Annotated in this window: 84 protein-coding genes, 1 tRNA gene, 2 pseudogenes and 1 riboswitch; of the genes and pseudogenes, 24 read left to right on the top strand and 63 right to left on the bottom strand. The window is 64.3% G+C overall.

Going from position 1 to position 94,678, the window contains the following annotated elements; genetic code table 11:
• From ACX80O_RS11765 to ACX80O_RS11725, 9 genes and pseudogenes are all read right to left on the bottom strand, one after another.
• Positions 1 to 504, bottom strand: a pseudogene (locus tag ACX80O_RS11765) (deoxyribose-phosphate aldolase); the annotation flags it as partial.
• A complete protein-coding gene (locus tag ACX80O_RS11760; protein WP_459333561.1) occupies positions 501 to 1,187 on the bottom strand; it encodes a transaldolase family protein in 687 nt (228 codons plus the stop codon). The gene ACX80O_RS11760 and the pseudogene ACX80O_RS11765, both read right to left, overlap by 4 nt.
• Positions 1,188 to 1,189: 2 nt before the next feature.
• On the bottom strand, positions 1,190 to 2,038 hold the full coding sequence (locus ACX80O_RS11755; protein ID WP_459333560.1) for a BtpA/SgcQ family protein: 849 nt from the start codon (positions 2,036 to 2,038) through the stop codon (positions 1,190 to 1,192).
• Positions 2,035 to 2,964 carry a carbohydrate kinase family protein gene (locus ACX80O_RS11750; RefSeq protein WP_459333559.1) on the bottom strand — a complete coding sequence of 310 codons (930 nt, stop codon included), beginning with the start codon at positions 2,962 to 2,964 and terminating at the stop codon, positions 2,035 to 2,037. The genes ACX80O_RS11755 and ACX80O_RS11750 overlap by 4 nt, the downstream gene beginning before the upstream one ends.
• The gene (locus tag ACX80O_RS11745; RefSeq protein WP_459333558.1) at positions 2,964 to 4,091 is read right to left on the bottom strand and encodes a hypothetical protein; all 1,128 of its coding nucleotides are present in this window, start codon (positions 4,089 to 4,091) and stop codon (positions 2,964 to 2,966) included. The genes ACX80O_RS11750 and ACX80O_RS11745 overlap by 1 nt, the downstream gene beginning before the upstream one ends.
• A gap of 2 nt (positions 4,092 to 4,093) precedes the next feature.
• Positions 4,094 to 5,083: an ABC transporter permease gene (locus ACX80O_RS11740; protein WP_459333557.1), complete on the bottom strand. Its 990-nt coding sequence runs from the start codon at positions 5,081 to 5,083 to the stop codon at positions 4,094 to 4,096.
• A complete protein-coding gene (locus ACX80O_RS11735) occupies positions 5,076 to 6,572 on the bottom strand; it encodes a sugar ABC transporter ATP-binding protein (protein WP_459333556.1) in 1,497 nt (498 codons plus the stop codon). Before ACX80O_RS11735 ends, ACX80O_RS11740 begins: the two co-directional genes overlap by 8 nt.
• A 123-nt stretch (positions 6,573 to 6,695) precedes the next feature.
• Complete coding sequence (locus ACX80O_RS11730; RefSeq protein ID WP_459333555.1) at positions 6,696 to 7,796, bottom strand: substrate-binding domain-containing protein; 1,101 nt, start codon at positions 7,794 to 7,796, stop codon at positions 6,696 to 6,698.
• A gap of 85 nt (positions 7,797 to 7,881) precedes the next feature.
• Positions 7,882 to 8,685: a GntR family transcriptional regulator gene (locus ACX80O_RS11725; RefSeq protein ID WP_459333554.1), complete on the bottom strand. Its 804-nt coding sequence runs from the start codon at positions 8,683 to 8,685 to the stop codon at positions 7,882 to 7,884.
• Positions 8,686 to 9,973: 1,288 nt separating this feature from the next.
• On the opposite strand from ACX80O_RS11725, the gene ACX80O_RS11720 reads away from it, so the two are divergent.
• Complete coding sequence (locus ACX80O_RS11720) at positions 9,974 to 11,038, top strand: spore photoproduct lyase family protein (RefSeq protein ID WP_459333553.1); 1,065 nt, start codon at positions 9,974 to 9,976, stop codon at positions 11,036 to 11,038.
• A gap of 61 nt (positions 11,039 to 11,099) precedes the next feature.
• Here the strand turns inward: ACX80O_RS11720 and ACX80O_RS11715 are convergent, their stop codons facing one another.
• On the bottom strand, positions 11,100 to 12,305 hold the full coding sequence (locus ACX80O_RS11715; protein ID WP_459333552.1) for an MFS transporter: 1,206 nt from the start codon (positions 12,303 to 12,305) through the stop codon (positions 11,100 to 11,102).
• Between the two features lie 349 nt (positions 12,306 to 12,654).
• Here ACX80O_RS11715 and ACX80O_RS11710 point away from each other — a divergent pair, with 349 nt between their 5' ends.
• A complete protein-coding gene (locus ACX80O_RS11710; RefSeq protein ID WP_459333551.1) occupies positions 12,655 to 13,149 on the top strand; it encodes a cupin domain-containing protein in 495 nt (164 codons plus the stop codon).
• 462 nt (positions 13,150 to 13,611) lie between these two features.
• Here the strand turns inward: ACX80O_RS11710 and ACX80O_RS11705 are convergent, their stop codons facing one another.
• Positions 13,612 to 14,235, bottom strand: a complete 624-nt coding sequence (locus ACX80O_RS11705; RefSeq protein ID WP_459333550.1) for an endonuclease III domain-containing protein — start codon at positions 14,233 to 14,235, stop codon at positions 13,612 to 13,614.
• A 38-nt stretch (positions 14,236 to 14,273) separates the two neighbouring features.
• Positions 14,274 to 15,377 (bottom strand): alcohol dehydrogenase catalytic domain-containing protein, encoded by a 1,104-nt coding sequence (locus ACX80O_RS11700; protein WP_459333563.1) that lies wholly within the window; start codon positions 15,375 to 15,377, stop codon positions 14,274 to 14,276.
• 289 nt (positions 15,378 to 15,666) lie between these two features.
• Between ACX80O_RS11700 and ACX80O_RS11695 the strand changes: the two genes are divergently transcribed.
• The 3 genes and pseudogenes from ACX80O_RS11695 (at position 15,667) to ACX80O_RS11685 (ending at position 18,100) form a co-directional block, all read left to right on the top strand.
• The gene (locus ACX80O_RS11695; RefSeq protein ID WP_459333549.1) at positions 15,667 to 16,236 is read left to right on the top strand and encodes a TetR/AcrR family transcriptional regulator; all 570 of its coding nucleotides are present in this window, start codon (positions 15,667 to 15,669) and stop codon (positions 16,234 to 16,236) included.
• 91 nt (positions 16,237 to 16,327) lie between these two features.
• Positions 16,328 to 16,743: pseudogene (locus ACX80O_RS11690) on the top strand (LexA family protein).
• Positions 16,744 to 16,780: 37 nt separating this feature from the next.
• On the top strand, positions 16,781 to 18,100 hold the full coding sequence (locus tag ACX80O_RS11685) for a Y-family DNA polymerase (protein ID WP_459333548.1): 1,320 nt from the start codon (positions 16,781 to 16,783) through the stop codon (positions 18,098 to 18,100).
• Between the two features lie 572 nt (positions 18,101 to 18,672).
• Here ACX80O_RS11685 and ACX80O_RS11680 read toward each other — a convergent pair.
• Positions 18,673 to 18,754: transfer RNA gene (locus ACX80O_RS11680), tRNA-Leu, on the bottom strand.
• A 147-nt stretch (positions 18,755 to 18,901) separates the two neighbouring features.
• Between ACX80O_RS11680 and ACX80O_RS11675 the strand changes: the two genes are divergently transcribed.
• Positions 18,902 to 19,504, top strand: a complete 603-nt coding sequence (locus ACX80O_RS11675; protein WP_459260250.1) for an ANTAR domain-containing response regulator — start codon at positions 18,902 to 18,904, stop codon at positions 19,502 to 19,504.
• Positions 19,505 to 19,572: 68 nt separating this feature from the next.
• Here the strand turns inward: ACX80O_RS11675 and pyk are convergent, their stop codons facing one another.
• From pyk to hisI, 11 genes are all read right to left on the bottom strand, one after another.
• A complete protein-coding gene (gene pyk / locus ACX80O_RS11670; RefSeq protein ID WP_459307737.1) occupies positions 19,573 to 21,066 on the bottom strand; it encodes a pyruvate kinase in 1,494 nt (497 codons plus the stop codon).
• Positions 21,067 to 21,138: 72 nt separating this feature from the next.
• Complete coding sequence (gene gltD / locus ACX80O_RS11665; RefSeq protein ID WP_459307738.1) at positions 21,139 to 22,596, bottom strand: glutamate synthase subunit beta; 1,458 nt, start codon at positions 22,594 to 22,596, stop codon at positions 21,139 to 21,141.
• Positions 22,589 to 27,322 (bottom strand): glutamate synthase large subunit, encoded by a 4,734-nt coding sequence (gltB, locus tag ACX80O_RS11660; RefSeq protein WP_459307739.1) that lies wholly within the window; start codon positions 27,320 to 27,322, stop codon positions 22,589 to 22,591. The genes gltD and gltB overlap by 8 nt, the downstream gene beginning before the upstream one ends.
• 271 nt (positions 27,323 to 27,593) lie before the next feature.
• Positions 27,594 to 28,721, bottom strand: coding sequence for a prolipoprotein diacylglyceryl transferase (gene lgt / locus ACX80O_RS11655; protein WP_459333547.1), 1,128 nt, complete (start codon positions 28,719 to 28,721; stop codon positions 27,594 to 27,596).
• 3 nt (positions 28,722 to 28,724) lie between these two features.
• The gene (trpA, locus tag ACX80O_RS11650; protein WP_459307741.1) at positions 28,725 to 29,525 is read right to left on the bottom strand and encodes a tryptophan synthase subunit alpha; all 801 of its coding nucleotides are present in this window, start codon (positions 29,523 to 29,525) and stop codon (positions 28,725 to 28,727) included.
• The gene (gene trpB, locus ACX80O_RS11645) at positions 29,522 to 30,856 is read right to left on the bottom strand and encodes a tryptophan synthase subunit beta (protein WP_459333546.1); all 1,335 of its coding nucleotides are present in this window, start codon (positions 30,854 to 30,856) and stop codon (positions 29,522 to 29,524) included. The genes trpA and trpB overlap by 4 nt, the downstream gene beginning before the upstream one ends.
• A 44-nt stretch (positions 30,857 to 30,900) precedes the next feature.
• Positions 30,901 to 31,725 carry an indole-3-glycerol phosphate synthase TrpC gene (gene trpC, locus ACX80O_RS11640; RefSeq protein WP_459333545.1) on the bottom strand — a complete coding sequence of 275 codons (825 nt, stop codon included), beginning with the start codon at positions 31,723 to 31,725 and terminating at the stop codon, positions 30,901 to 30,903.
• Positions 31,726 to 32,058: an HGxxPAAW family protein gene (locus ACX80O_RS11635; RefSeq protein ID WP_459333544.1), complete on the bottom strand. Its 333-nt coding sequence runs from the start codon at positions 32,056 to 32,058 to the stop codon at positions 31,726 to 31,728.
• A 75-nt stretch (positions 32,059 to 32,133) separates the two neighbouring features.
• On the bottom strand, positions 32,134 to 32,760 hold the full coding sequence (locus tag ACX80O_RS11630) for a Trp biosynthesis-associated membrane protein (protein WP_459307745.1): 627 nt from the start codon (positions 32,758 to 32,760) through the stop codon (positions 32,134 to 32,136).
• A complete protein-coding gene (locus ACX80O_RS11625; protein ID WP_459333543.1) occupies positions 32,757 to 34,331 on the bottom strand; it encodes an anthranilate synthase component I in 1,575 nt (524 codons plus the stop codon). Before ACX80O_RS11625 ends, ACX80O_RS11630 begins: the two co-directional genes overlap by 4 nt.
• Positions 34,332 to 34,368: 37 nt before the next feature.
• The gene (gene hisI / locus ACX80O_RS11620; RefSeq protein ID WP_459307747.1) at positions 34,369 to 34,815 is read right to left on the bottom strand and encodes a phosphoribosyl-AMP cyclohydrolase; all 447 of its coding nucleotides are present in this window, start codon (positions 34,813 to 34,815) and stop codon (positions 34,369 to 34,371) included.
• Between the two features lie 120 nt (positions 34,816 to 34,935).
• Between hisI and ACX80O_RS11615 the strand changes: the two genes are divergently transcribed.
• A complete protein-coding gene (locus ACX80O_RS11615) occupies positions 34,936 to 35,583 on the top strand; it encodes a TIGR03085 family metal-binding protein (RefSeq protein WP_459333562.1) in 648 nt (215 codons plus the stop codon).
• 290 nt (positions 35,584 to 35,873) lie between these two features.
• On the opposite strand, the gene hisF is transcribed toward ACX80O_RS11615, so the two are convergent.
• The 10 genes from hisF to aspS form a co-directional block, all read right to left on the bottom strand.
• A complete protein-coding gene (hisF, locus tag ACX80O_RS11610; RefSeq protein ID WP_459333542.1) occupies positions 35,874 to 36,644 on the bottom strand; it encodes an imidazole glycerol phosphate synthase subunit HisF in 771 nt (256 codons plus the stop codon).
• Positions 36,645 to 36,653: 9 nt separating this feature from the next.
• Complete coding sequence (hisG, locus tag ACX80O_RS11605; RefSeq protein ID WP_459307749.1) at positions 36,654 to 37,496, bottom strand: ATP phosphoribosyltransferase; 843 nt, start codon at positions 37,494 to 37,496, stop codon at positions 36,654 to 36,656.
• A gap of 72 nt (positions 37,497 to 37,568) precedes the next feature.
• Positions 37,569 to 37,832: a phosphoribosyl-ATP diphosphatase gene (locus ACX80O_RS11600; RefSeq protein ID WP_459307750.1), complete on the bottom strand. Its 264-nt coding sequence runs from the start codon at positions 37,830 to 37,832 to the stop codon at positions 37,569 to 37,571.
• A gap of 63 nt (positions 37,833 to 37,895) precedes the next feature.
• The gene (gene ribH, locus ACX80O_RS11595; RefSeq protein WP_459307751.1) at positions 37,896 to 38,375 is read right to left on the bottom strand and encodes a 6,7-dimethyl-8-ribityllumazine synthase; all 480 of its coding nucleotides are present in this window, start codon (positions 38,373 to 38,375) and stop codon (positions 37,896 to 37,898) included.
• Positions 38,376 to 38,430: 55 nt separating this feature from the next.
• On the bottom strand, positions 38,431 to 39,066 hold the full coding sequence (gene ribA / locus ACX80O_RS11590; protein ID WP_459307752.1) for a GTP cyclohydrolase II: 636 nt from the start codon (positions 39,064 to 39,066) through the stop codon (positions 38,431 to 38,433).
• Entirely contained in the window at positions 39,063 to 39,740 is a 678-nt protein-coding gene (gene ribB, locus ACX80O_RS11585) for a 3,4-dihydroxy-2-butanone-4-phosphate synthase (RefSeq protein WP_459333541.1), read from the bottom strand. The genes ribA and ribB overlap by 4 nt, the downstream gene beginning before the upstream one ends.
• Positions 39,737 to 40,477, bottom strand: a complete 741-nt coding sequence (locus ACX80O_RS11580; protein ID WP_459307754.1) for a riboflavin synthase — start codon at positions 40,475 to 40,477, stop codon at positions 39,737 to 39,739. The genes ribB and ACX80O_RS11580 overlap by 4 nt, the downstream gene beginning before the upstream one ends.
• Entirely contained in the window at positions 40,462 to 41,589 is a 1,128-nt protein-coding gene (gene ribD, locus ACX80O_RS11575) for a bifunctional diaminohydroxyphosphoribosylaminopyrimidine deaminase/5-amino-6-(5-phosphoribosylamino)uracil reductase RibD (RefSeq protein WP_459333540.1), read from the bottom strand. Before ribD ends, ACX80O_RS11580 begins: the two co-directional genes overlap by 16 nt.
• A complete protein-coding gene (gene pnuC, locus ACX80O_RS11570) occupies positions 41,586 to 42,269 on the bottom strand; it encodes a nicotinamide riboside transporter PnuC (RefSeq protein WP_459333539.1) in 684 nt (227 codons plus the stop codon). Before pnuC ends, ribD begins: the two co-directional genes overlap by 4 nt.
• A 103-nt stretch (positions 42,270 to 42,372) precedes the next feature.
• Positions 42,373 to 42,516, bottom strand: a riboswitch (FMN riboswitch).
• Between the two features lie 75 nt (positions 42,517 to 42,591).
• On the bottom strand, positions 42,592 to 44,358 hold the full coding sequence (gene aspS / locus ACX80O_RS11565) for an aspartate--tRNA ligase (protein ID WP_459333538.1): 1,767 nt from the start codon (positions 44,356 to 44,358) through the stop codon (positions 42,592 to 42,594).
• Between the two features lie 117 nt (positions 44,359 to 44,475).
• On the opposite strand from aspS, the gene ACX80O_RS11560 reads away from it, so the two are divergent.
• Positions 44,476 to 45,756 carry an APC family permease gene (locus tag ACX80O_RS11560; protein ID WP_459333537.1) on the top strand — a complete coding sequence of 427 codons (1,281 nt, stop codon included), beginning with the start codon at positions 44,476 to 44,478 and terminating at the stop codon, positions 45,754 to 45,756.
• 21 nt (positions 45,757 to 45,777) lie between these two features.
• Here ACX80O_RS11560 and hisS read toward each other — a convergent pair whose 3' ends face one another.
• Positions 45,778 to 47,124: a histidine--tRNA ligase gene (hisS, locus tag ACX80O_RS11555; RefSeq protein WP_459333536.1), complete on the bottom strand. Its 1,347-nt coding sequence runs from the start codon at positions 47,122 to 47,124 to the stop codon at positions 45,778 to 45,780.
• Positions 47,125 to 47,558: 434 nt separating this feature from the next.
• Here hisS and ACX80O_RS11550 point away from each other — a divergent pair, with 434 nt between their 5' ends.
• Entirely contained in the window at positions 47,559 to 49,265 is a 1,707-nt protein-coding gene (locus tag ACX80O_RS11550; protein WP_459333535.1) for a DUF349 domain-containing protein, read from the top strand.
• A 138-nt stretch (positions 49,266 to 49,403) separates the two neighbouring features.
• Positions 49,404 to 50,033: a hypothetical protein gene (locus ACX80O_RS11545; RefSeq protein ID WP_459333534.1), complete on the top strand. Its 630-nt coding sequence runs from the start codon at positions 49,404 to 49,406 to the stop codon at positions 50,031 to 50,033.
• A gap of 8 nt (positions 50,034 to 50,041) precedes the next feature.
• On the opposite strand, the gene ACX80O_RS11540 is transcribed toward ACX80O_RS11545, so the two are convergent.
• The 9 genes from ACX80O_RS11540 to pdxT form a co-directional block, all read right to left on the bottom strand.
• On the bottom strand, positions 50,042 to 52,531 hold the full coding sequence (locus tag ACX80O_RS11540; RefSeq protein WP_459333533.1) for a RelA/SpoT family protein: 2,490 nt from the start codon (positions 52,529 to 52,531) through the stop codon (positions 50,042 to 50,044).
• Positions 52,532 to 52,698: 167 nt separating this feature from the next.
• Positions 52,699 to 53,709 carry a protein translocase subunit SecF gene (gene secF / locus ACX80O_RS11535; RefSeq protein WP_459307763.1) on the bottom strand — a complete coding sequence of 337 codons (1,011 nt, stop codon included), beginning with the start codon at positions 53,707 to 53,709 and terminating at the stop codon, positions 52,699 to 52,701.
• The gene (gene secD, locus ACX80O_RS11530) at positions 53,710 to 55,449 is read right to left on the bottom strand and encodes a protein translocase subunit SecD (protein WP_459307764.1); all 1,740 of its coding nucleotides are present in this window, start codon (positions 55,447 to 55,449) and stop codon (positions 53,710 to 53,712) included.
• 89 nt (positions 55,450 to 55,538) lie between these two features.
• A complete protein-coding gene (locus ACX80O_RS11525; RefSeq protein ID WP_459333532.1) occupies positions 55,539 to 56,090 on the bottom strand; it encodes a preprotein translocase subunit YajC in 552 nt (183 codons plus the stop codon).
• A gap of 103 nt (positions 56,091 to 56,193) precedes the next feature.
• Positions 56,194 to 57,354, bottom strand: a complete 1,161-nt coding sequence (gene ruvB / locus ACX80O_RS11520) for a Holliday junction branch migration DNA helicase RuvB (RefSeq protein WP_459333531.1) — start codon at positions 57,352 to 57,354, stop codon at positions 56,194 to 56,196.
• Positions 57,354 to 57,980, bottom strand: coding sequence for a Holliday junction branch migration protein RuvA (gene ruvA, locus ACX80O_RS11515; RefSeq protein ID WP_459307767.1), 627 nt, complete (start codon positions 57,978 to 57,980; stop codon positions 57,354 to 57,356). The genes ruvB and ruvA overlap by 1 nt, the downstream gene beginning before the upstream one ends.
• 88 nt (positions 57,981 to 58,068) lie before the next feature.
• Positions 58,069 to 58,641 carry a crossover junction endodeoxyribonuclease RuvC gene (gene ruvC, locus ACX80O_RS11510; RefSeq protein WP_459333530.1) on the bottom strand — a complete coding sequence of 191 codons (573 nt, stop codon included), beginning with the start codon at positions 58,639 to 58,641 and terminating at the stop codon, positions 58,069 to 58,071.
• A 48-nt stretch (positions 58,642 to 58,689) separates the two neighbouring features.
• Complete coding sequence (locus ACX80O_RS11505; protein ID WP_459307769.1) at positions 58,690 to 59,448, bottom strand: YebC/PmpR family DNA-binding transcriptional regulator; 759 nt, start codon at positions 59,446 to 59,448, stop codon at positions 58,690 to 58,692.
• Positions 59,432 to 60,148, bottom strand: coding sequence for a pyridoxal 5'-phosphate synthase glutaminase subunit PdxT (pdxT, locus tag ACX80O_RS11500; protein WP_459333529.1), 717 nt, complete (start codon positions 60,146 to 60,148; stop codon positions 59,432 to 59,434). The genes ACX80O_RS11505 and pdxT overlap by 17 nt, the downstream gene beginning before the upstream one ends.
• 69 nt (positions 60,149 to 60,217) lie before the next feature.
• On the opposite strand from pdxT, the gene ACX80O_RS11495 reads away from it, so the two are divergent.
• Positions 60,218 to 61,489 carry a Mur ligase family protein gene (locus tag ACX80O_RS11495; RefSeq protein WP_459307771.1) on the top strand — a complete coding sequence of 424 codons (1,272 nt, stop codon included), beginning with the start codon at positions 60,218 to 60,220 and terminating at the stop codon, positions 61,487 to 61,489.
• Positions 61,489 to 62,211 carry a type 1 glutamine amidotransferase gene (locus ACX80O_RS11490; protein ID WP_459333528.1) on the top strand — a complete coding sequence of 241 codons (723 nt, stop codon included), beginning with the start codon at positions 61,489 to 61,491 and terminating at the stop codon, positions 62,209 to 62,211. The genes ACX80O_RS11495 and ACX80O_RS11490 overlap by 1 nt, the downstream gene beginning before the upstream one ends.
• Positions 62,212 to 62,289: 78 nt before the next feature.
• Here ACX80O_RS11490 and ACX80O_RS11485 read toward each other — a convergent pair whose 3' ends face one another.
• Positions 62,290 to 63,627, bottom strand: a complete 1,338-nt coding sequence (locus ACX80O_RS11485; protein ID WP_459333527.1) for a CapA family protein — start codon at positions 63,625 to 63,627, stop codon at positions 62,290 to 62,292.
• A 94-nt stretch (positions 63,628 to 63,721) separates the two neighbouring features.
• On the opposite strand from ACX80O_RS11485, the gene ACX80O_RS11480 reads away from it, so the two are divergent.
• Both ACX80O_RS11480 and ACX80O_RS11475 read left to right on the top strand, forming a co-directional pair.
• The gene (locus ACX80O_RS11480) at positions 63,722 to 65,731 is read left to right on the top strand and encodes a M3 family metallopeptidase (protein WP_459333526.1); all 2,010 of its coding nucleotides are present in this window, start codon (positions 63,722 to 63,724) and stop codon (positions 65,729 to 65,731) included.
• 9 nt (positions 65,732 to 65,740) lie between these two features.
• Entirely contained in the window at positions 65,741 to 66,448 is a 708-nt protein-coding gene (locus ACX80O_RS11475; protein WP_459333525.1) for a GNAT family N-acetyltransferase, read from the top strand.
• A 118-nt stretch (positions 66,449 to 66,566) separates the two neighbouring features.
• On the opposite strand, the gene pdxS is transcribed toward ACX80O_RS11475, so the two are convergent.
• The 4 genes from pdxS to thrS all read right to left on the bottom strand — a co-directional run bounded on the left by pdxS (position 66,567) and on the right by thrS (position 70,818).
• Positions 66,567 to 67,481: a pyridoxal 5'-phosphate synthase lyase subunit PdxS gene (pdxS, locus tag ACX80O_RS11470; protein ID WP_196841623.1), complete on the bottom strand. Its 915-nt coding sequence runs from the start codon at positions 67,479 to 67,481 to the stop codon at positions 66,567 to 66,569.
• A 67-nt stretch (positions 67,482 to 67,548) separates the two neighbouring features.
• Positions 67,549 to 68,169: a phosphatidylinositol phosphate synthase gene (gene pgsA, locus ACX80O_RS11465; RefSeq protein WP_459307776.1), complete on the bottom strand. Its 621-nt coding sequence runs from the start codon at positions 68,167 to 68,169 to the stop codon at positions 67,549 to 67,551.
• Positions 68,159 to 68,797: an HIT family protein gene (locus ACX80O_RS11460; RefSeq protein ID WP_459333524.1), complete on the bottom strand. Its 639-nt coding sequence runs from the start codon at positions 68,795 to 68,797 to the stop codon at positions 68,159 to 68,161. The genes pgsA and ACX80O_RS11460 overlap by 11 nt, the downstream gene beginning before the upstream one ends.
• Positions 68,798 to 68,802: 5 nt before the next feature.
• Positions 68,803 to 70,818, bottom strand: a complete 2,016-nt coding sequence (gene thrS / locus ACX80O_RS11455) for a threonine--tRNA ligase (protein WP_459333523.1) — start codon at positions 70,816 to 70,818, stop codon at positions 68,803 to 68,805.
• 128 nt (positions 70,819 to 70,946) lie between these two features.
• On the opposite strand from thrS, the gene ACX80O_RS11450 reads away from it, so the two are divergent.
• Both ACX80O_RS11450 and ACX80O_RS11445 read left to right on the top strand, forming a co-directional pair.
• Entirely contained in the window at positions 70,947 to 71,384 is a 438-nt protein-coding gene (locus ACX80O_RS11450; RefSeq protein ID WP_459333522.1) for a VOC family protein, read from the top strand.
• Positions 71,385 to 71,519: 135 nt separating this feature from the next.
• A complete protein-coding gene (locus tag ACX80O_RS11445) occupies positions 71,520 to 71,777 on the top strand; it encodes a mycoredoxin (protein WP_459307780.1) in 258 nt (85 codons plus the stop codon).
• A 126-nt stretch (positions 71,778 to 71,903) separates the two neighbouring features.
• Here the strand turns inward: ACX80O_RS11445 and ACX80O_RS11440 are convergent, their stop codons facing one another.
• Both ACX80O_RS11440 and ACX80O_RS11435 read right to left on the bottom strand, forming a co-directional pair.
• Positions 71,904 to 73,550 carry an HNH endonuclease signature motif containing protein gene (locus ACX80O_RS11440; protein ID WP_459333521.1) on the bottom strand — a complete coding sequence of 549 codons (1,647 nt, stop codon included), beginning with the start codon at positions 73,548 to 73,550 and terminating at the stop codon, positions 71,904 to 71,906.
• Positions 73,551 to 73,671: 121 nt separating this feature from the next.
• The gene (locus ACX80O_RS11435; RefSeq protein ID WP_459333520.1) at positions 73,672 to 74,307 is read right to left on the bottom strand and encodes a hypothetical protein; all 636 of its coding nucleotides are present in this window, start codon (positions 74,305 to 74,307) and stop codon (positions 73,672 to 73,674) included.
• Between the two features lie 332 nt (positions 74,308 to 74,639).
• On the opposite strand from ACX80O_RS11435, the gene ACX80O_RS11430 reads away from it, so the two are divergent.
• Both ACX80O_RS11430 and ACX80O_RS11425 read left to right on the top strand, forming a co-directional pair.
• Positions 74,640 to 75,725 (top strand): S-(hydroxymethyl)mycothiol dehydrogenase, encoded by a 1,086-nt coding sequence (locus ACX80O_RS11430; protein ID WP_459333519.1) that lies wholly within the window; start codon positions 74,640 to 74,642, stop codon positions 75,723 to 75,725.
• On the top strand, positions 75,725 to 76,354 hold the full coding sequence (locus ACX80O_RS11425) for an MBL fold metallo-hydrolase (RefSeq protein ID WP_459333518.1): 630 nt from the start codon (positions 75,725 to 75,727) through the stop codon (positions 76,352 to 76,354). The genes ACX80O_RS11430 and ACX80O_RS11425 overlap by 1 nt, the downstream gene beginning before the upstream one ends.
• Before the next feature lie 77 nt (positions 76,355 to 76,431).
• On the opposite strand, the gene ACX80O_RS11420 is transcribed toward ACX80O_RS11425, so the two are convergent.
• Both ACX80O_RS11420 and ACX80O_RS11415 read right to left on the bottom strand, forming a co-directional pair.
• Positions 76,432 to 77,238 (bottom strand): PIG-L deacetylase family protein, encoded by an 807-nt coding sequence (locus tag ACX80O_RS11420; protein ID WP_459333517.1) that lies wholly within the window; start codon positions 77,236 to 77,238, stop codon positions 76,432 to 76,434.
• A gap of 49 nt (positions 77,239 to 77,287) precedes the next feature.
• Entirely contained in the window at positions 77,288 to 78,031 is a 744-nt protein-coding gene (locus ACX80O_RS11415) for a lipoate--protein ligase family protein (RefSeq protein WP_459308770.1), read from the bottom strand.
• 19 nt (positions 78,032 to 78,050) lie between these two features.
• Between ACX80O_RS11415 and ACX80O_RS11410 the strand changes: the two genes are divergently transcribed.
• The 4 genes from ACX80O_RS11410 to ACX80O_RS11395 are packed head-to-tail and all read left to right on the top strand — an operon-like array spanning position 78,051 to position 84,125.
• A complete protein-coding gene (locus tag ACX80O_RS11410; RefSeq protein WP_459308771.1) occupies positions 78,051 to 78,434 on the top strand; it encodes a DUF2177 family protein in 384 nt (127 codons plus the stop codon).
• Positions 78,431 to 78,862, top strand: coding sequence for a DUF2177 family protein (locus ACX80O_RS11405; RefSeq protein WP_459333516.1), 432 nt, complete (start codon positions 78,431 to 78,433; stop codon positions 78,860 to 78,862). Before ACX80O_RS11410 ends, ACX80O_RS11405 begins: the two co-directional genes overlap by 4 nt.
• A 38-nt stretch (positions 78,863 to 78,900) precedes the next feature.
• The gene (locus ACX80O_RS11400) at positions 78,901 to 82,773 is read left to right on the top strand and encodes a Pls/PosA family non-ribosomal peptide synthetase (RefSeq protein ID WP_459333515.1); all 3,873 of its coding nucleotides are present in this window, start codon (positions 78,901 to 78,903) and stop codon (positions 82,771 to 82,773) included.
• Positions 82,770 to 84,125 carry a M1 family metallopeptidase gene (locus ACX80O_RS11395; RefSeq protein ID WP_459333514.1) on the top strand — a complete coding sequence of 452 codons (1,356 nt, stop codon included), beginning with the start codon at positions 82,770 to 82,772 and terminating at the stop codon, positions 84,123 to 84,125. The genes ACX80O_RS11400 and ACX80O_RS11395 overlap by 4 nt, the downstream gene beginning before the upstream one ends.
• A gap of 16 nt (positions 84,126 to 84,141) precedes the next feature.
• Here the strand turns inward: ACX80O_RS11395 and ACX80O_RS11390 are convergent, their stop codons facing one another.
• The 10 genes from ACX80O_RS11390 to ACX80O_RS11345 form a co-directional block, all read right to left on the bottom strand.
• The gene (locus tag ACX80O_RS11390; protein ID WP_459308777.1) at positions 84,142 to 84,426 is read right to left on the bottom strand and encodes a DUF427 domain-containing protein; all 285 of its coding nucleotides are present in this window, start codon (positions 84,424 to 84,426) and stop codon (positions 84,142 to 84,144) included.
• 95 nt (positions 84,427 to 84,521) lie between these two features.
• Complete coding sequence (locus tag ACX80O_RS11385; RefSeq protein ID WP_459333513.1) at positions 84,522 to 85,553, bottom strand: aldo/keto reductase; 1,032 nt, start codon at positions 85,551 to 85,553, stop codon at positions 84,522 to 84,524.
• Positions 85,554 to 85,611: 58 nt separating this feature from the next.
• The gene (locus tag ACX80O_RS11380) at positions 85,612 to 86,388 is read right to left on the bottom strand and encodes a thioesterase family protein (RefSeq protein ID WP_459308781.1); all 777 of its coding nucleotides are present in this window, start codon (positions 86,386 to 86,388) and stop codon (positions 85,612 to 85,614) included.
• Positions 86,389 to 86,406: 18 nt separating this feature from the next.
• The gene (locus tag ACX80O_RS11375) at positions 86,407 to 86,568 is read right to left on the bottom strand and encodes a hypothetical protein (RefSeq protein WP_459308783.1); all 162 of its coding nucleotides are present in this window, start codon (positions 86,566 to 86,568) and stop codon (positions 86,407 to 86,409) included.
• Between the two features lie 69 nt (positions 86,569 to 86,637).
• Complete coding sequence (locus ACX80O_RS11370) at positions 86,638 to 87,273, bottom strand: DNA alkylation repair protein (protein ID WP_459308784.1); 636 nt, start codon at positions 87,271 to 87,273, stop codon at positions 86,638 to 86,640.
• Positions 87,274 to 87,324: 51 nt separating this feature from the next.
• The gene (locus tag ACX80O_RS11365; RefSeq protein WP_459308786.1) at positions 87,325 to 88,146 is read right to left on the bottom strand and encodes a GAF domain-containing protein; all 822 of its coding nucleotides are present in this window, start codon (positions 88,144 to 88,146) and stop codon (positions 87,325 to 87,327) included.
• 20 nt (positions 88,147 to 88,166) lie between these two features.
• Complete coding sequence (locus ACX80O_RS11360) at positions 88,167 to 88,787, bottom strand: ECF RNA polymerase sigma factor SigK (protein WP_459333512.1); 621 nt, start codon at positions 88,785 to 88,787, stop codon at positions 88,167 to 88,169.
• Between the two features lie 121 nt (positions 88,788 to 88,908).
• Positions 88,909 to 90,414 (bottom strand): carboxyl transferase domain-containing protein, encoded by a 1,506-nt coding sequence (locus ACX80O_RS11355; RefSeq protein WP_459333511.1) that lies wholly within the window; start codon positions 90,412 to 90,414, stop codon positions 88,909 to 88,911.
• A 1-nt stretch (position 90,415) separates the two neighbouring features.
• A complete protein-coding gene (locus tag ACX80O_RS11350; RefSeq protein ID WP_459333510.1) occupies positions 90,416 to 91,630 on the bottom strand; it encodes a CaiB/BaiF CoA transferase family protein in 1,215 nt (404 codons plus the stop codon).
• A 48-nt stretch (positions 91,631 to 91,678) separates the two neighbouring features.
• Positions 91,679 to 93,067, bottom strand: a complete 1,389-nt coding sequence (locus tag ACX80O_RS11345; protein WP_459333509.1) for an SLC13 family permease — start codon at positions 93,065 to 93,067, stop codon at positions 91,679 to 91,681.
• A gap of 147 nt (positions 93,068 to 93,214) precedes the next feature.
• On the opposite strand from ACX80O_RS11345, the gene ACX80O_RS11340 reads away from it, so the two are divergent.
• Positions 93,215 to 93,916, top strand: a complete 702-nt coding sequence (locus ACX80O_RS11340) for a FadR/GntR family transcriptional regulator (RefSeq protein WP_459333508.1) — start codon at positions 93,215 to 93,217, stop codon at positions 93,914 to 93,916.
• Between the two features lie 65 nt (positions 93,917 to 93,981).
• Positions 93,982 to 94,449 carry a pyridoxamine 5'-phosphate oxidase family protein gene (locus ACX80O_RS11335; RefSeq protein WP_459308796.1) on the top strand — a complete coding sequence of 156 codons (468 nt, stop codon included), beginning with the start codon at positions 93,982 to 93,984 and terminating at the stop codon, positions 94,447 to 94,449.
• Positions 94,450 to 94,678: the final 229 nt, after the last annotated feature.

Here is a 94,678-nt window from a genome sequence, read left to right as displayed (position 1 = left end):
GGCCCCCGCAGCGACAGCATCAGCGGTGTCCGAGAGTTTCACCGACCGCGACGACCGCCCGGACGGGAACGCCGTAGCAACCGCCGCAACATTGATCCGGCCCGGCGCGTCCGCGTCGTGGGCCCTCCCCAGCGCCTCGACGGCGTAGGGAACCATGTCGCCGTACACGCAAACCGCCGCCACCCGGGGGGTGGAAAGGTCGTCGGCGTCGGGAACCAGGGCCTTCGCGACAAGAGACCTGACCTTGCCCGGCGTGTCAGAACCTTCCAGAGTGGTCAGGTCAATCAGGGAGATGATCTTGTCCAGGGCCCACGCCTTCGAGGTGGTCTTGATCGACCGGGTCCCCAGCGACGCGGCACGCGCCTCAAGGCCAACGGCGTCGACGCCCGCGATGCCTTCGAGGTACCGTTTCAGGGCCTTCTCGGTGAGGTCCCCGCCAATCACTTCCAACGCCCGGGACGCAGGAGCAATAGCGATGACGGAAGGGAGAGCTTGAATAGTCATAAGTTCTCCGTACTTGTTGTCGCCGGAATCTTCAATTCGGGAACCTGTGCATGGAACTGATCGATTGCTGCGTCGGTAAGGTCATCGACCATTAGTTCGTGAAGCACTGCCCATGAGGCGGTAATTGCATGGGCACCTGAGGTGAGCGCTGATACCGCCTGTTCAGGAGTCTTGATGCTCGCCGCGAGGACACACAGGTGATCTCCAGCGACGGCCCGTAGGTCTCCAAGCAGGTTCGTTTGCAGGGGCCTGAGTCTCTGTGCTCTATCAACATAGGGGATCACGTAGGACGCGCCCGCCTGCACTGCGGCCATAACTTGGCCGGGTTGATATACGGCGGTGAATGCCACTTTCTGGCCAGCTCTGACTAGGTCAGCCCCTAGAGAAAACCACCACGGCTGCGCAGGAAGTTTCAGCACTAGGCGGTCCGCGTTGGAACCCGTCTGCAGCAAGGTTCGTTCAATGAGAACCTCGGCTGAGGTCCTATCGTGGGCATGAATCTGGAAAAAAACCGGTCCGCGGGTGAAGAGATCGAGAAGTGACACTAAGTGATCTATCGGATCGGCATTTGGTGATCCTTGCTGGATTATTGCGGGGTTGGTCGTGACGCCTGCCACGATTCCCGAGTCCGCTGCCAATTGAACATGGTCCGGATTGGCTGAATCTAGGAATAGGAGTTCCATTGTTATCGCCTCGCTTTCTCGGCTTCGGTCACGATCCGCCGCGTTTGTTCCACCGACACCGGATTCCACCAAACACCGCCCTCTTTCATGGCACTGCCAACTATTGCGCCGCTGGCGACGCCCAGCAGCGCCTCCGCATTTGAAGCGTTCAGGCCGCTGCCCACAAGAACCGGGCGGGTGGCGACTGAAGAGATGTCCAAAACTTCCTCGACGGTGGTTGGGTTGCCTGTTCGGTGGCCGGTGGCGATGAGAACATCGGCATCGAATGCCTCTGTATCCAGTGTTAGCTCAGCGATTGATCTGTCCGCGACGATTGCATGGCTACCGTGCTTTACGTGGACGTCCGCGAAGACTTTGATGTCATGCGCATGTATTGCGGCCCGGTACCGGAGGGTTGTGGCGGCCGCTCCTTCGATGAACCCTTCGTTTGCGACGTAGGCATTGGCCCACTGATTGGCACGGATGAACTGCGCACCGGCCGACTTGGCGATCGCGATGCTTTGGTGGGTTGCATTAGCGAGACAGAATACGCCGACAGGGACACGAACCGCTTCGACGACGGCTGCGGTTATGACGGATAGGGCTGCAACGGTTTCGGGGCCCACCTGGTCCGGTTTAAGAAAAGGGATGTCTCCTTCGTTTTCCACGATAAGACCGTCAATGCCCCCGTTTGCATAGCGACGTGCGTCTTCGACGGCGCGCTCGATAATTTCCCTCATAGGCGCTCCGCGGTATCGGGGCGCTCCTGGCAGAGGCTCCAAATGAACGGTTCCGATGAGTGGTTTGATGTTGGCAAATAATGCGATGAGCGGATCATCGGCGGGAGCGACGACCGGGGCGGAGGTATTCATGAGACCTTTCTGAGTAAGCGCCGCGCCTTGGTGGCCCGGTGCTCGGCGATTTCAGGATCAATTCGGATGGCGGCTGCCACGGCGCCTCGTGTTTCGCATACAAAGGACGCGGAGACGCTACCTCGAATGGCGGCTTCGATGGGGTCACCGGTTGCGACCAGACCTGCGAGAAAGCCGCCGCAAAAGGCATCGCCTGCGCCTGTGGGGTCGATTAGGTCGTCTATTACGGTAGGAACGTTTGTGACTGTTCCTTCCGCGAGGACGTCGACCCCATCGGGGCCGCGTTTGATAGCTAACGTTGCGTTGCTGCCGTGTGCGATCAGCCAGTTTGAGAGGGTTTGAATGTCTGAGTGTCCCCAAACGTCCCGGACCTCTTGGGCGCTAGGAAGGAACGCATCGAGCTCTCTGAAAACTGACCCATCTAGGTATGGTGTCTTGTCGATGGAGGGTTCAATGAGCAAGTCCAGGGTGCGCACCACGTCCCGTCCGGCCAAATGCTGAAGTGCGAGCACCTGTCCTTGACTCGACTGAGGTGCAATGTGGACGCCTAACGGGTTCAAGCCAGCGGTGTATGGGGAGACCCGGAGCCGGTCCGTATCGGCGAATGTAGCTCCGCGCTTCTTCTCAAATTGTCGGCGTGTTCCGTCGGATTCATAGAGCAACCAGAGCCCAATGCTCAGCGCGTGAGGGGACCTGGACACGGCATCAAGGCAAATACCTTGTGCGTCCAAACTCGATAGCAGCCCCTCAGGGAAGTCCGTTCCAACAACACTGTTCAGCGCTACGTCGTTGGTCCATACCAGTGCCCCGACCGCACTGTATAACGCGCCTCCGCCAGCTTGCTTCCAATCTGCGCGATCATCTTCGACAACCACATCATCGACAGTCAACTCCCCGATGGTCAAGAGTCCATGCATCTCCCCCATCACCAGTCCACCGCCAACTGCTTGGAATGCACGGCAACTCCGAGGACAACCAGCGCACGTGCGAGGTGTAACAAATCCTCAAGATTAGTTGCCGGTAGCCCGCGATCGAAATGCCTATTCATTCCGGGGTATCCGAGAATGATGACGCGGTTGCTATGCGTCATGGCTGTTACGTCGTCGGAGCGCGGTACGTAACCGCCGACGTTCTGCTTTACATTCACTCCGTGATCCTGCAACGAGCAAAGCAGATCCTTCACCCCCGCAAATAGATGGGGCGGGGCGACCGAGCCCCTGCCGTGGCTCGAAAATTCTGCCAGCGAAGCACCCCACGGTTTGTCGTGGTCCTGCACCGACGTCAGGTCCTCGGTCGGAACTCCATGAATGTCGATCGCGACCGCAAGGGGCGCGTCCTCCAAGTGACGCAGCAGCCGTGCCGCTCCTCGGGAAATCGTTTGGCTGCTGGCTCCGCTGGGACCCTCCTCCTCGTCGGTCAACCCGAGGGAGAATGGGATGCCCATCGCGCTGAGTACCGAGGCAGCAAGCAGAGCGGACGCGACTCCAGCGGCGTTATCCAACGAACCGGTTACGCGTTTCGTTTTGAGGTCGACTGAGACCTCGCTGGCCAGCACGATTCGATCTGCGGGGCCTAACTGGGTTGTTTCAGGCGTCTGGAATACGTGTCGTGTTCCGACCATGGTCACTTCACCGGTGGCGACCGTTACCCACGAACCATCCGGGGCGAAGCGGATAGCGCGGGCCGGGGCCGGTTTCTCTGCCAGGTGGTAGCAATACGGTGCTACCCACCAGAGTCCTGGTGACCCGGCCGGCCCGTCGAGCAGGTAGGAAACCTCGTCGAGGTGAGCCAGCATACGCAATCCTCCGGTGCCAAGGGACAACAGGTCGCAGCCGCTGCGGTAGGCATCCAACGTCAGTTGTGCACCCGAACTCTCTAGTCCCTGCTTTGACCACCACAGCCTCACTTGTTCGCCGCGGGTGATGGACGATGCGCCGGATGGTGCAGGTGTATCGGCAACGGAGATCAGCAATTCGAGCGCGGCGTCCTGAGTGATCAGCTGATCGCATTTCTCCCACATATCAGCGCGTGAAGTAAGCCATTGAGAAGTCATCGTCAGCGCCCCTGCGCATTTCGTCGCTGCAACATCACGGCGGCCACGATGAGCGTGCCGCTGAAGAGGTTCTGCGCGTAGGGGCTCACTCCGGTGAGATTGAGCAGGTTCGAGAGCACCCCGAGGAGTGCGGCGCCGATAAAGGTTCCGCCCACTGTGCCCAACCCGCCGAATAGGCTGGTGCCTCCCACGACGGTCGCAGCGATGGCATCGAGTTCATACCCGTCTCCCGCAACCGGGGTCCCGACGCCTAGTTGGCTGGCGTAGAGTATCCCCGCTACGCCGGCCATGACTCCGGAAATGACGTAGACAGTACATTTGACTCGCTTTACCGGAATCCCGGAGAGTCGTGCTGCTTCTTCGTTTGCCCCCACCGCATATACCGACCGCCCAAAAACGCTATGCCGGAGGACAACCCAGGCGACGATAAGCAGAATAAGGAACACCAGTGCCGGATTGGGTATACCCAGAGTCCGTCCGCTACCGAACTGCAGAAATGCCTCGTTCGTAATTGGGATCGGCCGCCCCTGCGTGTACAAAAGTGCTATTCCTTTGGCGAAAGCCATCATTCCGAGCGTCATCACGAAAGGTTGAACACCGCCCAGGGTGATGCCGAGTCCGTTGAGCAATCCCAAGAAGGCACCCACCGCCAACGCGACGGCTATCGCGGGGACTACCCCCATAGTTTGCACTGTGTTGGCCGTATAGACCACGACGACCGTCAACATCGCGCCGACGGACAGATCGATCCCCGCGGTGATGATTACAAAAGTCATTCCAAGTGCCAGCACACCGACGATCGAAATCTGGCGCAAGACATTCAGAATGTTTTGCACCTCGAGAAAATTCTCCGCGGTAACGCTAGCGACTACAACGAGCAGCACTAGGGCACCAGCGGCTCCATACTTTCGCACATACGGTCCGATACCGTTTGCCCGCCCTAATTTGGGACGTTGTGCCGGAGCCGTGAGTGTGCCGCTTTGATCAGTCATTGACTACTCCTCGTATAGTTGAGAGGCCCTCGGGCGCATTTGTTTCCGGAAGCGGATTGCCGGGACGAACCTGATCGTCAGAGACAATTGCGGCGCGTGTGACCGCCTCTTCCGAGATCTCATCACCAGTAAACTCTGCGACGATTCGGCGCTCACGCATGACGATAACCCGGTCTGACATGGCAAGAACTTCCTCTATTTCGCTGGAAATCATGACGACGGCAAGACCACTATCGGTCAATTCCTTCATCAGCTTGTATATTTCACTTTTGCTTCCGACGTCGATCCCCCGGGTTGGCTCGTCGAGAATGAGAACCGTAGGGGAAGCGGCGAGCCACCGTGCGAGCATCACCTTTTGCTGATTTCCGCCGGAAAGGGTCGCGGCGTTGGAGTTTAGGTCCGAGGCCTTCAATCCGACGGCGCTTGCGTGCCGCTGTGTATCTGCTTTGTCGTGTGAAGATCGGAGCAGGCCCCATCTGGACCTGGTTTTTAGGCTTGCCAAACCAATGTTCTCGCGGATCGATCGGTGCAGCAGCAGGCCTTGATCTTTTCGATCTTCGGGTAGGTAGGCGAGCCCTCGTCGACGGGAGGATCTGGGGTTGCGACGTTGAAGTAGATCGCCGTCGATGTAGACGCGTCCTGGTGCCCTGTCTGCTCCAATGATGGCCCTAGCCACCTCTGTCCGACCGGATCCCACAAGTCCCGCAAACCCGACAATTTCTCCGGCTCTGACCGAGAAGCTGATAGGGGCGCGCCCTCCTTTGACTTGAAGATCCTGCACATCAAGCAATACCGGAGCATCCGGGGCTATGCCTGATCGCACAGGGGCAGTTAGTTCTCGCCCCGTCATAAGCGTGACCAAACGTTCTTCGGACAGGTCTTCGACTGAAAGGGTGTCTTGAAGGACTCCGTCCTTCAAGACCGTCACCCGGTCACTCAGACTCATTACCTCTCCGAGCCGATGGGAAATATAGACGATCCCCACCCCTTGTTGACGGAGAGTGTCAACCACCGTGTACAGAACCTCAAGCTCCGCTTGTCCAAGAATGGCCGAAGGCTCATCAAGGACCAGTACCTTCGTGTCGCGGACGAGGGCCCGCGCAATCTCGATGAGTTGCTGTTGACCCAGGCTGAGCCGGCTCATTTCCGTGCGTTCGCTAATGTCCAAGTTGAGTCGGTCTAGCACCGCCCTGGCTTGGGTGTGGGCGGCAGCCCAGAGAACCCGGCCCCCTCGCCGAGGTAGTCGGCCAAGGAGAATGTTCTCGGTAACGCTGAGCATGGGTGCACTGACCAACTCCTGGTGCACCACGCTGATCCCGAGGGCCAACGCATCCTTTGGACTTCGTAGCCGAACAATTTGATCGCCAACACGGATTTCCCCAGCATCCGGTGCAACCCCTCCACCGAGAACTTTCATGAGAGTGGACTTGCCTGCACCATTTTCTCCGGCAAGCGCGTGTACTTCGCCGGCCTGCAGATCAAAGTCCACCCCTTTGAGCGCAACTACCCCCGGGTACTGTTTGGTAATACCACGTAGCTCAACTAACGCGTTTGTCATGAATTTCTCCGGTCAGGCGTAACGGATGTACCTGGGGGCAACGGCGCGAGTCAATTAGGCGCACGGGTCGACAGGCGTTTCGAAGTCACCCCAACCCTTAGGAATCCATTCCTCGGCATTGTCCGGGACTACTGCCGGAAGGCTCGGGAGCTGCAATTTCTGCCCCGGCTCCTCGTATGCTTCCGCGCCAGAAATCTCTTCGCCCTGGAGCGCCAAGATGGCCGCCCGGACACCTATGTCTCCGATGAAGGGACTGTAATTACCGTCGGCTTGGAACCCACCGTCTCGTACCCACTCAAACCCTGGGGCTGATCCGTCATGGGTGTAATGCAAGATGTCGTCATCGCAACGTCCGGCGCTGGCGATTGCCTGCTGAGCTCCCCATGAAGACTCTTCGGCGTGCGAGAAGACCGCATCAATTTGGTCGTATTTCGTGAGCCAATCATCCATAACTCCGACGGCCGGTTCGCGAACCCATTCCCCGTCGCCTACCGCAAGGATCTCGATACCGGGGGATTCTTCCAAAGCCTGACGCAGACCGGCGCTTCGGTCGGTAGCAGCAGAAGATCCAGACAAGCCCGTAATCTCCAGAATTTTCCCTTCGCCGCCGAGGTCGTCGATCATTGCCATCGCAGTGTCATAGGCCATCTCCACGTTCGATTGACCCACAAACACGGTCTTCTCCGCAGGCACATCACGGTCGAGCACAATCAAGGGAATCCCGGCGTCCACCACGCGATTCGCCGCAGGCGCAAGTCCGGCAGATTCCACCGGGCTGAGAATGATCGCGTCAACTCCACGCGACATCAGATCGGACACATCATTAGCCTGGTCCGCCACATCGCAATTACCGTCAGTCACGACGAGCTCAACACCAGGGTGCCGTGCGACCTCAGCTTCCGCGCTCTCAATCATGGCAGTCCGCCACGGATGATTGAAGCACGTCTGAGAAAAGCCGATAGTGATCGTATCTGAGTCGGCACCGCCAATTGCACCTTCCTCCACGGGCAGAATATCGGTGTAGGGCAGGCTCTCGTATTCCTGGCCGCCGCCTTCAGTTGATTCACTGTTGCTTGCGATACTTGAGGCTTGGCACCCCGTAGAAGCCATTGCCAAGGCGACGACCGCGACTGAAAAACCGACTTTTCTAAACATGAACTCTCCTTTGAGTGATGCCGTTTGCCCTCAGCGGCTGCCGCGAGCTTGGGTGTTAGCTGGTTGAACGAGTGAAGTTTGGATGTTAGCTAGGTAAATGGGTGAGCTCGACGCGGTACTCGTACCGATCCGCAGGGAAGGTCATGACCGTCCATTCGACCGGTCGGTTCGACGGGGTGTAGCTGACACGCCGAACAATGAGAGTAGGGCTGTTCGCAGGACACATCAGATGATGTGCTTCTTCATCGCTTGCGGCTCCGGCACGCACAGTTTCGACTCCGCGATCCAGCTGGAGCCCGATCTTGGGACCCTGCAGCAGTTCGTACAGGGAGTTCGACTCCAGAATCTCGGCGTTGAACAGATCGAGCCTCCCAGCCAGGCTTTCAACGGGCAGCCAAGTCTCAGCTAAACCAATCGGGTTGCCATCAGCAAGCAACAACCGCCGCACGAACTGGCACGAACCCTTCGATCCGGTTACCGACTGAATAACCGGTGGACTATCGACAATTGCGGACTCCAGGAGCAGCCTCTTAGGGTCATAGCCTTGCGACTTCATGTTTTGAGTAAATGAAGTGAGCAGCGACTGATGACTAGGGCGGGGTTTGCCGACAAAAGATCCAAGACCTTGGATCCGCTCAACTTGTCCGTCAGCGACGAGACGCGACAGAGCTTGACGGATGGTCTGCCGGGAGACCTCATAAGTCTGAGCAATCTCCGCCTCAGTGGGTAACTTGTCCCCGGGCGCGAGATTCCGCTCATGGATATAGGTCAGAATGGCCTGCTCCAGTTGAACATAAAGGGGAGCGGCATTGCGACGATCAATCCGAGTTGTCATGACAACATGTTTACCCATCAACTGATCGGTGTCAATGGTTTCTTCCGAACCCACGTGATCTTCCGCTACACCTCTGTCGGCTCAAGCTACCCCGCACACATCAATTGCTCGGACTGGCCGCGCGGATTCACGATCGCCCGGTTCCGCCCTTGCGGCTCCACGCCAAAATACTCACAAACCCGAACGTCGAGGTCGATGGAGCCGTCCGGAACAAGCGCGAGTTGTACGGGCGTTGTCCTCTCGTGGTGATGAATCCTTTGACCGGTCCGCCATAAAAAGCCGCTTCGCCTGAGCGGCTTTCGCCAGGAGTGGGACCGGGTAAAAATACCGTCACCGAAGTCATGTACCCCGGCGGTTACTCCCCCATGAAGTAGTAAGAAAGCCCACCAAGGGCTTCAGGAGAGAAAGGGGATAGCCCGCCACAGGAAGACTGCAACCAACCCACCAAATCAGGCACACCCTGTTCACGATAAGAGCCGGTTTGTGCACAGTCAGAGAGCGAAACAGCCTCTGACTAGGGGAAACATGTGCCCGAAGTGGGACTTGAACCGGCTTTGCCCCCTTGCAAACACTGGCCTCCCCCGAAAACCTCCCCAAACCGGCCCAGACCGACACTGATACGCCCCGGTCCGACCCCCAAGGTGTGCACATTGTGCACACCCCTTTTTCTGCCCTATTAGGGGATGAACTTGCCGGTCGCCGTCTCTCGGGTTTAGCGACGCCGTTCGTCTTTCTCCGAAGACTTACCTGACCGGGACGTCGGTCAGTCCCGGCATACAGCGGGAGCTCGGGTTGGACCCCTACCAGGGCAACAATGCGAAAGCTCTGGAGCGCGGAATTCATGATGGCTAATCTCCTTTCTCGAATATCTCATCGACGAAATGACGAAAGCGCACATGACTAAAGTGTGCGAAGTCGTTTTGTCGGATCAACCGATATTCGAGAGTGGTGGCTAGCGGAGGGGGTCAGTACAACCTTCCCCGAGAAACATCATTGCGACGCTGGCGAGTGCCAAGGACTCTGACCCAGATTATTACCGCCGATCGCCGAACACACAGCCAAGTCGAAGCACCTGCTATCCATGAAGCATTCATGAAAGCCTTCTTACCTCGACAACGTGCCGGCAGGGCAGGCTCTGAGCGAACCAGAGTAGCTGAACAACGCGATAGTGGAATTGTTCGCTGGCTATGTCTGCTCCGGTGAGTAGCTCTACGAGTTCACGGCCGGTTGTTTCGTCAGCTTTACGGCTGGCTACTGCGCGGCCCTGACCCATGACCCATATGAGATCTGCTAATCCCATGACTTCTTCAATGTTGTTGCTGATGAGGATTACGGTGGAGTCATGGAGTTCAACCGGCTGCTACAGATCCGTCGCATCTACGCTCAACCCGCCGCGTTGGAGTTGCCCCGAGGGAAAGAGATTGTCCAGCGGTGGCCGGAGGCCGAGGTATTGCTGGTCGACAACCACTGGAACATTCCGGAGCTTCACGGTGATGAAACGAACGTCCCACGGTGGTCCCGGATTAAGACCGAGGCACTGGTCCTCGGCGTCAAGAGAGCGCTGACAGTAAAGCCGAACGGGCGGTCCGCAGATTTTATTGCACCCTCAACCGCCAATGGCTGCGCCATGGCCTGTGCCTATTGCTACGTACCCCGGCACAAGGGATACAGCAATCCGGTCACCGTGTTCGCGAACATTTCGCAGATCGCGGGAGCGCTTGATCGGCACGCCACTCGCCAGGGCATGAAACTGGAGCCTAACCAGTGCGATCCTGAACTTTGGGTCTACGACATCGGAGAAAATAGTGACTGCTCAGTCGACGCGTTGATCAGTGACAATGTGGAGGATCTCGTCACGCTCTTCCGTGACATACCCAACGCAAAACTGTCTTTCGCCACCAAGTACGTGAACCCATCAATGCTCGGCTGGGACCACGGCGGACACACGAGGATCCGTTTTTCGCTCATGCCCGTGGAGCTGGCGAAGTCGATTGACGTCCGAACCTCGCCTGTGGCTGAACGCATGGCTGCGATCAATGACTTCGTTGAAGCTGGGTATGAGGTACACGTCAACTTCTCCCCCGTCATCGTTACCGACACCTGGCTCAGCGATTGGGAGGAGATGCTCCGCCAGCTCGATGCCACCCTCACACCAGCCGCGAAAGCCCAACTGGCGGCAGAGGTCATCTTCCTGACCCACAACGAGCGGTTACACGAGGTGAACCTAGGGTGGCATCCGCAAGCTGAGAAGGTGCTGTGGCGTCCGGATATTCAAGAATCGAAGGTTTCATCCAACGGCTTTACCAACGTCCGCTACCGTTCAGGCACCAAGGCTGGCTATGTTCGGCAACTGACCGCCTTGATAGAAGAAATCGCACCCTATTGCCGCATCCGCTACGCGTTCTGAGCTTGACCCATCGACACATCACTCTGGAAGATTAGTCGGCGAAGCTCAGAAAAGCGTTGGGTCAATCAGGATGGCGAATCACAAGGTCACGCCCGGCCAGTACGCCAAACACGGCAAGAACCGCCATGATGCTGGCGGTGACCAGAAGCGGAAGCGTCCATCCCCCGCTCACATCGCGTAGACCGCCGAACATCACAGGCCCAACGGCACCGAGACCGTAACCGACCGACTGCGCCATGCCTGACAAAGATGCCGCCTGCGGGTGATTGACGGTTCGGAGACTGAACAGCGACAGAGCAATAACGATGAGGCTCCCGCACCCGATTGCTCCAAGAATGATCCACAGCAAGATAAGGTCCGGCACAAGTGCTAGTCCGACAAACGTCACGAACATAAAAGCCCCGCTTATGGTGGCTACAAATCGCTGGTCAGAACTTCGGTGAATGATCCCACCTGCAGCGAGACTAGCAAACACACTGATGAGCAAGAACGCCGACAGATGAACGCCCGCGGTGGAGGCGGAAATTCCGCGACTCTGCTCGATAGAGGGTAGCCATGCCATCAAGACGTAAAAACCAATGGATTGCAGCCCCATGAAAATCGTCACCTGCCAGCCCAGCGCCGAGACCCACGGCGATCGGTAAGAGATCTCAGGGAGGGTGACGTGCGGTGTACCAAACCTGTACTGGCGGAGCCACGGCAGGAGCACGGCCATTGCTATCAGAGCCAGTCCCACCCAGATTCCTAGGGCAAGCCGCCATCCAGCTGGAGTCGTTTGTGCTACAGGCACGACGACGGCGGCCCCAATCGCAGCGAATGCAGCCTGAGCGGCTGTGTAGCTTCCGGTAACCTGACTGATCCGCAGTGGAAAGTCGCGCTTCACGAGTGACGGCACCAGGACATTAAGAAACGCGATAGCGAGGCCAATCAACACCGTACCCACCCAAATGAAGCCGGGCACAGGTAACGAGCGAAGCACAATGCCGGCGGCGAGGATCATCAGGGACAGCCACAGCGCCCGATCGAGACCCAAACGGGAAGCGATGCGGGGGGCTATCGGTGAGCAGACTGCGAACATAATCAGCGGAAGACCGGTGAGGAGTCCTGCCGCAGCGCTGGATAGTTGGAGATCGCTACCGATGTTCGCGAGCACTGGTCCCACGCTGACAAAGGACACCCGAAGGTTAACTGCGACGACCAGAACACCAATGAACGCGAACCCGAACCTGACAGTGCGGTCCTGTGAGTTTCGGGTAGGAGCAGACATAGAGCGTTCTTCCATCCTTCACGAGCGGTGGGGCACCGCCGCCTCGGATTCCACCCGGCCAAATCAGTGCGAGCTCTGACCTGGCTGTCGAGTCTGGCGACAAGCTTTAGCTTATGTCGTAAGCGGGCAAACGGCCTGTAGCCAGTAAGTCTGCCACTACAGACTCCGACTTTCCTCCAGCGCTTATCGACGTGGTCGACTGAGCCGGCAGTCACTCGACGAGGACCCGTTGTTGCGTTCGACAGCAGAGAATCACCGGACTGATCGGAGCGTGAGGAGGCACGCGGAGGTTTTCTAGGAGTCAACGAGGGATATTGTGCAGCCCCATGCGGAGATGTACTATCCCCGCATGGACGGGGAATACTTCTTAGGCACCGATCATGGCAAACTGGTCGATCTCGGTGGTTTGGGCGTTCGATTCATGGTTTACAGCGAGCAGACCGGAGGTAATTTCTCGGTCGTGGAACACCCCATCGAGCCGGGAGTCATCGTTGAACCGCATACGCACCAGCACGAGGACGAACTTTCCTATGTGGTAAGTGGCACCATTTGGGCCCGGGTTGGTGACCAAGAGATTCAGGCACCAGCAGGCACCTACGTATGGAAACCACGTCAGGTCATGCACACGTTCTGGAACCCCGGACCGGAACCAGCGCTCATCGTGGAAACCATTTCACCCGGCGGCTTCGAGCGGCTCTTCGAGCAGGTCGCTGCACTGCTTGAGGAGCCTGGTCCGTCCACCGATCAAGACGTGATTGTGCTCCGTAATCAGTACGGTCTGACCCTGGACCGTACTTGGATTCCTGAATTGCAGACACGATTCGGACCGATGCGAATGGTGTAGCGTCCCGCATCAAAGGGTCGGGCGTCGTGGTCAAGCGGCTCGTAGCCGACCAACCGCTAAACGGTAGCCGGAACTGCGGGGGCCACGTCGCGCTCGGCGCCGAATTGTTCGCCAGCACTCTTCTCATGGCCAGGGCTTTACGGAAGTGGGAGCGACACACCGGTGGATCCGACGAGGTCCGCCGGTCAGAAAACGGGGGCTAATGAGTTCGTGACACGGACTCCATACCCATTTGATCGGCGCCGTGGTGGTGGAAATCACAGATGCAGGCGACCCGATATTGCCCCGGAAGTCAGTAGGACCACCGGCGCCCACTTCGACGGCCCAGAACACTTCCAGTCCTGGCTAAGCCAGCTCAATGACATGTACTAGCTGCCGGTAAACCTCTGCAATCGAATCGGCGGTTGAGCAGGCCGTTCACTCGCCTGCCGCGCACCTGTCTTTTTCGTAGTAGGCGCAGTATTACTGCAGTGGGCATTCTTGGCATTTGGGTTTGCGGGCGATGCAGGTTTTCATGCCGTGTTGGATAAGCCACTCGTGTGCGTGCTGCTTGTAGCTGTCGGGGGTGGCGTCGGTGAGAGCGTCGGCGGTCTGCTCATGCGTGCTTGTGTGGACCATGCCAAGCCGATTCACGACCCGGTGTACGTGGGTGTCGACAGCTACGGTCGGAGTGCCGTACTGGAAGTTCATCATGATGTCCGCGCACTTCCGACCGATCCCCCGCAACTGCATGAGTTCCACATGCGTGGTGGGGATCTCCCCGCCATGATCACGCAGAATTTGGCGGCTCATTTCTTTCAGGCTCAACGTTTTCCTGTTGTAATGGGCAACGGACCGAATGATGTCGCGCAACTCGTCGTCGGGAAGGTCTCGAATCTCCTCGAAGGTGCTGACCTTGTCAAAGAGACCGACGGCGGCCTTAATGGTTCGGGGGCCGTTGGTCATAGTGGACAGCGCAACCGAAATGAGTGCACGGAACGGGGTGTCCGATAAGCCGTTTTTCATCCATTCGTCATCGGAATCCTCGAACAAGGGATAGGTTTCCGCGAGGATGTCATAGATCTTAGAAATGGTGGTGGTGTGCACGGGGCGAAACCTCTCAGATGGCGTGAACGGATTACTGGTTAATCGAGGGGTCCGTTAGGTAGGACAGAAACGGTGACGTGCCCTCCCGTCCGGTCGCCCACAAATCGCAGCGCTTCGTTGACGTCCTCGAGCGCAAACGTCCGGTGTGTGAGGTAGGAAAGGTCGATAATGCCGCTGGCGATGAGGTTCAGCAGGTCGTACATCTGCGCTCGTGTCGCGAAACCTGTGCCCAGGATCGGAGAGCTTTGTGCCATCGCCTCTGAGTAGCTTCGCGTGATGTCACCCTCTGCGCCACCGGCAGCAAGCGCTGTGCGGCCCAAAGGCCTCACCGTTTTGATCAGGGCGTTGGTGCTATTGGCGTCGCCCCCGACGCCGAGGCAGTCATAGAACACGTCGACGCCGACTCCGTTGGTCTGGTACTTCACCCACATGCTCGGATCTGTGTTGTCGTTGATCGAGAGGGTGTCGATCCGGTCAGGGGCCAGACTCTTCACAAGGTCCAGACGCTCCTGGTTACGGCCGATGGCAAGGATCTTTGTGGCACCCAAGCCTAGCGCGATCGACACCGCAGCCATGCCGAGTGTTCCGGTGGCACCGTTGATGAGCAGGGACTCCCCAGCAGAGAGGCCGGCCGCCATGAGCCCGTTGTACGACGTCCCGATGTAGCCGAGTCTGGAGGCGGTAAGGAAACCCAGTGCATCGGGCAGGAGCGAGATTTTGTCATCCGATGCGATCGTGTATTCCGCGAGCCCACCGTCCCGCCATTGGTTGATGATCTCGGCAGACCTCGGGCTGGTACCCATGTAGCCGCGCATCGTGGTGAAGGGGCACCCGCCACGTCCACTACGACAGGCATCACAGGTATTGCAGACAAACACCGGGTCAATCCAAACACGGTCCCCCACCCGGAGATTTAGCACGCAATCGCCCACCGCGTCGATCGTGCCCGCAACGTCCAGTCCGAAGATGTAGGGCATATCAGGGAAGACGAAGGGCGTCTTTCCCGTCACAACGTTGTAGGAGTTGGGGACAAGCCCGCATGCCCCAACCTTCACTCTGACCTCTTTCTGTCCAGGTGCTGGAACCGGGGCGCCTCCAATCTCGAACGGTTCATTGACACCGACCCTTCGGGCTACTCTCATCCCGCGCATTTACCGCTCCTGTGTTTTTTGCTTCAGCCGCCACCGAGCCTAGGCGGTCAACTGCTAGCCATCGCCATAAAGGGACGGCATCGTCTATTTATATCCCATCGGATACGAAAAGGGACACTTGCGTCTGATTCGTCACAATCATTACTCCAAACAGGGAAACGGACGCCTGTAACGCATAATGAACAGGAACGTATGTTTTTAGAGGTGGGAGCCATCAGCGATGCATGCCGCGCATGAACGCCCTCGACGGGGTCGTCCGCGCTCAGGGGAGGCCGGACAGGTGGATCGCCGGATCCTCGATGCCGCGACGCAAGTGATCCTCGAACAGGGATATGGGCGGGCCACCATGGAGCACATAGCTGATGTGGCTAAAGCGGGGAAAAGTACTCTATATAGCCGGTTTCCGACGAAGGCGGAGCTTTTCGCGGCCGTGATTCATCGTTCCGGGATCAACGAATCACTCGACAGTCTCCCCACCCCTGTGGGTGCGACGGTGCAGGACCGGTTGACTAGTGCAGGGCTTGCTCTTGCTGATCTCACGTTGACATCCCAGAGCATCGCCCTCATGCGTGCGACGTCCGCGGAGAGCGACACTTTCCCCGATATTGCATCGGAGGGGTTCCGGCTGGGCTTCGAGGGCTGCGCGCGTTACATCGCGCGTTCGCTTGCAGATGACGCCACCGACGAGTCCATTTCAGCCGCGATGCCTCGAGCAAAACGATTCGTGGAGCTCGCCCTGCATCCGCTCTATATGCACGCATTTTTCGGCGCAGATCTGGCCAACCTCAGGGCGCGAGCCAGGAACGACATTCCTGAAGTAGCGGAACAATTCAACTTTGGATGGCCGTAGTGCGACCCAGGGCACCGAGGGCATGAGCGATTTCGGTGCATCCGGGACCTCCCTGGGCAGGCCCGCCCCTGCTGCCGCGCGGACGGAACTCATGCCATCCGGGTTCGCGTCTCCTGCCCAGGACTGGTTTGAGGACCGGATTGACTGAACCGGCACCTCATCAAGGACATCACCAGCACCTACATCGTGCGGGTCTCCGGGCACGCCATGGAGGGCGCTGGGATTTCCGACGGCGACGAACTCATCGTCGATCGGGCCCTCCAACCGAGGGACGGGTCAGTGGTCATCGCGGTGGTCGACGGCGAACTCATCATCCGGCGACTACGCATCACCGACAGCAACACGACCCCAGGCAGGAGCACGGGCTCTGGAAACAGTGCTGGCGAAGAACCCATCACCACGATCGAGCTCGTCGCCGCCAGCTCCGATTACCCACCCGTCCAGGTCGCTGACCCCGAGAACCTCGTCATCTGGGGCGTCGCCACTCGATGCCTCCACCATGTCTAATTCCAGAATTTCCGGCCCTGGAATGTCTGACCCCGACATGTCTGACGGACCCGGTCGGGGTCGGGTCAGCACGAGTATCGCGTTGGTGGACGTCAACAATTTCTATGTCTCCTCCGAGCGGGCCTTCGACCCCTCGTTGGAAGGACGGCCTCTCGTAGTGCTGTCGAACAACGACGGCTGCGTGATCACCCGCAGCGCGGAGGCGAAGACCCTGGGCATCCCGATGGGTGCCCCGTGGTTCCAGATCGCAGGGCAGGCCAGGGAATGGGGTTTACAGGTCCGCTCCAGCAACTATGAGCTGTACGGAGACATGAGCGCACGCGTCATGGAAATCCTCGGGCGGCACACCACAAACCTCGAGATCTACAGCATTGACGAAGCGTTCCTCACCCTCGGCGGCACCCACCTGGAGCAATACGCCACGGGCAAGACCCTCAAGACCACCGTGCGCCGGAACACCGGGCTTCCCGTGTGCGTAGGGATCGCCCCGACCAAAACGCTGGCGAAACTCGCAAACCGGTGGGCGAAAGGCAATACTCAGCTCAACGGCGTCTGCCACTGGGACCTCATCCCGGCGGACCAGCGGGAAGCGCTCTTACGCAGGCTCAAAGTCACCGACATCTGGGGCGTCGGCGCGAAGAACGCGGCGCGCTTGAACGCTATCGGCATCGACAGCGCGTGGGACCTGGCCGCCGCGAACCCCGTGGCGATCAGGAAACGGTTCTCAGTGGTCCTCATGCGCACCGTTCTGGAACTGCAAGGGACACCCTGCATCACCTCGAACGAGTCAACCGGTAATGAGCAGGTCCTGTTCTCACGGTCCTTCGCCAACCCCGTCAACACCCTCGAAGCGATGCACCAGGCCCTGAGCGTGTACGCCCAGGGAGCCGCCTCCCGCCTGGCCCGCAAAGACCTCGAGGGAAGAGTGCTCACCGCCTTCGCCAGCACCTCCCCGTTCACCACGGGCACCAAAAGCTCGCCGAGCATCTGCATACCCCTGCCAGCGCACACCGCCAACCCGCTCGAACTCACCCGTGCCGCGCACCAACTCCTGCCGCTCATCGAAGAGGGAGTGCCCTACATCCGGGCAGGGGTCATCATCACCGATCTCCGACCAGCGGCGACCAAGGACACCCTTCTCACCTTTGACCTGGATCTCCCCGCCGGGACCCAGCGAGCCCCAGAGAAAGACACCGGGCCGCTCCTACACGAGATTGGCCAGAAATTTGGTCGCTCCTCCATCGGCCTCGGCCACGCCGGCCTCAAAGGCGGCTCGGGATGGACCATGAAACGCGACATGCTCTCGCCGCAGTACACCACCAAATGGGCAGACCTACCCATCGTGAAAGCACGGTAACACCTCCTAGTTGGAGACCTAGCTGTCAGTGACGGTCGAATCGTGAGCCCTTCGAGCGCGTTTCATACCGTGCCGCCGAAACATACCCATGAATAACCAGAAGCATCATCGTTGTTTGTCATTCTGATCCCCATCATCGCTGGGCGGGGCCTCCGCGCAACCAGGGCGCGAAGCGCCGCGAGATGTCCAAAATTTCGTTCGGCGCTCCTCCGTCGTTTGTTTCCTCGCGAAAGTCCGGCCCTCTCCCGGTTCCCCAAGTTCACTCCGGCCCCTCGTACCCAGCAGTGATTCCTCTATCAGAACGACGCACAGAATCTGACAGACTCAGTCGGTGCCGGCCAGAAGCTAAAAGAGGGGAACTCGGAAGAAACTTCCTCCAAAGTCATGTACCTTCCCCGCCATTCCCCTATGAAGTAGTAAGAAAGCCCACCAAGGGCTCCACGAGGGAAAGGAGGCCGACCGCCACAGGAAGATTGCAACCCACCCGCCGAAACAGGCACACCCTGTTCACCATCTGAGCCGGTTCGTGCACAGTCAGAGGCGAAAACAGCCTCTGACAGGGGGAAACACTGTGCCCGAAGTGGGACTTGAACCCACACATCTTTCGATACTGCATTTTGAGTGCAGCGCGTCTGCCAATTCCGCCATTCGGGCCAACATGCGCCCCGACGAATAGGAGATGAACAACTCAAGCCTTCGTCAGTGCGCGAAACTACTCTACATGCCGATAGGCTGTTTCAGTGAACCGGCAACGGGCACTGCCCTGCCGGGCAATTTGATTGATTGAACAAGGAGCCTGCTGTGTCTGAATCCAACGAGCCGACCGTCTCGGGTGTTGCGCGGCGCGTGATTGTTGCCGAGGATGAAACCCTCATCCGTCTGGACATTGTGGAGATCCTCCGCGGTGAAGGGTACGACGTCGTCGCCGAAGCCGACAACGGCGAAAAGGCAGTGCAGCTTGCCAAGGAGCACAAGCCCGATCTGGTCCTGATGGACGTGAAGATGCCAGTCATGGACGGGATCACCGCCGCGGAGCAAATCGTCAAAGCTCGCATCGCCCCCGTGGTCCTGCTGACCGCATTCAGCCAAAAGGAACTGGTGGAGCGGGCCCGCGACGCCGGCGCCATGGCGTACGTCGTCAAGCCGTTCACCCCCGCAGACCTGATCCCGGCCATCGAGATTGCCCTCTCCCGCCACGAGGAGATCAAGGCGCTGGAGAACGAGGTCTCAGGTCTGCAGGAACAGTTCGCCACCCGCAAGCTGGTGGAGCGCGCCAAGAGTCTACTCACCACCAAGATGGGCCTCACCGAGCCCGAAGCCTTCCGCTGGATCCAGAAGACGTCGATGGATCGCCGCCTCAGCATGCGCGAGGTCGCCGAAACCATCATTAACCAGGTCAACTGACAGCGCGCCGATCAAGCCACAAGGGCCCCGCCAGACGATTCTGGCGGGGCCCTTCTGCTGTTACCGGCTTACTTGAGCTTGTTCTTGACCGGCCAGGGGCCGACCTTTTCCTTGTTCGGGGTGTAGCCGCTCGGCAGCTGCCCGGCGTCGGCAATGTCACCCACCTTATGGACCTTGATGGAGTTGGTCGAGCCGGCCTGTCCGGGAGGTGAGCCGGCAGCGATGACTACCAGGTCGTTGGGCTCCACCAGACCCTGTTCCAACAACATCCGGTCCACCTGAGCGGTCATCTGGTCTGTGTGCTCCACGAAGGGGACGAGCATAGGCTGGATCCCCCAGATCATCGCCATCGTGTTCAGAGTGGACTGCACCGGCGTGAACGCGAACACCGGCTTGGTTGGCCGCAGACGGGACAGGCGCCGCGCCGAATCGCCGGACTGCGTGAAGGTACAGATGTACTTGGCGTCCAACTGGTCGGCGATCTCCACCGCCGCGCGAGTGATCGCACCGCCGCGGGTCTTCGGCTTGCTGCCGAGTGGCGGCACCCGGTCAAGGCCGTGCTTCTCCGTGGACTCGATGATGTTGGCCATCGTCTGCACGGTCTCCATGGGGTACTTGCCCACGCTGGTCTCACCGGAGAGCATGACGGCGTCGGCGCCATCCAAGACAGCGTTGGCGCAGTCGGACGCCTCGGCGCGGGTCGGCCGTGGATTGTCAATCATTGACTCAAGTACCTGGGTGGCGACGATCACGGGCTTGGCCCAGCGGCGAGCGAGCTCGATGGCCCGCTTCTGCACGATGGGCACCTCTTCGAGCGGCAGTTCCACGCCCAGGTCGCCGCGAGCCACCATGATGGCGTCGAACGCGTCGATGATTTCCTCAATCGCGTCCACCGCCTGCGGCTTCTCGATCTTGGCGATCACGGGAACGCGGCGCCCTTCTTCGTCCATGATCTCGTGGACGCGGACGACGTCGGACGCGTCCCGCACGAAGGACAACGCCACCATATCAACGCCGCGCTGGATGGCCCACCGGAGGTCGGCCTCGTCCTTATCACTCATCGCCGGCACGCTCACCGCAACGCCGGGCAGGTTGATGCCCTTGTTGTTCGACACCGCGCCGCCCACTGTCACGACGGCTACGACCTTGACGTCGTCGACCTCGGTGGCCCGCATCGCTACCTTACCATCGTCGATCAGGAGGGAGTCCCCCACCTTGACGTCCTTGGGGAGCCCGAGGTGCGTGGTCGAGCAGATGTCCTGGGTACCGAGAATGTCCTCGGTAGTGATGGTGAAGATGTCGCCCGGAACCAGCACATGGGGTCCGTCAACGAACCGGCCGAGCCTGATCTTGGGTCCCTGCAGGTCAGCGAAAATGGCGACTGGGCGGCCCAGCTCCTCAGCGGCCTGCCGCACGAACTCGTAGGTCTGGTTGTGCACGCCGTGATCGCCGTGACTCATGTTCATCCGGGCAACGTCCACACCGGCTTTCAACACCGCCAAAGTGTTCTCGTAGCTTGCAATCGCGGGGCCGAATGTTGCAACAATTTTCGCGCGTCTCATGAAACCTAGCCTAGTCGTCTTGTGATCGGTGGTCGTGGTAATGCGCGGCCGTCTGCCCGCGGGATGGTGACATCAAAGCACTGCCATGGCGCGGTCCGTGGGAGCCACCGGTGCCGGCAGTTTTGTTTCCCCCATCAGCCACTGATCCACCGCTGCGGCGCACGCGCGCCCCTCCGCGATGGCCCAGACAATCAGCGACTGTCCGCGGCCGGCGTCGCCGGCCGCAAAAACTCCGGGCGTGTTGGTCATGTAGTAACCGTCCCGGCCAATGTTGCCGTGCTCGTCAAACTCCGCCTGCACCTGCTCGGTGATGCCTGCCTGCTCCGGCCCGGTGAAGCCGAGGGACAGAAACACCAGATCGGCGGGGATATCCCGCTCGGTTCCAACTTTCGGGACCCGGCGCCCGTCAACAAATTCTGTCTCGGCCACCCGGATGGCGGTCAGTTTGCCGTTCTCCCCCACGAATTCGACGGAGGAGGCGAGGTAGGTTCGTTCGCCGCCTTCTTCGTGAGCGCTGGCAACCTCGAACAGGGTAGGAAACGTAGGCCATGGCTGGTGTGCGGCACGGTCCGCCGGCGGCTGCTGCCCGATGGCCAGCGTCGTCACCGACGCGGCGTGCTGCCGGTGGGCAGTACCCAGGCAGTCAGCACCAGTGTCACCGCCGCCCAGAATGACCACGTGCTTGCCTTCGGCCTGGATCTGATCCTCGACGACGCCGCCGGCACTCACCCGGTTAGCCTGCACCAGGTAATCCATGGCGAAGTGGACGCCCTCCAGTTCCCTGCCCGGGATGGGCAGGTCGCGGGGAATGGTGGCGCCGGTGGCCACCACCACAGCGTCGTAGCGGCGACGCAGCTGATCCCAGCTGATGTCCTTGCCGACGGCGACGCCGGTCCTGAACCGGGTACCCTCGGCGCGCATCTGCTCAAGTCGACGCTCCAAGTGGTGCTTCTCCATCTTGAAGTCGGGGATCCCGTAGCGCAGGAGTCCGCCAATCTTGTCGTCGCGCTCGTACACCGCAACGGTGTGCCCGGTGCGGGTCAGCTGCTGTGCGGCCGCAAGCCCTGCCGGGCCGGAGCCGACGACGGCGATGGTCCTGTCGGTCAGCCGCTCCGGCGGATGTGCCTCGACCCAACCCTCGGCGAAGGCCTCATCGATGATGGACACCTCCACCTGCTTGATGGTGACCGGCGGCTGGTTGATCCCCAGCACGCAAGACGCCTCGCACGGTGCAGGGCACAGCCGGCCGGTGAACTCGGGGAAGTTGTTGGTGGCGTGCAGCCGCTCGATCGCTTCCCTTCCTTTGTCCCGGTAGGTGAGGTCGTTCCACTCCGGGATCAGGTTACCCAGCGGGCAGCCCTGATGGCAGAACGGGATACCGCAGTCCATGCAACGTCCGGCCTGGGCCTTGAGGACACCCTTTTCCTGCGCCTCGTACACCTCTTTCCAGTCCATGATCCTGACCGGCACGGGCCGTCGGGGTTGGGTCTGGCGTTCGCGTACCTTCATGAATCCGCGTGGATCACCCACCGGTTACCTCCAAGATTCGGGTCCAGGCTTCTTCGCCGTCGGGGTCGAGGCCTTCTTCGATGGCCGCAGCCCGCGCATCAAGCACCGCCGCGTAGTCGCGCGGCAACACCTTGGTGAGCCGGGCAACGGTGTCCTCGAAGGTCTCCAGCAGGTGAGCTGCCAACGTCGATTCGGTTTCTTCGACATGCTTGATCATCAGTTGGCGGACAATCTCGATGTCCTCGGCATCGAGCTCGACGAGCTGAAGCTCGCCGTTCTCGAGGCTCTGGACGTTCATGCGCCGCCGGTTCAGGTCCAGCACGTAGGCGGTGCCGCCGGACATGCCGGCCCCGAAGTTCCGGCCGGTCCGCCCCAGGATCAGGGTCTGCCCACCCGTCATGTACTCGCAGCCGTGGTCGCCGATGCCCTCAACGACCGCTGTGGCACCCGAGTTACGGACCAGGAAGCGCTCCCCCACCTGTCCTCTGAGGAAGATCTCACCGCTGGTCGCCCCGTAGCCAATCACGTTGCCGGCAATGACGTTGCGGTCCGCGGCGAACACGTTGGACCGGTCCGGCCGCACAATGACCCGGCCACCGGAAAGCCCCTTGCCCACGTAGTCGTTCGAGTCGCCGAACAGCCGCAGCGTGATGCCCGCCGGCAGGAACGCGCCGAGCGACTGGCCGGCCTGCCCGGTCAGCGTGATATCGATGGTGTCAGTGGCGAGGGTGTCGACGCCGAACAGCCGGGTCACTTCATGGCCCAGCATGGTGCCGACCGAGCGGTCAGTGTTGACGACGTCGACCGAGATCCTCACCGGTGCGCGGTTTTCGAGCGCGTCGGCGCTCATCTCGATGAGCTTCCGATCGAAGTGCTGGTCCAGCTCGTGGTTCTGGGTGGTCATGTTGCGCATTGGCGCATCGTCGCCGAATTCGTTGCCGCGTAGGATCGGATCGAGATCCAGCCCATCGGCCTTCCAATGGTTGATTGCCTTGCGGGCATCAAGTGATTCGCTGTGACCGATGGCCTCTTCGATGGACCGGAAGCCCAAGCTGGCCAGGATCTCCCTGACCTCCTCGGCGATGAACTCGAAGAAGTTGACCACAAACTCGGGCTTTCCGGTGAACCTGCTGCGCAGTTCTGGGTTCTGGGTGGCGACGCCGACGGGGCAGGTATCCAGGTGGCAGACGCGCATCATGATGCAGCCCGAGACGACCAGCGGCGCCGTCGCAAACCCAAACTCCTCCCCGCCAAGCAGCGCGGCGATGACGACGTCACGCCCGGTCTTGAGCTGGCCGTCCACCTGCACCACCACGCGGCCGCGGAGCCCGTTCAGCATCAGGGTCTGCTGGGTTTCAGCGAGCCCCAGCTCCCAGGGGACCCCGGCATGTTTGAGGGAGTTCAGCGGGCTCGCACCGGTGCCGCCGTCGTGCCCGGAGATGAGCACGACGTCGGCCCTGGCCTTGGTCACTCCGGCCGCAACGGTGCCGATCCCCACCTCGGAGACCAGTTTGACGTGGACGCGGGCCGACGGGTTGGACCGCTTCAGGTCATAAATGAGCTGGGCAAGGTCTTCGATCGAGTAAATGTCGTGGTGCGGTGGCGGTGAGATCAGTGCCACACCGGGCGTCGAGTGCCGGGTCCGGGCCACCCAGGGGTAGACCTTCTGGCTCATCAGCTGACCGCCCTCCCCGGGCTTGGCCCCCTGCGCCATCTTGATCTGGATGTCGGTGGCGTTGGTCAGGTACAGGCTGGTCACCCCGAACCGGCCCGAGGCAACCTGCTTGATGGCGGACCGGCGCTTGGGGTCGAGCAGCCGGTCGACGTCCTCGCCGCCCTCACCGGTGTTGGACTTGCCCCCCAACCGGTTCATGGCGATGGCGAGTGTCTCGTGGGCTTCCTGGGAGATGGACCCGTAGCTCATGGCCCCCGTGGAGAACCGCTTGACGATGCTGGAGACGGGCTCCACCTCGTCGATGGAGATCGGTTCACGCACCCCGTCCTTGAACTGGAGGAGCCCGCGTAGGGTCATCAGTTCCTTGGACTGGTCGTCGACACCGCGGGTGTACTGCTTGAAGATGTCGTAGCGCCGCTCACGGGTGGCATGCTGGAGCCTGAAGACCGTCTCCGGGTTGAACAGGTGGGGTGGGCCTTCACGTCGCCACTGGTATTCGCCGCCGTTGTCGAGGCTCCGGTGCGGATCGTCGATGCCATCCTCGGGGTACGCACTGGCGTGGCGGGCAGCCGTTTCAGCGGCCAGCACATCCAGCCCGACGCCGCCGAGTTGGGTCTGGGTGCCGTGGAAGTATTCGTCGACCAGTTCCTGGCCAAGACCGAGCGCTTCGAAGGTTTGGGCGCCGCAGTAGGAGCCGACGGTTGAGATGCCCATCTTGGACATGATTTTCAGGACGCCCTTGCCGAGCCCTTTGATGAGATTCGCAACGGCCTGCTCCGCGGTGACGCCGGTGACGTCACCGTTGCGGACCAGTTCCTCACAGCTTTCCATGGCCAGGTAGGGGTTGATCGCTGAGGAGCCGTAGCCGATCAGCGCTGCCACATGGTGGACTTCTCGCACGTCTCCTGCCTCTACCACGAGCGAGGTCTTGGTCCGGTTGGCGCTCTTGAGCAGGTGATGGTGGACGGCGCTGGTTAGCAGCAGCGACGGGATCGGCGCCCATTGCGCGTTGGAGTCACGGTCCGAGAGCACGATGTACTGGATGCCCCGGTTGATGGCGCTGGAGACCTGCTCGCAGATTTCGGCGAGCCGTGCCCGCAGGGACGCCTCGCCCCCCTCGGGGCGGTAGAGGCCGCGCACCTTCATGCTGATGCGTTCGCCGTCGTCGTTGGCCAGGTTGGCGATCTTGGCCAGCTCGTCGTTGTTGATGACGGGGAAGCTCAGGCCCACCTGCCGGGCGTGCACCTGCCTCGTGGAGAGCAGGTTGCCGTTCGGCCCGATCGAGGCGCGCAACGACGTAACCAGTTCCTCCCGGATGGAGTCCAGCGGCGGGTTGGTGACCTGCGCGAAGGACTGCACAAAGTAGTCGAAGAGAAGCCGTGGCCGTTTGGACAGCACTGCCACCGGGGTGTCGGAGCCCATGGCGCCCAACGGTTCCGCACCGGCCTTCGCCATCGGACCGATGAGGATGCGCAGTTCCTCCTGGGTGTACCCGAAGGTACGCTGGCGGCGGTTGATGGACGCCTTGGTGTGGAGGACGTGCTCCCGTTCGGGGAGGTCTTTCAGGCGCAGGAGGTTGTCCTTGACCCATTCGCCCCACGGGTTGGCCGAGGCGATTTCGGCCTTGATTTCCTGGTCCTCGATCACCCGGCCCTCCTCGGTGTCGACGAGGAACATCTTGCCCGGGGACACCCGGCCCTTGTGCACCACCGTGGACGGATCGATGTCGATGACGCCCACCTCGGAGGCGAGCACCACCAGTCCGTCCTCCATCACCCAGTAGCGGGCGGGCCGGAGTCCGTTGCGGTCCAGGACCGCGCCAACGAGCGTGCCGTCGGTGAAGGACACGGCGGCTGGGCCATCCCACGGCTCCATGAGCATCGAATGGTACTGGTAGAACGCCCGCCGGGCGGGGTCCATGGTCGAATGGTTTTCCCACGCCTCGGGAATCATCATCATGATGGCGTGGGTGATCGGACGACCGGACAGCATCAGCAGTTCCGCGACCTCGTCGAACGACGCCGAATCGGACGCCCCGGGAGTGCAGATGGGAAACAACTCTTCAGGATCGTCACCCAGCAGGCTGTGGGACAGTTGCGACTGGCGGGCACGCATCCAGTTCCGGTTGCCCTTGACCGTGTTGATTTCGCCGTTGTGGGCGATGGTCCTGAACGGCTGCGCCAGCGGCCAGGACGGGAACGTGTTGGTGGAGAACCGTGAGTGGACGATACCCAGCTTGGTCTTGAACCGTGGATCGGACAGGTCGGGGTAGAACGGCTCCAGCTGTGCCGTGGTAAGCATGCCCTTGTAGACCATGGTCTTCGACGACAGGGAGGGGAAGTAGACGCCGAGTTTGTTCTGGGCGCGCTTCCGGACCCGGAACGCCAGCGCGTCAATGTCAACGGCGTCGACATCGTTCGGAGCCAGGAAGAGTTGCACGAAATGCGGCATGCAGGCACGGGCCATGGCACCGACCAGATCGGCCTGGATGGGGACGTCCCGCCAGCCCAGGACGGTCATCCCCTCGGACTCGGCGATCGCTTCCAGCCCGGCACGCGCGGTGTGTTCCTCGCGGCCCGCGGCGGGGAGGAAGGCGGTCCCGACGGCGTACTGCCCGGCCGGCGGGAGGTCGAAGTCGACGACGGCCCTGAAGAATTCGTCGGGTACCTGCGTGAGGAGGCCTGCACCGTCGCCGGTACCCTCGTCGGCGCCCACGGCGCCGCGGTGTTCAAGGTTCCGCAGGGCGGTGAGCGCATGGTCGACAATGTCGTGTCCCGGTTCGCCGCGGAGGGTGGCGATGACGGCGAGGCCGCACGCGTCCTTCTCGTTCTCCGGGTTGTACAGTCCCTTGGCCTTAGGGATGGTGGCGAACCGGTCGAAGGGTGATTCGACGGCGGAGCCGGCGCGGCCGGGCCTGGCGACCCGGGTTGGGGCGTCGTCGACGATCGACGTGGCCGGATCGTCCTGACCCGGCGAGCCGGTTGCAGCCGTGTCGGTCACAGCGTCGTCGGACGCTGCGGTGTCGCCGGTCAAGTTGCCGCCGGTGGTGGTGCCGGAAGTGGGAGTGTTCATAGGTAGAGTCCTTCCCCCAGAATGGAGCGTCGGGAGGGGACGGCCTTGGCCCCAGGTCTGCAGCCTCTTGTGGCTACGCACTGCACGAACTTATGAAGATTCTATGGCGTGGCTGACGTTCCCCGGAGGTCCCTGGGACAACGATTGCAGAACGAACGGGCATTTCTGTGCCCGGCCATAACCGGAGCGCCGGGAGAAGGGTATTCTGCCGAGGGCGCCGGGGGCCACGTCGCTGTGGCAGTCAGTCCAGTGTGGGCGGTGGCCCTGGACGCTAGGGGCGGGAATCCTTATCCCTTGGCGTGTCCGATGTCACTTCCGTTTCCGGAAGGTGTTCCCGACTGCCGTTTGTTTCGACGAGATTACCACGGGTAGTGGATTTCGTTTCCTCTGTGTCCGTCACATGGGCATTGACCTCCGAGCCGGAGTCGGAGCCCGAGCCGGAGTCGGAGCCCGAGCCGGAGTCGGAGCCCGAGCCGGAGTCGGAGCCCGAGCTGGGCTCAGCGTCGTCCAGTGCCGGCTCCCGGCCGGGGAGATACAACGACGGCGTGTCGGCGCCCTTGCGTTTGGCCCCGAGGTAGATCAGGACGCCGATGGCCCCCAGCAGGACCAGGATGCTGGTCCACACGTTGAGGCGCTGGGTGACACCGAACAGGGTGACCAGTTCGGCGTCGTCAATCCGCAAGGCCTCAATCCAGACCCGGCCCGCTGTGTAGAAGGCAGCGTAGGCCCAGAACATCATGCCGCCACGGAGCCGGAACCGCTTGTCGAGCAACAGCAGCAGCGCGACGCCGGCGAGGTTCCAGAGCATTTCGTAGAGAAAGGTGGGGTGGAAGAGCGTGTCAATCGGGACGCCGTCGGGGAAGTTGGGATTCTCGGGGTCGATTTCCAGTCCCCAGGGCAGCGTGGTGGGCGCGCCGAAGAGTTCCTGGTTGAACCAGTTGCCCAACCGTCCGATGGCCTGCGCCAGCAGGATACCGGGTGCCGCCGCGTCGGCGAAGGCGCTGAGGCGCACACCCGACCGGCGGCAGCCGATCCATGCGCCAACGGCGCCGAGGGCGATGGCGCCCCAGATGCCGAGGCCGCCTTCCCAGATGCGGGGGATGCGGGAGAGGTCACCGTCGGGCCCGAAGTAGGCGTCGGGTGAGGAAACCACATGGTAGAGCCGCCCGCCGAGGATGCCGAAGGGGATGGCCCAGATGGCGACATCCCAGATCACGTCCGGGTTTCCGCCGTACCGCTTCCAGCGCGCGATGGTGAGCAGGAGGGCGAGGACAATGCCCGCCAGGATGCACAGCGCGTACGTGTAGAGGGTGAGCGGGCCGAGGCTGATCGACGCCCATTCCGCTGGTGGACTGGGAATACTGGCGGGAAGCATCCCGATGGTGCTCACGATTCGCATGGGTTAGCTCTTTCCAGTTCCGCTGCTGAGATCTTTGGTCAGTGCTGCGAGGGCGGGGATGCCGCCGTCACGGAGGGCGACGACGAGGGCCGTTCCCACGATCACGCCGTCCGCGTAGGCGGCGATCTCCTTGACCTGGGCGGCAGTGGAAACCCCCAACCCCACGCAGGCGCGGTTGGCGCCCGCACCGTGGGCAGCGTCGACCACGGCTCGTGCCGCCGAGCTGACTGCCGTGCGCGCGCCGGTGATGCCCATGATGGAGACCGCGTAGACGAAGCCGCGGCTCGCGTTCACAGTGCGTTCCATGCGTTCCGGGCTGGTGGACGGGGCCACCAGGAAGACCCGATCCAGGCCGAACTCGTCGGAGGCGGCCATCCATTCAATGGCCTCGTCAGGGATCAGGTCCGGCGTGATTAGGCCCGCTCCCCCGGCTTCGTGCAGGCGCTGGGCGAACTCGCGGACGCCGAGCTGCATGACAGGGTTCCAGTACGTCATGACAAGGACCGCGGCGTCGGTCTGGGCGGTGATGCCCGCGACGATGTCGAAGATCTTGTCGACGGTGAACCCGTTCTTCAGGGCCTGCACCGTGGCGTCCTGGATCACCTGGCCGTCCATCACGGGATCGGAGTAGGGAATCCCGATCTCGATCAGGTCCACCCCGTTCTCCGCCATGGCCACTGCCGCGTCGATGGTGGTCTGCACGTCGGGGAAGCCCGCGGGCAGGTACCCGATCAGCGCGGCCCGCCCTGCGTCCCGCGCGCGATCGATCGCTGCAGCAGCTTTGCTGGTGGTCTGGGTGGTCACAGCTGCTCTCCGTCCTTTCCGATTTCGGCTTCAGCGCTGTCATCGGGCAGCAGGTCAAAATACTCGGCGGCGGTCGCCACATCCTTGTCCCCACGGCCGGAGAGGTTGATCAGGACAATCTTCCCGGCCGGGTCACCGCCCTCGGCGGCGAGACGCTGGCCCACCTTGATGGCGCCCGCGAGGGCGTGGGCTGTCTCGATGGCAGGAATGATTCCCTCGCTACGGCACAGCACCCGGAAGGCGTCCATCGCTTCGGCATCGGTGATCGGCTCGTAGCTGACCCGGCCAATGTCTGCCAGGTAGGCGTGCTCGGGGCCGACGCCGGGGTAGTCGAGTCCAGCCGAGATGGAATGCGACTCGATAGTCTGGCCATCATCGTCCTGCATCAGGTACGAGCGGGCACCGTGCAGCACACCCGGGCGTCCGAGGGTAATGGTCGCGGCGTGGCGTCCGGTCTCGACGCCGTCGCCGCCCGCCTCGAACCCGTAGAGGGCCACCCCGGGATCGTCGAGGAAGCCGTGGAACATGCCGATCGCGTTTGACCCGCCACCGATGCAGGCGCAGACAGCGTCCGGCAGCTTCCCGGTTTCGGCCAGCATCTGCTCGCGGGACTCTTCGCCGATGACCTCGTGAAAGTACCTGACCATCGACGGGAACGGGTGCGCTCCGGCTGCGGTGCCCAGCAGGTAGTGGGTGGTGTCTACGTTGGCCACCCAGTCGCGGAGGGCCTCGTTGATGGCGTCCTTGAGGGTTTGCGACCCGCTCGTCACGGGAATCACCCTGGCGCCGAGCAGCTCCATCCGCGCCACGTTCAGGGCCTGACGGCGGCAGTCCTCGGCGCCCATGTAGACGACGCATTCGAGGCCCATCAGTGCTGCGGCGGTGGCGCTGGCCACCCCGTGCTGACCGGCACCGGTCTCGGCGATGACGCGGGTCTTGCCCATGCGCTTCGCGAGGAGAGCCTGGCCCAGCACGTTGTTGATCTTGTGCGAACCGGTGTGGTTGAGGTCCTCGCGCTTGAGGAACACCCTCACCCCACCGGCATACTCGGCGAACCGCTTCGCCTCGGTCAGCAGGGACGGCCGGCCCGCATAGGTCCGGTTCAGTTCGGCTACCTGGGCGGTGAACTCGGGATCGGCTTTGGCCTTGTCAAAGGTGTCTGTGAGCTCATCGAGGGCTGCGATCAGTGACTCGGGCATCCACCGGCCGCCATACTCACCGAAGTACGGTCCCGGCGCGTGGCGGAGGCTGCCTGTGGGATTGAGGAAGGCCTCGGCGGTACCTTCGGTGACCTCGGAGGGTGCGTTGGCTGCCTGTGGCGAATCAGTCATGAGCTTGCCTGTCCTGTTGTGGTGGTGGTGCAGCGTGCCGGTTACTACGCGGTGGGCTGGTCCTGGAGTGCCAGTCGCGCGCTGTGGCCGGCGTCAAGGAAAGCGGCGATGGTGTCTGCGGGGTTGTTGTGGCGGACCAAGGCTTCGCCCACCAGAATGGCATCGGCGCCGTCGGAGGCGAACCGGCCGACGTCGGCCACATCCCGCACGCCCGACTCGGCGACAATCACTGTGCCAGCCGGAATCCCGGTGGCCAGCGGCGCGAACACTGACCGGTCAATGTCGAGCGTCTTGAGGTTACGCACGTTGATCCCGATGATCCGTGCCCCCACAGCGACGGCCCGTTCCACCTCATCGCGGGTGTGGGTTTCGACCAGGGCGTTCATGCCAAGCTCGTGGGTCAGGGCCAGGAAACGGCGCAGTTCCTCGTCGGTCAGGGCCGCGACAATCAGCAGGATCAGGTCGGCGCCGTGGGCCCGGGCCTCCCAGATCTGGTATTCGTCGACGGTGAAGTCCTTGCGCAGCAGCGGCAGGTCTACGGCTGCCCGGACGGCATCCAGGTCGGCGAGTGAGCCACCGAAGCGGCGCTGTTCGGTCAGGACGCTGACGACGGCGGCGCCGCCCGCTTCGTAGCGGGCTGCCAGTGCGGCAGGGTCGGCGATGTCGGCCAGCTGACCCTTGGAGGGGCTGCGACGTTTCACCTCGGCGATCAGCGTGATTCTTGAGCCTTCTCCGCTGAGCGCCGCGTGGGCGTCCCGGACCGCACCGGCGGCACCGGCGTCGTCGCGCAGCAGTGCAAGCGGGCGGGCCGCAACGCGTGGGGCGAGGTCCTCCCGGACGCCGGCAATGATGTCGTCGAGAACGCTCACCTAGTCGTCTTTGTCCTTCAGCTTCGATCCGCCGACGCCAAAGCCGGCCCGCTTCATGACGAAGCCGACGGCGAGGCCGACCACCATCACGGCGATACCAATCCAGAACAGGACGGTGCCGGCCGTGAAGTTCCCCTCGGTGCTGGCGAAGACGTAGGCGAAGGAGGCCACGGCGGCGCCCGCCAACATGATCAGGACACAGGTCCACGCCGCGGGGCTGTTGCCGTGGCCGATGGTCTCATCGTGCATCGAGGCGTGGTTTTCCCTCGAGTTTTCCGGGTGCTCTGTCGCGGCGGTCCGGGTGGATGCGTTGGCTGTGGCGTCTTTGGCCATGATGACTCTCCTTGAAACTGGTCTGGTGTCCATTCTGCCATTAGTTCAGGACGACCGTGGTCTGCCCTCACTGGGTCAGCTGGTGGGATCTTTCCCCTTGGTGAGCTGGTCCCAGCTGTCGATCTCGTCCGAATGTGCTGTGGTCGTCCGTGCCGTCGGATTCTCGGCGGCGACTTTTTCGTAGCGGGTGGAACGGTTCCAGCTGCGGCCGGCGATCAGCATCCACACGGCGGTGCCCGTGAGCAGCACTCCCGCGGCGGCCGCCAGCCAGGGAAACGCAGTGAGAACGAGTTCGGCGCCGCTGCCGGTGCTGACCCCGATTGCCTCCCCAATGGCTGGGGCTGCGGCGCCCGCCGGGTCGGCTACCACCCGGATGCTGTTCCACACGATGCCCACACCGGCGATGAGCAGAATTGCAACCACCAGAACCCGTGCGATCCGCCCGGCGATCGACACTGCCAACGCAGCCGCCAACGCGACGAGGGCGAAGGCGGTGACCGCCGTGGCGGCGTCGCTGCCCGGGATCTGCAGGTCCGGGGTCTGGACTGCGTCCTGCGGCAACACGACTGTCAGCCAGGTCCGGGTGGTGCTGGCGAACGCGGCAAGCGAGAACAGGACCGTCGCGAGGATCACAGTGCCCTTCCGCTGCCACGCGGAGGGAGCATGTGGCGTGCGATCGGGTGTGTCTGGTTCGGTGCTCATGGGACCTCCACCTCGTGAAGCTCGTCGGCTGCGGTGACTGTTCTGAGGCTTGACGCGATCAGGGCCGCCCGCAGGGGTGCTGCCGCCTTATTGACTGTTTCCTGTGCTTCGTCTTCGAGGACCGAGTCGGCGACTATTCCGCCGCCGGCCTGCACGTACGCTCGTCCATCCCGGAGCAGCGCGGAGCGGATCGCGATGGCCAGGTCCATGTCGCCGGCGAAGTCGAGGTAGCCGACCACACCGCCGTAGATGCCCCGGCGGTGTGGTTCCACTTCGTCGATCAGACGCAGCGCCCGGGGTTTGGGTGCCCCCGAGAGTGTACCGGCGGGGAAGGTGGCGGCCAGGACGTCGTAGGCGGTTTTGGTGGGGGTCAGGGACCCGACGACGGTCGAGACGAGGTGCATGATGTGGCTGAACCGCTCCACCTCCATGAACTGGGTGACGTCAACGGTGCCGGGCACGCAGACCTTGGACATGTCGTTGCGTGCCAGATCCACCAGCATGAGATGTTCGGCGCGTTCCTTCTCGTCGGCCAGGAGCTCGTCGGCCAGGGCCCGGTCCTGGTCGAGGGTCTGCCCGCGCGGCCGGGAGCCGGCGATCGGGTGGGTGATGACGTCCTTGCCGGTCACTGTGACCAGCGCCTCCGGGGAGGACCCGACAATCGAGTATTCCCGCCCGTCGGCATCGGCCAGGCTGAACAGGTACATGTAGGGGCTGGGGTTGGTGTTGCGCAGCACCCGGTAGACGTCAAGTGGTGACGCCTGGCAGTCAAGTTCGAAACGCCGCGAAATGACTACCTGGAAGACGTCACCGTCCACGATGGCCCGTTTGCCGCGTTCAATGGCGGCCAGGTATTTGCTCTTATCCCACCGTTCGTCGACGCGGGAGAGCAGCTCCGCGGTGTCCACGGACCCCCGCTGCAGGACCGAGACGGGCTGTTCGGCTGCCTCGCCCAGCTTGGTGAGCATCGCGCGGATCCGTTGGACGGCGTCATGCCAGGCTTCGTCCACCCGGTCGCTGGAGTCGTCGAAGTTGATGGCGTTGGCCACCAGGGTGAGGGTTCCCTCGGAATTGTCGTGGACTGCCATGTCAGTCACCAGACACATGGCCAGTTCGGGCAGGAACAGATCGTCTTCGGGCGGGCTGGTGAGGCGCTCCCAATGACGGACCGATTCCCAGCCGATGAACCCCACCAGGCCGGAGGTGAACGGCGGCAGCTGATCGAAACGGCGGGTGCGGAGGGCCTCGATGGTTTGGCGCAGGGCTTCGACCGGGCTGCCCGACGTCGGGACGCCGGCGGGTGGCTCACCCAGCCAGTGCGCTTCGCCGTCGAGGCTGGTCAGGGTGGCCCGGGAATGGGCGCCGATGAAGGAATACCGCGACCAGACCCCTCCGACAGCAGCCGACTCCATCAGGAACGTCCCAGGCTCGCCATTCGCGAGCTTCCGGTAGATGGCGATCGGGGTGTGTGCGTCGGCCAGGACCTTGAGGTGCACCGGGACGACCCGGCGCTCCCTGGCGAGCTCGCGGAACTCGGTAAGGCTGGGGCTGATGACTCCAAGTTCCTGCATAAAGATGAGTGTTCTTTCGGGTGGCGGCGGGAAAGGACTAGTGGGAGGTGCTTTGGGCGGGGTTTATGGCTGGGCGCTGGTCGGGGTTCTGCCCGATGACGACGTCGAGGTCCCGGCCATCGAAGCAGGTCCGGGTGCCGGTGTGGCAGGCAGCGCCAACCTGATCGACGCCGATCAGGAGGGCGTCGCCGTCGCAATCAATGGCCGCCGACTTCACCCACTGGGTGTGACCGGAGGTGTCGCCCTTGCGCCAGTAGGTGCCGCGGGACCGCGAGAAAAAGGTGACCCGCCCAGTGGTGAGCGTGCGGCGGACCGCTTCGTCGTCCATCCAGCCCAGCATGAGGACCTCACCCGAATCGTGCTGCTGGATCACTGCGGCAACCAGCCCGGCTGAGTCACGTTTCAGGGCTGCGGCGATCGCCGGATCGAGGGTGTTCCCCGCGGTCGAATCGGGCGCTGGTGTGGTGCTGGTCTGTGATGGCATCGTCTTCGATTCTATCGCGCCCGACGTCCACCACCTGACGTTGAACTGCAGGCGATTGGACCGCCCTTTCCGCGGGTTCTTCGTGTCATTCGGTCCCGGATCGTGCTAGTTTCAGCAGTGATGCAATATGTAGAACCGTCCCGCGAAGTGTTGGCCGAAACACTTCTCGCTGCAGGGCCGCACTCGCCGACTCTGTGCGATGGCTGGCAGACCAAAGAGTTGGCGGCACACCTGTACCTGCGGGAACACCGGCCAGCCGTCAGCCTCGCCATGGTCATCAAACCCCTGGCAGCCGTGTCGGATCAGTCGGTACGAAAGATGGCGGCCAAAGCCCAGTCCGCCGCAGGGTACAAGAAGCTCGTCGACGACTTCCGCGCAGGCCACCCCTTCTACTCCCCGCTGAAGCGGTCAAAATCTCTCGACGCCAGCGCCAACCTGATCGAATACTTTGTGCACACCGAGGATGTCCGCCGCGCGCGGAGCCGGTGGGCGCCCCGGGCCCTCGACGAGGACTACTCGAACGCGCTTTGGGATGAACTGATCAAACGCGCCGCTATCCTGTACCGTGGGGTGGACCTGGGCATCGTGCTGGTCCGTTCCGACGGGCCCCGCCACGTCGCCAAACGCGCTCCCGTCTCCGTCGCCATCAAAGGCGAGCCGGGCGAGCTCCTCATGCACGCCCACGGCCGCACCCGCCACGCCCTCGTGACCTTCGAGGGCCAGCCCGACGCCGTCGCACTGCTGGACAGCGCCGAGGTCGGCCTCTAACCCCCTGAACTTGTCCCGGCGTCCCGCCGCCGGAAACTCTGCGCACGTGTGGCGGGTTGGACCCGGCCTAACCCGCCACGTCTGCACATTTGTTTGAGATCACCCACCACTGCTGCGCAAATCCTGTCGGTGTCGGGAACCCCAGCCGAACCGCACGCAGAGGCGGGCGCCGAGAGCGTGAAAGTCGCCTGACAGCGTTGGGTACCGTCGGCTGACCTCCCGCGACACCATCAGCAACGGCTGGAGCTCAAAGGTGCGGGTTTCCCCGCCAGCGGGGCAGGGATGACCGCCTAGCGGACAGGGAAGCCCGCGTCGCTGATGGCCTTCTTCACCTGCGCAATGGCATCCAGTGGTCCGAAGTGGAATACCGACGCCGCTAGTACCGCATCGGCACCGGCTTCGACGGCGGGCGGGAAATGCTCCGGTAGGCCAGCTCCGCCAGAGGCGATGAGCGGCACGGTGACGGCGGCGCGGACCGCCCGGATCATTTCCAGGTCAAACCCGGCCTTCGTACCGTCGGCGTCGATCGAGTTGAGCAGGATCTCGCCCACCCCCCGGTCGGCAGCTTCGCGGGCCCATTCCACTGCGTCGATCCCGGTCCCCTGCCGGCCGCCGTGCGTCGTCACTTCGAAGCCCGACGGCGTCCCACCGCCGGGGACGCGCCGCGCGTCGAGCGACAACACCAGCACCTGCGACCCGAAGTGGCCGGCGATCTCGTCAATGACCGCCGGACGGCTGACCGCTGCAGTATTGATGGACGCCTTATCCGCGCCGAACCGCAGCAGCTTGTCGACGTCGGCAATCCCACGGACTCCCCCGCCCACCGTCAACGGGATGAACACTTCCTCGGCGGTGCGGGCGACGACGTCGAACGTCGTGTCCCGGTTACCCGAGGACGCGGTGACGTCGAGGAACGTGAGTTCGTCGGCCCCGGCCCGATCGTACCGGTGAGCTAGCTCAACCGGGTCGCCGGCGTCGCGCAGATCGGCGAAGTTGACGCCCTTGACGACGCGTCCGGCGTCGACGTCGAGACACGGGATGACACGAATGGCTACACCCATGACAGCGGCCTAGACCCTGCAGGCGTGGATGGTGCTGACCAGGATGGCGCGGGCGCCCAGCTCGTAAAGCTCGTCCATGACCTGGTTGGTCTGGTTGCGGAGCACCATGGACCGGACGGCCACCCAGTCTGAGTCGCGCAGCGGGGAAATCGTCGGGGATTCCAGGCCGGGCGTCAGCGCTGCAGCCTGGTCGACCAGGTCCTTGCGGATGTCGTAGTCCATCAGTACGTACCGGCGTGCCACGAGCACACCCTGCAGCCGGCGGATCAGCACATCGAGGCCGGCCGGCGCGTCGCCGTTGCGGCCGATCAGGACCGCCTCACTGCGCAGGATCGGCTCGCCGAAGATTTCCATTCCGGCGGCTTTGAGCGTGTTACCGGTCTCGACGACGTCGGCGATGGCGTCGGCGACGCCGAGCCGCACTGAAGACTCGACGGCTCCGTCGAGCCGCACCACCGTCGCCTCGACTCCGTGATCCGTCAGGTACCGGCGCAGAAGACCGTCGTAGCTGGTGGCGAGCCGCTTGCCGTCGAGCTGCGCGACATCGGTGAAATCCCCTACCGGGCCGGCGAACCGGAAGGTCGATGCGCCGAACCCCAGCGTCAGCCGCTCCTGGGCGTCGACGTCCGCGTCAAGAAACAGGTCGCGGCCGGTGATGCCGACGTCGAGCGTTCCGGCGCCCACATAGACCGCGATATCGCGGGGGCGGAGGAAGAAGAATTCGACCCCATTATCCGGATCCTCAAGGACCAGTTCGCGGGTGTCGCGGCGCTGACGGTAGCCGGCCTCGGCGAGCATGGCTGAGGCGGCTTCGGACAGGGCGCCCTTATTGGGTACTGCTACACGGAGCATGGGGTTTCTTTCGCTGAGGTGTTCGAGGGGAATCTGCTGCTGGCGGCACTCATCTCCGGGGTGGGACGGTGCCTAGAGATGCTTGTACACGTCGTTCAGCGTCAGACCCTTGGCGATCATCAGGACCTGCAGGTGGTACAGCAGTTGGGAGATTTCCTCCGCGGTTGCCTCATCCGATTCGTACTCGGCGGCCATCCACACCTCGGCGGCCTCCTCAACAACCTTCTTGCCGATGCCGTGGACGCCCGAATCGAGTTCGGCGATGGTGCGCGATCCGTCGGGGCGCGCGACGGCTTTGGCGCTGAGTTCGGCAAAGAGTGTTTCGAAGCTTTTCACAGAGCCAACGTTACTGGGTTGGCGGCGCTGAGCCTCATTCGGCGGATTTCGTGTGACACAGCTCTAGCCCTGCCACGCCCCGAGCGCGGCGGCGGTGGTCAGTGCCGCGGCGACCGACTCGTACCCCTTGTCTTCGCTGGATCCGGGCAGCCCGGCACGGTCAAGCCCCTGCTCTTCGGTGTCGCAGGTCAGGACGCCGAATCCGACCGGCTTCCCGGTCCGGACGCTGACGTCGGTCAGGCCGGAGGTCGCGGCCTGGCAGACATAGTCGAAGTGCGGGGTGCCGCCGCGGATGACGACACCGAGCGCCACCACCGCGTCGAAGTGCGGAGCCAGCCGCGCGGCAGCGACAGGAAGCTCGAAGCTGCCGGGAACCCGCACCACCGTTGGGTCGACGCCCGCGTCGCGCGCGGCGCGCAGGGCGCCGTCGAGCAGCCCGTCCATGATCTCCGTGTGCCAGCTGGCGGCGACGACGGCGAGGCGCAGGTGCTGCGCTCCGGCAAGGTGGCTGAGGTCGATGGGTGGTGCGCCGTGGCCGCTCATAAGGGTCTCTTTTCGGTGTGGTGATCAGGAGGGGTGGTGATCAGGAGGGGTGGGCTTAGCTTTGCTGGAGCCCGTGGTCTTCAAGCTGGGTGAGCCGGTGGTTGAGCCGGTCCCGTTTGGTCTGCAGATACCGCTGGTTTTCGGCCCGCGCTGGCACCACCGCGGGCACCATCGCGGTGACCTCGATGCCGTGCTCCAGCAGTTTGTCGCGCTTCTCGGGGTTGTTGCTGAGCAGTCGGATCGCGCCCAGGTCCAGCTGGTGGAGGATCGCCGCTGCCGCCTGGTAATCGCGGGAATCGACCGGCAGGCCGAGCTGCTCGTTGGCTTCAACAGTGTCGGCTCCGCCTTCCTGCAACGCGTAGGCCCGCATCTTGTTGGCCAGGCCGATCCCCCTGCCTTCCTGGCCGCGCAGGTACACCACCGTGCCGCCCTGTTCGGCGACCAGTTGCAGCGCCTGTTCAAGCTGCTCACCGCAGTCGCACCGGAAGGAGGAGAAGACGTCTCCGGTGAGGCATTCGGAATGCAACCGCACGAGCGGGGCCTCGGCGCCGGCCGCGCCCTTGCCACCCGGCGATGAAAGGCTCAGGTGTTCGACTCCGGTCACCTCATCGGTCCACGCGCGGGTGGTGAACTGCCCGAAGGCCGTCGGGAGGGTGACCACCGGTCCGCCGGTGACGTTGGCGGTGTTCATCGTGGGTCCCCCTCCTCTACATCGGGGGTGCCTGACGTAGCCAGGTAGCTCAGGAGGTCTTTGATGGAGATCAGGGGCAGGCCGTGGGCGTCGGCGAAGTCCCGCAGGGCGGGCAGGCGCATCATCTGCCCTTCGTCATGCACCAGCTCGGCGATTACCGCCGCCGGCTCGAGGCCGGCCAGGGTGCACAGTTCGAGGCCGGCCTCGGTATGGCCTGGACGTTCGCCCACCCCGCCAGGCTCGCCGCGCAGTGGGAATATGTGCCCCGGACGGGTGAGGTGCGCCGCCGTCGTTGTCGGATCGGCGAGCAGGCGTGCGGTGACCGACCGGTCGGCTGCGCTGATCCCGGTACTCACGCCCTCCGCCGCGTCGCAGGAGACGGTGTAGGCGGTGCCCTTGGCGTCCTCGTTGACGGCGGTCATCGGCGGCAGCAGGAGCCGGTCCGCGGCAGCGCCGGAAATCGGCACGCACAGCACCCCCGAGGTGTACCTGACGGTCCACCCGACCAGTTCCGGGGTGGCGAACTGGGCGGCGAAGATGATGTCGCCCTCATTCTCGCGCCGCTCATCATCGACGACAACGACGGCGCGGCCCGCGGCTATCGCTGCGACAGCTGCTGGCACGGCGTCCATCCGGATGGACCCCGTCACCGGTTCGGTGTCGTGGGCGGTCATGGCTGCGGCTCGGCGATGGCCGGCGGAACCGTCGGTTTCTGGACTGCAGGTCTGAGGACCGCGGGTTTCTGGACTGCTGGTTTCTGGATGGGGATTGTCTGGGTGTTCGGCGACTGCCACGCCGGCAACATGAAACTCATCAGCCGTTCAGCGTATTTGGCCAACACATCCATTTCCAGGTTCACCGAATCCCCGGTTTGCTTCAGGCCCAGACTGGTTTCCTGCAGCGTAGTGGGAATCAGTCCCACCTCGAACCAGGGGTCGGGGGCGGAAACGGGGCTGACAGCGCTGACCGTGAGCGACACGCCGTCGACAGTGATGGACCCCTTCTCCGCTGCGTAGCGGGCCAACCGGGTCGGCAAGCCGAACCGCAGCCGGTGCCAGGCGCCCTGGTTCTCCCGCTCCAGCAAGGTGCCGATACCGTCGACGTGACCCTGGACCACGTGTCCGTCCAGCCGACCGGCCGCCGGGACGCAGCGCTCAAGGTTGACCGCGCTACCTGCGGCCAGGGACCCGGTGGTGGTTCGCAGCAGGGTCTCGCCCATCACGTCGACGGCGATCCTGCCGCCATCGATGCTGGTGGCGGTGAGGCAGACGCCGTTGACGGCGATCGAGCCGCCGAGGCCCAGATCCTGGCCGGTGGTTGGTGCGTCGAAAACCAGGATGGCGCTGGTCTGGTCCGCGGAGACGTCCAGTGAGACGACGCTGCCCTGTTCGGCGACTATTCCTGTGAACATGTGGTGGGTCCTTTGCTGCTGGGTGTCGTCTGCGACGGGGTCTGCTGGGGCGGGGTCTGATGGCCGGCGGGTGCCGGGCTGAAGCGGAGGCGCATGTCCTTGCCGCACTGCATGAGCGCGCCGCCCCCGTGGTGGTCGAGCTCCCAGGTGCTGGCATCCCGGAGCGAGCCGATCCCGAGGGACTGGACAGCTGGCGTACCGCCGCCGAGTAGCAGGGGTGCCTGGTAAATGACCAGTTCATCGACCAGCCCTGCGGCGAGGAATACGCTGGCGATTGTGGGACCGCCCTCGATCATCAGGTGACCCACGCCCTCGTCGTACAGGTTCTGCACCGCTGCCCACGGATCTCTGGTGCTGAGCTGACTGAACCGGGCGCCACGGATCGCCGAATCCTCCGGGACCGGGCGCAGTCCCATGGCGACGCGCAGGGGCTGCCGGGCCACATCGGACCCATCAGAGTGCCGCGCCGACAAGGCTGGGTTGTCAGCGAACACGGTGCCGGTGCCGACCAGCACCGCGTCGGCCCGCCCCCGGATGGCGTGCCCGTCGGTGCGTGACTCGGGGCCGGTGATCCACTGGCTGGTGCCGTCCGCTGCCGCGACCCGCCCGTCGAGGGTCTGGGCAATCTTGAGGGTGATGAAGGGGCGGTGCGAGCTGGTGGCGTCGCGCCACCGGCGGTTCATCCGGTGCGCTTCGTCGGCCAGCAGTCCCCCGACCGTGTCGACGCCGTGGTCCCGGAGCGAGCCGGCGCCGCCAGCGGCCGGGCCGTGGACGTCGTCGGCGGCGTACACCACGCGGACGATCCCCGCCACGGCAATAGCATCGGTGCAGGGTCCGGTGCGTCCGGCGTGGTTGCAGGGTTCGAGCGTGCAGACCAGCGTGCAGCCCGTGAGGTCGGCACGCCGGGTCGTGGCATCGGCTAGAGCATCGACTTCCGCATGCGGGGTACCGGCTCCCCGGTGGTAGCCAGCGCCGATGGTGGCACCACCCTCATCAAGAATGACCGATCCCACCAAAGGGTTGGCGCCGCGCACACCTTGGCCCGCCAACTCGAGGGCGTGGCGCATCGCCCGGGTTTCGGCGTCGGACGCTGGCTGGTTCACGGTACTCACCGGAGGGCGGGATCCGGGAGGAGGACATCGACGCGGGGTTTGCTGCGATCGCGCGCCCGCATCCAGACGAAGAAACCGATCAGCGTGAAGATCCCATAGCACAGGTACATGAAGGCCGACGCGTAGTAGCCGGCGCTGAAGAGCAGCGGCACCCCGACGACGTCGACGGCTACCCAGATGAGCCAGAACTCGACCCAGCCCTTGGCCATACCGATGGTGGCCAGCAGCGAACCGACGAAGGTCCAGGCATCGGCCCAGACTGGTTCGTAGGAGCCAAGCATCCGGAAGAGGGGGGTCAGCGCCACGGTGCCGAGGATCATTCCCGCGACCAGCCCGATCCGTGCCCGGCGGGGTGCCCAGCGCGGGGTGATAGCGTAGCCGTCCGGTTCGGAGCTCGCCCGCCACTGGCGCCAGCCGTAGACGGCGACAGCGATGAACATGATCTGGCGGCCAGCCTGACCCAGGAGGTTGGCAGCGTCGGCCCCGCCGAAGAACGATCCGAGGAAGACGGTGAGGAGCAGGACGTTGCCCACGATGCCGACCGGCCAGGCCCACAGCTTCCGCCGCATCCCGCCAAGCGCGCTGAGGAGACCGAAGATGTTGCCGAACACCTCGCGGAGCAACAGTGCGCTGCCGGCAACAGGGATCTGAGCTTCGAAGAGCCACCTCAGAAAGTCCACGTCGTTCCCTTGTCTCGAGCGGTGCGCTCCGGGGTAACGACAGGAACGGCCGGTGCCGGTTGCTGTGCACCAAGGCGCCAACGAACCAGCACAGCCAAAGCTGCACGCGCTTCTCCCCTCCAGACTTTAACTGTCGGTGCCGGAATTTCACCGGCTCAACCGTCCATTCCGGCGCGGGTGGCGCTGGAGCGGACGGGTCGCGGACTATCACCGCCGGTTCGGAATTACACCGACCCCGGAGCACGTTTGTGTGTATCAGTATTTCACAACCGGATTGGGCGTGTATCCATTCCCGTCACAAACCGGATCCGCCCGGGAGCCCTTAGTTCTTCTTCTCCGGCGTGAAGTCCACCCCGGCTTCCCTGCGCTGCTGCGCGGTGATCGGGGCGGGCGCCGCGGTCAGCGGGTCGAAGCCGCCGCCGGACTTCGGGAACGCGATGACGTCGCGGATGGACTCGGTGCCGGCCATCAGCGCGACGACGCGGTCCCAGCCGAATGCGATGCCGCCGTGAGGGGGCGCGCCGTACTTGAACCCTTCGAGCAGGAACCCAAACTTCTCCTGCGCGTCATCCTTGCTGATGCCCATGACCGAGAACACGCGTTCCTGCACATCGCGCTGGTGGATACGGATCGAGCCGCCACCAATCTCGTTGCCGTTACAGACAATGTCGTACGCGTAGGCCAGCGCGGTCTCCGGATCCTTGTCGAAAGTATCCTGGTACTCGGGCTTGGGCGAGGTGAAGGCGTGGTGCACAGCCGTCCACGCTCCCCCGCCAACCGCCACGTCGCCGGCTGCGACGGCCGCCGACGCCGGTTCGAACATCGGTGCATCGACCACCCAGACGAACGCCCAGGCCTTTGGGTCGATCAGACCGGTGCGGTGGCCGATCTCGACGCGTGCCGCGCCGAGCAGTGCGCGGGACGGGGTCTTCTCCCCGGCGGCGAAGAAAATGCAGTCGCCAGGGTTGGCGCCGACGGCGGAGGGCAGGCCGTCGCGCTCGGTGTCGGTGAGGTTCTTGGCGACGGGCCCGCGGAGACTGCCGTCGTCGTCGACGAGGACGTAGGCGAGGCCCTTCGCGCCGCGCTGCTTGGCCCATTCCTGCCAGGCGTCAAGCTGGCGGCGCGGCTGGGAGGCCCCGCCGGGCATTACGACGGCGCCGACGTAGGGTGCCTTGAACACGCCAAAATCGGTGTCCTTGAAGAAGTCGGTGAGCTCGGTCAGCTCCAGGCCGAAGCGCAGGTCGGGCTTGTCGGAGCCGAACCGGGCCATGGCGTCGGCGTAGGTCATCCGCTGGATCGGGGTGGGGATCTCGACGTCGATCAGCTGCCAGAGCGCCTTGACCAGGCTCTCGCCGAGGGCGATGACGTCGTCCTGCTCGACGAAGCTGGCTTCGATGTCGAGCTGCGTGAACTCGGGCTGGCGGTCCGCGCGGAAGTCCTCATCGCGGTAGCAGCGGGCAATCTGATAGTACTTTTCGAAGCCGCCGACCTGAAGGAGTTGCTTGAACAGTTGCGGTGACTGGGGCAGGGCATACCAGGAGCCGGGGGCCAGACGGGCTGGCACCACGAAGTCGCGGGCGCCCTCGGGGGTCGACCGGGTGAGGGTGGGGGTCTCAATCTCGACGAACCCGTCCTGATGCAGCAGTTCGCGCGCCACCCGGTTCGCTTCGGAGCGCAGCCGGAGGTTGGCGTTCGGCGCGGGCCGGCGCAGATCCAGGTAGCGGTGCTTCAGGCGGGCTTCCTCGCCCACCTCGACATGCTCGTCGATCTGGAAGGGAAGCGGGTCGGAGGTGTTCAGGATGGTCACCGTCTCGGCGATGACTTCGATGCCACCGGTGGCCAGCGCTGGGTTCTCGTTGCCCTCGGGCCGCTTCTCGACGGTGCCGGTGATCTGCAGGACGTATTCATTGCGCAGGCCGTGAAACACTTCCTCTTCCCGGACGACGACCTGGGCGAAGCCTGAAGCGTCGCGCAGGTCAAGGAATGCTACCCCGCCGTGATCTCGGCGGCGGGCTACCCAGCCTGCCAGGGTGACGGTGTGTCCAATGTGCTCAGTCCGTAGTGAACCGAGGTCATGTGTGCGCAGCACAGCATTCCTTCCGGGTGGAGGTGCGGGGCATCGATGGGCTACCCGCGTATGAAAAGATCGTCTCGTTCGAGTTTACCGGTGATACCGGAACCCACCCGCCACGGCAGGGGACCACAGATGGCACCGCCTAATCCGGCAGGGAACAATCCGCCTCCCACTGATCCACCGGGACTTCGGCGGCAGCTGGGCGGCTTCGACGCCACCACCGTGGGGATCGGCTCCATGATCGGCGCCGGGGTGTTTGTGGTGTTTGCCCCGGCAGCCGCGGCCGCCGGGAGTTGGCTCCCCCTGGCCGTGGCGATCGCCGGTTTCGTCGCGTACTGTAACGCGGCGGCCTCGGCGCAGCTCGCTGCGGTGCATCCGCAGAGTGGCGGCACGTACGTCTACGGGCGTCGTCAGCTCGGTCCCTGGCCGGGATTTGTCGCTGGCTGGAGTTTTGTCTCCGGTAAGACCGCCTCCTGCGCCGCGATGGCCCTGACCTTTGGCCTATACGCCGCCCCGGGCTTCGAGACCGCCGCAGCGGTTGCCGCGGTCGTGGGTCTGACGGTAGTGAATCTGCTAGGCGTCAGCCGAACCGCCCTGATGACCCGGATCATCGTGTCTCTGGTGGTTCCGGTCCTGGCGTTCGTGGTGGTCGCCGCCTTCGCCGCTCCCGCCCCGTCCGACCCGATCCCCCTGCCCACCACCTGGCTCGGGGTGCTGCAGGCGTCTGGGCTGCTGTTCTTCGCCTTTGCCGGGTATGCGCGGTTGGCCACCATGGGCGAAGAGGTGCGCGAGCCGCAACGCACCATCCCGGCAGCGATCTTCGGATCACTCGGCTTCACGCTGGTACTGTATTTGCTGCTCTCGTTTGGGCTGCTCTCCGCGCTCGGCCCGACGACGCTGGCCGGGTCCCCCGCACCACTCCTCGAGGTGTTCGCTGCCTCAACGTCAGGGGTCCCGACGGCGGCGGTCACCGTGGCGGCGGCGCTAGCCAGCCTCGGAGCCCTACTGGCCCTCATCGCCGGGGTGGGCAGGACCACCCTGGCCATGGCGCGGGAGGGCGACCTGCCCCGAGTGCTTGCCAGTATCTGGCAGCGCTTCGGAGTTCCCTATGCCGCGGACCTGGCGACCGCCGTCGTCGTCATTGGCTTACTTCTGGCCACCAATGTGCTCACGGTGGTGGGCTTCTCCAGCTTCGGGGTGCTGATCTACTATGCGATCACCAACCTGTCAGCGTTCACGCTGACGGACCGGCCGTGGCATTCGCCGCGGGCGCTGAACGTGGTCGGCTTCGCCGGGTGCGTGCTGCTGGCCCTGACCCTCCCGGCGTCGTCGGTGCTGACCATGCTCGCGGTCCTGACCGCCGGGGTGCTCGGCCGCGCCGTCGTCGTCAATGTGCGACGACGACGGGCCTGAGCTTTGGTGCGCGGGCGTCGGCTAGCCCTCTGAACGCAGCACCCTCGGCACCCGGTCGGCAGCCGGAGGGGACCAGGTGTCAGGGTCGGTTGGCTCCTGGGTACCGGTTCTGAGGTCCTTGACCTCGTGCGTCCCGTCCTCGGCCGTGAACCAGATAAACGGGATGCCACGCCGATCAGCGAACTTGATCTGCTTGCCGAACTTCTCGGCCGAGGCTGCCACCTCGGCGGAGATGCCCCGGCCACGCAGCGACGCGGCAATGTCCTGCGCGGCGGACCACGAACTGTCATCGGTGAGCGAGATCAGGACGGCGGTGGGGACCTGGCGGGAGACCGCGGTGAAGCCCTGGCTGAGGATCCGCGACACCAGCCGGGTAACCCCAATGGAGAGGCCGACGCCGGGGAAGGTGCGGTTGCCCTTGGCGGCCAGGCTGTCATAGCGGCCGCCGGAGCAGATGGAGCCCAACGACTCGTGCCCGTTGAGTACGGTCTCATAGACGGTGCCGGTGTAGTAGTCGAGGCCGCGGGCGATGCTGAGGTCCGCCACGACCCGGCCCGGGGCGCGCTTGGAGGCCTCGGCGATGACCTGCTCCAGCTCCCCGAGGCCCTCTTCGAGCAGTGGGTGGGTCACCCCGAGGGCGCGGACCTGGTCGACGAACGCCACGTCAGTGGTGCGGATAGAGGCGAGGCGGAGGGCAAGTGCTGCCTGCTCGGCGGTGGCACCAAGTTCGGTCTCAAGGAGCGCGGTCACCTTCTCGGCGCCGATCTTCTCCAGTTTGTCGATGCTCCGCAGCACACCAGCGGTGTCCTCAAGGCCGATCCCCCGGTAGAATCCCTCGGCCAGCTTCCGGTTGTTGACGCGCACGGTGAAGTCGGGGATGGGGAGGGCGGACAGGGCATCGACCACCACGAGGGCGAGTTCGACGTCGTACCGGAACGGGAGGACGCCGTCGCCCACCACATCGATGTCCGCCTGGGTGAACTCGCGGAACCGGCCATCCTGCGGGCGCTCGCCGCGCCAGCACTTCTGGATCTGGTAGCGCCGGAAGGGGAAGGCGAGGTGCCCCGAGTTTTCGACCACGTAGCGTGCGAACGGGACTGTGAGGTCATAGTGGAGGGCAAGGCCGTCGCCGGCACTGGGCGCGCGGCCGCCGTCGTCGTCGGCCTGCAGTCGGGAAACGGCGTAGACCTCTTTGTCGATGTCGCCCTTGCGTAGCAGGTGGGACACCGTCTCGACAGCGCGGGTCTCAATGTTGGAGAAGCCGTGCAGTTCGAACGTCTTGCGCAGCGTGTCCAGCACATGCAGCTCCACCAGTCGCTCCTCCGGCAGCCATTCTGGGAAACCTGACAGTGAGGCCTTGCGTGCCATACGGCTGAGCTCCTTGCAGTACGTAGCTTTCGGGTGACTGGTGCGGCATTCATTTTAGGGGCTGGGGTGGACCCACGCGAAACGCTTCGTCCCTTCCCCGGTCGCCACCTTCGCCGCCCACGGTGGTCAACCTGGGTATCGGTGAGCAGCTTTTCCCGCTCCGCGGTCGAGGTTGACCCCGCCAGTCCGGGTTGCTCACCGCAGCAGTCGGTCCGTGGCGGGCGCACTCGGTCCACGGTGAGCGCTACGAAATTCCGCTGCCGAACCCTTATGCGTAAAGTAACCTTTTAGGCTGCGCAGCACCGGGACGCAAAGCAGGAGCCGGTAGACGAGAGAGAACGGTCCCCCGGCCAGTGCTGTGACGATAGACTCAGGAGCCCTGAACTAGTTGCCGCGAGGTAGCAGGCAAACCAACGAGCGAAAGACTTCTAGCGGTGACACAAAGTCAGCAATCCGACGAAACACCCCGTGGCGACGAAACGTCAGGCGACGAGGTAGCCCCCACAGTCCCTGAACCGGCGGCAGAAGCCGCGGTAGTCGAGCCCAAGCCAGCTGAACCGGCGGCAGAAGCCGCGGTAGTCGAGCCCAAGCCAGCTGAACCGGCGGCAGAAGCCGCGGTAGTCGAGCCCAAGCCAGCTGAACCGGCGGCAGAAGCCGCCGAGACCGCAGCAACTGAAGAGACCCCGGCTCCTGAGTCGACCCCTCTGGCCGACCGCCCCGTGCCCCACCCGAGCACGACCCCCGGCGCCGCCCCGACCCCCGCTGCTACCCCGGCTCCCGCTGCCCCGACCCCCGGCGCGATGGCACCGCGTCCCGGGGCCAAGCCCGGCGGGAGGCCCGCTGGCAAACCCGGATCCCCAGTCGCCGCTCCCCCAGCGCACAGCACTTCCCTTAGCGAGGCGGCCAGGTTCGCCCGCGTCGAGGAGGACGGCCATGTGTTTCTGATCGTCAACGGCGAGGAGCACGCTGTTGGGCAGTACCCGGATGCGTCGAAGGATGAGGCGCTTGCCTACTTCGTCAGGAAGTACGACGACGTGGCCAGCCAGATTGTGCTCCTTGAGCAGCGGGTGCAGGCAAAGGCGCCGTCGGCTGACATGCAGAAGACGGCGGATCACCTGCGGGAACAGGTGGCCGAGAAGAAAATGGTCGGCGACGTGCTGGCGCTCGAAACCCGGCTTGACGCCCTGACCGGCTCGATCTCCGAACTCGTTACCGCCGAGAAAGCCGTCCAGGATGCGTTGAAGACCGCCGAGTTGGCGGCCCGCGAGGCGATTGTTGCCGAAGCTGAGGAGATCGCCGGCCGCGACCCTTCCACCGTCCAGTGGAAGGCCAGCAGCACCAGGATGAACGAGTTGTTCGAGACCTGGAAGGCCGCCCAGAAGAACGGCATCCGTCTTGGCCGCGGCACCGAGGACGGGTTGTGGAAGCGGTTCCGCGCGGCGCGCACCATTTTCGACCGTCATCGCCGCGCCTACTTCTCCCAGCTGGACACCGACAACGCCTCAGCCAAGCAGGCGAAGGAATCCCTCATCCAGCAGGCCGAGGCGCTGTCCACCTCCACCGATTGGGGCCACACCGCCGGCGAGTACCGCCGGCTGATGGACGAGTGGAAGGCCTCCAAACGGGCCAGCCGCAAGGACGACGACGCCCTCTGGGCCCGCTTCCGGGCCGCCCAGGACCGGTTCTTCACCGCGAGGAAGGCCACCAACGAGGCGATCGACGAGGAGTACGGAGCCAACCTGGTGGTCAAGGAAGCCTTGTTGGCGGAAGCTCGTCAGCTGTTGCCGATCAAGAACCTTGCCGCGGCGAAGAAGTCGCTGCAGTCCATCCGCGACCGCTGGGAGGAGGCCGGCAAGGTGCCGCGCTCCGACATGGGCCGCATCGAGGCTGGTATCCGTGAGGTTGAGGACGCAGTCAAGTCCGCTGACGACGCCCACTGGGAGCGGACCAACCCGGAGACTCAGGCCCGCACCAACAGCGCGCTGAGCCAGCTCGAAGCCACCATCGCAGCACTTCAGGACGATCTGGGTGCCGCCCAGAAGGCCGGCGACGCGAAGCGTATTGCCGCTGCCGGGGAGGCCTTGACGGCCCGCGAGCAGTGGCTGGAGATGCTCCGCAAGTCGGCGAAGGACTTCTCCTAGGATATTTTCCCGAGGACCCACGGGTCAGGACGATGCGCTGAAGCCCGGTTGACCAGAGTCTGGTTGGCCGGGCTTTGAGTTATCCACATCCGGACACCGGGGCTTTCGCTTTGCTGGGCAAGTCGGAATGCTAGTGCTATGTCCCAACACCTGCAGGGCGCGACCCCCGCAATGGACAGGGCAGAGCCGGTCACCTCAACCGGCGGTCTCCTGTTTCGTGCCAACGACATCTTCAGCACGGTTGAGCTGCAGGCCATGTGCAACGATGGCCTGCTCCACCGGGTGTGTGGGGAGTCGTATGCGCGTGCCGACCTCCATCTCGATCCGGTCTCCCGCGCACAATCAGCAATCCTGTGCGTCCCGGAACCGCTGCGTCCGAAGGTGGCCCTTGCCCGCCAGAGCGCTGCCTGGGTGTACGGCTGCGCCAGCCTACCCGGCACGGTCAATCTGGTGACCGACCATCGGCGTCGAACGACCGCCCTGCCACCCTTCAGTGACGCCCTGATGCATCAGGTGGCATTGGGTCCCCGCGACGTCAGGGTGCTGGGTGGGGTGGGTGTCACCTCACCCCTCAGGACTGCACTGGACGTTGCGGTTCACGGTCACGAATCGTGGGCGCTGCCAAGCCTCATTAGACTGGCCACCCAGCCGTCGCTGGGCTGCGATCTGGTTCTGGTAGTCAGGGCCCTTGAGGCAACTCGTCGTGTTCCCGGTAAGAACCGCGCCCTGGCTCGCCTACAGACAGCCATGCATTCGGGGCAGGACTAACAACTCAGCTACAGCCTCCGCTGGGCCCCGGTGGTGCGATAGACATCGAATACGCCGTCGATTCGACGCACGGCGTTGAGGATGTGGGTCAGATACTTCGGGTCGCCCATTTCGAAGGCGAACCGCGACAACGCAACCCGGTCCGTTGAGGTGTTGACGCTCGCGGCGAGAATATTGACGTGGTTTTCCGACAGGACCCGGGTGACGTCGGAGAGCAAGCTCTTGCGGTCAAGCGCCTCGACCTGGATTTCAACCAGGAACACGCTGGACTGGGTGGGCGCCCATTCGACCTCGACAATCCGGTCCGGCTGGTCGCGCAACTCCTCAACGTTGCGGCAATCAGTCCGGTGCACCGAGACACCCGAACCGCGGGTGACAAACCCGACGATCGGATCCGGTGGGACCGGTGTGCAACAACGGGCAATCTTGACCCAGACGTCCCCAACCCCACGCACTGTCACCCCCGAGTCGGAGAACTTGGGCCGGCGGGGGGTGGTGGCAACCGTTGATTCGGCGAGGCTCTCTTCGGCGCCCTCATTGCCGCCCATCAGTGCAACAAGGTGTTCGATCACGTTCTGCGCCGAGGAATGCCCATCCCCGACGGCGGCGTACAGGGCGGCAATGTCGGCGTGCCGGAGTTCCTGGGCGACGGCCATCAGCGCATCATGGGTCATCATGCGCTGCAGCGGCAGGTTCTGCTTACGCATGGCACGCGTGAGCAGTTCCTTGCCCTTCTCAATCGCCTCTTCGCGGCGTTCCTTGGTGAACCATTGCCGGATCTTGTTGCGAGCCCGCGGGCTCTTGACGAAACCCTGCCAATCCTGGCTTGGCCCGGCGCCCTCGGCCTTTGAGGTGAAAATCTCCACCCAGTCACCGTGGTTGAGCTCGCTGTTCAAGGGGATCAGCTTGCCGTTGACCCGCGCGCCGATGGTTCGGTGGCCCACCTCGGTGTGCACGGCGTAGGCGAAGTCGACCGGCGTCGAGCCGAACGGCAACGCCATCACCTCGCCTTTGGGGGTAAACACGAAGACTTCCCGCGCGTTGATCTCGAAGCGAAGTGAATCCAGGAACTCATCGGGGTCAGAGGTCTCCTGCTGCCAGTCGACGAGGCTCCGCAACCAGCCCATGTCGCTGTTGTCGGGTCCGTCACCGACTTTCGCCCCGATGCCCTTATACTTCCAGTGCGCTGCCACACCGTACTCGGCACGGCGGTGCATGTCGTGGGTCCGGATCTGGATTTCCACGGGACGCCCACCCGGCCCGATGACCGTGGTGTGCAACGACTGGTACATGTTGAACTTGGGCATCGCTATGTAGTCTTTGAACCGGCCCGGGAGCGGGTTCCAGCGGGCGTGCAGTTGCCCGAGCGTGGCGTAGCAGTCCCTGACACTATCCACCAGGACCCGGATCCCCATCAGGTCGTGGATATCGTCGAAGTCCTTGCCGCGGACAATCATTTTTTGATAGATCGAGTAGTAGTGCTTTGGTCGCCCGGTGATGGCGGCCTTGATCCTGACCGACCGGAGGTCCTCACCGATTTGGGTGCGCACCACCGACAGGTGCTTCTCACGCTCGGGGGTGCGATCACCCACCATCCGCACAATCTCTTCGTAAACCTTCGGGTGCAGCGCAGCGAAGGACAGATCCTCGAGCTCCCACTTGATGGTGTTCATCCCGAGCCGGTGGGCCAGCGGGGCGAAAATCTCGAGGGTTTCGCGTGCTTTCCTGGCCGACGACTCGGGTGAGACAAACCGCCACGTCCGCGCGTTGTGGAGCCGGTCGGCAAGTTTGATCACCAGCACCCTGATGTCCTTGGCCATGGCGACGACCATCTTGCGGACTGTCTCCGCTTGCGCGGCGTCCCCGAAGGACACCTTGTCCAGTTTGGTCACCCCGTCCACCAGCATCGCCACTTCGGCGCCGAAGTCCCGTTTGATGTCGTCGAGGGTGCACGAGGTGTCCTCAACGGTGTCGTGCAGCAGTGCGGCGGCGAGGGTGGTGCCGGTCATCCCCAACTCGGCGAGGATGGTCGCGACGGCGACCGGATGGGTGATATACGGGTCGCCGCTTTTCCGTTTCTGGCCGTCATGGCTACGCTCGGCAACCAGGTACGCCCGCTGGATGAGGTCCAGGTCCTCTTTGGGGTTGTTGGCCCTGACCGTGCGGAGCAGCGGTTCGAGTACCGGCGAGTACCCGGGCGCTCCCCTGCCCGTCAGCCGTGCCAGTCGGGATCGGGGGCGGACTTTCCGCTCTGGCAGTGCGCTATGGTCGGCGCTGCCCGCTGAGGGGGCCGACGACGGCGACGCTGCCGCAGCGTCGCTGCGGACCGGTGGGGTGGCCGCCGGGGGTGCTGGCACCTGTTCGAGCTGCGCGGTTGACGGGCGCGAGGTGGCGCCGGGACGCTGCTCACGGCTATCCGTGTCTGCCCGCTCTGCTGGACCACTGGCTTCTGCCACGTACCACTCCGATTCCTCACCCGCCAGACGGCTGACGGGCATTACACCACGCCACTTCTCCGGCGTGCATCCTTAAGTCTAGACGTGCAAACCAAACCGTCGTGCACACTTCTCCGGGGGCGGACGGACCGGGCCTGGAAACGACTGTGTCCTGAACCCCACAGGGGTCCAGGACACGGTCGGTCATGGTCTGAGACGCACGGCGCCAATTAGGTCGCCGGGACGGTCTCCGCCGCTTCAACCGACCTGCGCTGGAGCACCCGCTTCTCCTGGCGTTTGATGTCTGGTTCCCGCATCCGCAGCCATGCGTACATCGGCGCCGCCACGAAGAGGGTGGTGATGGTGCCCATGATGATGCCGATGAAGAGAGCGAGGGAGAGGTCCCGCAGGGTGCCCGCTCCGAGGAGCAGCGCCCCGATGAAAAGGATAGAGGCGACCGGCAGCACGGCCACCACCGAGGTGTTGATGGAGCGGACCAGAGTCTGGTTGACCGCAAGGTTGACCTGCTCGGCGAACGTCCGCTTCGTTGAAACATCTAGGTCCGCGGTGTTCTCTCTGACCTTGTCGAAGACCACGACCGTGTCGTAGAGCGAGTAGCTGAGCACCGTGAGGAAGCCGATCACCGCTGACGGGGTGACCTCAAAGTCGCTCAGCGCGTACAGACCGGCTGTCACGGTCATCACCACCACCAGAGCGGCGAGTGCTGCGACGGACATCTTCCAGGTCCTGAAGTAGACGGCCATCAGCACCGCGGCAAGGGCGACGAAGACCACCAGCCCGATGAGCGCCTGACGACTGACGTCCTCACCCCAAGTCGGCCCCACGAAGGTGGAGGTGACTTCCTCGGCTGTGACGTCGTAGGCGCCGATTAGCGAATCCCTGACGCTGAGCGTTTCGTCGTCGGAGAGGCGCTCGGTCTGGATGCGCATCGTCTGCGGGGCGATGTTCGTGACGCTCGGAACAGCGTCGGCGACGACGTCGGTGACTGCCCGCTCGCCAAGCGCGACGTCGGTGTTCTCAACGCTGGACACGGTGAACTCGGACCCACCGCGGAAGTCGATCCCGAGGTTGAACCCGCCTTTGACCACAGGGATCAGGATGGACACCAGGACAGCTACCGCTGCAATGGTGAACCACAGTTTGCGCTTCCCCACGAAGGGGTAGGACCGTTTGCCCGAGTAGAGGTCGTTGCCAAACTTGGCAAAGCTGAAGCCCCGCATTTACTTGTCCTTCTCTTCGGTGCCATTGCTGCGCGCGGCAAGAGCTTTTTGTTCGGCCAGCCGCCGCTCTGCGATAGTGGTGCGCCGGGCGATTTCGCCTGACACTGCCTTGTTCTTGGTGCGGCCGGCGGCAGCCATCTCGGGGGTGGCCGAGGGCATCCGGATCCTGCCTGCGCCACGGTACAGCGGCATGACGCCGAGCTTCTTCGGATCGAGACCCGAGAACCGGTGTCCTTCCCCGAAGAACTTGGTCTTGGCCAGCAGCCGCATGACCGGCTGGGTGAACAGGAAGACCACGATCAGGTCGGCGACGGCGGTCAGGCCGAGGGTGAAGGCGAACCCGCGCACGTTACCCACCGCCACGAAGTACAGCACGACGGCGGCGAGCAGGTTGACTGCCTTTGAGGCCAGGACCGTGCGTTTTGCCCTGCGCCAGCCGTTCTCGACTGCAGATACCAGGCCGCGACCGTCCCTGAGCTCATCGCGAATTCGTTCGAAGTAGACGATGAAGGAGTCGGCGGTCTGCCCGATCGCTACGATCAGGCCCGCAACGCCCGCCAGGGACAGGCGGTAATTCTCGGTCCAACCGAGAATACAGATGGCCAGGTAGGTCAGCAGACCGGCGACGACGAGGGAGGTGATCGTGACCAGCCCCAGCATCCGGTACTGGAAGATTGAGTAGACGGCCACCAGGATGAGGCCGATGATGCCGGCGATGAGCCCCAGCCGGAGCTGGTCGGCTCCCAGGGTCGCCGATATCTGCTGTTCGCTCTGGATCTCGAAGCTGATGGGAAGAGCGCCGTACTTCAGCTGTTCGGCCAATGCTGCTGCCGACTCTTCGGTGAAGCTGCCACTGATGGAGGGCTGGCCGTTGGGGATCACCACGTTGGTGGTGGGGGCGGAGATGATGGTTCCGTCGAGCACAATGGCGAACTGGTTCCGCGGATCGCCCTCCCCGAAAGCGAACAACCGTTCAGTGACTCCGCGGAAGATTTCACTGCCTTCGGCGTTGAACTGGATGTTGACGGCCCAGGTGTTAAGCGACTGACCCTGGGGGCTGCGCTGCATGCCGAAGTCGGCTGTGTCGATGTCGGTGCCCGGCACCTCCACCGGCCCGAGGATGTACTTACCCTGGGTGCCCGGCTCGCAGGCAACCAGCGGCTCGTCGGCTGGTGCCGCTTCCTCAGCCGGTTGGAGTGCCTCAGGGGAGGTGCAGTCCAGGGCTTCAAATTCGGAGAGAACCTCGCCGGTGATCCAGTTTGGATCGCTGGCGTCGGTGGGTTCGGCGGTGGGGACGGGCAGTTCCTCCTCGGGGGTCGGCGTCTCAGCCGCAGGCGCTTGCCCCGCGCCGCCGAATAGGACTGGACGGAATTCCATTTGCGCGGATGCCTGGATCAACTCACGGGTCTCGGCGTCGGGGATGCCGGGCAGTGAAACAATGACGTTGCGGCCCGACTCGGTGTTGATTTCGGCCTCGGCCACACCGCTGCCGTCGACGCGCTGCCTGATGATCTCGACCGCCTGGTCGAGCTGCTCTTCGGTGATCTCTTCGCCGCCGCCCTGTACCTGCGGCGCCAGGATCATCTGGGTTCCGCCCTCAAGGTCAAGAGCCAGTTTGGGGCTCCAGCTCGCGGTGCTCCAGACGGACCCGCTGCCCAAGAGAACCGCAAGTAAAGCGAACATAACGCCGAGCCAAACGAGGGTCCGTTTGGCTGCCGTGCCTGGGCCGGTACGAGGCATGTGGAATTTCCTTTTATCGAGAGCGCACGCTGGGGTGGATCTGAGAGCGGTAGGGCCAACGCCGCGTCGACGCTGGCCCCACCCGGGCGCTAGTTGTCTTTGTTGTCCCGCTTGTTGTCATAGTCCGGACGGAGCTCGTCCTCCGGACGGGATGCAGGTCGCTCAGGGTCCGAGCCGGGAAGTACCTCGTCCTGGCGGGGCTGATCCTGGCCTTCGACAGTGGCGGCCCGGGCGGCGGTGGTCCGGGAGTCGGCGACCGGGGTGTCCGCACCGTGGCTGGTCAGCGAGGAAGCGTCGTCGGGGACGGCTGGCGTTTCGTCGTCGTCATCGGCGGGTTCGGGCTGAACCACCTTGGTGAGGGTCTGCATGTGGACCGTGGCCGTGGCGCCCGGACCGAGCTGCAGGAGCGCCTTATTGGCTTCTTCATCGAGTGAGATAACGGTGCCGAAGAGGCCGAAGTTGGTCATCACTTCGGTGCCGGGAACCATTTGGGTACGCTGCTCCTTGATGGTCTTCTGGGTCTTCCGCTGCCTCCGGAACATCATGAAGATCAATACTCCGAGCGCCAACGGCAGGAGCAGGTTGAAAATGTCAAAACCTGGATCTTGGGCGGCAGACTGGGCTAAAAGGGTGGGGAACACAGGGTGATTCCGTTTCTATATCTTGGGATCCGCACGCACCTGACGTGCCGCACGTCATATCAGTGTAAAGGGAAACGTGATGGTGCGCGTCCTGCCGGCTCGCCTACCCCTCGGTGTTGGCCCATTCTGTTACCTCGTCGTTGTCGCTGCCAAGGTTGCTGTCACCGAGGTTGTTCTCACTCAGGGTGTCTTCTTCGGACAGCACGGTGAACAGGTCTTCCGGCATGGCCGCAGCAACAGTGGCCGGCATGACCAGGCCAAGGTGGTCCCAGGCCACCCAGGTGGCGATCCGGCCACGGGGGGTCCGTCCGAGCATCCCTTCCCGCACCAGGAACGGTTCAGCGACCGTCTCGACAGTCTCAGGCTCTTCGCCGACGGCGATGGCCAGCGTGGACAAGCCCACCGGACCGCCGTTGAACTTGGTGATCAGGGCGGTCAGGACCGCCCGGTCGAGACGATCAAGGCCCTTGGCGTCCACCTCATACATGTCCAGCGCCGCCCCGGCGCAGCGCGCGTCGATCAGGTCGACGCCGTGCACCAGCGCCCAGTCGCGGACCCGGCGCAGCAGGCGGTTGGCGATACGGGGCGTGCCGCGGGACCGCCCGGCCACCTCGGAAAAGGCAGCCGAATTCACCTTCATATCCATCAGCATCGCCGACCGGCGCAGCACCAGCTCAAGCTCCGCCGTCGAATAAAACTCGAGGTGTCCGGTGAAACCGAACCGGTCACGCAGCGGGCCGGGCAGCAGGCCGGCTCGCGTAGTGGCACCCACCAGGGTAAACGGCGGCAGGTCCAGCGGGATCGCGGTCGCTCCGGGACCCTTGCCGACAATGATGTCGACCCGGAAGTCCTCCATCGCCATGTACAGCATTTCCTCGGCGGGCCGGGACATGCGGTGGATTTCGTCGAGGAACAGCACCTCCCCGTCGGTGAGTGAGGAGAGGATAGCTGCGAGGTCGCCGGCGTGCTGGATGGCCGGCCCGGAACTGATCCGCAGCGGAGCGTTCATCTCGGCGGCGATAATCATTGCCAGCGTGGTCTTGCCCAGTCCCGGCGGGCCGGACAACAGCACATGATCGGCCGTCCTGCCGCGCAGCCGTGAGGCTTCCAGCACCAACGACAGCTGTCGGCGGACCCGCTGCTGCCCCACAAAGTCGTCAAGGTTCTTGGGGCGCAGCGCTGCCTCGACCGCCCGGTCCTCGGGGTCACCGGCGGGTGCGACCACGGGGGTCTCCTCCCCCGTTGCTGCGTCGTCGCGGGCCATCAGCTGACCCGGCTACGTGCTGACGCCCGGGCACCGTCCTGGCCGAGCCTGCGCAGAGTGAGCTTCAGGATGGCTCCGACGTCGCCCGTCGCGGCCACCTCGGGTGCTTCGGCGGTTGCTGCGTCGATCGCGGCTGTGGCGTCCTTTTCCGACCAACCGAGCCCCATCATCGCTGTCAGGACCTGTCCCTGCCAGCTATTCTTCGGCGTCGTCCCGGTGGTGCCCAGGGGAATTAGCTTGTCAGCCAGTTCCAGCACAATCCGGCGGGCGCCCTTCGGTCCGATGCCGGGCACCCTGCTGAACGCCTTGTCGTCGCCGGACGACGCGGCCACCCGGATGGCCTCCGGCGTGTGCACGGCCAGCACCGCCAATGCCAGCCGGGGGCCGACGCCGCTGACGCCGAGGAGCGTGTCGAACACCTCACGCTGATCGGCTTCCTCGAACCCGAAGAGCGTCATGGAATCCTCGCGGACGATCATCGCGGTGAACACCTGGGCTTCCTGCCCGGTACGGAGGGTAGCAAGCGTCTGCGGGGTGGCAAGGATCTGCATACCAAACCCGTTGACGTCCAGCACGGCCGAGTTGAGGCCAACGTGGCTAACGGTGCCGCGGAGGGAACTGATCATGCGCGCTACTCCAAAATTTCTATCCGAACATATCTACGAACAGCGTACTGGTCTTCTCGGACTTTCTCCGGAGCGCCACACCGTCGGGTTACCGGCGTCGTCGGGCTTTCGCCTCGGCCTCGGCCCAGATCCGTTGCGCCGCCGTCGCTGTCCCGCCGTGGGCCGACGCGCGATTGGCGGCGACCCCCTGCCGCCAGGCGTGCGTGATGGCCAGCGCAAGGGCATCGGCGGCGTCGGCGGGTTTGGGCGCCGTGTCGAGTCGGAGAATCTTCGTCACCATCTTGGTAACCGCCGCCTTGTCCGACTGGCCGTTGCCCGTCACTGCAGCCTTCACCTCGGTGGGTGTGTGGAGGGCCACCGGGATGCCGCGCCGGGCCGCCGCGACCATGACGACGCCGGAGGCCTGGGCTGTACCCATCACCGTGCTCACGTTGAGTTGGCTGAACACGCGTTCGACGGCGAGCACGTCGGGTGAGTGGGCGTCGAGCCATTCATCGACTGCATCGGAGATGACGAGCAGCCGCCGGTCCAGCAATTGGTCGGCGGGTGTGCCCACCACCCCCACGGCCACGAGAGTCGACCGCCGGTTGGGCTCAATGTCGACGACGGCCAGCCCGCACCGGGTCAGGCCCGGGTCGACTCCCATGACGCGCAGGGTCATGCGACGGCCCGGCGGTGCTGCGGCGGGGCTGAAGGGGTAGCCACTGGGTTAGTCGTCGCCATCCAGTTCGGCCAGCACCTCATCCGAAAGATCGGCGTTGGAGTACACGTTCTGGACGTCGTCGAGGTCCTCCAGCGCGTCGACCAGGCGGATGAACTTGCGGGCGCCGTCGGCGTCGAGCTCCACCTGCATGGACGGGACGAACTCAGCCTCGTCGGTGTCGTAGTCGATGCCGGCTTCCTCAAGCCCCGCCACCACGGCGCGAAGATCCTGAGGTTCGGAAATGACCTCAAAGCGTCCCGCAGTCTCCTTGACTTCCTCGGCACCGGCGTCGAGCACTGCCAGCAACAGATCGTCCTCGGTGAGCTCGCTGGCTGGCAGCGTCACCACACCCTTCCGGGTGAAGAGGTAGGCCACGGACCCTGGATCGGCCATCGATCCACCGTTGCGGGTGACCCCCAACCGGACCTCCGAGGCGGCGCGGTTCTTGTTGTCGGTGAGGCACTCAATCAGCAGGGCTGAACCCTGCGGGCCGCGGGCCTCATACATGATGGTCTGATATTCGACGGCGTCGCCCAGCAGACCGGCGCCGCGCTTCACTGCGCGGTTAATATTGTCGATCGGCACCGAAGTCTTCTTCGCCTTCTGTACCGCAAGCTCGAGCCCCGGGTTGCCTGCCAGATCGGCACCGCCCGCACGGGAGGCGACCTCGATGTTCTTGATCAGCTTGGCAAAGGATTTGGCGCGCTTCGCATCAATCGCGGCCTTCTTGTGTTTGGTGGTTGCCCATTTAGAGTGCCCCGACATGATCTACCGTTCTCCTTAGGATCATCTGCATAAACAATTGGTGAATCCGCCGCTCCCCGGTTACCTCGGGATGAAAGCTGGTGGCGAGGAGGTTCCCCGACCGCACCGCAACAATCCTAGCGACCCGGTGGGTTTCCGGTTGCTGCAGTTCCGTGCCAGGCGCCCGTCCCGGCACAGCGGCCAGCACCTCAACCGAGTCCCCGACCCGCTCAACCCAGGGTGCGCGAATGAAGACGGCACGCACCGGCGGGACGGTGCCGGAATCGTCAGGGGCCAGCCCCGAGAACTCAAGGTCAGTCTCGAAGGAATCCCGTTGCCTACCGAATGCGTTGCGGCGCACTACGATGTCGAGCCCGCCCAGCGTCTGCTGCGGGCAGCCCTGCTGGTCTGTCGCCGGATCGGCGATGGCATCGGCCAGCATGATCATGCCCGCGCATGACCCGTAGACGGGCAGCCCGGACCCGATCAGCTTACGCAACGGTTCGGCCAGGTCGAAAGCCCTGGTGAGTTTATCCATGGCAGTGGATTCACCGCCCGGGATAATCAGGCCGTCCAGCCTGGCCAGTTCGGTTGGCCGGCGGATAGCACTGGCACGGCCCCCCAGGGACTCGATCGTGCTGATGTGTTCTCGCACGTCACCCTGGACGGCCAACACGCCGACGTGCACACCGGATGAGTCCGGTGCGGGAAAAGTGGTCATCCATCCATTCTAGGTTGGGGCGCGGCGCTGGGGAGAAACGGCCGCCCCGACTGCGATAAGTTAGGTGTCATGTTCCCCTTTAGTGTGCTGGTCGGCAAGGCTGTGCGTCGCGTCTCGCGGCTGCGGGGCGGAGGCTCGGCGCTGCCGGGCCTGGTGGTCGAAAAAATTGATCCAGGATTCATGGGGCGGGCGCTCAGCGGCCTGCCGCAAGGCGTGGTAGTGATCAGCGGAACCAATGGGAAGACCACCACCACCAAGATGGTGGTCGAGCTACTGCAGGGTCAGGGCCTGACGGTCTTCACCAACCGCACCGGCAGCAACTTCACCCGCGGCGTCGCCGCAGCCTTGCTCGGCGAGGTGAACTGGCGGGGCAGGCTCACGGCTGACATCGCCGTCCTGGAGCTGGATGAGGCACACGCAGTCCACTTCGTGAAGCTGGTGCCACCCACCCACTGCCTGCTGCTCAACGTGCTCCGCGACCAGCTGGACCGGTTCGGTGAAATTGACCAAACCACCCGCCTGCTCGAGCGAATTGCTGCGAGAACCACCGGCACCGTGGTGCTGAACCGCGAGGATCCACGGGTGGCGGGTATCGCATCGACTGTGACAACTGCCGACATCGCCTACTTCGGTCTTGACTCCTCGCTGCGCAGCACCTTCCCCAACGACGACGAACTGCGCGGCAACATCGGCGTCGCTCCCCCGTCGAGCATTCCTGCCGACGTCATCCTGGAGCACGTCGACGGGAACTCGGCGTCGTTCCTGACCGACGGCGAGTCGACCAGCGTCGACCTGCGGCTGCGCGGGGTCTACAACATTTTCAACGCGGCGGCAGCGCTGGCCACCGCCCGGGTGGTCCTCGGTGACACCATCAACCGTGCGGCGCTGTTCGCGTCACTCGCGACCGTGGAACCGGCCTTCGGACGCGGCGAGTCGCTGGTGGTGGACGGCAAACCGCTGGAACTGGTGCTGGTGAAGAACCCCAGCGGGTTCCGGCTGGGGCTGAAATCGTTCGACGCCGCCGGCTACGCCACGATGATCGCCATCAACGACAACTACGCCGACGGCCGTGACATGTCCTGGCTCTGGGACGTCGACTTCGATTCCCTCGGGCTCGCTGGCGTCGACATGGTCAGCGGGGTCCGCGCCTACGATATGGCGCTGCGGCTGAAGTACGACGACGTCGAGGTGCGCGCCGTTGAACCCGACACCACAGCAGCGCTACGGTCCTTCATCAGCGCGGCGACGGATCAGCCCAAACGCATTTTCTGCACCTATACGGCGATGCTCGCGGTCCGGCGTGACCTCTCCAAGATCACAACCGTCGAGGTGGTTTCCTGATGTCCAAAGGCACCCTGAATATCCTGCAGCTCTATCCGAAGGAAATGAACATCTACGGCGACTGGGGCAACGTCCTGGTGCTGAAGCAGCGGCTCGCCTGGCACGGGTACACCGCCACCATCCTTGAGCACGCCGCCGGGGACGAGTTCCCGGCGGACGTCGACCTGATTATTGGCGGCGGCGGGCAGGACAGCGGCCAACTGGTCATCCAGCAGGATTTGCAGGTCATCGCGCCGAGGCTGCGGCAGCTCGCCGAGGACGGGCTGCCGATGCTGGTCATTTGCGGACTGTACCAACTGTTCGGAAAGTTCTTCAGAACCCATGACGGCACTGTCATTCCCGGCATCGGGATCCTCGACCTGGAAACCCACGGCACCAACGAGCGCCTCATCGGCAACGTGGTGGCTGAGAGCGAAGAATTCGGCGAGATCCACGGGTATGAGAACCACAGCGGACAGACCCGGCTGGGGCCCGGTGTCAGGCCGCTGGGCATGGTGACCAAGGGGGCAGGCAACAACTCCAGCGACGGTCACGAGGGTGCACGCCACCTGAACGTCGTCGCGAGCTACCTCCACGGATCGCTGCTGCCGAAAAACCCGGCGATCGCCGATTTCCTGCTCCGAAAGGCCGCCGAACGGAAGTTCGGGTCCTTCGAACCGGGCGTCCTCGACGACAGCCTCGCCGATCTGGCCCGCCGCCACGCGGGAGCGCGTCCACGCTAGAGCGGGCCGGCTGCGCCCGGCCCGGGTCACGCAGCCCGGGTCACCAACCTCTCAGGCGATACAAGTAGCCAGCCCGGGTCACCGGTCCTCGGCGAGATTCCAGAGGTGGGCACCGTCGTCGACCGCTCCGTAGGTGTCAACCGTGGCCAGGATGCGGGCGCTGACCTCAGCTTCCCGGTCTGGCGAGGTGCACTCGCCGGGCGGCTGTTCCGGTGGCAGCGCGCACCAGCGGTACGGAGCGCTGACAATGATCGACGGTACCCAGGCCAGATCGCTGACCGTCCACGCGCCGTCAGTTTGCGCGAACTGGGCCCTGATCATCAGACCCTCGTTGTTGACGGCATGGACCGGGGACAGTTCGCTGACCCCGTTGCCCAGGCCGTAAACAATCCAGGTGCCGTTGTACTTCTCGATCGGGAGCACCGAGTGGGTGTGGTGGCCGTAAATAAGGTCGACCTCGCCGCTGTCGGCCAGGGCGTGGGCCACCTCGACTTGCTGCGCGTTGGGCACCGAAGCATACTCATCACCGGCGTGCATGGCGGCGATTACGACGTCGGCCCCCTCCGTCCGGGCCTGCCGCGCCTTGGCGATCATCACGTCGGCGTCGATCAGGTCAACCTGCCAGGGCTGGTCGGGGATCAGCCCGTTGAGGCCGTAGGTGGCCCCGATGACTGCCACCCGTGCGGCAGTGGTTTCGAGGATCATGACGTCCTGGGACAATTTCTCGTCGGCGTAGGAACCGGTGTGCTCAAGACCCACCCGGTTGAGGTCGTCGAGTGTTCTGGTCAACCCCTGGGTGCCGGCGTCGATGGTGTGGTTGCTGGCCGTGGTGCAGGCGTCGTAGCCGACGGCTTTGGCAGCGTCGAGGATCTGCGGCGGCACGTTGAACTGGGGGTAACCACTGAACGGGCCCTCGGGCACCGCCACAGGGGTTTCCAGGTGGCACAATCCCAGATCGCTGTGGTTCAGGTATTCCCGTTGCTTCGCCAGCAAGGGCCCAAAGTCGAAGGATGCGGTGCCACCGGCGGCAGGGTCGTTGGAGGCGTCGTGCGCGTCGGCGGCAGCCTGCTCCCACAGGCCCGGATGGATCAGGAGGTCGCCGGTGGCGGCCACTGTGAAACAACGATCCGCCGCACAGGGTGGCCCTTCGCCTGGGGTGATCTCAGGCGCTGGCTGAGGAGACGGTTCAGGCGACAGTTCAGGTGCTGGTTCGGGAGACAGTTCAGGTGCTGACTTGGTGCTCGTCGCCGAACCGGACGCGGTGGCGGACGCTGCCACCGTCGTGCCGTCACCTGCTGTGGGGGTGCCGCCGTCCACTCCTGAGCAGCCGCAGAGCATTCCGATGGTCAGCGCCGTCGCCGCCACCCTGTTCAGCCTCGCTGCCATGGCAGCCTCCTTGAACGGACGTACAGTCATGATAGACCTTGCATCGTCGATAGTCCCCGTTTCGTCACAGCTGGGGTATACCGGGTGCTGGAGAGCGGGTCGCTGGTGTGTAAGGGTAGTTGTTATGAGCAACCCTTTCCTCGCACCAAGTACCCTGCCGTATCAGCTCCCCCCGTTTGGGCTGATTAAGGACGACCACTATTTGCCGGCCTTCGAAACGGGCTTCGCCGAACATCTCGCGGAGATTGACGCGATCGTCTCCTCGCGGGAGCCGGCGGACTTCGAGAACACCATCGTCGGTCTCGAACGCGCCGGGGACACCCTGCGCCGGGTGGCCCTGGCGTTCTACAACAGCTCCTCGTCCCATTCCACCCCGGCGATCCAGGAGTTGGAGACCGCGGTCGCCCCGCGCTACGCCGCCCACGAAGATAACATCTTCCTGAACCGTAAATTGTTTGAGCGGGTCAACGCCGTATCGGCTGACGGTCTGGACGCGGAGGCAACCCGTCTGGTCGAGGAATACGTCAAACGGTTCATCCGTGCGGGTGCCCAGCTCGACGACGCCGCCCAGGACCGGCTCCGGGAGCTGAACACCGAGCTGTCCCAGCTGAGCACCGACTTCCAGCAGCGACTCCTGAAGGACACCAACCGCTCCGCCCTGTGGGTTGACACCGTCGACGAGTTGGACGGCATGTCCGCCGATGACGTCGGATCGGCTGCCGCAGCCGCCGAGTCGGCTGGCCAGCCTGGCAAGTACCTGATCACCTTGATCCTGCCGACGGCGCAACCCGCGTTGGAGACCCTGACCAACCGGACCACCCGCCAGCGGTTGCACGAGGCGTCGATTAGCCGGGGGTTGGCCGACAACGAGTTCAACACCCTGGGCATTGCAGCCCGGATGGCGGAGCTGCGCGCCGAACGGGCAGCTCTCCTCGGGTTTGACAGCCATGCCGCGGCCGCCACCGATGACCAGACAGCACCCTCACTCGACGCCATCCATCGGATGCTGGGACAGCTCGCACCGGCGGCTGTCCGCAATGCGCGAGCCGAGGCGGTGGAGCTGGAGGCTGCCGCAGGCCATCCGATCGAAGCCTGGGACTGGGCCTACTACTCGGAAAGGGTGCGCGCCGCCAAGTTCGACGTCGACCTCGCTTCACTACGCCAGTACTTCGAACTGGAACGTGTTTTGCAGGACGGGATTTTCTTCGCCGCCAACCGATTGTATGGGCTGACCTTCACCGAGCGGACCGATCTTGAGGGCTACCACCCCGAGGTGCGGGTCTGGGAAGTCAAGGACGCCGACGGCGACGGGCTGGGCCTGTTCCTCGGCGATTACTACACCAGGGACACGAAGAACGGCGGCGCCTGGATGAACTCCTTTGTGGAACAGTCAGCGCTGAACGGGACCCACGCCGTCGTCGTCAACAACCTCAATATTCCCAAGCCGCCGGCCGGCGAGCCGACCCTGCTCACCTTCGACCAGGTGGTGACCACCTTCCACGAGTTCGGCCACGCGCTGCATGGGCTGTTCTCCGCGGTCACCTACCCCACCTTCTCAGGTACCAGTGTGCCCCGGGACTTCGTCGAGTACCCGTCGCAGGTGAACGAGATGTGGATCCTGTGGCCGGAGGTGGTGGCCAATTACGCCAAGCATCACCGGACCGGCGAGGCGCTGCCGACGGCGACCATCGACAAGCTGCTCGCCGCCCAGACCTGGGGCGAGGGCTTCGCCACCACCGAGTACCTGGGCGCAGCCCTGCTGGACCTCGCCTGGCACGCCCTTCCGGAGGGATCCACGGTTGCCGACCCGGCGGCGTTCGAACGGGAGGCGTTGGCCGCCGCAGGGCTGGACTTCTCCCTTGTCCCGCCACGCTACCGTACCGGCTATTTCAAGCACATCTTCGCCGGCGGATACTCGGCGGCGTACTACGCCTACATCTGGAGCGAAGTACTGGACGCCGACACCGTCGAGTGGTTCAAGTCCGCGGGCGGACTCACCCGCGAGAACGGCGACCATTTCAGGACCGAATTGCTCTCCCGCGGCAACAGCATTGATCCGCTGCAGGCCTTCCGCAACTTCCGCGGCCGCGACGCACTGATCGATCCCCTGCTCACCCGCCGCGGGCTGGCCTAGACCACCATGGTGACCATCGCGGCGTGCCAGCGCCTCCAACGTTCCTGGTTTGCCGCGGTGTCCTCAGCGACTAGCGGCCGAACCTTCACAACTCACGGGTCCGACTGGGTGTGGCTGCCAGCGCGGCGTGAGCTGATCCTGCTCTTTCCTCAGGAAATCTCCCCCGCGGGGATCCGGCCCGCCCTGGCGGAAGGCGTCCGGCTGGGTGCTCACAGCGCGGGAGCGTGGCTCGGCGGCGGGGTGAAGGGGTCCCAGCTGACCGGGCTGGGCTTCAGCCCGGGCTGGCAGCCCTGGTGGATGGCTGCTCCGGTCGAGGAACCCTCCGCGTACGACGACGCCGGCACCTCCCTGTCCACCGACGTCCCCGACTACGGGGGGCCCCTGGCGCAGGAACTACGGGTGGTGCGGTCCCAGCCCCGTCAGGCGTGGCATGCCGAGGCACGGTTGGACGGCAGCATTGTTGGCGCGGGGTATTCGTTCTACCCGTCAGGGGTTCCGGGGCTCAAAGGGCTCGGTGGCATCTTCAATATGGAGGTACTTCAGGACTACCAGCGGCGCGGCCTGGGGACTGCGCTGTTGAGCAGACTCTCCAAGGCCGCCGCGGCCTCGGGCGCCGAGCATCTGGCATTGAACGCCACACCGCAAGGCTACGAGCTGTACTCAAAGCGGGGGTTTGAGCTGATCGGCAGGGGCCAGACTTACTGGCGGCAACTGTGATGTGGATGCGACGCTGACCGACCTGCTCGACCTGCTCGGCCTGCACTGACCTGCATCGACAGAAAGTCGGACCGCCAGATTCTGGCGGTCCGACTTTTTGTCCGGGGTAACCTGGTGCTTACCAGCCGCGCTCGGCGAGGCGGTGAGGCTCAGGGATTTCGTCAACGTTGATGCCAACCATTGCTTCGCCCAGGCCACGGGACACCTTGGCGATCATGTCGGGATCGTCGTGGAAGGTAGTGGCCTTCACAATGGCTGCGGCGCGTTCAGCCGGGTTGCCCGACTTGAAGATTCCCGAGCCAACAAACACGCCGTCGGCTCCGAGCTGCATCATCATTGCTGCGTCGGACGGGGTGGCAATGCCGCCCGCGGTGAAGAGCACGACCGGGAGCTTTCCGGTCCGCGCTACTTCCTTGACCAGGTCAAACGGTGCCTGCAGCTCTTTCGCTGCCACGTACAGTTCGTCCTCAGCCATCGATGACAGGCGAAGGATTTCCGAACGGATCTTACGCATGTGCATGGTGGCGTTCGAGACGTCGCCGGTGCCGGCCTCACCCTTGGACCTGATCATCGCAGCACCCTCGTTGAGGCGACGCAGCGCCTCGCCCAGGTTAGTTGCACCGCAGACGAAGGGGACGGTGAACTTCCACTTGTCGATGTGGTTGGCGTAGTCGGCGGGGGTCAGGACCTCGGACTCGTCGATGTAGTCGACGCCGAGGGACTGCAGAACCTGCGCCTCGACAAAGTGCCCGATTCTTGCCTTTGCCATCACCGGAATGGAGACAGCCGCAATGATGCTGTCGATCATGTCCGGATCGCTCATCCTGGACACGCCACCCTGCGCGCGGATATCGGCGGGAACACGCTCGAGCGCCATCACCGCGACGGCGCCAGCATCTTCAGCGATGCGCGCCTGCTCCGCGGTGACCACGTCCATGATGACGCCGCCTTTGAGCATTTCAGCCATGCCGCGCTTGACCCGGCTGCTGCCGGTCACGGGCGCGGTTGTCGAAGTTTCTTCAACGGTGGACACAATTCGCCCCTAAGTTAGGTAAAAGATAACAATTAATAATACGCCCGCTCATGGGCGGCAATTGCCGCTAACGGGTGTCGCTGGAGGCCATCGCCTGTTTGTGAACTGCCACTACCCGCTGAATCACTGTCGCGGTGCTTGCGAGAGCCAGTAGGACCAGGACAGTCAGGAGGAACGCCTGGGGTAACCCCAGTCCGGTCAGGCCGGTCACCACCAGAACCGATACCAGCCGTTCGGCTCGTTCGGCGATGCCAACGTTTGCTGTGAAGCCCAGGGATTCCGCTTTTGCCCGGGCATAGGAGACCAGCATGCCCAACACCAGGCACGCCAGCGCGGCAATAGCGATGGGGTGGTTGTCGCCGCCGCCGAAGAACCAGATAGCCACCCCGGCGAACAAGGCACCGTCGGCAATCCGGTCCAGGGTGGAGTCAAGGAAGTTTCCCCAAGTGCCACCTGCGCCCTTGATGCGGGCCATGATGCCGTCGATCAAGTCGGAGAACACGAAGGCGGTGATGAAGATGGTGCCCCAGAACAGTTCACCCAGCGGGTAAAAAACCAGGGCACCGATCGCCACGCCCAAGGTTCCGACAATAGTCACCGCGTCGGGAGAGACGCCCCATCTGAGGAAGAGCCTGGCGATCGGGCTGAAAAGCCTCGTGAAAAAACTGCGCGCATACTTATTCAGCACCTGAATCACCGGCCTGTGGGGTCCGAACACCAGCGGTCTGGGGCCAGGCACCCGCCATCTGGATCCGCACCTCGTCGAGGGTTTGGGTGATCGCCTTGGTTTGAGCGATGATCGGCAGGAAGTTGCCGTCTCCACCCCAACGCGGCACCACGTGCTGGTGCAGGTGGGCGGCGATGCCGGCTCCCCCGGTGACCCCCTGGTTCATGCCGAGGTTGAAGCCTGTGGGTTTAGCCACTTCCCGCAGCACCCGCATCGCTGTCTGGGTAAGCTCGGCGATCTCGATCGTCTCGTCGCTGTCGACGTCGGTGTAGTCGGGTACATGCCGGTAGGGGCAGACCAGCAGGTGCCCCGGGTTGTAAGGGAAGAGGTTGAGGATCACGTAGGCGTGGATCCCCCGATGCACGATGAGTGAATCCTCGTCGCTGCGGGACGGCGCAACGCAGAAGGGACAGTCGTCTTTGTCCTTGAACTGGGACTGTCCACCCTTGATGTACGCCATCCGGTGGGGAGTCCACAGGCGCTGAAAGGCATCCGGGACGCCAGCGATCTCGAAGTCATCGGTCACACCGTCGTCGCCCGGATAACGCCCATCGGCGTGTTGCCCGTCAGCCCCTGTAGCACTCTCCATACGTTTTACTTGTCCCGATTCCGGACGGCCTCGACGATGCGCCGCGCTGCCTCATCGATCGGCACCTGGTTGTCCTGGCTACCATCGCGGAACCTGAAGGACACGGCTCCGGCATCCTGGTCATCTCCGCCCGCGATCAGCACGAAGGGAACCTTCTCCTTGCTTGCGGTGCGGATCTTCTTCGGGAACCGGTCGGTACCGATGTCCACCTGGGCACGGATTCCCTCGGCCTTGAGTAAGGCGACGACGTCGAACAGGTAGTCGTTGAACGCTTCGGCCACCGGGATGGCAAGGACCTGGACCGGAGCGAGCCAGGCCGGGAACGCGCCCGCGTAGTGCTCGGTCAGGACGCCCATGAACCGCTCAATGGAGCCGAACAGGGCGCGATGGATCATCACCGGGCGCTGCCGGGTGCCGTCCGCCGCCTGGTATTCGAGTTCGAACCGTTCCGGCAGGTTGAAGTCCAACTGAATGGTGGACATCTGCCAGGTACGGCCGATGGCGTCGCGGGCCTGCACCGAGATCTTCGGACCGTAAAACGCGGCTCCACCTGGATCGGGCCGCAGCTCAAGACCGGAAGCTTCCCCCACCTCGGCGAGGGTCCGGGTGGCTTCCTCCCAGATCTCGTCAGACCCGACCGATTTTTCAGGATTCTTCGTGGACAGTTCGAGGTAAAAGTCGTCCAGTCCGTAATCTTTGAGCAGGCCGAGGACAAAGTTGAGCGTCTCGGTGAGCTCGTCCTTCATTTGTTCGCGGCTGCAGTAAATGTGGGCGTCGTCCTGGGTCATACCGCGGACGCGGGTCAGCCCGTGTACCACCCCCGACTTTTCGTATCGGTACACGGACCCGAACTCGAACATCCGCAACGGGAGTTCCCGGTAGGACCGGCCCCGGGATTTGAAGATCAGGTTATGCATGGGACAGTTCATGGGCTTGAGGTAGTAGTCCTGGCCCGGCTTGCGCACGGTGCCGTCCTCGTTGAGTTCCTCGTCGACGTGCATCGCCGGGAACATGCCGTCGCGGTACCAGTCCAGGTGGCCGGACACCTCGTACAGGTGCCCCTTGGTGATGTGCGGGGTGTAGACGAACTCGTAGCCGGCGTCGACGTGGCGCTGCCGGGAATAGTCCTCCATCGCCTTGCGGATGATGCCGCCTTTGGGATGGAAGACGGGCAGTCCGGAGCCCAGCTCGTCGGGGAAGGAGAACAGATCCAGCTCGGTGCCGAGTTTGCGGTGGTCGCGGCGCTCAGCTTCGGCGATGCGCTCCTGGTAGGCCTTCAGCTCGTCCTTGGTGGGCCAGGCGGTGCCGTAAATGCGCTGCAGCTGCTGGTTCTTCTCACTGCCGCGCCAGTAGGCGGCGGCGGAGCGGGTCAGGGCGTAGGCGTTGGAAATGAGCTTGGTGTTGGGCAGGTGTGGCCCACGGCACAGGTCTTTCCAGACCACGTCGCCGCTCTTGCGGTCGATGTTGTCGTAAATGGTCAGCTCGCCGGCGCCAACCTCGACGGAGGCGCCGTCGTCGTCAGTGATATCGCCCGAACCGCCTTTGAGGCCGATCAGCTCCAGCTTGTAGGGCTCGTTGGCCATCGCTTCGCGGGCTTCGGCGTCGGTGGCGACGCGGCGGACGAACGGCTGGTTGTTGTTGACGATCTTCAGCATCATCTTTTCGAGCTGCTTCAGGTCTTCTGGAGTGAAGGGGGTTTCGACGTCAAAGTCGAAGTAAAATCCGTCGGTAATGTAGGGGCCGATGCCGAGCTTTGCATCGGGGCGCAGTTGTTGGACCGCCTGTGCCATCACGTGGGCCGTGGAGTGGCGCAGCACTTCCAGCCCCTCGGGTGAACTGATGGTGATGGGTTCAACGCGGGCACCCGCGGGGATCGGCTGGTCAAGGTCGACCAGTTCACCGTCCACCCGGACGACGACGACGTCGCGGCGTTCCGCGAACAGGTCAACGCCGGTTGTGCCCGTAGTCACCTGGTGCTCCTCGCCGTCGACGAGGAGGGTGATAAGGGAGGGCGCTGACACAGTGGTCTCCTAGCTAGGGTGGTACGGCGGGTTAACTCTCTGATGGTATCTGCTGTGCTTGGGCGCCTCCAACAACCTGGCTAGCGCGCGTCGCTGCCGAAGCGCCACGGTGTCAGTAGGATCAATCCATGAAGTCTCAGGTCTCAGTCATTACGTTGGGCGTCCGTAACCTTGATACGTCCTACGGTTTTTACGCTAAAGCTCTTGGCTGGGAGCCCCTGGTCTACGTTCCTGATGAGGTGGCATTTTTCCAGGTAGGCCATGGTTTGGTGCTGTCCCTCTTCAGGGCGGATCATCTGGCTGCTGAGGTGGGGAACATCGGTCACGGACCCATCGCACCTCCGCTGACTTTGGGGCATAACGTGGACTCTCCCGATGAGGTGGATGTGATCCTTCAGACGGCGGTCAATGCCGGTGCTGAGCTGATCGCGGAGGGGACCGCGATGAGTTGGGGCGGATATTCGGGGTACTTCGCCGATCCGGACGGCTTCCATTGGGAGGTCTGCCACAATCCGGGCCTGGCTGTCGCCGAGGACGGCACCGTCTCGCTGCGCGAGATTGTCTGACCGGAAAGCAGTGCCCGAGCTCGGCTCAGGAATCTAACTGCAGTTCCGCGTGTTGAAGACTATGGACCGCCCAAACTGAGTGAGCGCTTCCCAGCGCTTCCCTTAATTCGATTTATCAATTCAAGAAGGAGCACCGTGGACTTCACCCCCGATGCCGGCACGATCACCATGTTCTCAACCAGCTGGTGCGGCTACTGCCGCCGGTTGAAGAAGCAGCTGGATGCCAAGGGAGTCGGCTACACCGAGATCAACATCGAAGAGGTGGAAGGCACCGCGGCATTGGTCGAATCCCTCAACGGTGGTAACCAGACGGTCCCGACGGTGCTGTTCCCCGACGGCTCCGCTGCTACCAACCCTTCGGTGTCGGACGTCCTGGCTCGTTTGGGAAGCTAGCTCTGCACTCTTCGATCCGGTGAAGCCGGCACCACGGCTCCAGGCATGTCCGACCTTTTGCCCCGCCGCCTGCTCTCACATGGTGCCCCACCTCTCGCCCATGGCTTGCCCCACCTCTCGCCCAGGTTAGAAGGGTGGTGGTTGGGGCAGGGTGGTGTAGTTTTTGCCGGTCAGTGAGGTAGCGGCGATGGTCCCTGGTTCGGGTTGTTCGTAGTGCCAGTAGCCCTCGGTTTTGAGCATATGGTGGCGTCGGCAGAGCGCTGCCAGGTTGTCGTAGCTGGTGGTCCCGCCCTGGTGCCAGGGGATCGTGTGGTCGATATCGCAGGCCGGCGCGGGCCGGTTGCAGCCCGGGTGGCGGCAGGTTTTATCCCTGACCAGGATGGTGGTGCGCAGGCCTTGGGGGACTTTGTAGCGGTCCCGGCCGACGCTGAGCACGGTCCCGGTTTCGGGGTGGGTGAGGATCCTGATGAATCCGGGGGCGTGGGCGGCGAGTTGGCGTGCCGTGTCCGGGTCGATCGGACCGTACCCTTCGAGGTCGGCCGGCCCATCGCCGCCGAGCAGGGTCAGCACCGGAACGGTCACGAACACCACCGGCTGCACACCCTTCACCGACGCAAGATCAACCAACCCACCACCACCACCAGCCCCAGCAGCACCACCGGTATCACCAGTGCCGGCGCAACCGTCAGCGGCACCGCCAGCACCATCAGCGTCGGCGTCGTCGTGGTGAGTGCTCTCGGTGGGTGGGCAGTGGTGGGTGAGGAGGTCGCTGAAGACGTCCGCCTTGAGTTGGGTGAGGGTCCGGGATTCGGACGGGTTTTGCAGGGCCCGTGCGGTGAAGGTCAGGCGGTGTTCGATGCCGCAGGCCTGCTCGGCCGGCAGATACGCGGAGAGCCAGGCCATCCCGTCCTGGGCTGGGGTCACTTCCACGTGCCGGTCCAAGGCTGCGGCGGCCTTGCGGGTGGTGCTCGATTCGGGATGCAGTCTTTCCCGGACCCGGTGACAGGTCGCTCTCAACCGTGGCGGGGTCAGATGCGCGCCGCGGGCCAGGACCTGATCCTCGAACCCAGGCAACACCTCGGCCGGTAAGAACAACGCTTCGTCGGCGATCATCTGGGCTTGCCGGACCGAAATCATTCCCCGGCCCAGGCAGTGCAGGGTTTTCGGGAGGTCCAGGACCAGGGTCAGGCTCTGACCCAGCAACCGGTGCGCTGCCCGGCCGGAAATATTCAGCAACGGCGCCAATTCCTCGGCAGAAAGGGTGAAGCCGAGCCCGTTACCAATCTGCGAACCCGATCCGCTACGCGAGGCAGCAAGGGCGGCGGCCTGGGCCTGCACCTCAACATGGAGGGCAGCAACCAGTTCCGCCTGCCGGGCAGCGATCCACGACGCCAACCGCTCCACCGCCACCAACAACGCAGCAGTCCCCGGCAAACCCCCACCAGCGCCTTCAGCAGGGCCGTCAGCCGGCTGCTCCGCTGGTTCTTCAGGCGCGCCCTCAACAGTGTCCCGTGGCAGCAGCATGCCGACCAGTGATGCGGGCCCAGCCAGCTCCGCCGGGGTGGGTGCAGTGTTGGCCGCGAACCGGTGAGCCCGCGCGGACTTACCCACTCGCCGTAAGACACCCGCGACCTCACCGGGACTCCACGACGGATCCATCAACGCCAACGACCCCGAACCACCCGGAAAACCAGGGCCCGCCGGACCACCAAGACTGGCGGAAAACACCTCAGCGATGCTCCGGTTGTGGCCAGCCTTCTCCTGCTGCTTCATACCCCCATCCCATCACCCGCCACCGACATTCCTAGCCCGCTAAGAGGACAGAAGCCAGGACCGCATTACGCCCACAGCGAACACAACAAAAGGTCCGCATTGGTAACGGCGAACTGTCTTCTCAGGACCCAGCAGGTGGAGGCCACGGAGCTCGTACGCCGTCGTTCTGAAAGAGGGTTGTGGTGACAGCCTCCCCCGCCAGGCAGCCCCCATCGATCAATCTCCGAGCGCCAACCGGTTCTGCCAGTTCCACAGTTAGCTGGACCATGTCGTTGCTGGGACAGTTATAGCCGGCCTCAGGCAACGCCCCAACGTCGGTCTTGATCACGATTCGGTCCTCTTCGTAGGTGATCTTGGGCTCCAGCACAGGTCCGGTCACCCCGCCCGAGCAACCTATCCGAGTCACGTCAACCCGGAAACTTGTTGAACTCGGCGAGACCTCCTCGCCCTTGGGTAGCCGCCAGATCGCTGATGCTGACGGCTCGCGCACGGCCCAGCGCACGCCGTCGTCCTCGCCGCAGTACGTCGCAGGAACCGCATTCACGTCCAGACAGAGACCGTCGACCAGATCCCGGTTTCCCACGGGTTCGGTGAGATTGACCGTCACCGCGACCACATTATTGCCCTGACAGGTCACGGTTTCGCGGCCAGGTATGGGCTCAACATAGGTCTCAATGACAATTCGATCGGCCTCATAGGTGAGTTCCGGGTCCAGCACCGTGCCCGTCACGCCATTCGAGCAGGCCGCCCGTTCCACACCCAACTTTAAACTCGTTGAGGCCGGCGACACCTCATCCGGACTTGCCAAAAGCCAGGTGGCCACCACCGGTGAATCGCCCTGGGAGCCACATCCTCCTAGCAAAGCGATACCAGCTGCCGTGCTCGATGCCAATAGATACCGCCCCATCAGCCACACCACCCCTCACCGCAGAGCCAATCCACCCGCATGAACTTCAGTATGCTCCCCCGCCTGATGAGCGTGAAGCCCCACCCAGAGCGGGGCAGAAATCACCTGATTGAACCGCTGTCGGTGTCCGTGCCTATGCTTGGGATAACCGCCAGGTACCCAACTGAAAGGACCGTGTAGAAATGGTTCATAGAGTCCAAGCCGTAGTTGTCAGGGAAAAGAACGCACCAGCGGGCATCGAGACCATTCTCGTGCCCGATCCGGGACCGGGTGAAGCGCTGGTGGATATCCTCACCTGCGGCGTCTGCCACACCGACCTGCACTACAAACAGGGTGGCATCAGCGACGATTACCCGTTCCTCCTCGGCCACGAAGCCACCGGCGTGGTCAGCGCCGTCGGACCCGATGTCACCGAGGTGAAGCTTGGCGACCGGGTCATCCTCAACTGGCGCGCGGTGTGCGGAGAATGCCGTGCCTGCCGCCGCGGCGAGGCCCAGTACTGCTTCAACACCCACAACGCCACCCAGAAGATGACCCTCGAGGACGGCACCGAACTGTCCCCCGCGTTGGGCATTGGCGCCTTCGCTGAGAAGACCCTCGTCGCAGCCGGCCAGTGCACCAAGGTGGATCCGGCTGCGGATGCCGCGGCCGTTGGCCTGCTGGGGTGCGGCATCATGGCAGGCATCGGCGCCGCCATCAACACCGGAAACGTCCGCCGTGGCGACTCGGTAGCAGTCATCGGCTGCGGCGGAGTGGGCAGCGCAGCCATCGCTGGCGCCAAGCTTGCGGGCGCGACGACGATCATCGCCGTCGACATCGACGACCGGAAACTCGAAGCCACCAGGAAGCTCGGAGCGACCCACACGGTCAACTCCAAGAACCAGGACGCAGTCGAGGCCATCCAGGCACTCACCGACGGCAACGGGGCCAACGTGGTGATCGACGCCGTCGGCCGCCCCGAAACCTACAAGCAGGCCTTCTACGCCCGCGATCTCGCTGGCACAGTGGTGCTCGTGGGCGTCCCCACCCCCGACATGATGCTGGAACTCCCACTCCTCGACATCTTCGGCCGCGGCGGCTCCCTGAAATCCTCATGGTACGGAGACTGCCTCCCGTCACGGGACTTCCCGATGCTGGTCAGCCACTACCAGCAGGGCAACCTGAACCTCGACGCGTTCGTTACCGAGCGCATCACCCTGGACCAGGTCGAAGCAGCCTTCGACAAAATGCACGACGGTTCGGTGCTCCGTTCGGTGGTGGAACTCTGATGGCCGCCCGTGTAGAACACCTCGTCACGTCCGGGACCTTCTCCCTCGACGGCGGCACCTGGGATGTTGACAACAACGTCTGGATCATCGGCGACGACACCGAGTGCATCGTCATCGACCCAGCCCACAACGCCGACGCGATCGTCGAGCAGATCAACGGCCGGCCGGTGCGAGCCATCCTGCTGACCCACGGGCACGATGACCATATCCGCTCCGTCGGGGACGTGCACGAGGCCGTCAAGGCTCCAATCCATCTGCACTCCGCCGACCGGATGCTGTGGGACCAGGTCTACCCCGGCACCGCGCCGGACCAGGAGATCAACGACGGCGACGAGTTCCAGGTGGCTGGCGTCACCCTCAAGGCGCTGCACACCCCCGGACACTCCCCCGGGTCGGTGAGTTTCTACCTGAAGGAGGCGGGCACGGTGTTCACCGGCGACACGCTGTTTCAGGGTGGTCCGGGTGCCACCGGCCGGTCCTTCAGCGACTTCCCGACGATCATCGAGTCCATCCGCGACCGCCTGCTCAGCCTCCCGGCTGAGACTGTGGTGCGCCCCGGGCACGGCGACTCGACGACGGTCGGCGCCGAAGCACCATCCCTTGATGAGTGGATCAAGCGCGGCCACTAAAGCTCAACAGCACAACGACGACGACCGCCCCGTGGCCACTACCTAGCCGCGGGGCGGTCGTCGCTTAGATCCAAACCCTAGAGCCCCTCGAAAATGTCGTGGAGCACCGGATCCTTGGACGTCCGGGGCGGCCAGGCGACGACGAAAAACTCTCGGCCGACGGTCCGCCGCCAGTCGCCGGCGCTGCGGGTGGGATCCGAGATCAGATGGAGTTGGCTCCGGTGTTGCGACAGCCCGGCGACGATCCGGTCGGCCACGGCTGTGGTGTCCACCTCCAGGCCAATCGATTCGTCGGGCACACCGCGCAGGTGATAAACCCTGGACGGATCCCAGGCTTCCTTGCCCGCACGCACCCGTGCGGCATTCCAGCGCTCAAACGTTGACGCTTTCATGGCCCCGTGGAGCAGTCTGCGCAGCCCCGGCCCACCGGCAGCCCGGCGTCGATGAAAGGCCTCATCGGTGGCCCGCCCCACCGTAATGTGATCGGGGTGCCCGGTGATCCCGTCCGGCCCGAAGGTGGCCACCACATCGGGGTGTTCCTCCTCCAACAGGGCACCGATCCGGTCCACCAGTTCCTCAAAGGGCACCGCGGCCAGCGCCCCGTCCGCGTAGTCCAGCCAGATGTGCCGGTCGGGAACACGTCCCAGCGCTCGCCAGGCGTTGCGGCACTCGCCCCGACGCACCGCGCCCAGGGACTCCCGGGTGGCCGGAAAATCCGGTGGGATTTCCCCCGCAGCACCGTCGGTCGCATGAACCAGCGTGAACCGGAAACCTGGGTCAGCCGCGTGCAACGCGACGCTTCCCGCCAGTCCGTAGGCGTCGTCGTCGGGGTGGGCGACCACCAGCATCACTGACCGCGCCTGCGGGTCTGCGGTTCGTGCCATACCCTGCCTCCACACCGGCTTCGATCAGCTCCGAACGGTCATCCTGGAGTCAGGATACGCCGGGCAGGAGGGCTGCGGAAGCCTCCGACAGCTGAAGGGTGTAGCCTGCGTGCCGGTAGGCGGCCAGGATGGCACGCCCGACGTCGTCGACGGTCACCCCGGGGACGAGATCGTTGGCAGCGCCGGCCGTGGCGGGGTCCCAGTCCAGTCCCATCGCGGCGTACGACGACGTCAGCACCGCCCGGATCGGAGCCGAATTTTCCACCACGACCACCGAAGAAAAAAGCCACGCACCGGACACCACCCGCTGGGCCGTCCCGACCAGCTTCAGACGTTGCCCACCCGCACTCACCCCATGCACGCTGTACTCGCCGGGGCAGTATTCGCCGGGAATCTCCCCTACAGCCGCGTCCACACCCACCGAGCGCAGTGCTGACGCAAGGAGTCCACCAAATCCGGCAAAACGTTTCCGAGACCCGGCAACCGCATCGCTCTGCGGCTCGACATGATCAATCACCAAACACCCGCGGTGGTAGGCAGCAGCCCGGCCGCCCGCCCGGCGGACCAGCGGCTCAAACCCGTGCGACCGCGCAGCAGCCTCAGCTGACGCGAACCCGGCCAACCGGGTGTCCCGTTGCCCAAAGGCCAGGGTGGGTTCGGGCCGGTACAGCCGCAGTGTGGCGGGCCGCTGCCCCGCAGCCACGGCGCGCAGCAGCCCAATGCCCTCCGCGAGATCTGCCGCAGCCCCGGCCGAAGCGCCGTCGCGCACCACCAGCAGGTCCGTCCCGGTCATCTAGGTTAGGCTCCTGTCCATGGTCTTCCTGCAGTTTCTGGTCGCCGCAGCGACATTCCTGCTGCTCGACGCAATCTGGCTCAAATCAATGAGCACCTTCTATCGTCAGCAGCTGGGCGACCAGCTTGCCGACAGACCCAATTTTCTCTACGCGGCGGCGTTCTACCTAATCTATGTAGCCGGCATCGTGTTGTTCGCCGTCCAACCCGCACTGGCCGCCGAGTCCTGGTGGGCGGCGTTGGGTTATGGTGGGGCGCTGGGCTTCTTCGCCTACGCGACCTATGACCTCACCAACGCCTCAACGCTCAAACGGTGGCCGGCCGTCCTGGTCGCCGTCGACCTCGCCTGGGGCACCGCCCTGACGGCCCTGATCACCCTGGTCACGTACCTGGTGTTCGCATGATCCGGTTCGCCCGCGACACAGCGGTGGTGGCCGCTTTTTTCCTGCTGTTCGACATCCCCTGGCTGCTCGCGATGGCGGGAACGTACCGGGGCTGGATCGGACCGCTGATGGCCGAACAGGCATCACTCGGGTATGCGGTGGTGTTCTATCTTGCCTACGCTGCGGCAGCCTGCTGGCTCGCCGTCCGGCCCGCCCTGGAGAAGGACAGCCTGAAAGCTGCTGCACTATCCGGCGCGGTCCTCGGCTTCGCCGCCTACGGCACCTACGGCTTCACCAATGCCGCGACCCTCCGCGACTGGCCGGCACAGATGCTCCTCATCGACACCGTCTGGGGCACCGTCCTGACCGCCGGTATTTGCGCTGCAGCCTGCTCAACCATCAGGCGCATCAGCCAGCGCGGTACACCGCTGCACGACGACGGCGTGTAGCCGCCGCGCGCAGCGTTCCCGGGTGGGACACTTATCAGGTGACGCCGCATACCCCGCAACTTTCCCGCCGGTCAGCGGCCCCGCAGCCGCGCACCCTGATCGACATCCTCACCGCTACGGCGGAGGCTTTTCCTGACGCCTCAGCGCTCGACGACGGCGCCACCAGCCTCAGTTACGCCGAGTTACTGTCCAGCGTCCGTGCCATGGGGAAGGAGCTTCACCTGGCCGGGCTGGGTGCCGGGGACAGGATCGGCATCCGGATCCCGTCCGGCACCGCCGAGCTGTATATCGCCATCCTCGGTACTCTGCTGATCGGAGCCGCCTACGTCCCGGTCGACGCCGACGACCCCGACGAGCGCGCCAAACTCGTGTTCTCCGAGGCGGGCGTCGCCGGAATTATCAGGGCGGGGCGCGCGCCGGTGGTGCAGAAGGGCAGGAATGCGCCGTTCACGACACCGCGCATGCCCCGCCCGGACGATGACGCGTGGATCATCTTCACCTCCGGGTCCACCGGAACGCCCAAAGGGGTTGCGGTCACCCACCGCTCGGCGGCAGCCTTTGTCGACGCCGAAGCCCGGTTGTTCCTGCAGGCCGAACCTGCAGGCCCCACCGACCGCGTCCTCGCCGGACTTTCGGTGGCCTTCGACGCGTCCTGTGAGGAGATGTGGCTCGCCTGGCGCAACGGTGCATGCCTGGTTCCCGCCCCACGGGCACTCGTCCGCTCGGGCATGGATCTGGGTCCCTGGCTGATCACCCACGGCATCACCATGGTCTCCACGGTGCCCACCCTCGCCGCCCTCTGGCCGGTCGAGTCGCTTGAAGCGGTCAGACTGCTCATCTTCGGCGGCGAAGCCTGCCCTCCCGAATTGGCAGCGCGGCTCGCCACCGACGACCGGGAACTGTGGAACACCTATGGCCCCACCGAGGCGACAGTCGTCGCCTGCGCCGCCCTGTTGGGCGGTCCCGGCCCGGTGCGCATCGGCCTCCCCCTGGACGGCTGGGACCTCGCCGTCGTCGACGGCTCGGGCGTCCCGGTGGCCGCAGGGGACATCGGCGAGCTGATCATTGGCGGAGTCGGTCTGGCCCGATACCTTGATCCGCAGAAGGACAAGGAGAAGTACGCCGCCATGCCGTCGCTGGGCTGGGACCGGGCGTACCGCAGTGGTGACCTGGTCAGGTTTGACCCGGCCGGCCTGGAATTCATGGGACGCGCCGATGAACAGGTCAAGCTCGGCGGGAGGCGCATTGAGCTCGGCGAAGTCGACGCCGCCCTGCAGTCCCTCCCCGGCGTCGCCGGCGCCGCTGCGGCAGTGCAGACCACCGCCGCCGGCAACCAAGTGCTGGTGGGCTATCTGGTGCCAGCGGGTGCGCCGCTCGACCTGCCGAGCCTACGCTCCCAGCTCGCCGGTTCACTACCCGCAGCGCTCATCCCGATGCTCAGCGAGGCCGCTTCCCTTCCCACCAAGACCAGCGGGAAGGTGGACCGGGCGGCCCTGCCCTGGCCGCTGGCCCAGGCTGGCGACGGCGACGTGCCGCTGCTCAACGACGAAGCCCAATGGGTGGTAGATCAGTGGACTGCGGTGCTCGGTCTGCCGGCGTCGGGATTGGACGCCGACTTCTTCGCCTATGGCGGCGGCAGCCTGTCAGCGGCGCAACTGGTTTCAGCCCTGCGGCAGCACTATCCCACCGTCACGGTGGCCGATATCTACGCTCATCCGCGGGTGGGCGCCCTGATCGAGATGGTGCGCCATTCGGAGCCGGTTGGCGGAACGATCAGGGTTGAACGACATGTCGCCCGCACCACCCGAAAAGCCCAGGTGTTCCAGACCCTGATGGGGCTCCCGCTCCACCTGCTGGTCGGCATGCGCTGGCTGACCTATCTGATGATCATCAACCAGGTGCTCGCCGTCGCCGGCGTGTCAGCCGCACCGACCGTGTCCTGGTGGTGGATCCTCGCCAGCTGGACGGTCTTCGTGAGCCCGCTCGGCCGGATGGGAATCTCCGTGGCTGCCGCCCGGATCCTGCTCCGCGGCGTCCGGCCGGGAAGCTACCCCCGCAGCGGCAGGGTGCACCTCAAACTGTGGCTCGCCGAGCAGATCGCCGACATGGCGGCCGCTGTAAGCCTGGCCAGCGCGCCGTGGGTCACCTATTACGCCAGGGCCCTGGGTGCAAAGATCGGGCGCGACGTCGACCTCCACTCGGTTCCACCGGTCACCGGGATGCTCCACCTCGGCAGCGGTAGCTCCGTTGAACCCGAAGTTGACCTTTCCGGCTGGTGGGTCGACGGCGACCTGGTCCACATTGGCAGGGTCAGCGTCGGGGAACGCGCGGTCGTCGGTACCCGGAGCACGCTGATGCCCGGCGCGCGAATCGGCGCCGACTCCCAGGTTGCACCAGGTTCTGCCGTGCTGGGGAAGGTCCGGCCCGGTCAGCAGTACGCAGGATCCCCCGCGACCCGGGTGGGAAAGGCCAAACCCATCTGGCCCGATGCCCCACCGTCGTCGTCCCGCACCATCAGCTTCCCAGCGTTCGCGGCCGCTTCGGGAGTGCTCGCCGGGATCCCCTATCTGGCCGCTGCGATCGCGGCGCTTCCCCTCATTGCCGCCCTGCGCGGCTCCCCCACCCTTTCCGGCGCGTTGCCGCAACTCCTCTGGTCCGTGCCCGCGGCCGGCCTGCTCTGGTTTGTGGCAACGATGCTGCTCATCCTTGCCGCAGTGCGGCTGCTCGGCGTCGGTCTGCGGGAGGGATATCACCGGGTCCGCAGCCGGGTCGGCTGGCAGGTCTGGGCCACCGAACGGGTCCTCGACCTGGCACGCGACCTCCTTTTCCCGTTGTACGCAAGTCTCTTCACGCCGGTGTGGCTGAGACTGCTCGGGGCGTCGGTGGGGAAGAACGTCGAGATTTCGACAGTGCTGCTGGTCCCGAAGATGACGACCATTGGCGACGGCGCCTTCCTCGCCGACGACACGATGGTGGCCTCCTACGAGCTCGGCGGGGGCTGGATGAAGGTGGCCCCGGCGAAGATCGGGAAGCGGGCTTTCCTCGGTAATTCGGGGATGACCGCCGCGGGTCGCCGGGTGCCCAAGAACTCCCTCGTCGCCGTGCTGTCGGCTACCCCAGCCAAAGCCAAGGCGGGAACCTCCTGGTTGGGCAGCCCACCGGTCCGGTTGCGCCGCACCCAGATGGATGCCGACCAGACGCGGACCTTTGACCCGCCACGGCGCCTCAAGGTGGCACGGGGTGCGTGGGAGGTCTGTCGGCTCGCCGCGACGCTGCTCACCGTGACCATCGCTGTGCTGGTGCTCGTGGGACTCGACGCCGTCGCCGTCCGCTGGGGGTATCCAGTGGCCGCCCTGCTCAGCGGTGTGGTGATGCTGACCGCCGGGGGGCTGGCCGCGGTGAGCGCCGTCGTCGTGAAGTGGTTGCTGGTGGGCCGGATCAGTGCCGGTGAGCATCCGCTGTGGAGCTCCTTCATCTGGCGCAACGAGGTGGTTGATGCGTTTATTGAGACGGTGACCGCCCCCTGGTTTGCGCGGGCCGCCAGCGGCACCCCCACGCTCGTGTGGTGGCTGAGGGCGCTGGGCGCCAAGATCGGTCATGGGGTGTGGTGCGAAAGTTATTGGCTGCCGGAAGCCGATCTGGTCACCCTCGGTGACAGCGTCACGGTGAACCGGGGGTGCGTTATCCAGACCCACCTGTTCCACGATCGGGTGATGTCGATGGACACCGTAACCTTGAAGGATGGCGCAACGATGGGACCGCACGGAGTGATACTTCCCGCTGCCCGCCTGGACCAGGGTTCAACCGTTGGACCGGCATCGCTGGTGATGCGCGGTGAGACGGTCCCCGCCGGGAGTTACTGGATCGGTAACCCGGTCAGCCCCTGGAAACGGCCGGTGGCCGCTCCATGACGCAGGCTGTCGACGGGAAGCGGGCCAGCAGCGCCCTCGGCCCCGATCCCTATACGCCCGGTCACGGCTCCCCGGACTGGACGGCGCTGCACTACGACCTTGACCTTGACTACCGGTTGGCCAGCAACCGGTTGGTGGGCCGCGCCGTCGTCACCGGCCGTGCCGCCGGACCGCCGTCCCGTCTCCTGCGCCGGATTGAACTGGACCTGGCCGGGTTGAAGGTCACCAAGGTCAGTCTCGGCGAAGGACGGGTGCTGCGCGTCAGCGCGAGGGGTTCCCGCCTGGTCGTGACCCCGGGTGAACCGCTCACCGGTGGCCAGGAGTTCACCCTCGACATTAGATACGGTGGGAACCCGCTGCCCCTGAGAAGCGTCTGGGGTGAGCTGGGCTGGGAGGAACTGACCGACGGCGTCCTGGTCGCGGGACAGCCCACCGGCAGCCCCTCCTGGTTCCCCTGCAACGACCTGCCCAGCCAGAAGGCCACGTACCGCATCGCGGTGACCACCGACGCAAACTACCGTGCCATCTGCAACGGGCGGCTGGTTTCCCACACCCCCCGGTCCAGCCGCGGCACCTGGGTGTACGACCAGCCCGAACCGATGGCGACCTACCTGGCGACGGTGCAGATCGGGCGATACCAGCTGGACCGCTCCAGCACCTCCCCCGTCCCCCAGTTCACTGCCGCACCGGCCGGGTTACGCGAGACTGCACGCCGTGCCCTGGTCCGCCAACCGGAAATGATGAGTACCTTCATCGATCTCTTTGGGCCGTATCCCTTTGAGGCCTACACGGTGGTGGTCACCGATGATGTCCTGGAGATCCCGCTGGAAGCCCAGTCACTGTCGATCCTTGGGCGGAACCACCTGACCATCGGGTGGGAATCCCAGCGGCTCATCGCCCATGAGCTGTCCCACCAGTGGTTCGGCAACTCACTGACAGCGGATTCCTGGCGGGACATTTGGTTACATGAGGGATTCGCCTCCTATGCCGAATGGCTGTGGTCCGAAAAGTCGGGAAACCTTTCGGCGGCGCAGCGAGCAGCAGACGCCTGGCGCAAGCTGGCGGCCGAGCCGGAAGACCTGGTGATCGGCGATCCTGGGGCAGTACGCATGTTCGACGATCGGGTCTACAAGCGAGGCGCCCTCGCCCTGCATGCACTCAGAACGGCAGCCGGGGATCAGCTCTTCTTCACGTTGCTGCGCTCATGGACCACTCAGTTCAGGCACCGCAGCGTCACCACCGCGGATCTGGTCGCCGTGGCGGACAATGTCTGTGCCGGGGTCGCAGGCTTCGACGCCGCAGGGTTATTGAAGCCCTGGTTGTATCGGACCAGGCTGCCACCGCTGCCCTGACCCCGGCGGGAACGGGTCAGTCGGTGACGGTCACTCCGCGCCAGAAGGCCACATGATCGCGGATGTTCTCCGCTTTGGCCTTCGGCTCGGGGTAGGTCCAGGCGGCGTCGTCGTTGACGGTGCCGTCGACTTCCAGCGAGAAGTAGCTCGCTGTCCCCTTCCACGGGCACACAGTGGACATGGCGCTGTCGGTGAGATATTCGGTTTTGACCGAGTCCCGGGGGAAGTAGTGGTTCCCCTCCACCATGACCGTCTCGTCTGACTCCGCGATGACCACGTTGTTCCACATTGCCTTTGCCATGGTGCTGGCCTTTCTCTGAGGTTCCCTCAACGGGTTGGTACTCACTGCTAACCGCTGACGGGGCGTGAACATTCCGCCGCCCGCCCCGCCCCGGGTCAGCGCCCGCCGTCGAGCATGCGGCTGCGCTGCTCCTGGCCCGGCACACCGTAGGGGTAGTCTGCGACCTCAGAAGCGCTGACTGTGCTCAGCCGGTCAACCTCCCCGGCGGTGAGCTTCACGACGTCGGCGCCCAGGTTGTCGGTGAGCTGGGCGGTGTTCCGCGCACCGAGGATCACCGCCGTGACAGCCGGCTGCTGCGCAACCCAGGCGAGGGCCACCTGCGACGCGGTGACTCCGCGCTCGGCGGCGATCTCCACGACCGTGTCGATGATGCGCCAGGTGCGTTCCTTGGCGTTGCGTTCCTTCCAGGCCTCCATTCCGCGCTCGGGGTTCTCGCCGAGCCGGGTCTCTCCGGTCGGGGAGGTGTCGCGCTGGTATTTGCCTGTCAGCCAGCCGCCGCCGAGGGGTGACCAGGGCAGGAGACCGATGCCGGCGTCGAGCGCTGCCGGAACGATTTCCGACTCAATCTCGCGGACCAGCAGACTGTACTGGGGCTGCAGGGTGACCGGTGCGTTCCAGCCGTGGATTTTCGCCATCATGACGGCCTTGGTCAGCTGCCAGCCCAGGTAGTTGGAGAAGCCGTAGTACCCGATCTTGCCGTTGCTGATCGAGTCCTCGAGGAAGCCGAGGGTCTCTTCGAGCGGGGTCAACGGATCCCAGGAGTGCACCTGGTACAGGTCGATGTGGTCCACTCCCAGCCGGGCAAGGGAGTCGTCCAGCGCCCGGCGGAGGTGGCGGCGGGACAACCCCAGATCATTGACGCCGTCGCCCATGGGGAAGCGGCCCTTCGACGCCAGGACCATCTGGTCCCGTTCGGTCGGGTTCTTGGCCAACCAGGAGCCGATGATCGTCTCCGAGGCGCCTGCCGTGTACACGTCGGCGGTGTCGATGAAATTGCCACCCGCCGCCACGTAGCCGCTCAGGATCTGATGCGAGGTCGCCTCATCCGCTTCGGCCCCGAAGGTCATGGTGCCAAGTGCATATGCCGAGACGGCAGTGCCGCTGTTTCCAAGCTTCCGGTATTCCATCGTGTGTGCTCCTTTGGATCGACTGGTGGTGTTTCCCCACTCCATCCTAGTTGCAGTGCTACAACTTCCTGATCGTCAGAATCTGCTCGGCACGCCCAAAGGGCCCGGCGACGTCATGCAGCACCGCAGAGGTCAGCCCAATGCCGTCGGTGCCAAAACTGACGCTCGTCTCCAGGCCGAGCCACTCGCCTGCCGGTTCCCGGTACAGGTGGACCTGCAGGTCAAGGTTGGGGAACATCCAGCTTCCCAGCCCCGGTGCGACTCGGGCTGACACGCCGTTGGCGGTGTCGATCAGGCCGATCAGCCGGACCAGGTCCGTTGTCGGAAAATCTTCAACCACTTGGTGCGGCGTCCGCAGCCAGACCCGCCCGCGTCCGGGGCGGTGTCCATCCACCACACGGAACTCCAGCGATTCGATGTAGCCGCCGGGCCAGGCGGTCATCTCGGCAAACGGGCCGGCCGACTCAGGTCCGGGCATCGGCGCGTCCTCGATGGCCGCTACGGCAGAGCTGTCAGCCTTCGCGAGCCGCCACGCCTTCGCACGGATTACCGTCCGTCCATCGGAGATCATCTCGGCTTCCAGCAGCTCAATGGTCCTGCCAGGCCTGACCACCTTGACGATGACGTCGAACGACCCGCCGGGAATCATCCCGAGAATGTCAAAACTCAGCCGTGCCATCCGCAAATCCGGGCGGGGGCTGAACTGCTCAAGGCAATGAGCCAGCAGCCCCGCAGCTGGCGCCATGTGCTGTTCCTTGGGGTTCCAGGCGCCCTGAGCATGGATGGTCGATTCGAAGCTGCTCTCACCCAGGGAACGGTAGTACGAACTTGCCATGAAAAAAGCCCCCCGGATTTAGCGCCGGTTGAGGAAGCTACGGATCTTGGAGGTAATGCCCGCGCTCGCGGAGCCGCCAGTTTTCCCACCGGTGCTGCCGCCGGCATGTCCACCCGTGGTTCCGCGGTTGCCGCTAGCCAGTTTTCCAATGGCGTTCTTGATCGTGTCGCTCAGGCCCATGATGTACTCCTCTGATAGCTGGACGACGGCGTCGTCTCACCTACGACTCTACGCGGGTGGACCACTCGCTCATGTCGGCGGGATGCTCAGCCCCGGCCGGGCCTTTGCCCATGCGGCGCCCATCAGTTCAATGGCCTGGCCGACGACGTCGTGCCCTGTTCCTTCCCGGCTCGCCGCTCTCGCTGCCTTGGCCCGCCGAACATGGCCGTCCCAGTCCCCGCCGCCAGCACGCAGGGGCCGCAGGGGTGAAAGCAGCGCCGCCCGGCTGAGCCAGGGGTCGACGTCGCTCGCCCACCGGTCCAGCACGACAGCCGCACGCTCCCTGTCCCGTGGCGGCAACCGATCAATCAGGGGACCCACCACGTCGATGGCAAGCTGGTCGGTGAGGTCCGCTCGGCCCGCAAGCCTCAGGAACCCTTCAATGCGGGTCAGATCGGTGACCTGAAGGAGGGACCCCTTCGATTGCAGCACCACGACGGCCGCCAGCCGACGCTCGAACACCGGGACGGACCACAGTTCGGAACTCAGCGACAGCACGGCGTCGTGATCCATTCCCCGGTAGCGGCGAAACGCATCGCGGACCGTGCCGCGCACGGCGCCCACCGACGAGCCGTAGACCCGGAGGCCATCGCCCTGGTCCGCCGCCCGTTCCCACGAGGCCTCACGCTGCAGGGCGGCATCGATAAAGTCTCCCGCGTCACTCACGATGTTTCCCGTTTCACTCCTGGCGCCCGCGAACAGGGTTCGCACCCGCGGCTACGCCGGTGATGAATCCAGTTCTTCCTGGGCCTTGGCGGCCAACCGCTCCAATACCAGTCCGTCGGTGCTGGAGAAGCTGCGCGGGCGATCATCGATAATGCATAACGTGCCGATGGGCCAACCGTCCGGCCCGCGGAGCGCAAGCCCTGCATAGAACCTGATGTGGGGTTTCAGCTGCACCAGAGGGTTGTCGCGGAATTTTCCGTCGACCAGCGCGTCGGGAACGACCAGCACCCGGTTGTTCCGAATGGTCTGGTCGCAGAAGGAAACCCGGCGCGGGACATTCGAGCCGATCGGGCCCGCCACCGATTTGATGAACTGGCGGTGCTGGCTGATCAACGCGATCGAGGCCGAACTGACGCGAAAGACTGCCTGGGCCTCCCGGGTGATCCTGTCGAACCGCTCCTCGCGGGCGGTTTCCATCAGGCCGGTGCGGCGCAGTGACCGTAACCGCCTGGCCTCGTCCCGGTCCATCGGGAATAACGCGGCCGACGTCGTCATGAGCCGTCGCAGCGCCGTATCCGTCCAGCTGTCGAAGCTGCTTTCGACGGGAACCCCGGTCGCGAGGGAAATGTCGTCGGTGGTGTACGCGGCACGCCGCACCGGTGAGTTGACGTCGTCGAGCATCTCATTGATGGCATGCGAGACCATGTCCCGCTGGAGGTCGTCGAGTTGCATCAGACCATGAAGGTACGCAGTGAATTCGACCAGATCGCAGGAACCGCCGATGCCGGTGTAGTAAATCCAGGCAGAGTCGAAGTCAAGGCCGGAGTTCACTGCGGCAAGGCGCGCGAACCACTGCTGCAGGTAGGGATCCATCGATTATCTCCTCTCCAGGCTCATCGGGAGTGCGCGTCGTAGCCGTCGGCTTCCATCGCGTTGCGAAGGCGGATCAGGCCAGCCTGGATTCGCGACTTTGCCGTGGGTAGCTTGATCTGTAGCGTTTCGGCGACCTGCACATACGTGAGCCCCCCATAGTAGGCAAGATTGATGGCCTCAGCCTGGCGAGGGGTGAGAGACGCCAGACATTTCCTGACGCTCTCAGACATCATCGTGTGGTGGACCGTATCCTCGACACTGTCCTGCCCCACAGCGGCCGCACGCTGACTGTACGCCGCATCCCTCCCGATCGAGCTCTGCTCACTGCGCACCCTGTCGACGGCCCGGCGGTGAGCAAGAGTGAAGATCCAGCTCTGCGGCGACCCGCGATCGGCGTCAAACTGGCCGGCCGACGTCCAGAGGAGAAGGTAGACCTCCTGAACCACTTCCGCGGCGATTGCGGGGTTCTTGATGACCCGCAACACCAGCCCGTACACCCGTTTGCAGGTGACCTCGTACAGGGCCGTGAAGGCCGGTTGCTCCCCATCAGCGGTCCGCAGAAGAAGCTCGGTCAAAGGAGGGGAGCCCGCCTGATCCATCACTGGGGAATCGGCCGGATCGAGCGTAGTGCTGTTCAACATGAGACCTCGCCGTTAAGTGAAGTGTGCGGTTCGAGACCAGCGACGCTGCTGCGTCGTCGGGGCCCACACGGTTCGAACTATGCCATCCGGACGGGCTACCCGCAACAAAGGCAGGGCCATTTCACAGTCCGAGGCCGCGGTACTTGGCTGTTCTGGTCGTCAGCAGCCCGTCGATGGCTGCCCCGGCCAGCGCCGACAGCTCGTACTCGATGGCGGCGCCCATCCGCCGGCAGAAGGCTTTGGCTTCGTCTGCGGCGTCGTCGCGCTCGTCCACGATGTGGTCGACCAGACCATTGGCGTGCAGCGAGGCCACGTTGACGCCCTGCGCCTCGGACAGCGCCGGTGCGAACTCGGTGCTGCGGTGCATGATGGCGCTCGCCCCTTCGGGCGGGAGCGGCGACAGCCACGCGTGGTGGGCGGCGATGGTGCGGTCTGCCGGGAGAAGCGCCAACGCTCCCCCGCCGGCACCCTGGCCGAGCAGCACCGAGACCGTCGGCGACCGCAGCCCGATGAGGTCATAGAGAGAACGGGCGATTTCGCCGGCAAGGCCGCCCTCCTCGGCTTCCCTGGACAGGGCCGCGCCGGCCGTATCGATCACCGTCAGCAACGGCAGTCCGAGTTCCTCGGCCAGTCTCATCCCGCGTCGAGCCTCGCGCAGCGACGCGGGTCCCATTGCACTCTCCGAAGTGGATCGGGACCGGTTATGGCCGAGCACCACGCAGGACTGGCTGCCGAAGCGGGCCAGCGCCAATTGCAGGCCGGGATCCTTTTCGCCCTGGCCGGTGCCGTTGAGCGGCAGCACATCCTGGGCAGCCCAGCCGAGCAGCCGCCGCAGATCGGGTCGACGCCGGTTACGGGAGATCTCGATGGAGGTCCAGGCACCGACCGGGGAGGGTACGACGTCGACGGTTGCCGGTAGCGCCACGGGCTCGCTGGCCCGCCGGGTCAGCACGTTCAACGCCCGGTCAACGATCTCAGGTAGTAGTTCCGGAGGGACCACGGCATCAATCAGCCCCTTGTCGTAGAGGTTTTCTGCGACCTGCACCTTCTCGGGGAACGGGGTGCCGTACAGCGCCTCGTAGACCCGCGGGCCGAGGAAACCGAGCAGGGCTCCCGGCTCCGCGACTGTCACGTGGCCGAGTGAGCCCCAGGACGCCATGACGCCGCCGGTGGTGGGATGCCTCAGGTACACCAGGTACGGCAACCGGGCCCGCCGGTGGGTGCGGACCGCGGCCGAAATCTTCACCATCGAGAGGAACGCGAGCGTGCCCTCCTGCATCCGGGTCCCGCCCGACGCGGGTCCGGCCAACAGGGGCAGCTTCTCACGGGTGGCACGCTCGACAGCCTCAACAATCCGATTGGCGGCGGCCAGCCCGATGGACCCGGCAAGGAACCTGAACTCCGAGACGATCACTGCCACGCGCCGGCCGCGGATGAGGCCCTCGCCGGTGAGCACGGATTCGTCAACGCCGCTTCTGTCGCGGGCCGCCTGCAGCTCACGTTCATACCCGTCGTCGTGATGCGGCCCGGCCACTGGGCCATCCCAGGAGATGAAGGTGCCCGGGTCGAGCACGACGTCGATCAGTTCCGCCGCCGACAGATGGCGCACCGGCTGGGCCACAGACATGCTAGGAGTCCTTCGCCAGGGCGTCGTCCAGCCAGCGCCGGATGTCGGCGCCATCCTGGTCCAGCAGTGGCGGCGCCGTGTGGGTGGAGTTGGTGGTTTCCTGCTCCGCGCCATCGAAGAACCGCAGCGGCGGGCCGGGGAGGCTCACCGTGCCCAGTAGCTGGTGCTCGACGTCGATCAGTAGGCCCTGCGACTTCACCTGCTCCCATTCGTACACCTCGTCGAGGGACCGGACCTTGCCCGCCGGGATGCCGGCTTCGTTGAGCTTCGCCAGCAGGGGCTCGGACTCGTATGCGGCGAAGGCCGTTTCAATCTCGCCGATCAGCAGGTCACGGTTCCGCACGCGGTCGCCGTTGCTGGCGAACTCGGCACGGCCCGCGTCGATCCCGAACGTCGTGGCGAACGTGTGCCACAGCTTTTCGCTGCCGACGCTGATCTGGACCTTGCCGGCGTCGCAGCCGAAGAGGCCATAGGGCGCGATGGACGGGTGGTGGTTGCCCTGCGCCTTCGGAACCTCGCCGGCGACGGTGGTTCTGGTGCCCTGGAAGGCGTGGACGCCGATCAGCGCGGCGAGCAGCGACGTCCGCACCACCTGGCCCTTGCCGGTCTTCTCCCGTTCCAGGAGTGCGGCCAGCGCGCCGTATGCCCCGTACATTCCAGAGAGGAGGTCGGCGATTGGCACGCCGACGCGCTGCGGATCATCCGGACCGGGCCCGGTGAGCGACATCAGGCCGGCCTCGCCCTGCAGGATCTGGTCGTAGCCACTCCTGCTGGACTCGGGGCCGTCGTGCCCGAATCCCGTGATGGAGAGGATGACCAGCCGGGGGTTGAGCTGGTGCATGACCTCGGTGGAGAACCCTAGCCGGTCCAGGACGCCCGGCCGGAAGTTTTCGACGACGACGTCGGCCCGTTGCAGCAGCGCGGTCAGGACCTTCTTTCCATCGTCGCTCTTCAGATCCAGGGCGATGGATTCCTTGTTCCTGTTGCAGGACAGGAAGTAGGTGGCCTGGGGGTTGTCGTCGGGGCCCACGAAGGGTGGGCCCCAGCCGCGGGTATCATCGCCGGAACCGGGGTTCTCCACCTTGATCACGCGGGCGCCGAGGTCGGCCAGCATCATTCCGGCGTGCGGGCCCGCCAACGCGCGGCTCAGGTCCACCACGAGGGTGCCAACGAGTGGGCCGGACCGCTCTGCGGGGCTGGTAGTAGCTGTGGTCATGGTGGTCTTTCCGCTCAATGGGGTTTCCGGTTGCCGGTGGTTCAGGGCTTAGAGCCAGCCCGGAACCACCAGGACCAGCCAGGCGACTAGCGGTCCGACGACGACGACGATGCCACCGTAGGCAAGGATCTGCTTGTAGAAGCGGTCCCTGTCGGTGCCTTCGGGGGCGTTCGCGAGCACGAGCGCGCCGTTGGTGGAGAACGGGGACACGTCGACCACTGTGGAGGCGATGGAGAGGGCGGCAATGACGCCGATCGCACCGATTTCACCCGATTCCAGGAACGGGATGGCCAGCGGAATCAAAGCGGCGAGGATCGCTGTGGATGAAGCGAACGCGGAGACGACTGCACCGATGTAGCAGATCAGCAGGGCCGCAAGCAGCGGCATGCCCAGGCTGGCGACGCCGTCCGAGACGTATTCGATGGTGCCGGCTTCCTGCAGGACGCCGACGAAGGTCAGCATGCCGCAGATCAGGAGGACCGTTGACCAGCTGATCTTTTCGACGGCGCCCTTTTGTGACCGTGGTGAGATCAGCGCCAGGGCGACGGCGACGGTGATGGCGACGAAGCCGACGTCGACCTTGAACCCCAACGCCACAACGGCGAGGACGATCAGGCCGGCAATGGTGGCGTACTGCGCCAGGGTCTGCTTGCCCTCGGTGGCGACAGCGCCGTCGTCGTTGATAGTTGGGTTGGTGTTGGTCTTGCCCTTCAGGGAGTCGGTACCGGAACCGGTGCCACGGAAGTCGACGTCGGCGCCCGAGGCGCGGGCACCAACACTGGCGCGCATCCGGGCGTCGGCCGCGCCTTCGACGAACTGCTCAACCCGTGCGGAGAACAGTTTCCTGCCGCCGAGAACGAGGAACAGGACAACGGCGATAAGGAAGTTGAAGATCAGGCTGGAGAGGAAGAGAGCCATGGGGCTGTAGTCGAAGCCGGTGTCGGCGACGATGCCGTTGACGATGACGCCGTAGACAGCGATGGGCGAAAAACCGCCGGCCTGTGCGCCGTGGACCACCATCATGCCCATCAGGAGGGGACTGATCTTGTGCTTCGCGGCGAAGCCGAGGGCGACGGGCGCCATGATGGCGACGGCCGCGGGGCCGAGGGCGCCGACTGCCGTGATGACACCGGTGATGATGAACATGATCCACGGGATGAGTGCCACCCGGCTACGGACCAGTTTGACGGCGCCGTTGACGAGGAGATCGATGGTGCCGTTGTTTTGAGCTATCGCGAAGAGGTAGGTGACGCCGACCAGGGTGAGGAACAGGCCACCGGGGAAGTTGGCGATGATGTCATCGGTTTCCATGCCGAGGAAGACCGCACCCAGCAGGAAAGCGCCGACGAAGGCGAGGGCGCCCATGTTGACGGGCAGCAGCGTCGCGATGAGGAACATCGCTGCCAGGATGATGATGGAGAGGAGTTGGACGGACATGGGTCTTCTTTCGCCGGTGAAAGTGTGATGTGACGCACGTTACCTGCGCACTGGACTAGACTGTTAGACACTGATCCATTTGTCAATTGTGACCTTCCCGACCCCTACACTGGCATGACATCTCCCCGCTGACGTTGAGGACCGCTGATGAACGCACTGCCCGACCCCCGGCAGCTCGCCCGCGCACCGCGGCCCCGGCTGTACGAGCAACTGGTGGAGCAGATCCTGGTGTACATCGAGGAAGCCCAGCTGGGTCCAGGCGATCTCCTGCCGGCTGAGCGGATCCTCGCCGAACGGCTGGGGGTGTCGAGGGCCACGTTGGCTCAGGCGCTGGTGGCACTTGAGGTGCTGGGGATTATTGACGTCCAGCACGGCACCGGGGCGGTGCTGGTGTACCGGCCTTCCCTGGCGACGGTGATCAGAAAACTGCGGGAACACCAGTCCCGGCTGCCGGAGATTGCGGAAGCGCGCAGCACTCTTGAGGTGAAGCTTGCATCGCTGGCTGCCGATCGGCGGACCGAGGCGGACCTGACTGCCATCGATGCCGCGTTGGATGCGATGGCTACTGAAATTGCCGCGGGAGATCGCGGCACTCACGGCGATGAGTTGTTCCACCAGGCGGTCACGGCTGCTGCCCACTCCCCTGTGCTGGCACAACTGATGGCGTTTATCGCCGAACTGGTACTGGAGACGCGGATTGAGTCGTTGGGTCAGCCAGGCCGGCCGGAGCAGTCGCTCAGGTCGCACCGGGTGATTGCGGAGGCGATTCGTGCCGGCGATTCGGCGGCAGCAGCGGCCGCGATGCAGTCGCACATCGATCTGGTCTCTGACGTTGCGTTGCTAAAATAACTGGGCGGTTGGGGTGGGTCTTTTGGCCCTAGGAGCCTATTCGCTGGGGCCATAGGCTCGAAACCATGACTACTGAAGCGCCCGTGCCCGAGACCGACACCCTGTCCTCCGACGAGTGCTGGGAACTTCTGCGGCTGACAGCGTTTGGTCGCCTCGCCGTGTGGGCCAACGATCAGCCCGAAATCTTTCCGCTCAACTACAAGGTTGATCACGATAGGTTGGTTTTTCGGACGAGCCATGGCACCAAGCTGGCCTCTGCCTTGGGTAAGCGGGTCGCTTTGGAAATTGACGGAACCAGTGAGCATGGCGGGGTCGCCTGGAGCGTCGTCGTCAAGGGTCCTGCCAACAAGCTTGAGCGGACACCCGACGTACTCAACTCCGTCGGGCGATTGCTTGTCCCGTGGGAAGCCGGCACAAAGGACCATTTCGTCGGCATTTTTCCCGAGGTTGTCACTGGACGGCGGTTCCGGATTGCTGCACCCCTGACCTGGGGCGGCCGCCTCGACGACGCGGTGCGTGCCGGGTTGGAGTAAACCGACTCAACTGCCAACGGACTAAGCGTTCAACGGCCAGGATCGCCACGCCCAACGCGGTTGTGATCGCGAGGACCGTACCTTGGAGGCGGCGTTGAGTTCATCGACTATCAAATCCCGCCAATGCCGCGGACGAAAAGGGGGAGGGGGGGGGAGGGGGGGGGGGGGGGGGGGGGGGGGGGGGGGGGGGGGGGGGGGGGGGGGGGGGGGGGGGGGGGGGGGGGGGGGG

It is taken from the genome of Arthrobacter glycogeni (assembly GCF_054511155.1).
Note: the sequence above shows the minus strand (reverse complement) of the source record. Positions and strands in the feature narration are given on the sequence as shown.

Excerpts from the sequence above, each read along its gene's own strand:
- ACX80O_RS11760 (WP_459333561.1), bottom strand. The coding sequence starts at position 1,187 with ATGGAACTCCTATTCCTAGATTCAGCCAATCCGGACCATGTTCAATTG.
- ACX80O_RS11755 (WP_459333560.1), bottom strand. The coding sequence starts at position 2,038 with ATGAATACCTCCGCCCCGGTCGTCGCTCCCGCCGATGATCCGCTCATC.
- ACX80O_RS11750 (WP_459333559.1), bottom strand. The coding sequence starts at position 2,964 with ATGGGGGAGATGCATGGACTCTTGACCATCGGGGAGTTGACTGTCGAT.
- ACX80O_RS11745 (WP_459333558.1), bottom strand. The coding sequence starts at position 4,091 with ATGACTTCTCAATGGCTTACTTCACGCGCTGATATGTGGGAGAAATGC.
- ACX80O_RS11740 (WP_459333557.1), bottom strand. The coding sequence starts at position 5,083 with ATGACTGATCAAAGCGGCACACTCACGGCTCCGGCACAACGTCCCAAA.
- ACX80O_RS11730 (WP_459333555.1), bottom strand. The coding sequence starts at position 7,796 with ATGTTTAGAAAAGTCGGTTTTTCAGTCGCGGTCGTCGCCTTGGCAATG.
- ACX80O_RS11720 (WP_459333553.1), top strand. The coding sequence starts at position 9,974 with ATGGAGTTCAACCGGCTGCTACAGATCCGTCGCATCTACGCTCAACCC.
- ACX80O_RS11715 (WP_459333552.1), bottom strand. The coding sequence starts at position 12,305 with ATGTCTGCTCCTACCCGAAACTCACAGGACCGCACTGTCAGGTTCGGG.
- ACX80O_RS11710 (WP_459333551.1), top strand. The coding sequence starts at position 12,655 with ATGGACGGGGAATACTTCTTAGGCACCGATCATGGCAAACTGGTCGAT.
- ACX80O_RS11700 (WP_459333563.1), bottom strand. The coding sequence starts at position 15,377 with ATGAGAGTAGCCCGAAGGGTCGGTGTCAATGAACCGTTCGAGATTGGA.
- ACX80O_RS11685 (WP_459333548.1), top strand. The coding sequence starts at position 16,781 with ATGTCTGACGGACCCGGTCGGGGTCGGGTCAGCACGAGTATCGCGTTG.
- pyk (WP_459307737.1), bottom strand. The coding sequence starts at position 21,066 with ATGAGACGCGCGAAAATTGTTGCAACATTCGGCCCCGCGATTGCAAGC.
- gltB (WP_459307739.1), bottom strand. The coding sequence starts at position 27,322 with ATGAACACTCCCACTTCCGGCACCACCACCGGCGGCAACTTGACCGGC.
- lgt (WP_459333547.1), bottom strand. The coding sequence starts at position 28,721 with ATGCGAATCGTGAGCACCATCGGGATGCTTCCCGCCAGTATTCCCAGT.
- trpB (WP_459333546.1), bottom strand. The coding sequence starts at position 30,856 with ATGACTGATTCGCCACAGGCAGCCAACGCACCCTCCGAGGTCACCGAA.
- ACX80O_RS11635 (WP_459333544.1), bottom strand. The coding sequence starts at position 32,058 with ATGGCCAAAGACGCCACAGCCAACGCATCCACCCGGACCGCCGCGACA.
- ACX80O_RS11630 (WP_459307745.1), bottom strand. The coding sequence starts at position 32,760 with ATGAGCACCGAACCAGACACACCCGATCGCACGCCACATGCTCCCTCC.
- ACX80O_RS11625 (WP_459333543.1), bottom strand. The coding sequence starts at position 34,331 with ATGCAGGAACTTGGAGTCATCAGCCCCAGCCTTACCGAGTTCCGCGAG.
- hisI (WP_459307747.1), bottom strand. The coding sequence starts at position 34,815 with ATGCCATCACAGACCAGCACCACACCAGCGCCCGATTCGACCGCGGGG.
- ACX80O_RS11615 (WP_459333562.1), top strand. The coding sequence starts at position 34,936 with ATGCAATATGTAGAACCGTCCCGCGAAGTGTTGGCCGAAACACTTCTC.
- hisF (WP_459333542.1), bottom strand. The coding sequence starts at position 36,644 with ATGGGTGTAGCCATTCGTGTCATCCCGTGTCTCGACGTCGACGCCGGA.
- hisG (WP_459307749.1), bottom strand. The coding sequence starts at position 37,496 with ATGCTCCGTGTAGCAGTACCCAATAAGGGCGCCCTGTCCGAAGCCGCC.
- ribH (WP_459307751.1), bottom strand. The coding sequence starts at position 38,375 with ATGAGCGGCCACGGCGCACCACCCATCGACCTCAGCCACCTTGCCGGA.
- ribA (WP_459307752.1), bottom strand. The coding sequence starts at position 39,066 with ATGAACACCGCCAACGTCACCGGCGGACCGGTGGTCACCCTCCCGACG.
- ribB (WP_459333541.1), bottom strand. The coding sequence starts at position 39,740 with ATGACCGCCCACGACACCGAACCGGTGACGGGGTCCATCCGGATGGAC.
- ACX80O_RS11580 (WP_459307754.1), bottom strand. The coding sequence starts at position 40,477 with ATGTTCACAGGAATAGTCGCCGAACAGGGCAGCGTCGTCTCACTGGAC.
- ACX80O_RS11560 (WP_459333537.1), top strand. The coding sequence starts at position 44,476 with ATGGCACCGCCTAATCCGGCAGGGAACAATCCGCCTCCCACTGATCCA.
- hisS (WP_459333536.1), bottom strand. The coding sequence starts at position 47,124 with ATGGCACGCAAGGCCTCACTGTCAGGTTTCCCAGAATGGCTGCCGGAG.
- ACX80O_RS11545 (WP_459333534.1), top strand. The coding sequence starts at position 49,404 with ATGTCCCAACACCTGCAGGGCGCGACCCCCGCAATGGACAGGGCAGAG.
- ACX80O_RS11540 (WP_459333533.1), bottom strand. The coding sequence starts at position 52,531 with ATGCCCGTCAGCCGTCTGGCGGGTGAGGAATCGGAGTGGTACGTGGCA.
- secF (WP_459307763.1), bottom strand. The coding sequence starts at position 53,709 with ATGCGGGGCTTCAGCTTTGCCAAGTTTGGCAACGACCTCTACTCGGGC.
- secD (WP_459307764.1), bottom strand. The coding sequence starts at position 55,449 with ATGCCTCGTACCGGCCCAGGCACGGCAGCCAAACGGACCCTCGTTTGG.
- ruvB (WP_459333531.1), bottom strand. The coding sequence starts at position 57,354 with ATGGCCCGCGACGACGCAGCAACGGGGGAGGAGACCCCCGTGGTCGCA.
- ruvA (WP_459307767.1), bottom strand. The coding sequence starts at position 57,980 with ATGATCAGTTCCCTCCGCGGCACCGTTAGCCACGTTGGCCTCAACTCG.
- ruvC (WP_459333530.1), bottom strand. The coding sequence starts at position 58,641 with ATGACCCTGCGCGTCATGGGAGTCGACCCGGGCCTGACCCGGTGCGGG.
- ACX80O_RS11505 (WP_459307769.1), bottom strand. The coding sequence starts at position 59,448 with ATGTCGGGGCACTCTAAATGGGCAACCACCAAACACAAGAAGGCCGCG.
- pdxT (WP_459333529.1), bottom strand. The coding sequence starts at position 60,148 with ATGACCACTTTTCCCGCACCGGACTCATCCGGTGTGCACGTCGGCGTG.
- ACX80O_RS11495 (WP_459307771.1), top strand. The coding sequence starts at position 60,218 with ATGTTCCCCTTTAGTGTGCTGGTCGGCAAGGCTGTGCGTCGCGTCTCG.
- ACX80O_RS11490 (WP_459333528.1), top strand. The coding sequence starts at position 61,489 with ATGTCCAAAGGCACCCTGAATATCCTGCAGCTCTATCCGAAGGAAATG.
- ACX80O_RS11485 (WP_459333527.1), bottom strand. The coding sequence starts at position 63,627 with ATGACTGTACGTCCGTTCAAGGAGGCTGCCATGGCAGCGAGGCTGAAC.
- ACX80O_RS11480 (WP_459333526.1), top strand. The coding sequence starts at position 63,722 with ATGAGCAACCCTTTCCTCGCACCAAGTACCCTGCCGTATCAGCTCCCC.
- ACX80O_RS11460 (WP_459333524.1), bottom strand. The coding sequence starts at position 68,797 with ATGGAGAGTGCTACAGGGGCTGACGGGCAACACGCCGATGGGCGTTAT.
- ACX80O_RS11450 (WP_459333522.1), top strand. The coding sequence starts at position 70,947 with ATGAAGTCTCAGGTCTCAGTCATTACGTTGGGCGTCCGTAACCTTGAT.
- ACX80O_RS11440 (WP_459333521.1), bottom strand. The coding sequence starts at position 73,550 with ATGAAGCAGCAGGAGAAGGCTGGCCACAACCGGAGCATCGCTGAGGTG.
- ACX80O_RS11430 (WP_459333519.1), top strand. The coding sequence starts at position 74,640 with ATGGTTCATAGAGTCCAAGCCGTAGTTGTCAGGGAAAAGAACGCACCA.
- ACX80O_RS11425 (WP_459333518.1), top strand. The coding sequence starts at position 75,725 with ATGGCCGCCCGTGTAGAACACCTCGTCACGTCCGGGACCTTCTCCCTC.
- ACX80O_RS11420 (WP_459333517.1), bottom strand. The coding sequence starts at position 77,238 with ATGGCACGAACCGCAGACCCGCAGGCGCGGTCAGTGATGCTGGTGGTC.
- ACX80O_RS11415 (WP_459308770.1), bottom strand. The coding sequence starts at position 78,031 with ATGACCGGGACGGACCTGCTGGTGGTGCGCGACGGCGCTTCGGCCGGG.
- ACX80O_RS11410 (WP_459308771.1), top strand. The coding sequence starts at position 78,051 with ATGGTCTTCCTGCAGTTTCTGGTCGCCGCAGCGACATTCCTGCTGCTC.
- ACX80O_RS11405 (WP_459333516.1), top strand. The coding sequence starts at position 78,431 with ATGATCCGGTTCGCCCGCGACACAGCGGTGGTGGCCGCTTTTTTCCTG.
- ACX80O_RS11395 (WP_459333514.1), top strand. The coding sequence starts at position 82,770 with ATGACGCAGGCTGTCGACGGGAAGCGGGCCAGCAGCGCCCTCGGCCCC.
- ACX80O_RS11390 (WP_459308777.1), bottom strand. The coding sequence starts at position 84,426 with ATGGCAAAGGCAATGTGGAACAACGTGGTCATCGCGGAGTCAGACGAG.
- ACX80O_RS11385 (WP_459333513.1), bottom strand. The coding sequence starts at position 85,553 with ATGGAATACCGGAAGCTTGGAAACAGCGGCACTGCCGTCTCGGCATAT.
- ACX80O_RS11380 (WP_459308781.1), bottom strand. The coding sequence starts at position 86,388 with ATGGCAAGTTCGTACTACCGTTCCCTGGGTGAGAGCAGCTTCGAATCG.
- ACX80O_RS11375 (WP_459308783.1), bottom strand. The coding sequence starts at position 86,568 with ATGGGCCTGAGCGACACGATCAAGAACGCCATTGGAAAACTGGCTAGC.
- ACX80O_RS11365 (WP_459308786.1), bottom strand. The coding sequence starts at position 88,146 with ATGGATCCCTACCTGCAGCAGTGGTTCGCGCGCCTTGCCGCAGTGAAC.
- ACX80O_RS11360 (WP_459333512.1), bottom strand. The coding sequence starts at position 88,787 with ATGTTGAACAGCACTACGCTCGATCCGGCCGATTCCCCAGTGATGGAT.
- ACX80O_RS11355 (WP_459333511.1), bottom strand. The coding sequence starts at position 90,414 with ATGTCTGTGGCCCAGCCGGTGCGCCATCTGTCGGCGGCGGAACTGATC.
- ACX80O_RS11350 (WP_459333510.1), bottom strand. The coding sequence starts at position 91,630 with ATGACCACAGCTACTACCAGCCCCGCAGAGCGGTCCGGCCCACTCGTT.
- ACX80O_RS11345 (WP_459333509.1), bottom strand. The coding sequence starts at position 93,067 with ATGTCCGTCCAACTCCTCTCCATCATCATCCTGGCAGCGATGTTCCTC.
- ACX80O_RS11340 (WP_459333508.1), top strand. The coding sequence starts at position 93,215 with ATGAACGCACTGCCCGACCCCCGGCAGCTCGCCCGCGCACCGCGGCCC.
- ACX80O_RS11335 (WP_459308796.1), top strand. The coding sequence starts at position 93,982 with ATGACTACTGAAGCGCCCGTGCCCGAGACCGACACCCTGTCCTCCGAC.